The following is a 114,449-nucleotide window of genomic DNA, read 5'->3' as shown; positions in this document are numbered from 1 at the left end:
CATCCTGCCCGGACTCCTCCTCGGCACGTTGCTCGGCTCGATGATGTCGAGCCCCGCCTACGCCGCCGACTACGGCTCCGGATACGGAGACTTCGGCGCGGGAGCCGGATATGACGGCGGGGACTACTCGGGGGCGGACTTCGACTCGAACGACTTCGGGGACTTCGGAGGCGGCGGGGACTTCGGCGGCGGAGGCGACTTCGGGGGAGGCGGGGACTTCGGCGGCGGGTTCTGAGTCCTGCGGATCCTGAGTCCTGCGGGTCCTGAGCGCCGGGTCCGAAAACGGGAGGCGCGAGGGCCGGTGCCCCGGCTAGTCTGACGGCACTCTTACGAACCGCTTCCTCAGAAGTACGCCGCAGACGGGAAGCAAGCCGGCACGTACACACCGTGCGCGGTCCCGGAGGGGCGGCAGCGAGATTCCGCATGCCCCCTTCCGAAGGAGCTCCATCCCATGCGTACCGCGCGCACCCCGCGTATCGGCCTCGGCCTGCCCGTCGACGACCCCGCCGTCCTGCTCGACTGGGCCCGTCGCGCCGACGCGACCCCCTTCTCCACGCTCGGCCTCCTCGACCGGCTCGTGTACGACAACCCCGAGCCCCTGATCACCCTCGCCGCACTCGCCGGAGCCACCTCCCGCGTCCGCGTCCAGACCGAGGTGCTGCTGGCCCCGCACCACGGCACCGCCCTGCTCGCCAAGCAGACCGCGACCCTCGACCGGATGTCCGGCGGCCGCTTCACGCTCGGCATCGGTGTCGGCGGCCGTGAGGACGACTGCCGTGCCGCGGGCATCGACATCCGCCGCCGCGGCCGCCGCCTCGACGAGCAGATGGAGACCCTGCGCCGCACCTGGGCGGGCCACCCTTACGACGACGCCGAGGGCGTCGGCCCGATCGGCCCCGCCCCCGTCACCCCCGGCGGCCCCGAGGTCCTGTTCGGGGGCTTCGCACCGGCGGCCCTCGCCCGCGTGGCCCGCTTCGGCGACGGCTTCCTCGGCGCCGCGCTGCCCCCGCAGTGGATGGACCCGATGTTCCGCGACGTGGAGCGGCTGTGGGACGAGCACGGCCGCCCCGGCCGCCCGCGCCTGGTCGCCCAGGTCAATGTGGCGCTCGGCCCGGACGACCTGATCGCCCGCGCCCGCGACGCGATCACCGCGTACTACGGCTTCGACCCGCGCGCCGCGGGATCCGCCGAGCGCATGCTCGCCACACCCGCGCAGATCCGCGAGGCCGTCGCCGGCTTCACGGACATCGGCGCGGACGAGGTGATGCTCTACTGCTGGGGCACCGACCCCGACCAGGTCGACCGCCTGGCCGACGCGGTGTTCTGACGCCGTTTTCGCGCCTCACCGGTGCTCGCGCCGCGCCTCCTCGTACTCCCGCGCGGTCGGCTTCGCCACCTGCGCGCCCTCTCCGTGGAGGGCGCGCGAGAGGCGCACCCGGAGCCGCTCGGCCCGGGGTATGCGCCGTTGCACGCCGTTCACGTCGGTCTCCGGCCCGCTCTCCAGGGCCGGGGGCTGCTCGTGCGCGGTCAGGGTGTGCAGCTCGGCCTGGGTGAGCGGCTCGTGGATCTCGACGTACTCGCCGTGCGGAAGGCGCTTGATACGGCCCGACTCCCGTCCGTGCAGCACCAGTTCGCGGTCCCGACGCTGGAGCCCGAGGCAGATCCGCCGCGTGACGACGAAGGTGATCACCGGGCCCACGACGAGCGCGACACGCACGAACCAGGTGACCGCGTTCAGCGACACATGGAAGCGCGTGGCCCAGATGTCGTTGCCGCCGCCCACCAGGGCCACGAGGAAGAACGTCAGCCAGGCCACCCCGAGCCCTGTGCGGACCGGCCGGTTGCGCGGCCGGTCCAGGAGGTGGTGCTCGCGCCGGTCGCCCGTGACCCAGGCCTCCAGATACGGATACACGCCGATCACGACGAGCACCGCGGGGAAGACGATCAGCGGGACGAGCACACCGAGGGCCAGCGTGTGCCCCCACCATGTGATCTCCCAGCCCGGCATCACCCGCAGCAGCCCCTCCGCGAACCCCAGGTACCAGTCCGGCTGCGCCCCCGTGGACACCTGGTCGACGCGGTAAGGCCCGTAGTTCCAGACGGGGTTGATGGACGCGACGGCCGCGAGGAACGCGACGACGCCGAACACCAGGAAGAAGAAGCCGCCGGCCTTGGCGAGGTAGACGGGGAAGAAGGGCGCCCCCACGACATTGCGCTCGGTTCTTCCCGGCCCCGGGAACTGGGTGTGCTTGTGATGGACGACCAGGATCAGATGGGTCACCACGAGCGCCGCCATGATGCCGGGGAACAGCAGCACGTGCACCGAGTAGAACCGCCCCACGATGTCGTGCCCGGGGAACTCCCCGCCGAAGAGGAACATCGACAGATACGTCCCGACGATGGGCACCGACAGGATCGCCCCGTCGAGGAAGCGCATACCCGTACCGGAGAGCAGGTCGTCCGGCAGCGAGTACCCCAACAGGCCCTCGAACAGGCCGATCAGGAGCAGCGTCCAGCCGAACACCCAGTTGAGCTCGCGCGGTTTGCGGAACGAGCCCGTGAAGAAGTGCCGCATCATGTGCAGGAGCATCGCCGCGACGAAGATCAGCGCCGCCCAGTGGTGGATCTGCCGGATCAGCAGTCCGCCCCGGACGTCGAAGCTGATGTCGAGCGTGGAGGCGTACGCCTCGGACATCCGGATCCCGTCCAGCGGGACGTAACTGCCGTGGTACTCCACCTCGTTCATCGACGGGTGGAAGAACAGGGTGAGATAGACCCCGGTGAGGACCAGGATCACGAACGTGTACAGGCAGACCTCGCCGAGCAGGAAGGACCAGTGGTCCGGGAAGACCTTGCGCAGGTACTTCCTGGACAGGGTGTGCAGGCCGAGGCGGCCGTCCGCCCAGTCCGCGAGCCGCTCACCGGCCGGTGCCGGCCCTCTCTCCCGCGCCGTCCCCGTGCTGCCTTCCGCGGCCCTCTCGGACATCAGGCTCGCTCCTCCCCTGGGCGCTCACCGCATGGGTGCTCGCCACTTGGACGGAAGGGACGGGCCGGAATGTGACATCACGGAGGCGCCAGGTGACCCACATCACATCTACGTAGGCCCGGTCAGCCTGGAAGCTTCGACTGCCAGCGCGTGAAGATCTCCTCCGGGGCGCCGTGGCACGACCACGGGACGCGGGTCGCGTGCCCGTCGAGAAGCCGGAAGAGGTGCGCGGCCTCGTCGGTGAGGTCGGCGTAACAGGACGCGTGCGCAAGGGTGTTGAGATCCGCGATGTCCTGCGCGTACGTGTACTGCCGCTGCGCGATCCACAGGTGCCAGGTGCGCCGGGCCTGCGACGCGCTGTTCTCGTTGTTCCAGAACTGGAGCAGGCCGATCGCCTGGGAGCCCTCGCGCTCGACGCGGTAGCGGTACTCCTCGACCCGGGCGACCTGCGGCAGCACGGCGAGCGGCGATCCGGGCGGGAGGGTCGCCGTCACATCCTGCGCGAAGTTGTACATGACGCCGTGCGAGCCGTGCCAGCGCGCCGAAAGGTGGCGCAGCACCTGGTGGTTGCCCTCGCGGTTGTACGGGTCACGCTGGTGCAGCTCTTTCCACCAGAGCTCCATGGACGGGTGCCCGCCGGGGAACAGGCGGGCGACCGTCAGGAGCGAGACCCAGGGCATCGGATCCGCGGGAAACGCCTCGGCCGCCCGCAGCGCTGTGCGCACGGCCCGCTCCAGCTGGTCCGGGTCGACCGCGTTCCCCGGGCCGGCCGCCATCGCCAGGTTGAACGCCCGCATCACCTCGGTCTCGGCCCGCAGGACCAGCGCGTCGGCGTTCCGCGGCTGCGACTCGTGCCAGGACTCGGCGACGGACGTGCCCGCGGTGGCCTGGGCGAGCAGACGCATCCGGAACGTCCGCCGGTCCCAGTCGGAGCCGGCCGCCGCGCACAGCTCGGGCAGTCCTTGCCAGCGACCGATCGTGATGTCCGCGCGGGCCTCCGCCAGGGCCCGGTCGCCGTTCGTGGGATCGAAACGGACGGTCATCGGCGTCCTCACCAGTCAGTAGTCGGTGGTGGTCGGTGGTGGTCCTGGGTGGGGTCGGCCGGTCCGCCGCCGGGGGTGGGCGCTGCTCAGAAGTCCGTGGACAGGGTGTCGCCGGACGATGCCGCGTACACCGGCGCCTGGTGCCCGTACTCGGCGTGCACCTGCTCCGAGCGCGCCGCGTCCAGGCGGGCGGGCCGGTAGTAGGCGGAGCCCTTGGCGCGGTACCAGAGCATCGGGACGAGACCCACGGCGATGCCGCCGACACCGATCGAGACGGCCGTGCCCGACAGGCTGCCGAGGGACTCGACGAACACCCAGATCATGAAGAGCGAGCCGGTCAGCGGCCACAGACCGCCGAAGAAGAAATTGGCCGCCGACTTGAACAGCAGCTTGCGGTACGCCACGACGACGGCGAGGCCCGCGAGGCCGTAGTAGACCGCGATCTGCAGTCCGATCGCGGCGACGGCGTCCTCCAGGACGGCCGAGACCGAGCCGAGCGCGGTCGACGCCACGAAGAGGGCGAGGGCGACGACACCGACGACGACGATCGCGACCCACGGCGTCTGCCAGCGGGGGTGGGACCTGCCGAGGGCGGAGGGCAGTGTCCGGTCGCGGCCCATGGAGAAGAGGGAGCGCGTCACCTGGATCAGGGTGGTCTCCAGGGTGGCGATGGTGGACAGCATCACCGCGACGATCAGCAACTCGCCGCCGGGGCCCGGCAGTACGCGCTCGCCGAGCAGCCCCATGATGTTGTCGCTGGTCGCGATCTCCTTGGGCGTGAGCAGCATGTTGGTGGTGATCGTGAAGACCTCGAAGAGGACGAACACGATGCCGACGCCGATCAGCCCGGCGAGCCCCGAGGTCTTCCGGCTGTTACGGGTCTCCTCGCTGAGGTTGCTGGTGACGTCCCAGCCCCAGTAGTAGAACGCGGCGATCAGCGCGCCCGCGGCGAACCCGGACGCCCCGTCGAAGTGCCCGAACCCCAGCCAGGACCAGGAGAATTCGTTGACCCGCTTATCGCTGAACACCGCGGCGCCGGCCACCGCGAGCAGGATGACCAGCTCGATCCCGGACATCAGGAGCTGGGCGTGGACGGTCAGTTTGGCGCCCATGAGCACGACGACCAGCATGGCCAGGAACCAGACCGCGCCCACGGCCGCGGCGAGCGCGGTGTTGTCGGCATGGGAGGGGGCGACGAGTTCGAGCGTCATGGCGCCGGCCGGGAGCGAGCCCGCGACCATGAAGATGGTCGCCGAGATCACCAGGGACCAGCCGCTGATGAAGCCGAGGAAGGGGTGCAGGGCGCGGCCGACCCAGGAGTAGCTGGCGCCGGCGTTCACGTCGAGGCGGCCCAGGTAGGTGAAGGCCCAGGCGATGCCGAGCATGGGTATCGCGCAGTAGAGGAGCGCGGCCGGTGCGGCGAGGCCCACCGTGCCGATCAGCACGGCGGTGGTGGCGGCGATCGAGTAGGCGGGCGCGCTGCCCGCCACGGCCATCACGATGCTGTCGGAGGTGCCGAGGGCATTGGCCTGAAGCCCTCTGTTCGTGCTCATGGGATCGGTGGCGCCTTTCGGGGAACGGCAGAAGGCCTGCCCTGCGGCGCCACCGGGGCGCGACGGGGAGGGGGGGAGACCTCTGGGGGCGAGCGGAGTCGATTCGAGCGGAGTCGATCGCTCGGCAGTCGCACGCAGCGTAGCGCCGTGTGATGCTCAAGTGAAGGGAGAGCAACGAGTCGTCTCACGTGACGGAATTACCGGAAAGTAGCCTTCAATTTCCTTTTCCGCGGCCCGTGTTGCCGCTCGCGCAGACCCCCGTGTACGACGAGAGCCCGCCCTTCGTCCGCGAGGGACGGGAAGGACGGGCGTGCTCGTGGTGCGGGGAGCCGTGAGGGGCGGGCTCGCGGCGTCGGCGTCAGGCGGCGTTCTTGATCGCCGAGATGTCGAAGGTCAGCTTGATCTTGTCCGAGACGAGGACGCCGCCGGTCTCCAGGGCCGCGTTCCAGGTCAGGCCCCACTCGGAGCGCAGGATCTCGGACTTGCCCTCGAAGCCGACGCGCTCGTTGCCGAACGGGTCCGTGGCCGCGCCGTTGAACTCGAGGTCGATCGTGAGCGGCTTCGTGGTGCCGAGGATCGTCAGGTCGCCGGTCATCCGGTAGTCGTCGCCGCCCAGGGACTCGGCGGAGGTGGAGCGGAACGTCATCGTCGGGAACTCGTCCGTCTTGAAGAAGTCGGAGCTCTTCAAGTGGGTGTCACGGTCGGCGGAGCCGGTGTCGATGCTGGTCATGGTGACGTCGATCGACGCGGTCGACTTCGACGGGTCCGCGCCGTCCAGGTGCAGGGTGCCCGACGACTGGGTGAAAGAGCCCTTGACGTTGGTGACCATGGCGTGGCGGGCCACGAAGCCGATCGTGGTGTGCGCCGGGTCGATGGCGTAGTCGCCGGTCAGGGCGGCGAGGTCGGGGTTGACCGCGCCGGTGGCGGCGGGGGCGGCGTCGTTCTTGCGGCCGAAGAGACCCATGATTGCTCCTTGGGGACGGGGCGTGTCGGGGAGAGTTCGTTGAATGTTTAACGTTCAACGAGACCGACTGTAGCGCCGTTCTGTTCAACTTTCAACATCCAACACCTGGTGTCGTCTCGATTACACCGCGTCGCCATCCGACGCGCTCTGGCGGACGCGCGTAGAACTCGGGCACTATCTCCTTGCTCCACCTGCACAGCCGTCTCACAGCCAGCACGGTCACCAGCAGGAAGGACTTCCTCCCCATGAGAATCCGCTCGGTCGTGAGCGCCCTCGCGCTCGTACTCGGCGCCCTCTTCGCCCCCGGCTTCGGTGTGTTCAGCTCCGCCACCGACGCCCAGGCCGCCACCAAGATCAGCCACGCCACCGCGACCTCCATGTTCAGCCAGGTCGGCATCACCTGGTCGTCCTCCGGCGGCTGCTCCGACCGCAACAACTCCACCTGTACGTCCTTCGACCAGCTCAACCTCGCCACCGCCCAGGGCGCCCAGACCCTCAAGCGCGCCACCGGCTGCGCGCTGAACATCACCGGTGGCACCGAGACCGGTCACGCGAGCGGCACCTACTCGCACTGGAACGGCTACAAGCTCGACTACGGCAAGAACACCTGCGTCACGAACTACATCAAGAACACGTTCACGTACATCGGCCTGCGCGGCGACGGAGCCCCGCAGTACCAGTCGGCCTCCGGCAACATCTACGCCGACGAGGGCAACCACTGGGACGTCCTCTACTACAACTGCGGCGGCTGCTGACCGAACCGGAGCCCGCACACGGTGACTTGGACTTCCGGGCGGTGGTTGTTGGACTGCCGCCGCCCGGAAGTGCCGAGTCCGTTGACCGGCCGCGCCCGCGCCGGATACCCAGTCCCCTATGTCACGAAGATCTCGCGCCGCCTGTGCCGTCGCGGTCGCCGCCGCATCGTCCGCCGTGTTCGCCCTCACGGGCCCCGTACTGCCCGCCGCCGCCGACCCCGCGCCCGCCGTGGCGCAGGCCGTCATCGGATCCGCGCAGCTGTCCGTAGCCGTCGCCGACGACTTCCCGCGCGTCCTCGCGTACACCGACCGCGCCTCCGGGGCCGAGCTCCTCGGCAGTACGAACCCGGTGGACAAGGTCACCCTGAACGGCAAGGCGTACGCGGTCGCCGTGCAGGGCGCCCCGGTCCTCACCGGGTCCAAGGCCTCGTACACGCTGACCTTCCCGGACCTCTCCGGCGTCGAGATCGACGCCTCGCTGAGCGTCAGCGGGCGCGCGACGACCTTCAAGGTGACCGCCGTGCGCGACACCGCGGCCTTCCGGGTCGGCACGATCGACATACCCGGGCACGACCTCGTCTCCGTGGGCAGTGCGGACGGCGGTGCCGAGACCGCGTTCACGACGCTGGACAACGACTCGACGCGGACCGCCGACGTCTTCGCCAAGGTCGTGGCGGACACCCCGGCCGACGCCTCGCCCGTCGGCGCCTCGTACGCCATCGTCAACACGGGGCGGCTCGCCGCCGCCGTCGAGTCCAACTCCACGTACGACAAGCCGAGCGGCAAGACCGGCGGCGACGACGCCCGCTTCTGGCACCAGGCGCGCAAGTCGGCCGACGGCTCCACCCGCGTCGGCGTCTGGTCGGGCCAGTGGACCTACCGAGGCGAGGGAGCCCCGGCGCCGGACAAGGACCTGCCATGGGCCAAGGTCGTCGTCACGCCCGACGCGAACGGCGACGGCAACGTCGACTGGCAGGACGGTGCGGTCGCCTTCCACTCGATCGGTGTGAAGGCGAAGGGCAGCGACGGCACCCCCGACCGGGTCATCACGCACATCCCGTTCAACTTCGCCAGCCAGGCCACGCACCCCTTCCTGCGCACGCTCGACGACGTCAAGCGGATCTCGCTCGCGACCGACAACCTCGGCCAGTTCGCCCTGCTCAAGGGCTACGCCTCCGAGGGCCACGACTCCGCGCACCCCGACTACGGCGGCAACACCAACAAGCGTGCCGGCGGCCTGAAGGACCTCAACAAGCTGCTCAAGGGCGGCAAGAAGTTCGGCACCAGCTTCGGCGTGCACGTGAACGCCACCGAGGCGTACCCCGTCGCCAAGCACTTCACCGGCGACCTCGTCGACCCCAAGGCCCCGGGCTGGAACTGGCTCGACCAGAGCTACTACATCGACCAGCGCCGTGACATCAACAGCGGTGACCTCGCCGCCCGGTTCAAGCAGCTGCGCGAGGAGACCGACCCGAACCTCACGACGATCTACCTCGACGTCTACTACACGCACGGCTGGATCGCGGAGAAGACCGCCGAGGCCGTCCGCGCCCAGGGCTGGAGCCTGGCCTCCGAGTGGGCCGACAAGTTCGAGCGCGAGTCGCTGTGGTCGCACTGGGCCAACGACCTCGATTACGGGCCCAAGACCGACAAGGGCCTCAACTCGAAGATCATCCGCTTCATCCGCAACGGCGAGAAGGACGTCTGGAACAGCGACCCGGTCCTCGGCCAGAGCGCCGTCGACGAGTTCGAGGGCTGGACCGGCGAGAACGACTGGAACGCCTTCTACGACAACGTCTGGCAGCGCGACCTGCCCGCCAAGTTCCTCCAGCACCAGCAGATCACCCGCTGGGACGGCAACGACATCGCCTTCACCGGCGGGCTCCGCGGCACCGTCGAGGACGGCCGGCGCACCTTCTACGACCACGGCAGGAAGGTCCTCGACGGGACGGCCTATCTGCTCCCGTGGGACGGCGGCAAGAAGCTGTACCACTACAACAAGGACGGCGGTACGACGAGCTGGGCCGTGCCCGGATCCTCGTACACCGTCTACCGGCTCACCGACAACGGCCGCGTGAAGACCGGCACCGTGCGGGCCTCCGGCGGCAAGGTCACGCTGAAGGCCGACGCCGGGCAGCCGTACGTGCTCTACCCCGCGGACAAGACGCCCGACGCGGTCGACCCGGCCTGGGGCGAGGGCACGCACGTCAAGGACCCCGGCTTCAACGACGCCCGCCTCGCCGCCTGGGACAAGGACGGCAGGGTCGGGCGCGACACCGACGACCACGGCCGCAACAGCGCCGCCCTGAGCGGGACCGGCACCGCCGCGATCGAGCAGCGCGTGAGCGGCCTCGATGCGGGCAAGCGCTACACCGCCTCCGCCTGGGTCGAGGTCGAACCCGGCAAGTCCCGCCGTACGACGCTCAGCGCGGGCGGCAAGTCGGTCGCGGTCGAGCGCTCCACGCTGCAGAACGGCGTCGCCTCCAGCGACTGGGGCGGCACCTACATGCAGCGCGTGAAGGCCACCTTCACGGCGCCCGCGAACGGCCGCACCACGCTGCGGATCGAGGCCGCCAAGGGTTCGTCCGCGAAGGTCCGCATCGACGACGTCCGTCTCGTGAGCAACGCCCCGTCGACGAAGCCCGGCACCGTCGTGCACGAGGACTTCGAGGACGTCGACCAGGGCTGGGGCCCCTTCGACAAGGGTGACGCCGGCGGCGTCACGGACCCGCGCACGCACATCGCGCAGAAGAACGCCCCGTACACCCAGGCCGGCTGGAACGGGAAGCTCGTCGACGACGTCATCGGCGGCGGCGAGTCCCTGAAGTCCCACGAGGAGAACGCCGGCGTCGTCTACCGCACGTCCCCGGCCGACGTGCCGATGGCGGACGGGCACGCCTACAAGGTCGCGTTCGACTACCAGTCCAGCCACGCGGGCGCCTACCAGTGGGTGAGCGGCTACGACCGCATCGCCGCCGACGGCACCCCCGACCAGGTCGAGACCGCGAGCACCCCGATCGGGCAGCAGCGCACCACGGGCCACTACGAGGGCACCGTCACGGCGGGCTGCGGCGACACCTGGACCGGTCTGCGCAAGCTCGACGGGGCACCGGACGGCGCAGACTTCGTCCTCGACGACTTCACCGTCACCGACCTCGGCCCGGCCGAGGAGAAGGCGGCCTGCGGCACCCTCGCCCTGAAGTCGGACGAGACGCTGGAGCCCGGTCAGAAGAACAAGGTCGAGGCCACCTTCACCAACTACGAGGCGAGTGAGGTCAAGGGCGCGTCCCTCTCGCTCGACCTTCCCGAGGGCTGGCAGGCCGAGCCCGCGGGCCCGGTCGCGCTCGACCCGGTCGCTCCAGGCGCCAAGGCGACGGCCACCTGGCAGGTCACCCCGCCGGTCGACGCCAAGTACCAGCCGTATCAGCTGAGTTCGAAGGCGACGTACAGCGTCGGGGACAGTGCGCGGACGCTGACCGCGGGCGCCACCGTGCGCACGCTCCCGCCGCCGCCCACCGCGGACACGTACGCCAGTGACCTGGACTGGACGGCCATGGACAACGGCTGGGGTCCCGCGGAGAAGGACATGGAGAACGGCGAGACCGGCGCCGGCGACGGCAAGCCGCTGACCGTCAACGGCACCGTCTACGCCAAGGGCCTCGGCACCGCGTCCCCCGGGAAGATCCGCTACTACCTGGGCGGCCGCTGCACCTCGTTCACCGCCGAGGTCGGCCAGGACGACTCTCAGGGGACGCGTGGCAGCGTGCAGTTCTCCGTCGAGGCGGACGGCACCCAGAAGGTCCAGTCGCCGGTCCTCAAGGCCGCCGACAACGCCTGGTCGCTGACCGCGGACGTGACCGGCGCCAAGTACGTCGACCTGATCACGGGCGACGGCGGCGACGGACCGGGCAACGACCACGCCGACTGGGGCAACGCCCGCTTCCACTGCGGTAGTTGATCCCACCGCGCCCCCCGGGGCCCCGCTCCCAGCGGCGGGGCCCCTTCCGCGCACCCCGTAGACAGCGCTTTCTACGCCTGATTAGGTGCACCTCCATGACACCCACGCGCCGCACGTTCCTCATCGCGTCAACTCTCCTGGCAGGGGCGGCACTTGCCCCGCCCGCCCATGCCGCCGGCGCTTCGGACGCTTCCGACGACGAGTTCGACACCCTCCGCAAGCGTTGGCTGGAGATCTCCCTCGGCACCGGCTACGACGCCACCGCCGAGCCCTACGCCTCGCGCCTGAAGGAACTCGGAGAACTCGCCCGCGGCTTCAGAGCGACGATGGCCCCGACCGCCACGTCCCTCTGGCCCGGCTACCCCTTCGACCCGCCGGCCGGCATCACCCAGGCCTACAACCGCCTGTGGACGATGACCCAGGCCTACGCCCAGGAGGGCACGGGATCCACCGGCGACGCGGGCCTCCTCGCCGACATCGTCAAGGGCCTCGACCACCTCGCCACGACCGTCTACAACGCGACCACCACGCGATACGGGAACTGGTGGGAGTGGCAGATCGGCAGCCCCCGCCTCCTGATGGACATCGTCGCCGTCCTTCACGAGCACCTCACGCAGGACCGGCGCGACGCCGCCTTCGCCGCCGTCGACCACTTCATCCCCGACGCTGTCCTGCGCGACTACTCAGGCACCTCCACCGGCGCCAACCGCGTCGACCTGTGCCGCTCGGTCGCCCTGCGCGGCATCCTCGGCAGGAACGCCGACAAGACGGCCCTGGCCCGCGACGCCCTCTCGCCCGTCTTCCCCTATGTCACCAAGGGGGACGGCCTCTACGCCGACGGCTCGTTCATCCAGCACACGTACATCGCCTACTCGGGCACCTACGGACAGGTCATGCTCGACGGGCTCGGCCGGCTCTTCTCGCTGCTCGCCGGGTCGACGTGGGCCGTCACCGACCCGAACCGGCAGATCATCCTCGACAGCGTCGAGCACGCCTACGCCCCGCTCCTGTTCGACGGCCTGATGATGGACAGCGTCAACGGCCGTGCCATCAGCCGCGGTTACCTTCGCAGCGACGACCTCAAGGTCATGCGCAGCGACCACTTCCACGGCCAGGGCCTGATCGCCGCCATGGCGCAGCTCGCCGCCGGCGCGAGCGCGGCCGAGCGCGAGCGCTGGCACGGGCGGATCAAGGGCTGGATCGAGCGGGACACGGTCACGCCCCTGCTGACCGCCAGGCAGTTCGGGGTCGCCGACCTGTCCCGGCTGCACGCCGTCGCGGACTCCGCCGTCGCGGCCGCGCCCGAGCCCGTAGGACATCAGCTGTTCGCCGCCATGGACCGCGCGGTGCACAAGCGCCCCGGCTTCGCCGCGAACATCTCCATGTCCTCGGACCGGATCGCGTACTACGAGTGCGGCAACGGCGAGAACCCGCGCGGCTGGCACACGGGCGCCGGCATGCTCTCGTGGTGGGCGGCCGGGAAGCGCAGCGATCGGGCCGATCAGTACACAGACTGGTTCTGGCCGACCGTTGACTTCTACCGGCTGCCCGGCACGACCGTCTCCACCAAGCGCCTCGCCGACAAGGCCGGCGGCGAGTGGGGCGCGGCCCGGCCCGACGTGAAGTGGGTCGGCGGCGCCACCGACGGCGAGTTCGCCGCGGTCGGACAGCACGTCAAGGGCCTCGGCTCGACGCTCCAGGCCCGCAAGTCGTGGTTCTGCCTCGCCGACACGGTCGTGTGCCTGGGGGCGGGGATCACGGCGGCCGACGGCGTCCCCGTGGAGACCGTCGTCGACAACCGCAACCTCGGCGAGGGCGGCACCCAGACCTTCACCGTCGACGGCGCCGCCCGCGCCCGCTGGGCCCACCTGGAGGGCCACGGCGGCTGGGTCTTCCCCGGCGGCGCCCCGCTGCGCCACCTGCGTCAGGACCGCACCGGCGCCTGGTCCGACATCAACACCACCAGCTCCACCGAGCGCCGCACCCGCCGTTGGCAGACGCTCTGGCTCGACCACGGCACGGACCCCACCGACGCCGCGTACGCCTATCTGCTGATGCCGGGCGCCTCGAAGCAGGACCTCGCGCGGCGCGCGGGCGACCGCCACTGGCTGTCGGTCCTCGCCAACACGGCCGCCGCCCAGGCCGTCGCCGTGCCCTCCCTCGGCGTGAGCGCGGCGAACTTCTGGCAGGCCGGGAGCGCGGGGGACCTCACGGTGTCGGCTCCCGCAAGTGTCCTCTTGCGCAGGCAGGGACGCACCGCGACGCTGACCGTCAGCGAACCGCCGCGCACGGGGGAGCCCGTGGACCTCACCTGGGACCGGCCCGTGCGCCGCGTCGTCAGCCACGACCCCTCGGTCGAAGTGCTCGGCACGGGCCGTAGGCTGCGGCTGCGCGTCACTCCGGGGGCGGCATGTGTGAGCCATCGGTGTGAGGTGACTCTCAACTGAGCCATTTGTGTGACCCCTACAAGGCAGCGGGGCCCTGAGCAGTCACTTCGCCTGCATGGCGACGGCGTTCTGTTCGGGGGTACCAGGAAAACGGGCCGGAGACTGTACGGAGTCGACGGCCCGTTTTGCTTGGTCGCCTTCGTAAGGTCGCTACATGACCGTTTTGGACGACACCGCCTCAGCCGGCTCCGCCGGGGATGAGCCCACCGACGCGCGCGGACGCGTCGCCGAGCTGCACGCGATCCGTGAGGAGGCGCTGCGCGGGCCCAGTGACAAGGCGACCGAGGCTCAGCACGCGAAGGGCAAGCTGACCGCACGCGAGCGGATCGAGCTGCTGCTCGACGCGGGATCGTTCAACGAGGTCGAGCAGCTGCGCCGGCACCGGGCGACCGGCTTCGGCCTGGAGGCCAAGAAGCCCTACACCGACGGTGTCATCACCGGCTGGGGCACGGTCGAGGGCCGCACGGTCTTCGTCTACGCGCACGACTTCCGCATCTTCGGCGGCGCCCTGGGCGAGGCCCACGCCACCAAGATCCACAAGATCATGGACATGGCCATCGCGGCCGGTGCCCCGCTGGTCTCCCTGAACGACGGCGCGGGCGCCCGTATTCAGGAGGGCGTCTCCGCTCTCGCCGGCTACGGCGGCATCTTCCAGCGCAACACCAAGGCGTCCGGCGTCATCCCGCAGATCAGCGTGATGCTCGGCCCGTGCGCCGGCGGCGCGGCCTACAGCCCCGCCCTCACCGACTTCGTCTTCATGGTCCGCGAGACCTCGCAGATGTTCATCACCGGACCGGACGTCGTCAAGGCGGTCACCGGCGAGGAGATCACCCAGAACGGCCTCGGCGGCGCGGACGTGCACGCCGAGACCTCGGGCGTCTGCCACTTCGCGTACGACGACGAGGAGACCTGCATCGCCGAGGTCCGCTACCTCATCTCGATGCTGCCCTCCAACAACCGCGAGAACCCGCCGACCGTGGCCTCCGAGGACCCCGCCGAGCGCCGCTCGGACGTCCTGCTCGACCTGGTCCCGGCCGACGGCAACCGCCCGTACGACATGACCAAGGTCATCGAGGAGCTCGTCGACGACGGCGACTACCTCGAGATCCACGAGCGCTGGGCGCGCAACATCATCTGCGCCCTGGCCCGCCTGGACGGTCAGGTCGTCGGCATCGTCGCCAACCAGCCCTCGTCCCTCGCGGGCGTCCTGGACATCGAGGCCAGCGAAAAAGCTGCCCGCTTCGTCCAGATGTGCGACGCTTTCAACATTCCGATCGTGACCCTCCTGGACGTTCCCGGCTTCCTGCCCGGTGTCGACCAGGAGCACGGCGGGATCATTCGGCACGGCGCCAAGCTGCTGTACGCGTACTGCAACGCCACCGTGCCGCGGATCTCGCTCATCCTGCGCAAGGCGTACGGAGGTGCCTACATCGTCATGGACTCGCAGTCGATCGGTGCCGACCTCACCTACGCGTGGCCCACCAACGAGATCGCCGTGATGGGCGCAGAGGGCGCCGCCAACGTCATCTTCCGCCGTCAGATCGCCGAGGCCGAGGACCCCGAGGCCATGCGCACCCGCATGGTGAAGGAGTACAAGGCCGAGCTGATGCACCCGTACTACGCGGCCGAGCGGGGCCTGGTCGACGACGTCATCGACCCCGCCGAGACCCGCGAGGTGCTCATCCGCGCCCTCGCGATGCTGCGCACGAAGCACGCCGACCTGCCTTCGCGCAAGCACGGCAACCCCCCGCAGTAACCCCACAAGGAGATCACTGCATATGTCTGCACACGACATCCGCGTTGAGAAGGGCCATGCCGAGCCCGAGGAGGTCGCGGCCCTGACCGCGATCCTGCTGGCCCGCGCCGCGGCCGCACCGACCGACAGCCCCGCCCTGCGCGGCCGCGACAAGGCCGGCTGGCGCCGCCTGGAGCGCCAGCACGGCTTCCGAGCCCCGCACAGCTGGCAGGGCTAGGCAGCGGGCACATCCGGTCCGTCCGGCCCGTCCGGTTCCATCGGCCCGTCCGGTCTCGCAGGACGAGCCGAGGGCGAGCCCCCAGCGCGAAGAAGCCCCCGGTGACCCAAAGGGTCCCGGGGGCTTCTCCATGACTGGAGGCGCCGGAGGCTAGCGGAGGCGGGCCATCAGCGCGTGTTCCACGAGCGTGATGAGCGCCGACTTCGCATCCGCGCGGTGTCGGGCGTCGGTCGTGATGATCGGGGTGTCCGGGCCGATCTGCAGCGCCTCACGGACCTCGTCCGGCTGGTACGGCTGGCTGCCGTCGAAGCCGTTGAGGGCGACGACGAAGGGCAGCCCGGAGTTCTCGAAGTAGTCGACGGCCGGGAAGCAGTCGGCGAGACGGCGGGTGTCGACGAGGACGATCGCGCCGATCGCGCCGCGGACCAGGTCGTCCCACATGAACCAGAAGCGGTCCTGACCGGGCGTACCGAAGAGGTACAGGATCAGGTCCTGGTCCAGGGTGATGCGGCCGAAGTCCATGGCGACGGTGGTCGTCGTCTTGTCCCCGGTGTGGGTGAGGTCGTCGATGCCCGCGGACGCGGACGTCATGACGGCCTCGGTGCGCAGAGGGTTGATCTCCGAGACGGCGCCCACGAAGGTCGTCTTGCCGACGCCGAAGCCGCCCGCCACCACGATCTTCGCGGACGTGGTGGAGCGGGAAGGCCCTCCGCTAGAGCTTGCGAAGTCCACTGAGCACCCTTTCGAGCAAAGTCACGTCTGGCTGGCCGCCGGCGTTCTCTTCGCCGCCGGGCTGATGAATGGCGACCAGGCCCGCCTCCGCCAAGTCGGCGACGAGAATCCTGGCCACACCGAGGGGGATGCTGAGCAGGGCCGAGACTTCGGCCACTGACTTGATCTCTCGGCAGAGGGTGCAGATCCGCTGGTGCTCGGGCAACTGGCCCTGCAACTGGTGCGGCTGCGCGGTGGTGTGCACCAGCGCCTCGATGGCGAGCTGGTAGCGCGGCCTGGTGCGGCCACCCGTCATGGCGTAGGGACGCACCAGGGGGTTGTTGGCAGCCGGCGCAGGGGTGTCGGGACGCCGCTGCGGCTGCACGGGCTGGATGCGCGGTGCCGACGGCTGGTCGTACGGCCCCGGCTGCCGCGGCTGCGGCGGGTGCGGGGGTGCGTACGGCTGACGCCGGTGGCTCGGCGCGGAGGGGAAGTTGTACCGGTTCGGCGCGTCACCCTGCCCCTGCCCCTGACCCTGGCCAGGGCCGTAGGACCAGTTCGCCGATGAACCGCTCGGGGGTGTTGCAGAACCAGCCACGCTTTCCTCCTCCAACTGTGCCGGGCACCATCACCGTGGAGCCGCGTCCCGAAACCTTACGGCCACGGGACGCGAAATCGCACCGTCTGTCTGTCAGTTGAGAAGGCTCCCCTGAAGCTCGGCCCGCAGGTCGGGAGTGAGAACCGTCCCCGCGCGGTCGACAAGAAGTGCCATCTCGTACCCGACGAGGCCAATGTCCGCCTCCGGGTGTGCGAGGACAGCGAGAGAAGAGCCGTCGGAGATGGACATAAGGAAGAGGAATCCTCGCTCCATCTCCACAACTGTCTGATTCACGCTGCCGCCCTCGAAGATGCGGGACGCGCCCGCGGTCAGCGAGGTAAGACCCGACGCGACGGCCGCCAGCTGGTCGGCACGGTCACGCGGGAACCCTTCGGACATCGCCAGAAGGAGTCCGTCGGCGGAGACCACCACCGTGTGGGACACCCCAGGGGTGTTGTCCACGAAGTTGGTGATCAACCAGTTCAGGTTCTGTGCCGCCTGGCTCATCGGGCTCACACTAACGCTCCTGGTTGTAGGTGCTGTCAGGACCACTGTGCTGATTCGTGGCCTGGCCGTTCGTGTCACTTCCTGCTTCGCGTCCCCGCTGCACGCCACGGCGCAGGTTGCTCAGCCTGCCCCTGACATCCTCAGGCGCGCGGGAGACCTGGGGGCCGCCCTGCGGGGTCGATTCCGCCGTGCCCTCGACCAAGTTGGCCTTGGGCACCCGGCGCGGCAGACCGGAGGAGGTGACTCCGCCGGCCTTGGGCTTCCGGAGCTGCTCCGCGCGGACCCAGCGCTCGTCGTTGGACGAACGCCAGTCGTCGGGGCCGCTGCCGTTGCTGCCGCTGCCGTTGTCCTGGGTGGTGTTGTCGCCGCGGTCGGGCGCCGGCGTCGCCGCCGGGGCCTGGCGCTGCTGCCCGCCCGAACCGCGCATCGGAAGACCGGCGTCGGTGAGCGAACGGGCGGCGGACGAGGTGGGGCCGGCCGGCGCCGCGGGACCGTGCGGGTCGAAGCCTACGCGCTCCTGCTGACCGGCGTCAGCGCGCTGCGCGGATTCCGCTTGAGCGCTGTGCTCGGACCGGTACGGCTCCTGGTAACTGTCCTGCGTCGGCCAGTCGTCCTGCTGCGAGCTGCGCCGCGGTCCGCTGCCGAAGGCCGAGTACGTCTCCTGGACGGGTTCCGCATAGGTGTCCTGGGACGCGTAGCCGTCCTGCGGTGCGAAGAACGAGTCGTTGTAGGAGCCGTTCTGCGGCTGCTCGTCGTACGTCTGCTGGCCCTGCGCGTAGACGGACGAGGGGTCCTCGTACGCCTGCTGCTGACGGTCGTCGTACGCGGGCTGCGCGGGCGCGTAGGTGGTCTGCTGCTGCTCGTACGGGTCCGGCCCTTGCGCCGCCTCGATCTCGTCGCGGAACAGGGGGCGGTCGTCACCGGTGTGCGCCTGGGCCTCCAGGGCCGCGCGGCGCTCCTCGCGCATCAGCGACCGGCCGACCGGGTCCAGGTCGCGCAGGTCGTCCGGGACCTCGCCGTAGCGGCTGTCGTCGAAGCCGAGCTCCGCGGCGGTGCGCAGCGGAGCCGGCTCGTACGCCGACTGCGACGGGATCATCGACGAGACGGTGAACTCGGACTCGGGGAGGTGCTCGCCGCTGCCACCGTGGGTGATGACGTCGGGCAGCATGACGAGCGACGTCGTGCCGGCCTGCTCGCCCGAGGGGCGCAGCTGGACGCGGATGCCGTGCCGGTCGGACAGGCGGCCGACCACGAACAGGCCCATGCGCTGCGAAATCGCGGCGTCCACCGTCGGCGGGTTGGCCAGCTTGTGGTTGATGTCCGCGAAGTCCTCGGCGGTGAGGCCGATGCCCTTGTCGTGGATCTCGACCATGACGCGGCCGTCGGGGAGACGGGTCGCGGTGACGCGGACCTTGGTCTGCGGCGAGGAGAACGTGGTGGCGTTCTCCAGGAGCTCGGCGAGCAGGTGCACGAGGTCGGTCACCGAACGGCCGTGGATCTCGGCCTCCGGCACGCCCGACAGCTCGATGCGCTCGTACTGCTCCACCTCGGAGGAGGCGGCGCGCAGGACGTCGACCAGCGGGACCGGCTGGTCCCAGCGGCGGCCCGGCTCCTCGCCGGCGAGGACGAGGAGGTTCTCGCCGTTGCGGCGCATACGGGTCGCGAGGTGGTCCAGGCGGAAGAGGTTCTCCAGCTGGTCCGGCTCGGCCTCGTTGTTCTCCAGGTCCGTGATGAGGGTCAGCTGGCCCTCGATCAGGGACTGGTTGCGGCGCGACAGGTTGGTGAAGATCGCGTTGATGTTGCCGCGGAGCAGGGCCTGCTCGGCGGCGAGGCGGACGGCCTCGCGGTGCACCTGGTCGAAGGCGCGGGCGACCTCGCCGATCTCGTCCGTGGAGTTGATCGGGATGGGCTGCACACGGGTGTCGACGCGGCCCGGGTCGGTGCGCGAGAGCTGGTCGACGAGCATCGGCAGGCGCTGCTCGGCGACGTCGAAGGCGGCGGTGCGCAGGCGGCGCATCGAGCGGCTCATCTGGCGCGCCATCATGCCGGCCAGCGCGAACGCGGCGAGCAGGGCGACCAGGACGATCGCACCGGTGACGAACGTGGACTGCTTGGCGTCGTCGGCGATGCCGGCGGCCTCGTTCACCGCCTTGTCGGCGAGGTCGGACTCGATGGTGCGGTACGCGTTGAACTTGGCGGTGTTGACCGCCCACCAGTTCTCCGCGGTGACGCCCTTCTGCGCGATGGCGACGCGGGCGCTCGGCTGCGTGGTGGGCAGCGTGGCGATGTAGGACACCATGTCCGTGGGGTCGGCCGGTGGCGGGACGTAGGTCTTGCCCTGCGCCTTCGCGGCCGCGACCGCCTGCTTGGCCTGCTTCGCGCCGTCGACCGCCAGCTGCTTCTTGGCGGCGTCGAGCTTGTCGACGTCCGCCTGCGTGCCGCCGCCCTTGTACTCCTCGACGGCGATGCCCTCGAGGTAGGCGTAGGAGGAGAGCGCGATCTTCTGCTTGCCGAAGGTCTCGGCCGTCGGGCCCGGCTTGACCAGCAGGTGCATACCGATCGACCGCTCAAGCGAGAGCGCGGCCTTCGAGAGCGAGATCGCGTAGACCGTGCGGCCGTAGCTCGTGATGTTTCCGGTGCCGAGGCCGAGCTCGTTGGCGAACTCCATCAGCGGGTGCTGGATGCCGACGTAGCCCTCTTCGGTCTGCACGCCGGGGAGCTTGCTCGTGTAGGCGGCGGCCCGCAGCTTCTCCAGGCCGGGCTCGACCTGGCGGAACTGCGTGAGGCGGCGCTCCAGGCCTTCCTTCGCCGGCATGTTCTTCGCGGCGGCGTCGAAGGCGTCGGCGGCCTCGTTCGTCGTCTCGCGGGCCTTGACGACCTTCGGGTCGTTCTTGTGGCCGAGCAGGAGAGGAGCCGCGGTGATGTCGCGCTCGTCGATCAGACTGTTGGCGTACGTCAGGGACGCCTGCACCAGACGCGCGGTGTTCTCCGCGTCCTCGGCCTCGTTCCAGGTGTCGATCGAGCCCTTCACCTGGAAGCCACCCATGATCAGACCCACGAGCACGGGTATGAGCAGGATCGCGTTCAGCTTGGTGGGCACACGCCAGTTGCGCGGCGACATCCGGCCGCCGGACGGCGCCGGGGGCGCCTCGGCCCGTGGCACATGCGCGGCCGGCGCCGCTGCACGCGGCGGCGGGGTGAAGTTGCCCCGTGCCGACGACGGCTCGGGACTGTTCTTGCTTCGCCTCACTCGACCAACAACCTCTCGGCGTCGGCACCTACGCTGTGCCGCTGTCTCCAGGCCCTTACCTACTGGGCAGTTCAGCGCATTCCAGCACGTCAGGCGGTTCTCTTCCAAACACCGGGAACCGGAACCTCCGAGTGACGGATGCCCTAGATAAAACGGTCATAAAGAGCGAGCCCCGCCAAAAGGCGGGGCTCTTGTGCGCACAGTGGAACCGGGTGTGCGCGACCTGTGTCTGAGGCCCTGGAATTCTCTGTCGAAACGTTATGAACACGGAGGCCGACCGTGTCAAAGGACACAGCGGCCGCCGGGCGCACTACGACAACTGCCGTATGGATCTAGCCACTTGGTGGCCGGATTTTCGGCGGTTGAGCTACTTCAGGCGGGCCATCAGGGCGTGCTCGACCAGCGTGATCAGGCCACTCTTTGCATCCGCACGGTGTCGGGCGTCCGTGGTGATGATCGGGGTGTCCGGGCCGATCTGGAGCGCCTCGCGTACCTCGTCGGGCGTGTAGGGCTGGTGTCCCTCGAAGCCGTTGAGGGCGACGACGAAGGGCAGCCCGGAGTTCTCGAAGTAGTCGACGGCCGGGAAGCAGTCGGCGAGACGGCGGGTGTCGACGAGGACGATCGCGCCGATCGCGCCGCGGACCAGGTCGTCCCACATGAACCAGAAGCGGTCCTGACCGGGCGTACCGAAGAGGTACAGGATCAGGTCCTGGTCGAGGGTGATGCGGCCGAAGTCCATCGCCACCGTGGTGGTGGTCTTGTCCCCGGTGTGGGTGAGGTCGTCGATGCCCGCGGACGCGGACGTCATGACGGCCTCGGTGCGCAGCGGGTTGATCTCGGAGACGGCGCCCACGAACGTGGTCTTGCCGACGCCGAAGCCGCCCGCCACCACGATCTTCGCGGACGTGGTGGAACGGCCGCCTCCGCCGTTAGAGCTTGCGAAGTCCACTGAGCACCCTTTCGAGCAGTGTCACGTCGGGCTGGCCGCCTGCGTTCTCGTCGCCACCGGGCTGGTGGATGGCCACCATTCCCGCTTCCGCCAGGTCCGCGACGAGGATCCGGGCCACACCGAGCGGCATCGACAGCAGGGCCGACACCTCCGCCACCGACTTGACCTCGCGGCACAGGTGGCAGATGCGCTGGTGCTCGGGGAGCAGCCCTATCAGCTGGGCCGGGTCGGCGGTCGTGCTGACGAGCGCCTCGATGGCGAGCTGGTAGCGCGGCCGTGTCCGGCCACCGGTCATCGCGTAAGGACGCACCAGCGGCTGGTCGCCCTCAGGACCGTACGAGGCGTGCGGAGATACGCCGTACGGGTCGTGAGAGGCGGTGGGCGGGGTCATGGATCCTCCGGGCGGGACAGCAGGTGGTCTGCGTGCCGTCTGACGGGGCCGGTGGGGGGCGGTGGCGGCCTGACGGTGCGGTCATACGTGCGTGTGGGGGAGGTCGTGACTAGTGCAGCAGGCTGCCCTGCAGTTCGGCGCGGAGATCGGGGGTGAGCACGGAACCCGCGCGGTCCACGAGCAGCGCCATCTCGTAGCCGACGAGGCCGATGTCGCAGTCGGGGTGCGCGAGCACCGCGAGGGACGAACCGTCCGAGACCGACATGAGGAAGAGGAAGCCACGCTCCATCTCCACCACGGTCTGGGCCACCGCGCCGCCCTCGAAGATCCGGGACGCGCCCGCGGTCAGCGAGGTGAGGCCCGAAGCGACGGCGGCCAGCTGGTCGGCGCGGTCCCGGGGGAACCCCTCCGACATGGCGAGCAGCAGGCCGTCCGCGGACACGACGACGGTGTGGGAGACCCCCGGCGTGTTGTCCACGAAGTTGGTGATCAACCAGTTCAGGTTCTGTGCCGCCTGGCTCATCTGGGTCAACTAACGCTCCTGCTGGTGAGTGGGGCTGGGGAAGCTGCCGGTCTGGCCCGTACCGGCCTGGCGACCCTGCTGGATGCCCCGACGGAGATTGGTCAGCCGGCCGCGAACGTCATCAGGCGAACGCGAGACCTGCGGACCGGTTTGGTGCTGTTGCTGCTGAGCCGTACCCGCGACGAGGTTCGCACGCGGGACGCGACGCGGGAGCCCGGAGACGGTGACTCCGCCGGCCGAGGGCTGGCGGACCCGCTCGGCCTGGCGGCCGAGCTCGTCGTTGGGCGACTGGCGCCAGTTGGCGGGCGCCTGAGCCTGCTGGGGCGCCGCGGGTGCGGCGGCCGCCGGGCGGGCGGGCGCGGGGGTGGCGTTGGGCGACTGGGGCTGCTGCGGCGAACGCTGCGGCAGGCCGCCCGGACGGCCGTTGTTCTGCTGGGGGGCGGGCGCCTGCGGCCGGTCCTGCTGCTGCGGGGCCTGCTGGCCCGACTGCTGGCCGTGGAACCAGTTGGTCTCAAGGGTGTCGAAGAGCGGGGTGCGGCCGTCGCCGGGTCCGGCGGGCGGCAGCTCGTCCTGCCGGCCGGGGGCCTGCGGCTGCGCCGGGAACCCCTGTTCCTGGCCGCCCTGGGCGGGCGGGCGCGGCATGGAGAAGTCCGCCGCGTCCCGGGAGCCGAGCTGCGGCAGGTCACGCGCGGGACCGCCGCGGCGGCCCTGCGGCTGCGGCTGGCCCTGTCCCTGGCCCGGTGCCTGACCGAAGCCGTCGCCGCCGGGGAACTGGCCGTCCTGGCGCGGACGCCCGGGGGTGTTCTGGCCGGGGGCCGCGAACTGGCCGGTGGCGGACGGGTCCTGAGCGCCGGGGCGCAGACCGTCGTCGAAGCCGGGCGCCGCGAACTGGCCGGTCTGGTGGTTCGGGTTCTGCGGCTGGCCGGGCGCCTGCTGCTGGGGCTGGAAGTGGTTCGGGTTCTGCGACTGACCCTGGTGGCCGCCGAAGACGTCGTTACGGACGAACGCCCCCGTGTCCTGCCCCTGACCCTGGTCGAGCGGGGCGGGCGCGCCGGGACGGGGCCCGTCGAAGTCGGGCCGGGGGAACTCGGCCGTCGAGCCGGGGCCCTGACGGTCGTCCACCCGCGGGAACTGCGACGTGGAGTCCGGCTCCTCGTGCCCGCGCGGCGCGTCGAGCGAGGCGCGCGGCACCGGCGGCTGCGCGTCGTCGTTGCCCCAACTCGGCACGCGCGGCTGGGGGTTGCCCCCGGGCAGCTCGGCACGGGGACCGCCACGCGGCGGCAGGACCGGCCTGCGGCCCTGCTCGGGCGCCTGGTTCGTACGCTGCTGAGGGGGCACGGGACCGTTCTGGCCCGGGCCCTGGCCGAGGCCCTGACCCTGCGGCTGACCCTGGCCGGGACCGCCCTGCGGGCCCTGCGCGCCGAACACGCCGGCCGGAGCCGGACGACCCTGCTGAGGGGACTGCTGCGGCTGCTGGGACTGCGGAGACTGAGGCGTCTGCGGGCCACCGGCCTGCGGACCGTTGCCGTCACGGCCGGGCAGCGCCGCGCGCGGACCCGAGCCCGCGACCTGCGGACGCGCCGCGCCGGGACCGGCACCGAGCCGACCCGCACCGCCGGGACCGCCCTGCGGACCCGTACCCGCGCCGACCCCACGCCGTGCGGCGGCCACACCGGCGGCGGCCTGTGCGGCGGCGGGGCCACCGGAGGCGGCGCCGGGACCGGGCTTGCCGGGAGCCTTCTTGCCACCCTGGGCGACATCGACGGGCAGCATGACGAGCGCCGTCGTACCACCGGAGTCGGACGGGCGGAGCTGGATACGGATGCCGTGACGCTGCGACAGACGGCCGACCACGAACAGACCCATGCGGCGCGAGACCGACACGTCCACGGTGGGCGGCGACGCGAGCCGCTCGTTGATCGCGGCGAGGTCCTCGGGGGAGAGGCCGATGCCGGTGTCGTGGATCTCGATGAGCACACGGCCGTCGGGCAGCGCGTGACCGGTGACCTTGACCTTGGTCTGCGGCGAGGAGAAGGAGGTCGCGTTCTCGAGCAGCTCGGCGAGCAGGTGCACGAGGTCGTTGACGACGCGTCCGGCGACCTCGGTCGAGGGGACCGAGGCCAGCTCGATGCGCTCGTACTGCTCCACCTCGGAGGCGGCGGCGCGCAGGACGTCGACCAGCGGGACCGGGCGGGTCCAGCGGCGGCCGGGCTCTTCACCGGCGAGAACGAGGAGGTTCTCACCGTTACGGCGCATGCGGGTCGCGAGGTGGTCGAGCTTGAACAGCGAGGACAGCTGGTCGGGGTCGGCCTCGCGCGACTCCAGCTCGGAGATGAGCGAGAGCTGGCGCTGGATCAGACCCTGGGAACGACGCGAGAGGTTGGTGAACATCGCGTTGACGTTGCCCCGCAGGAGGGCCTGCTCGGCGGCCAGACGGACCGCCTCGCGGTGCACGTCGTCGAAGGCCGAGGCCACCTGGCCGATCTCGTCGCGCGAGTGCACACCGACGGACTCGACGGAGGTGTCGACGTCCTGCGGGTCCGACTCGGACAGCTGCTTGACCAGCTCGGGCAGGCGGTCCTGGGCGACCTTGGTCGCGGTGTCCTGGAGCCGGCGCAGCGAGCGGATCATGGACCGGGCCACGACGAAGGCGCCGACGAGCGAGACGCCGAGGACGAGCAGGATCAGCGCACCGTTGATGATGGCCGTGCGCTCGGACTCGTTGCGCAGCTCGCGGGCCTGCTGCTCCATCTGGTTGAGCAGCGTCAGCTCGATCTTGGACATTTCCTGCAGACGCTGGCTGTCCGCGTCGACCCAGTCCTTGTAGGACCGCTTGTCCTGGATCCTGATGCCGCCCTCCTGGCTGAGGGCGCGGCGGGCGTACTGGTCGGCGGCCTTGATCGTCGCGTTGCCCGAGTCGATGGGCTTCATCAGCTCGGTGGCGGCGACGTTTCCGTAGACGGAGCTGAAGCCCTTGAGGTCGGACTCCTGGTTCTCCAGCGCGGACTCGCCGTAGCGGCGGTCGGTCTCGGAGAGCTTGCCGAAGTCACGGTCGTTCGGGGGCAGGGCGGCCGCGATGACGGCGCGCTGCACGGACGCGTACTCCTTGGCGGAGGAGAACGAGGCCAGGGCGCGCGTGCGCTTGATCATCTCGGGGTTGCTGGTCGCCTGCGCCATGTCGGTGGACAGCGACAGGAGCTGCTCGACGAGGCGGCTGTAGGCGTCGATCGTCTGGGACGAGGTGCTGCGGTCCTTGAACGCGTCCTGCCGGATGCCCTTGAGGTTGTTGAGCTGGCCGGCGATCTGCGTGACGTGGTCCTGCACACCGTCGAGACCGCTGTTGCTGGTCCCGTCGGTGATCTCGTACGTGCCTTCCATGAAGGCCTTGCGCGCGCGGTCGGTCTTCTCGCGCGCTCCCTTGACGGTGTAGTCCTCGGTCGCCTTGCCGCCGTTGGCCAGGGGGCCCGCCGACTGGTCGCGCTCCTCCTGGAGCGCGGACGCGAGCTCGGTGGCCTGCTTGGTCATGTCGGTCAGCAGCTTCATGTTGTCGAGCTGCTGGATGTCACTCATCGACTCGCCGATACGCAGCGCGCCGAGGGAGGTCGCGGCGACCACGGGGAGGGCGAGCAGCGACACCAAGCGGGTGGAGATACGCCAGTTGCGCAGCGCTATTCGCGAGCCGGGGCCGGTCTGACTCTTCGGCTTCGCGGCGGTCTTGGGTGCGGCCGAAGCCGCCGTACTGCCCTCGACGGAAGCGGTCCGGCCCGGGTTCTGGGCGTGCTGGGGCGAGGAACTGCCTGTCATCGGGCCAGTCCCGCCGCGCGGCTCGGGCTCCGCCGCAGCGCTGCCATCCCTGTTCTTACGTCCCTGCACTAGCGTCGCAACCTCTGGACCAGGCGTCCCCCGCGTGCGCGGACGGGACGGTGTCGGCGTAGTTCGGGGGCGAGCTGAAACGCCCCCTTCGGTCGTCGGTGACCGGCGCTGCTCCCCCTTCCCGCCGCGACTCGGCGCTGCGTTGCGCCCCGTGCGCGCCGGCTCGATCTCGCGGCGGTCCCGCGAATTCCAGCACAGTGCAGGATCTCCAACAAGGGCCGAGGGTCAGGACCGGACCAGTGTGACGCCTTGTGAGGGGTGTGTCACGAGACGTAGAAAGTGATCTCGTCGATAACGGACTTTTACTGACGTTCCACCTACACCCCGGGGGTGTCCCAGTCGCCATGATCGGGAGCGGAATGGTGGCTTCAATGACGGAATGCCCGTTTCGATGCGGCGCACTTCGGGTCCGAATTGAAACTTTTGCCCGGCCTCTGGTGAGCAAACTCACATGAGGAACTTCGCCTCTTCCTCGCTTTCGACGGGAATCAGATGTTTAGCCTGACGCTTTACAGGGATGGCGAATCCGACAACCGGCGCCCCGCAGGCGCCCGCACCGACAAGGTCACGAGCGACACATGAAGACTGTGAAGTCCACGATGTTCCGCAACATCGCCAACCCGCGGCGTACGACGCTGATGCACCTCAAGGACGCCGACGAGCTGCAGACGGCGCCGGAGCTGCCGGAGTACTCCGTCGAGCTCCCCGCGCAGACGGCCAACCCGCGCCGCGCCATCCTGATGGAAGCCCCGGAGCAGACGCCCGTCGCCTCCTGACGCGCGGCAATCCGCGAGGCCGGGTGCCCGAGCCGCGTTAGCCTGGGTCGTCAGATTCCAGCCAGCGGAAGTAGAGGGGCGCAAGGCACCCGTGCGCATCGCCAGATTCTCCATCGACGGCAATGTCGCCTTCGGCGCGGTCGAGGGCGACAGTCCCCCCGGAACGACCGAGGGGCTTGTCCTCGACATCATCAAGGGCATCCCGTTCGCGGACTTCGAACTCTCCGGCACGAAGGTCCCGCTGAGCAAGGTCAGGCTTCTGCCGCCGGTGCTCCCGAACAAGGTCGTCGCCTTCGGCCGCAACTACGCGGAACACGCGAAGGAACTGGGCAACGAGGTCCCGGACGCCCCCTTCGCGTTCTTCAAGCCGTCCACCTCGGTGATCGGCCCCGGCGACCAGATCGCGTACCCCTCCTTCTCGCAGGAACTGCACCACGAGGCCGAGCTCGCCGTGGTCATCGGCCGCATGTGCCGCGAGGTCCCGCGCGAGCGCGTCAAGGACGTCATCCTCGGCTACACCTGCGCGAACGACGTCACCGCGCGTGACGTCCAGAAGCGCGAGAAGCAGTGGGCCCGGGCCAAGGGCTTCGACACGTCCTGCCCGCTCGGCCCCTGGGTGGAGACGGACCTCGACCCCAGCGACCTGACGATCCAGTGCACGGTCAACGGACAGCAGCGCCAGCTCGGCCGCACGTCCCAGATGATCCACTCGATCGAGGACCTGATCGTCAACATCTCCGAGGCCATGACGCTGCTCCCCGGCGACGTGATCCTCACGGGCACCCCGGAAGGGGTCGGCCCGCTCAACGTCGGCGACGAGGTCGCCGTCACCATCGAAGGCATCGGCACTCTCACCAACAAGGTGATCAAGCGTGGCTAACGCGAACGTCCGCGTACGTTTCTGTCCGTCCCCGACCGGCAACCCCCACGTGGGCCTGGTCCGCACGGCGCTGTTCAACTGGGCCTACGCCCGGCACAACCAGGGCTCCCTGGTCTTCCGCATCGAGGACACCGACGCGGCCCGCGACTCCGAGGAGTCGTACGAGCAGCTCCTCGACTCGATGCGCTGGCTCGGCTTCGACTGGGACGAGGGCCCCGAGATCGGCGGCCCCCACGCGCCGTACCGCCAGTCGCAGCGCATGGACATCTACAAGGACGTCGCCGAGAAGCTCCTCGCCGCCGGCCACGCCTACCGCTGCTACTGCTCCACCGAGGAGCTCGACGCCCGCCGCGACGCCGCCCGCGCCGCCGGCAAGCCTTCGGGTTACGACGGCCACTGCCGCGACCTGAGCGCCGAGCAGATCGCCGCGTACGAGGCCGAGGGCCGGCAGCCCATCGTCCGTTTCCGCATGCCCGACGAGGCGATCACCTTCGAGGACCTGGTCCGCGGCGAGATCACCTACCAGCCGGAGAACGTCCCGGACTTCGGCATCGTCCGCGCCAACGGCGCCCCGCTGTACACGCTGGTCAACCCGGTCGACGACGCCCTGATGGAGATCACCCACGTCCTGCGCGGCGAGGACCTGCTCTCCTCCACGCCCCGCCAGATCGCCCTCTACAAGGCGCTCACCGAGCTCGGCATCGCGAAGCTCACGCCCGCCTTCGGTCACCTGCCGTACGTCATGGGCGAGGGCAACAAGAAGCTCTCGAAGCGTGACCCGCAGGCCTCGCTCAACCTCTACCGCGAGCGCGGCTTCCTGCCCGAGGGCCTGCTCAACTACCTGTCCCTGCTCGGCTGGTCCTTCTCGGCCGACCAGGACGTCTTCTCCATCGAGGACATGGTCGCGAAGTTCGACCTCGCGGACGTCAACGCGAACCCGGCGCGCTTCGACCTGAAGAAGGCCGAGTCGATCAACGGCGACCACATCCGCATGCTGGACGTGAAGGCGTTCGCGGCGGCCTGCGAGCCGTGGCTGCGCGCCCCGTTCGCCAACTGGGCGCCCGAGGACTTCGACCAGGCGGCCTGGGAGGCCATCGCCCCCCACGCGCAGACCCGCGTGACGGTCCTGTCCGACATCACGGCCAACGTCGACTTCCTGTTCCTCAAGGAGCCGGTGGAGGACGAGGCGTCCTGGACCAAGGCCATGAAGGGCGACCCGGTCGGCCTCCTGACCACGGCCCGCGCGAAGCTCGAGGCCGCCGACTGGGCGTCGGCCGACTCCCTCAAGGAGGCCGTCCTGGCCGCCGGCGAGGAGCACGGCCTCAAGCTCGGCAAGGCGCAGGCCCCGGTCCGCGTGGCCGTCACCGGCCGCACGGTCGGCCTGCCCCTCTTCGAGTCCCTGGAGATCCTGGGCAAGGACAGGACTCTGACCCGCATCGACGCCGCCCTGGCCAAGCTCACGGCCTAAGCTCGGGCACATGCCGATCCGCGCGGTCCTGTGGGACGTAGACGACACGATCTTCGACTACGCGAACGCGGATCGCGCGGGAATGCGGGACCACCTTCGGGCCGAGGGCCTGGCCGACGGATTCACCTCCGTCGGCCAGGCCCTCGCCCGTTGGCGCACCCTCACCCGGGAGCACTGGGCGCGCTTCGAGTCGGGCGAGACCGACTGGGAGGGCCAGCGCCGCGACCGCGTACGGGCCTTCGTGGGGCGCGACGCCGGCGCCGCCGACGCCATGGACGACGCCGAGGCGGACGCCTGGTTCGGGCGCTACATCGTCCACTACGAGGCCGCCTGGGCGCTGTTCCCCGACACCGTCCCCGTGCTCGACCTGCTCGCGGAGCGCTACCGGCACGCGGTCCTGTCCAACTCCTCGCTCCACAACCAGGACCGCAAGCTGCGCGTCCTCGGCGTCAGGGACCGCTTCGAGGCCGTCGTCTGCGCCGCCGAACTCGGCGTGGCCAAACCGCAGGCCGCCGCCTTCCACGCCGCCTGCGAGGCCCTGGAACTGCCCCCGCACGAGGTCGCGTACGTCGGCGACCAGCCCGACACCGACGCCCGCGGCGCCGAGCAGGCGGGGCTCACCGGCATCTGGCTGGACCGCGCGCGGACCGGCGGCCGTCCCGAACTCACACGCATCACAGCGCTCGATCAGCTCCCCGCCCTGCTGGCCCCGGATACCCGTTTTGGAGCGCCGTCCACCTTCGGGTAATGTTCTTCCTGCGCCAAGGGAAACGGGCCAACAGGCCGGACCCGGAAGCGTAAATCAAACAGAACCCTCGCAAGGGGTTGCTTTTTGATGGCCTATGGTGTAATTGGCAGCACGACGGTTTCTGGTTCCGTTAGTCTAGGTTCGAGTCCTGGTAGGCCAGCTCGCAGAGCTTATCTGCATCGCGGATTCCAGATCCGCAAAGCCCCCGTTGTGTAGCGGCCTAGCACGCCGCCCTCTCAAGGCGGTAGCGCCGGTTCGAATCCGGTCGGGGGTACAGATCCTTCCCAGGGGGACAGTCCGGGTCGCACCCGCTGTTTTTCATGCAGGATCGCTAGGGCCCCCGTTGTGTAGCGGCCTAGCACGCCGCCCTCTCAAGGCGGTAGCGCCGGTTCGAATCCGGTCGGGGGTACTGATCGGGCCATCCAGGCCTGGATCGCATTGGGCTATGGTGTAATTGGCAACACGACGGTTTCTGGTTCCGTTGTTCTAGGTTCGAGTCCTGGTAGCCCAGCTGGATAGTGTGGCAACACAAGATCCTTGCCCCCGTTGTGTAGCGGCCTAGCACGCCGCCCTCTCAAGGCGGTAGCGCCGGTTCGAATCCGGTCGGGGGTACAAGACAGCAAGAGGCCCTCCCCTGTTGGGGAGGGCCTCTTCGCGTTGCCCGGAACGCATGGCGGTGAAGTCTCACCAAGGTCTCAACTCGGGCCGGTCGCTGCGGCGTTGAAGCGGCCGGCCCGAGGGGGAGCGGTGTGGTGGGGGAGGGTCAGCCGGTGCGGCGAAGGGCCTCGGAGAGGCGGCCCGCCGCGTCGATGACGGCCTGCGCGTGCATGCGGCCCGGGTGGCGCGTCAGGCGCTCGATCGGTCCGGAGACCGAGACCGCCGCCACGACACGGTTCGAGGGGCCGCGCACCGGCGCGGAGACGGACGCGACGCCCGGCTCCCGCTCACCGATCGACTGGGCCCAGCCACGGCGTCGTACGCCCGACAGGGCCGTCGCCGTGAAGCGGGCGCCCTGGAGGCCGCGGTGGAGGCGCTCGGGCTCCTCCCAGGCCATCAGGATCTGCGCCGACGAGCCCGCCTTCATCGTGAGCGTGGAGCCCACGGGGACGGTGTCCCTGAGGCCCGACAGGCGCTCGGCGGCCGCGACGCAGATGCGCATGTCGCCCTGCCGGCGATAGAGCTGCGCGCTCTCACCCGTCACGTCACGGAGGTGGGTGAGTACCGGGCCCGCCGTCGCGAGCAGGCGGTCCTCACCCGCCGCCGCGGCCAGCTCGGCCATGCGCGGGCCGAGGATGAATCGGCCCTGCATGTCACGCGCCACCATGCGGTGGTGTTCCAGTGCCACGGCGAGACGGTGTGCCGTGGGTCTTGCCAGTCCGGTCGCCGCGACCAGCCCCGCGAGGGTGGCCGGACCGGACTCCAGGGCGCTGAGAACAAGGGCCGCCTTGTCCAGAACGCCGACGCCGCTAGAGTTGTCCATGCGTCGATACTCGCGTCTCACTCTGTGAAACGCAAGTTCAATTTCCCGTGAAACTTGACACCCTGTACTTACGGCGGCCCGCAGACCAACGGGCCGGGACGTTCACGTCCGGTACGAGGGGTACGGACGTCGGCGACCACGATCTCTAGTTGGGCCGGCTCACGATGCCGGCCGGAGGGAAAGCGATGGGTAGGACACTCGCGGAGAAGGTCTGGGACGACCACGTCGTCCGGCGCGCCGAGGGCGAGCCCGACCTCCTCTTCATCGATCTGCACCTGCTGCACGAGGTGACCAGCCCGCAGGCCTTCGACGGCCTGCGTCAGACCGGTCGCCAGGTGCGGCGCCTCGACCTCACCATCGCGACCGAGGATCACAACACCCCGACCCTCGACATCGACAAGCCGATCGCGGACCCGGTCTCGCGCGCCCAGCTGGAGACGCTGCGCAAGAACTGTGCCGACTTCGGTGTGCGTCTGCACTCGCTGGGTGACGTCGAGCAGGGCGTCGTGCACGTCGTCGGCCCGCAGCTGGGCCTGACCCAGCCGGGCACCACGGTCGTCTGCGGCGACTCCCACACGTCCACGCACGGCGCGTTCGGCGCGCTGGCCTTCGGCATCGGCACCTCCCAGGTCGAGCACGTCCTGGCCACCCAGACGCTGCCGCTGGCCCGTCCCCGCACGATGGCCATCACCGTCGAGGGCGAGCTGCCCGACGCCGTCACCGCCAAGGACCTGATCCTCGCCATCATCGCGAAGATCGGTACGGGCGGCGGCCAGGGCTACATCCTGGAGTACCGCGGCTCCGCCATCGAGAAGCTCTCGATGGAAGCCCGCATGACCATCTGCAACATGTCGATCGAGGCCGGCGCCCGCGCGGGCATGATCGCCCCCGACGAGACCACCTTCGCCTACCTCGAGGGCCGCGCGCACGCCCCCAAGGGCGAGGACTGGGACGCCGCGGTGGCGTACTGGAAGACGCTGAAGTCGGACGACGACGCGGAATTCGACGCCGAGGTCGTCATCGACGCCGCCGCGCTGTCGCCGTTCGTCACCTGGGGCACCAACCCCGGCCAGGGCTCGCCCCTGTCGGCGCAGGTCCCCGACCCTGCTTCGTACGAGGACGCTTCGGAGCGCCTCGCCGCCGAAAAGGCCCTGGAATACATGGGGTTGACCGCCGGGCAGCCGCTGCGCGACATCAAGGTCGACACCGTCTTCGTAGGTTCGTGCACCAACGGCCGCATCGAGGACCTGCGCGCCGCCGCCGAGATCGTCGGGGGCCGCAAAGTCGCCGACGGCGTACGGATGCTGGTCGTTCCCGGATCCGCGCGGGTGGGTCTGCAGGCCGTCTCCGAGGGCCTGGACAAGGTCTTCAAGGAGGCCGGCGCCGAATGGCGGCACGCGGGCTGCTCGATGTGTCTGGGCATGAACCCCGACCAACTCGCCCCCGGCGAGCGCTCCGCGTCCACCTCGAACCGCAACTTCGAGGGACGGCAGGGCAAGGGCGGCCGTACGCACCTGGTCTCGCCCCAGGTCGCCGCCGCCACCGCCGTGCTTGGCCACCTGGCCTCTCCGGCCGACCTGTCCGACACTGACGCCCGTACGCCCGCTGGAGTCTGATCAGCCATGGAAGCATTCACCGCGCACACCGGCCGGGCCGTCCCGCTGCGCCGCAGCAACGTCGACACCGACCAGATCATCCCCGCTCACTGGCTCAAGAAGGTCACCAGGGACGGTTTTGAGGACGGGCTCTTCGAGGCCTGGCGCAAGGACCCCGAGTTCGTGCTGAACAAGGCCGAACGCGAGGGCGCCACGGTCCTGGTGGCAGGTCCCGACTTCGGCACCGGATCCTCCCGCGAGCACGCGGTGTGGGCGCTGCAGAACTACGGCTTCAAGGCCGTCGTCTCTTCGCGGTTCGCCGACATCTTCCGCGGCAACTCGCTCAAGAACGGCCTGCTCACGGTGGTGCTCGACCAGAAGGTCGTGGACGCGCTCCAGGATCTGGTGGAGAACGACCCCCAGGCCGAGATCACGGTCGACCTGGAGGCGCGTGAAGTACGGGCCGAGGGCATCACCGCCGCCTTCGAACTCGACGAGAACGCGCGCTGGCGGCTGCTGAACGGCCTGGACGACATCAGCATCACGCTCCAGAACGAGGGTGACATCGCGGAGTACGAGTCGAAGCGTCCCGCGTTCAAGCCTCAGACCGTGCAGATCTGAACTCTGCAAGGCTGATTCCGGCCATCGCAACAAGCCTCTGTACCCCCAATCGTGGACGGTTGGGGGTACAGCTGTGTCCGGCCCCGAACGGCTCGCCAAGTGCCGTTCCGGAGCTCTCAACTCCCCTCGTTTTCAAGGGTGTTCAGGGGGTACGCGTGTCTCGTGGCGCCCGAGCGCGTACGCCCCTCGAAGGGGCTCAGGAGGCCCGCCAGGGACGGCAGTTACCCCCTGCGGAGGCGACAACTCGCCCCAGATGGCACAATCTGTGCATGGAACACGACGGCCAACTCCAGCTGTATGCGGCGGTCGCGGACCAACTCAAGGAAGCGCACTCCAGGGTGCGCGCACTGCAAGTCCCGGAGGGCGTACGGATGGCGCTGACCCGGAAGCTGCTGGTCATTACGGCCGCGGCCAAGCACGATCTCGCCGATGCGGCAAGGCGACTGGACCGATTCATGGTGGACCTCGACGAGGGTCGATTCTCACAAGAGGACCACTGAGGAACTTCGCGACAGCCCGAGTTCGTTGCGGCACAAGGGTGATTAGCCCGTTTCGTGTTTGATTTGCGGTATATATCTGCCTAACGTGCGAAAAAGCCGGACCGGATACGTTCCGGCAATGTCTCCGAAGGGGAAGACGTGAACAAGGCGCAGCTCGTAGAAGCGATTGCCGACAAGGTCGGCGGCCGTCAGCAGGCCGCGGACGCCGTCGACGCGGTCCTGGACGCCATCGTCCGTGCCGTCGTCAGCGGGGACCGGGTCTCGGTCACCGGCTTCGGCTCGTTCGAGAAGGTCGACCGCCCCGCCCGCTACGCCCGTAACCCGCAGACGGGTGAGCGCGTACGGGTCAAGAAGACCTCCGTTCCGCGTTTCCGTGCCGGTCAGGGCTTCAAGGACCTCGTCGCGGGTTCGAAGAAGCTCCCGCGTGGTGGAGAGGTCGCGGTCAAGAAGGCGCCCAAGGGCAGCCTGACCGGCGGCGCCGCGGCGACGGTCAAGAAGGCCGCGGCCAAGAAGGCCACGACCGCCAAGAAGGCGACGGCGAAGAAGGCCACCGCCAAGAAGGTCACCGCCAAGAAGACGACGGCGAAGAAGACCACGGCGACGGCGAAGACGGCCACCGCCAAGAAGACCACCGCCACGGCGAAGAAGGCCGCCGCCAAGAAGGCCGCTCCGGCGAAGACCGCCGCGAAGAAGGCCACCGCGAAGAAGACGGCGCCCGCCAAGAAGGCCACGGCCAAGAAGGCGCCCGCCAAGAAGTCCACTGCGCGCAAGACGACCGCCAAGAAGACCACCACCGCCCGCAAGAAGTAAGGGCGACGGCCTCAAGGGCCCCTCACGCGCCGGGCCGGGCTCCCCTCGGGGAGCCCGGCCCGCGGTGTATTCGCGAAAGCCCGGTTCGGCGGCTCAGAGCGTCTGCAGCGTCACCAGCGTGATGCGCCGGGCCTCGCCCTCGCCCTCGACCTCGATACGGACCCGCTGCCCGGGGCGCAGCAGCCGGAGGCCGCCCGCGTCGAACGCCGGGCCGTCGAACGGCATGGGGGTGCCGTCGTCGAGCAGCACGCTGCCGGAGCGGGAGTCGGAGTCGTATGTGTACGCGGTCGCCTGCATGCAGGCAGCGTACTCAGTCCGGGATCAGCAGCCCGGCGGCCGCCCCCGCTGTGCGCGGGCCGACGCCGAGCGACAGTGCCACCCGCAGGTCCTCGCCGGTGTCCACGTCCTGGCGTACGGAGTCGACGCCCGTCAGCGGGAGTTCCACCGCGCCGGACGCGGCATGACGGGCGCGGGACGCGTCGCCGAATGCGGGACGCAATTCCGTACCGGAACCCGCACTGAGAAGTGTGGTCCCGATTCCCGCCGCATCGGGGAGAAATGCGCGGGGAAATAGCGCGGCCTCCGCGAGAACACGGGACAATTCCGCGGACCGCAGGGCCGGCAGATCGGCGTTGAGCGCCGCGACGGCCGCATCCGGGCGCCGGGCCCTCGCCGCCGCCGCACCGTGCGCCAGGGCGGCGTTCAGGCCCGCTCCCGGGGCATCGGGGACGATCAGGGCACCCAGGGCGGCCAGTTCCCTCCCGGCGAGCGCGTCGTCCGTGACTACCACCACATCCCGCACCCCGGCCGAGGCGGTCGCGGCGGCCACGGTGTCCTGCGCGAACGCCAGCGCGAGCCCGGGACGCACCCTGTCACCAGCGGTGGGCGCCAGCCTGCTCTTGGCCCGCACCAGGGGTTTCAGCGGTATCACGAGGGTCCACTGCACGTGAGGTCCGTCCCTTCGGGTCGCGCTCATTGTGGCCCGGCGCGTGAGGTGGGCATAAACGTGCGGGCGTACGGTGTTCTCGACAGACCGGCGGCCTGGGGCGACACTTGTGCGGCTGACCAGGTCCGAGAGGGCCTTCAAGGGTCCATAGAGGAAGGTGTCCGAGTGTCCCGCCGCAGAATCGGCTTCTGGTACCGCCTGGCGGCGGTCATCGCTAAACCGCCGCTCGTGGTTCTGATCAAGCGGGACTGGCGCGGAATGGAGAACATTCCGGCCGACGGGGGCTTTATCACCGCGGTGAACCACAATTCGCATCTGGACCCGTTCGCGTACGCGCACTTCCAGTACAACACCGGACGCGTTCCGCGATTCCTCGCCAAGCACGGGCTCTTCAAGAAGGGGTTCATCGGTGCCATCATGCGCGGCACCGGACAGATCCCCGTCTACCGCGAGACCACGAATGCGCTCAGCGCGTTCCGTGCCGCCATCGACGCCGTCGAGCGCGGGGAGTGCGTCGCCTTCTATCCCGAGGGCACCCTCACCCGCGATCCGGACCTGTGGCCCATGACCGCCAAGACGGGTGTCGCGCGCGTGGCACTGCAGACCAAGTGCCCCGTGATTCCTGTCGCCCAGTGGGGCGCCAACCTCGTGCTCGCGCCGTACGCGAAGAAGCCCGACCTGCTGCCGCGCAAGACGCACCACGTCCTCGCCGGACCGCCGGTCGAACTGGAGCGCTTCTACGACAAGGAGATGACCCCGGAACTCCTCAAGGAGGCCACCGAGGTCATCATGACGGCGATCACCGGCCTGCTCGGTGAACTGCGCGGCGAGCAGCCTCCGCAGCGGCGTTACGACCCCCGTGAGGCGCGCATCGCGCAGCGCCGCAAGGCCGCCGGGGCCAACACCCTTACGGAGCAGGCCGGTTCGCCCGCCATCGAGCTCGGAAGTCCTGAGGAGAGCAAGTGACCCCACCCGTCAAGGCGGCCGTCTTCGGAACCGGCTCCTGGGGTACGGCCTTCGCCATGGTGCTCGCCGACGCGGGGTGCGACGTCACCCTGTGGGCGCGCAGGCCCGAACTTGCCGAAGCGGTCAACTCCACGCGTACGAACCCCGATTACCTCCCCGGCGTCGAACTGCCCGGCAACATCAGGGCCACCACCGACGCGGCGGAGGCCGCGGACGGCGCCGAGTTCACGGTGCTCGCAGTGCCCTCGCAGACGCTGCGTGCCAACCTCGCCGAGTGGACGCCGCTGCTCGCGCCCGGCACGGTCCTCGTCTCCCTCATGAAGGGCGTCGAACTCGGCTCCGCCATGCGGATGAGCGAGGTCATCGAGGACGTCACCAAGGTCGGCGAGGACCGCATCGCGATCGTCACGGGCCCCAACCTCGCCCGCGAGATCGCCGCCCGGATGCCCGCCGCCGCCGTCGTCGCCTGCCGCGACGAATCGGTTGCGCAGCGCCTGCAGACCGCCTGCCACACGCCGTACTTCCGGCCGTACACGAACACCGACGTGATCGGCTGCGAGCTCGGCGGAGCCGTGAAGAACGTCATCGGGCTCGCCGTCGGCATCGCCGACGGCATGGGCCTCGGCGACAACGCGAAGGGCTCGCTCATCACGCGCGGTCTCGCCGAGACCACCCGGCTCGGCCTCGCGATGGGCGCCGACCCGCTCACCTTCTCCGGGCTCGCGGGCCTCGGCGACCTCGTCGCCACCTGCTCCTCGCCCCTGTCGCGCAACCACACCTTCGGCACGAACCTGGGCAAGGGCATGACCCTCCAGGAGACCATCGCGGTCACCAAGCAGACCGCCGAGGGCGTCAAGTCCTGCGAGTCGGTGCTCGACCTGGCGCGCCGGCACGGCGTCGACATGCCGATCACCGAAACCGTCGTCGGCATCGTGCACGAGGGGAAGCCGCCGGTCGTCGCCCTGAAGGAACTGATGTCACGCAGCGCCAAGCCCGAACGGCGCTGACGCGGGGCTCGCCGGACGCTGACTCCGCTGCTACCAGCAGGTACGCTCAACGCGATATGAGCAGCGAGAACCTTCCCCAGAGCAGCCGCCCGTCGGGCCAGAAGCCCCGTGTGGCCGTCGTCTTCGGCGGTCGCAGCTCCGAGCACGGCGTTTCCGTCGTCACCGCAGGCGCCGTGCTGCGGGCCATCGACCGCACCAAGTACGACGTGCTGCCGATCGGCATCACGCGGGAGGGCCGTTGGGCCCTGACGGCCGACGATCCCGAGCGGATGGCCATCACCGACCGCAAGGTGCCGGACGTCGCCGAGCTCGCCGAGTCCGCCGAGGGCGGCGTCGTGCTGCCCGTCGACCCGTCGAGCCGCGAGGTCGTCTACACGGAGCCCGGCTCCGTGCCCAAGGTCCTCGGCGACGTCGACGTCGTGTTCCCCGTCCTGCACGGCCCGTACGGCGAGGACGGCACCATCCAGGGCCTGCTCGACCTGTCCGGGACGCCGTACGTCGGCTGTGGCGTCCTGTCCTCGGCCGTCGGCCAGGACAAGGACTACATGAAGCGGGTGTTCACCTCGTTCGGGCTGAAGGTCGGCCCCTACCTGGTGATCCGGCCACGCGAGTGGGTGAGCGACCGGGAAGGCGCGCGGCGCCGCATCGCGGACTTCGTCGGCGAGCAGGGCTGGCCGCTGTTCATCAAGCCCGCGCGCGCGGGTTCGTCGATCGGCATCACCAAGGTCGAATCCTTCGAGGGCCTCGACGAGGCGATCGAGGAGGCCCGCAGTCACGACCCGAAGATCATCGTGGAGGCGGCGCTCGTCGGCCGCGAGATCGAGTGCGGAGTCCTGGAGTTCGAGGACGGGCCGCGCGCGAGCGTGCCGGCCGAGATCCCGCCGGTCCAGGCCCACGACTTCTACGACTTCGAGGCCAAGTACATCGACTCGGCGTCCGGCATCGTGCCCGCGCCGCTCACCGACGAGCAGACGGCCGAGGTGCAGCGGCTCGCGGTCGAGGCGTTCGACGCGGCGTCCTGCGAGGGCCTCGTGCGCGCCGACTTCTTCCTCACCGAGGACGGCGAGTTCGTGATCAACGAGATCAACACGCTGCCCGGCTTCACCCCGATCTCCATGTACCCGCGGATGTGGCAGGAGAGCGGCGTGAGCTACCAGGAGCTGGTGGACCGCCTCATCCAGGCGGCGCTGAACCGGTCGACGGGGCTGCGCTAGTCACGCAGCGATCCGATCCGTGCATGTCAGTCGGCGATCCCTTCGGGGATCGCCTTCTTGACGGGCCCGGCGAAGTCGACCAGGGGCGAGGCCCCCTCGGCGGCCAGCTCCTTGGGCAGGGTGACCTCCACATAGGCGACCCGCAGTGTCGTCGTGAGCACCTGCGTGCCGTCGTCCCGCTTCTCGTACGCCCAGCCCACGCCGTTCACCTTCACCGGCAGAGCCTGGGGGTCGTCCATCAGCGCGGGCCGTGCGACACCGCAGCGCAGTATGATCGCCGGATCTCCCCACCCCGCGGTCAGCTCGGACCGCGGAGAGGGGTCGTTCCTTCCGTGCCCGTCCACCGTGTCCGGAAGCCTCTTGTGCAGGTTCCGGCACAGGTCCGTGACCTTGGCGTCAGGGGTGGGAACCGCTGCGTGCGCCGTGTCGTCTGCTGAGGAGCAGCCCGAGACGGCGAGCAGCAGGGCCAGGGCGGGGAGCCCGGTGGCAAGGCGGGGCCGGTGACGGAAGAAGTTCACCGGCCAAGGTTAGACGGGGGCTACAAGTGCACGACCGGGCAGGTCAGGGTGCGGGTGATGCCGTCCACTTGCTGGACCTTGGCGACCACCATGCGGCCCAGCTCATCGACTGTGTCGGCCTGTGCGCGCACGATGACGTCGTAGGGACCTGTCACGTCCTCGGCCTGGATCACCCCCGGGATCTTGCCGATCAGCTCGGCTACGGTCGACGCCTTGCCGACTTCGGTCTGAATCAGGATGTACGCCTGTACCACGGAACCTCCAGGGCGGCCACGAGGATCATGTGGGGAGAAGAGACGCCACGGTATCGCGTCGCCGCTCGCCGCGGGGAGACCCGCGGTGACTGTGGCGTACACACTGCGACTGACGGAAGGCGGGCACCGGTCCACGGGACGGTTCCGCCGATGACAATGACCGTACCGATGACAGAGACGGCTCGCGACCGCAAGCGGACCGGGGCAGAAGGGGCAGTACGCGCATGAAGGGCACCGTCGGCGAGCTGGGCGAGTTCGGGCTCATCCGAGAGCTCACCTCCCGGCTCACCACCACCCCGGCCGTACGACTCGGCCCGGGCGACGACGCGGCCGTGGTGGCCGCGCCGGACCGCAGGGTCGTCGTGAGCACGGACATCCTCCTCGAAGGGCGGCACTTCCGCCGCGACTGGTCCACGGCCTACGACGTCGGGCGCAAGGCGGCCGCGCAGAACCTCGCGGACATCGCCGCGATGGGCGCCGTCCCGACCGCGCTTCTGCTCGGCCTCGTGGTCCCCGCCGAACTCCCCGCCAGCTGGCCGAACGAGCTGATGGACGGCCTGCGCGACGAGTGCCAGGTCGCGGGCGCCGCCGTCGTCGGAGGCGACGTCGTACGCGGCGACACCATCACCGTCGCGATCACCGCGCTCGGCGACATGCGCAACCACGAGCCGGTCACGCGCGCCGGCGCACAGCCCGGCGACGTCGTCGCGGTGACCGGCTGGCTCGGCTGGTCCGCGGCAGGGCACGCGGTCCTCTCGCGCGGCTTCCGCTCGCCCCGCGCCTTCGTCGAGGCCCATCGCCGGCCCGAGCCGCCGTACCACGCGGGCCCCGCGGCCGCCGGGCTCGGCGCCACCGCCATGTGCGACGTCAGCGACGGCCTCATCGCCGACCTGGGGCACATCGCGGAGGCCAGCAAGGTCCGGATCGACATCAAGTCCGGCAAGGTCGACGTGCCTTCGCAGATGAACGACATCGGGCAGGCCGTCGGCGTCGACCCGATCCAGTGGGTGCTGACCGGGGGAGAGGACCACGCGATCGTGGCCACGTTCCCGCCGGACGTGAAGCTGCCCGCCCGCTGGAAGGTGATCGGCGAGGTCCTCAACCCGTCGGCGCTGCCCCAGGTGACGGTCGACGGCGCCCCGTGGACGAACAAGGGCGGCTGGGACCACTTCGGGGACGTAGAGGGCTGACGGGCTCACCGGCCGCGTACCGCCGCGGCCGGTGCGTCCAGCAGGGCCGGGTAGTCCTTCAGGTCGAGCGCGGTCGCGGCCTTCTCCGTCAGGCGCTTGAAGAACCCGGCCATCAGGCGGGAGCTGAGCAGCCGGTACATCCGGTCGCGGCTGCGGATCTTCCGCTCGGTGGGCGGGGCGAAGAAGGGTCCCGCGTTGCCCGAGATCTTCTGGCAGCCCTTTGCGAAGTCCGCGATCTGCGCCTCGTAGGCGGCGAACGCGGTGCGGTGATCGCCGTCGGCCAGGGCCAGTTCACCCGCCAGGACGTACGCCCCGACGATCGCGACGCCGGTGCCCATGCCGCCCATCGTGGCGCCGTACCCGGCGTCGCCGAGCAGGACCACCCGGCCTTTGGTGAGCCGGTCGACGTGGATCTGCGCGATGGCGTCGAAGTACAGGTCGTCCGCGTCCTCCAGCGCCTTGAGGACCCGCGGCGCCTCCCAGCCCATCCCCGCGAACCGCTCCGCGAGGATCCGCTTCTGCTGATGCACGTCCCTGCGGTCGTGGTCGAGAGGCTCGGAGCGGAACACCAGGAGCGCGCCCGCGCGATCCGGGTCACCGTCGTAGTTGCTGACGGAGACCGCCCGGCCCGGGTCGCTGTACAGCCGGCCGGTGCGGTCGAGGCCCAGGTGGTTGGGGATGCCGAAGCCGGCCACGTAGTGGTCGAGGAACCGCAGATAGCGGGACTCGTCGCCGAACACGAGGCGTCGGGTGGGGGAGTGCAGTCCGTCGGCCGCCACGACGAGGTCGAAGCGGCGGGGTGCCGCGCGCTCGAAGGTGACGTCGACCCCGCGGTCGTCCTCGGTCAGGGTGGCGATCGAGTCACCGAAGACGTACTCCACGGTGTCCCTGCTGTGCTCGTACAGGATGTGGGCGAGGTCCCCGCGGAAGATCTCCACGTCGCCGCTCATCAGCTCCGCCGGCAGGTCGACGCGCGGGGTGCCGTCGGCGTCGACGACCGTCTGGCGGCCCATGCGGGTCTGGCGCGCGTGGATGTCGTCGTGGATGCCGAGGGCGGTCAGGACCGTGCGGTGCACCCAGCCGCGGAAGTCGACCGCGAATCCGCCCTCGCGCAGTGCGGCGGCCTTCTCGACGACGGTGACGCGGGCTCCGTGGAGGGACAGGGCGAGGGCGACGGCGGGGCCGGCGACGCTGGCGCCGGAGACCAGGACGTCGAGGTGGGACAGCCGGGTCGATGCGTACGGGGTGTGTGTGTTCTTCATGTCCCCGAGCCTCGCGGGCGCCCCTGACCACCCGCTTACCGTCGGCTGACCGCCGCTGACCGCATCGCCCGGCCCTCCTCGAAGGCCTTCTCGTACGTCTCCGGAGTGAGCGCCGCACGGACCCGCGCCTCTACGGGCGCGACGTCCGGGTCCCCGATGAGCGCGAGCCCGCGCAGGCCCGCACCGGCCCCGAGCAGCACCGCGGCCTCGCGCGGATCCCGCGCCACGGAGGCCAACGCCTCGGCCGTATCGGCCAGTTCGAGGGCGCGCGTGGGCCCGTCGCAGAGCGCGAGCCCCTGCTCGAACCAGGCGCGCGCCTCGTCGGGCCGTGACGCGGCGAGCGCGACGCGGCCCAGACCGATGAGGGTCCGCACGGTCTCGCCGACGCTGAACCAGTTCGCCGCGCACAGTTCGAGAGCCGCTTCGTAGTGCACGCGCGCGTGCTCCGTGTCCCCGCCGATCCGTGCCACATCGCCGAGCCCGCGCCGCGCGCTCGCCACCTTGTCGGGGACGGCCGCCGTGCGGGCCATCGCGGCCGACCGCGTGAAGTGGTCGGCCGCGTCCCGGAGTTGGCCCTGGTGGAGCAGGACACACGCGCGCCGGTGCAGCAGATCGGCGGTCTCCTCCGGGGCTTCGAGCGCGGCCACGTGCGCGAGACCCTCGTCAAGCAGCGCCAGAGCCCGCTCCCGGTCACCGCGCCAGTCCGCGAACATGCCCAGCGGATCAAGGCAGTTGGCCATGCCCCACCGGTCACCGGTCGCCCGGAAGCCGGCGAGCGCCCGCTCGAAATGCTCCTCCGACGTGACGGGGCGCCCCGCGAACCACTCCTGGAAGCCCAGGCCGACATCCAGCAGCGCGAGCCCCCAGGGCGCTTCACCGACCTGCCGGCGCACCCGCTCCTTCACGGCGTACTGCGGCCCGTACGCCACCGACCACAGGACCACCACGAACGGCCGCCGCAGCGCGTGGTCCCAGGATGCGAGCACGGCCTCCGCGCGGGCCAGGCGCAGCGGTTCGCGCGGGTCGTTCCCGTCGCCCGCGACCGTGTTGATCACGCACAGGACGTACTCCTCGGCAAGGTCCTCCGGCGGCTCGTCCCCGAGCGCCGCGAGCAGCTCGCGGGCCAGCGGCACATGCGCGCCGTGCAGCCCGCGCAGCCGCCAGAACCAGGACAGGTCCGCCATCAGCCGCAGCGCCGCGCGCGGGTCCGCGCGCACGAGATGACGCAGGGCCGCCGACAGGTTGTCCCGCTCGGCCCCGAGCGCGGCCAGCCGCGGCAGCTGCCCGCCGCCGCGCAGATACGGCTCAGCCTGCGCCGCCAGTCCGCGGAAGTACGCGGCGTGCGCGCCCCGCAGCCGCGACAGCTCGCCCTCGTCGGCCAGGTGCTCCGCGCAGAACGCTCGGATCGTCTGAAGCATCCGGTAGCGCCCGCCGGCCGCTTCCAGGAAGGACTTCTCCGTGAGCGAGGCCAGCAGGTCCTCCGGGTACGGCACCCCGCACACGGCCTCGACCGCGGCGAGCGTCGCGCCCCCGGACGACCCTCCGGCGAACACGGCCATCCGCCGCGCGAGATCCCGCTCCTCCTCGTCGAGCAGCTCCCAGCTCCACTCGACGACCGCGCGCAGCGTGCGGTGCCGGGGCGCCTTGGTGCGGTCGCCGCGGGACAGCAGACGGAAGCGGTCGCCCAAGCGGTCGGCGAGCTCGTCGACGGTGAGCGTGCGCAGCCTGGCCGCGGCGAGTTCGATCGCCAGCGGCAGCCCGTCGAGGGCCTCGCAGATCCCGTGAACGGCCTCCACGCGCGCGTGCAGATCGGCATCGGGCCGTACGGCGGCGGCCCGGTCCATGAACAGACGCGCCGCGGGGCCGGCCGCGAGCGGTGGCACCGGGCACAGCGCCTCACCGGTGATGCCGAGCGCCTCCCGGCTCGTGGCGAGGATCCGCAGCCCGGGACACGCGCCGAGCAGCACGCCGGCGGTCCGGGCCGCGTCGTCGACGAGGTGCTCGCAGTTGTCGAGCACGAGCAGCACCTCGCGCCCCTCCAGCGCGTCGATCAGTCGCTCGACCGGATCTCCCTGGGGCCCCCGGAACCCCTCACGCACCCCGAGCGCCGCGAGCAGCGCGTACGGCACCTGCTCCCCGCCGGCGAGAGGCGCCAGCTCGGCCCAGCACACGTCGGCCCTGTCCCGCGCGGCCTCGGCCGCGAGCCGGGTCTTGCCCGCCCCGCCCGGACCCGTGAGCGTCACGAGCCGCGCCCCGGCGAGCAGGGCGTCGATCCGTGAGAGCTCGTCGGTCCGTCCCACGAACCGGGTCAACTGCGCCGGAACGCCCCGCCCGCGCGCGGGTTCCCGCCCCCGCAGGAGTTCCAGGTGCAGCGCCGAGAGCTCCGCCGAAGGATCGGCCCCCAGCTCGTCGGCGAGGACGCGCCGCACCTCCTCGTACACGGCGAGCGCCTCGGCGGGCCGCCCGTCGGCGTGGAGGGCGCGCATCAGCTGACCGTAGAGGCGTTCGCTGAGGGGGTGGGCGGCGATCAGCCCCCGGAGTTCGGGGACGAGACCGCCACCCGAGCCGAGCGCGAGTTCCGCCTCTATGCGGGTCTGGGCGGCGGTGAGCCTGATCTCGTCGAGACGGCTGCCGAAGGCGGCAGGCAGGTCGGCGAGCGCGGGGCCGCGCCAGAGCCCGACCGCCTCCTCGAGGAGTGCGGACGCCTGGGAAGGGTCCCCGGCCGTGAGCGCCCGCTCGCCCTCGGCGGCCAGCCGCTCGAAACGGTGCACGTCCACGTCGTCCGGGCCGACGGCCAGCCGGTAGCCCGCCGGAGTGGCCTCGATGTCGAGGGAGAGTCGCTTGCGCAGCCGTGAGACCTGCGACTGCAGCGCGTTCGCGGCGCCGGCCGGTGGCTCGTCCCCGTACAGGCCGTCGATCAGGCGCTCCGCCGGGACGGTCCGGCCCGCCTCCAGGAGCAGCAGCGTCAGCAACGCCCGCGGGCGCGGACCGCCGGGGTCCAACGGGGTGCCGTCGGGGGCGCGTACGTCGAGGGGACCGAGGATGCCGAAGCGCATTGGTCAGATTGTGGCAGGGGTTACGGGGAGCATCCCGGGTCTGTGCCCGTGGGACTCTTCCGGCATGAAAACGTCATGAAACAGCCGAAATTGGCGTGAAGACGGCATGGGAACGGCAAGAGGACGGCATGAAGACGGCATGAAGACGGCATAAAAAAGGACCGGCCCCCGAGGGGACCGGTCCTTCAAGCAACCAGCTAGGTGGCCGCGCTACGCGTTACGTCAGCGCGAGACCTTGCCGGCCTTGATGCACGAGGTGCAGACGTTGAGCCGCTTCGGCGTCCGCCCGACCACTGCACGCACACGCTGGATGTTCGGGTTCCAGCGACGGGACGTACGGCGGTGCGAGTGCGAAATGTTGTTGCCGAAGCTCGGCCCCTTGCCGCAGACGTCGCAGTTGGCAGCCACGGGTCACTCCAAGACTTCAGATGCACTTACGGTTGATCCCGGCATGCCGGGATCGGATCGGAGGATCTGAGTGGCGGTGCCAGGGGAAGGCCCGATGGGTATCGAGCAACCGGAGCAGCATACAACGGCTGCTTCGGTAGAACGAAACTACCATGGTTGCCCCGGTTGCCGTCCCGGGCCCTCTTCCGGAGGGACCCCCTCCGGGGTCTACGCTGCGATGCCAGTTCGGCTGCTCTAGGAGGCGCAGGTGCCGCAGGTGCTCGACGTCCACGCGGTGCGCGCCTGGTGCGCACTGGCCCTGGAGGCGCTCGGGCGGGACCGCGAGGAGATCGACGCGATCAACGTCTATCCCGTCGCGGACGGGGACACAGGCACCAATCTGTACCTGACCGTCGAGTCCGCGGTACAGGCGGTGGAAGCGGTCTTCACGGGCCTCGAACCCGCACCGCCCGCGCTGCCCGACGTCGTCCACGCGATGGCTCACGGAGCCCTGATAGGGGCCCGCGGAAACTCCGGAACGATCCTCGCGCAGCTCCTTCGCGGCATGGCCCAGGTCCTCGCGCGCGACGCCGACGGTGAGGCGGATCACAGCGAAAGTGCGGTGGGGGACACCCTGCGGCGCGCACTGCGCCGGGCCGCCGAGTCGGCCCGGGAGGCGGTCGCGCACCCTGTGGAGGGCACGGTCCTGACGGTGGCAGCCGCCGCTGCCGACGCCGCCGACGGTCACTCCGGAGACTGCGGTGACGTGGCCCGCGCCGCGTACGACGGTGCCCGTGCCGCGCTCGACGCGACGCCGGGACAGCTCGCGGTCCTGGGGCGCGCGGGTGTCGTGGACGCGGGCGGGCGCGGGCTCGTGGCCGTACTCGGTGCGCTGACGGAGGCGCTCTCGGGCGACCCGGTGCCACCTCCGGGCGGCCGGGGCGTGCACCACGCGCGCGTGGCCGCCGACCAGTCGCTGGACTGCGCGGACGGCGAAGGGCCCGCCTTCGAGGTCATCTACCTCCTGGAGGCCGACGACCAGGCCGTGGCGCGGCTGCGGACCCGGCTCGACGGCCTCGGCGACTCCCTCGTGGTCGTCGGCGGCGACGGACTGTGGAACGTCCACGTGCACGTCGACGACGCGGGCGCCGCCGTCGAAGCGGGCGTCGAGGCCGGCCGCCCGTACCGCATCCGCATCACGCACTTCGCCGCCGGCGACGCCCATACGACGCACCCCGCGTCCGGCTCCGCGCCGACCGGGGAGCGCGCCCAGCGCGCGATCGTCGCCGTGGTCCCCGGGGAGGGGCTCGCCGGTCTGTACAGCGAGGCGGGCGCCACCGTCGTACCCGAGCGGCCCGGCGAGGTGCCCGGCAGCGGGGAACTGGTCGAGGCGATCCGGCGGGCGCACGCGCGCGAAGTGGTGCTCCTGCCGAACGACGCCGAACTGCGCCACACCGCCGCGGCAGCGGCCGAGCAGGCCCGCACCGAAGGCGTGCGGGTCGCCCTCATCCCCACCCGGTCCGCGATCCAGGGCATCGCCGCGCTCGCCGTCCACGAGAAGGAGCGGCGCTTCGACGAGGACGTCGTCGCGATGACGTCGGCGGCCGGCGCGACCCGCTACGCCGAACTGGCCGTCGCCGAGCGGCAGTCGTGGACGATGGCCGGCATCTGCCAGGCCGGGGACTTCCTCGGCCTCATCGACGGGGACGTCGCCGTGATCGGCGAAGAGGTGACGCGGACGGCCCGTACGACCCTCGACAGGATGCTGGCCGCGGGCGGCGAGATGGTCACCCTCGTGCTCGGCGACGAGGTGCCCGACGGGGTCGCCGACCGGCTCGAACGGCACGTACGCGAGACGTACCTGGCCGTCGACACCGTGGTCTACCGAGGCGGGCGGAACTCGGCGCTCATGCTCATCGGCGTGGAGTGAGAGCGTCCGGGAAGTGGAGCCCGCGAAGCCGCGGGCTCCACTTCCCGGGCGCTATGGGCACACCTGTCGACCAGTCTGAGAATCAAGAACCAGTGGCGTGGTGTGCAGTGACTCCGCCGTTGCGTGGACGCGATGGCTTCTCACTTGTCCGCTGATGCGGATGCATGACGGACAAGCCCTGCCCGGTGCCCGAAAGGCACGCTGCGACTCGAGTACCTTGCCGACGCTCCCGGATTTCGGGATCGAGAGCCGCCGATGTCAGAGCCATGGTGTGAAATGAATTCCGTGCCCGCGCTCGAAGAACCGCTGAAGAAAGCGCTCGGTCCCGCCACCGCGAAGGTGATGGCCGAGCACCTGGACCTGCACACGGTCGGTGACCTGCTCCACCACTATCCGCGCAGATACGCGGAGCGCGGCGAGCTCACCCGCCTCGCCGACCTGCCCCTCGACGAGCACGTCACCGTGGTCGCCCAGGTCGCGAGCGCCCGCATCCTGAAGTTCAACGGTGGCACCGGCCAGCGCCTCGAAGTGACCATCACGGACGGCAGCGGCCAGCTCCAGCTGGTCTTCTTCGGCCGTGGCATCCACAAGCCGCACAAGGACCTCCTGCCCGGCACGCGCGCGATGTTCGCGGGCAAGGCCTCCGTCTTCAACCGCAAGATGCAGCTCGCGCACCCGGCGTACGAGCTGCTGCGGGCCGACGCTCTGGACGCCGGCGAGGCCGATGAGGCCATCGGCTCCTGGGCCGGCGCCCTCATCCCGCTCTATCCGGCCACCGCCAAGCTGGAGTCGTGGAAGATCGCCAAGGCCGTCGACATGGTGCTGCCCAGCGCCCAGGAGGCCCTCGACCCCCTGCCGGACTCGCTGCGTGAGGGCCGCGGCCTCGTCCCGCTGCCCGAAGCGCTCCTGAAGGTCCACCGGCCCCACACGAAGGCGGACATCGCCGACGCCCGCGCCCGCCTCAAGTGGGACGAGGCGTTCGTCCTCCAAGTCGCCCTCGCCAGGCGGAGGTTCGCCGACGCGCAGCTGCCCGCCGTGGCCCGCGTCCCCCGCCCCGACGGCCTGCTCACGGCGTTCGACGCGAAGCTCCCCTTCACCCTCACCGACGGCCAGCAGAAGGTCTCCAAGGAGATCTTCGACGGCCTCGCCACCGAGCACCCGATGCACCGCCTGCTCCAGGGAGAGGTCGGTTCCGGGAAAACGATGGTCGCGCTGCGCGCCATGCTCGCCGTCGTCGACGCGGGCGGGCAGGCCGCGATGCTCGCGCCGACCGAGGTCCTCGCCCAGCAGCACCACCGCTCCATCACCGAGATGATGGGCGAACTCGCCGAGGGCGGGATGCTCGGGGGCGCCGAGCACTCCACCAAGGTCGTTCTGCTCACCGGCTCCATGGGCGTCGCGGCCCGCCGCCAGGCCCTTCTCGACCTCGTCACGGGCGACGCGGGCATCGTCATCGGGACGCACGCCCTGATCGAGGACAAGGTCCAGTTCCACGACCTGGGACTGGTCGTCGTCGACGAGCAGCACCGCTTCGGTGTCGAGCAGCGCGACGCCCTGCGCGGCAAGGGCAAGCAGCCCCCGCACCTGCTGGTCATGACGGCCACCCCCATTCCCCGTACGGTCGCGATGACGGTCTTCGGTGACCTGGAGACCTCCGTTCTCGATCAGCTGCCCGCCGGGCGCTCGCCGATCGCCACCCACGTCGTGCCCGCCGCCGACAAGCCGCACTTCCTCGCGCGCGCCTGGGAGCGCGTACGCGAGGAAGTGGAGAACGGGCATCAGGCGTACGTCGTCTGCCCCCGCATCGGCGACGAGGAGGAGCAGAGCAAGAACGGCAAGGGCGGCAAGGGGGGCAAGGGGGCCAAGAACGAGTCCGCCGAGGACGCGGCCGAGAAGCGGCCTCCGCTCGCCGTCCTGGACGTCGCCGAGGAGCTGGCCCACGGCGCCCTGCGCGGGCTGAAGGTGGAGGTTCTGCACGGCAGGATGCAGCCCGACGACAAGGACGCCGTGATGCGACGCTTCGCCGCGGGCGAGACGGACGTCCTGGTCGCGACCACGGTCATCGAGGTCGGTGTGAACGTGCCGAACGCCACAGCCATGGTGATCATGGACGCCGACCGCTTCGGCGTCTCCCAGCTCCATCAGCTGCGCGGCCGCGTCGGCCGTGGCTCGGCGGCGGGCCTGTGTCTTCTGGTCAGCGAGATGCCGGAGGCCAGCCCCGCCCGCGCCCGTCTCGGCGCCGTCGCCGCCACGCTCGACGGGTTCGAGCTCTCCCGTATCGACCTGGAGCAGCGCCGCGAGGGCGATGTTCTCGGCCAGGCCCAGTCCGGGGTGCGCTCGTCCCTGCGCATGCTCGCCGTCATCGAGGACGAGGAGATCATCGCCGAGGCCCGCCAGGAGGCGACGGCCGTCGTCGCCGCCGACCCCGACCTGGAGCACCTGCCGGGCCTGCGCACGGCCCTGGACGCGCTCCTGGACGAGGAGCGCGAGCAGTACCTCGACAAGGGCTGACAAACTGGAGGTCCCCGCACGTCCCTTCAGCCCCTTCTCCACTAGGACTCAGATGACCCGCGTGATCGCCGGCCGGGCCGGCGGACGTCGCCTGTCCGTCCCGCCGGGCAACGGCACCCGCCCCACGTCCGACCGGGCGCGCGAAGCCCTCTTCTCCACCTGGCAGTCACTGCTCGGCGGCCCGCTGGACGGCGAGCGCGTGCTGGACCTGTACGGCGGCTCGGGCGCCGTGGGCCTGGAGGCGCTGTCGCGCGGCGCGGGGCACGCGCTCCTGGTGGAGGCCGACGCCCGCGCGGTCCGCACCATCCGCGAGAACGTGAAGTCCCTCGGGCTCCCCGGCGCCGAGGTCAGAGCGGGCAAAGCCGAACAGATCGTCCGGGGTCCGGCCCCCGCCACCCCGTACGACCTGGTCTTTCTCGACCCTCCGTATGCCGTCCCGGACGACGATCTTCGGGAGATTCTGCTCACACTCGCCTCTGGGGGCTGGCTCGCGGACGATGCGCTCGTCACCGTGGAGCGAAGCACCAGGGGCGGTGTTTTCCCGTGGCCGGACGGATTTGAGGCACTGAGGTCCCGTCGCTACGGCGAGGGAACGTTTTGGTACGGTCGCGCCGCCCTGAAGAGCACCGTCACGTGCGAGGAAGCACCGTGACCGGACCGGAGAGCGAGGGACTCGCGTTGCGCCGCGCCGTCTGTCCGGGGTCGTTCGACCCCATCACCAATGGCCACCTCGACATCATCGGCCGAGCGTCGAAGCTGTACGACGTCGTGCACGTCGCGGTGATGATCAACCAGTCGAAGAAGGGCCTCTTCGAGATCGAGGAGCGGATCGAGCTGATCCGCGAGGTCACCGCCGAGTTCGGCAACGTCGAGGTCGAGTCGTTCCACGGACTGCTCGTCGACTTCTGTAAGCAGCGCGACATCCCGGCCATCGTGAAGGGCCTGCGCGCCGTCAGCGACTTCGACTACGAACTGCAGATGGCCCAGATGAACAACGGCCTCACGGGCGTGGAGACCCTCTTCGTCCCCACCAACCCGACGTACAGCTTCCTCTCCTCGTCCCTGGTGAAGGAGGTCGCGGCCTGGGGCGGCGACGTCTCCCACCTGGTGCCGCCGGCGGTCTTCGAGGCGCTCACCCAGCGCCTCCCCAAGAAGTGACATCCGGGCGCCAGTTGGCCGTACAGTCGTTCCGTCCGTCTCCAACACCCCTGTAGAGAGTGGCGAGCACACGGTGGACGTGCAGAAGAAGATCGACGAGATCGTCGCCGCGGTCGGCAATGCCCGGTCCATGCCCATGTCGGCCTCGTGTGTGGTCAATCGCGCCGACCTGCTCGCGATGCTCGAAGAGGTGCGCCAGGCCCTGCCCGGCTCCCTCGCGCAGGCCGAGGAGCTGATCGGCGGACGCGCGCAGATGGTCGAGCAGGCCCGCCAGGAGGCCGAGCGGATCATCGAGACGGCGCACGCCGAGCGCGGTTCGCTGATCTCCGACACCGAGGTCGCGCGCCGCTCCCAGGACGAAGGGGAACGGATCCTCGCCGAGGCCCGCAAGGAGGCCGAGGAGATCCGCGCGGAGGCCGACGACTACGTCGACTCCAAGCTCGCCAACTTCGAGGTCGTCCTCACCAAGACCCTCGGCTCCGTGGGCCGAGGCCGCGAGAAGCTCCTCGGCACCGGCCCGGGCGTCGACGACCAGGGCTACGAGGACGAGGACGCCCCCGAGCGCAGCCACGACCCCGAGACCCTGCGCCGCGACGCCGACTCGTACGTCGACGTGAAGCTCGGCGCCTTCGAGGCGGTCCTCGCCAAGACCCTGGAGGCGGTCGGCCGCGGCCGGCACACGCTCCAGGGCCGGGTCGCCAGCGACGAGCTCGGCACCCTCGGCGACGGCACGGGCGCCCAGCACACCAGTGACGCCGACTACCTCGCCGGTCTCGCGGAGATCGGCAGCGTCCCCGCGGAGCCGGACCGGGAGATCCCCCAGGCCCCGCAGATCCCGGCCCAGCAGCCGGTGTACGCCCAGCAGCAGGACCCGCAGCAGGACGTGTACGCCTACCAGCAGCAGCCCTACGGCCAGCAGGATCCGTACGCGGTGTACCAGCAGGACCCGTACGCGTACCAGCAGCAGCAGGACCTGTACGCCTACCAGCAGCACCAGCAGCAGGGCTACGACCAGGCCCAGGCGGGCTATGCGCAGCCGCAGGCGGCGCACGAGCCGGCGGCGCTCGACGAGACCAGCCTCTTCGACACGAGCATGATCAGCACGGAGCAGCTGAGGCAGTACGAACAGGGGCGCTGACTCCGGATTGGGCCGTGAGCGAAAGGTCCAGTATCCTGGTTCTTCGGTCGCGCGTACGTCCGCGATCACAGCTGCCCGGGTTCATTCGGGACAGCGATCCCCTTGAGCAGCTTGAACAACTTGAGCATCGAAGACCGAAAGCAGGACCAGCCCTGAGTACGCACCTCGACCACCGCAACCCTCTCGTGTTCGATACGCACGAGTTGGGACGGCGTCCTGGTGCCCAGCAGCGGCTGACCCGCACGGTCGACGCCCCCAAGGACTTCGGTATCGATGGGGTCATCGGAGTGCCGGAAGGCGCGCCGCTGGAGCTCGAGGTGCGTCTCGAGTCGGTCATGGAAGGTGTGCTTGTCACAGGCACCGCCCGTGCATCGGCCAAGGGGGAGTGCGTAAGGTGTCTGGAGCCGCTCGACCTCGAGGTCGACGCGGACTTCCAGGAGATGTTCTCGTACCCTGACGCCGACGACCGGAGCCGTGTCACAGCGGAACCGGCCGACGACGCCGAGGAAGACGAGGACAGGCTCTTTCTCGAGGACGGCTTGTTCGACCTCGAATCTGTGCTGCGTGATGCGGTGGTGCTCGCACTGCCGATGCAGCCGGTGTGCCAGGACGACTGTCCGGGTCTGTGCTCCCAGTGCGGAGCGCGGCTCGCGGACGACCCGGACCACCACCATGACGCCGTCGACATCCGTTGGGCGGCACTGCAGGGACTCGCCGGGACCATCCAGGACGGCGAGAAGGACGAGATGAGCGGCGCCGAAGCTGGCGTCGACGAGAAGCAGGAGAAGTAGCCGTGGCTGTTCCGAAGCGGAAGATGTCGCGCAGCAACACGCGCCACCGCCGGTCGCAGTGGAAGGCTGCGGTCCCCACCCTGGTTGCGTGCGAGCGCTGCCACGAGCCCAAGCTGCAGCACATCGCGTGCCCGGCTTGCGGCACTTACAACAAGCGCCAGGTCCTCGAGGTCTGAGCGGCTGGTGAGAGGCGCAATGTCTGAGTCGAACAAGACGGACAATGCCTCGTCCCACACGCTTCTGGAAGGGCGGCTCGGGTACAAGCTCGAGTCCGCCCTTCTGGTGCGTGCGCTGACCCACCGCTCGTACGCGTACGAGAACGGCGGTCTGCCGACGAACGAGCGGCTCGAGTTCCTCGGGGACTCCGTGCTCGGCCTCGTCGTCACGGACACGCTGTACACCACCCACCCCGACCTGCCCGAAGGCCAGCTGGCCAAGTTGCGGGCCGCGGTGGTCAATTCGCGTGCACTTGCGGAGGTCAGCCGTGGGCTCGACCTGGGTTCCTTCATCCGGCTCGGCCGGGGCGAAGAGGGCACGGGCGGCCGGGACAAGGCGTCCATCCTCGCCGACACGCTTGAAGCGGTGATCGGCGCCGTATATCTCGACCAGGGTCTGGACGCGGCGGGCGAACTCGTCCACCGTCTCTTCGATCCCCTGATCGAGAAGTCCTCGAATCTAGGTGCGGGCCTGGACTGGAAGACCAGTCTCCAGGAGCTCACCGCGACCGAGGGGCTCGGCGTTCCCGAGTACCTGGTCTCGGAGACCGGCCCCGACCACGAGAAGACCTTTACTGCTGCCGCCCGCGTCGGAGGCGTCTCGTACGGCACCGGCACCGGCCGCAGCAAGAAGGAAGCGGAGCAGCAGGCCGCTGAATCGGCATGGCGCGCGATCCGCGCGGCTGCCGACGAGCGCGCCGAGGCGGCGAAGACGGCTGATGCCGTCGAGGCCACCGTGGCAGCCGAGGGGAACGCCGACTCCTCCTCGGCGTCTGCCTGACGCCCGCATCCGAACTGTCCGGTGCCGACCGTCCTGAGGGACGGTCGGCACCGTTCGTTTCGTTCCAGAGCTTCCAGAGCCCTCACAAGGAGACACCGTGCCCGAGCTGCCCGAGGTCGAGGTCGTACGGCGCGGACTCGAGCGCTGGGTCGCCCACCGCACCGTCGCCGACGTGGAGGTCCTGCACCCGCGCGCCGTGCGCCGTCACATCGGGGGCGGCGCGGACTTCGCGAACCGGCTGAAGGGCCAGCGCATCGGCGTACCCGAGCGGCGCGGGAAGTATCTGTGGCTGCCGCTGGAGCCGACGGGCGGCGCGGTCCTCGCGCACCTCGGCATGAGCGGACAGCTCCTGGTGCAGCCAGCCGAGGCGCCGGACGAGAAGCATCTGCGCATCCGCGTCCGCTTCGCCGACGAGCTGGGTACGGAGCTGCGCTTCATCGACCAGCGCACCTTCGGCGGCCTCTCACTGCACGAGACGGGCCCCGACGGGCTGCCGGACGTCATCGCGCACATCGCGCGCGACCCGCTGGACCCGAAGTTCGACGACGAGGCGTTCCACGAGGCGCTGCGCAGGCGCCGCACGACCATCAAGCGGGCCCTGCTCGACCAGTCCCTGATCAGCGGCGTCGGCAACATCTACGCGGACGAGGCGCTGTGGCGCTCGCGGCTCCACTACGAGCGGCCGACCACCGGCTTCACGCGCCCGCGCACGGCCGAACTCCTCGGCCACGTACGGGACGTGATGAACGCGGCCCTCGCTGTCGGCGGCACCAGCTTCGACAGCCTCTACGTGAATGTGAACGGCGAGTCCGGTTACTTCGACCGCTCGCTCGACGCCTACGGCCGCGAGGGCGAGCCGTGCCGGCGCTGCGGCACGATCATTCGCCGACGCCCCTGGATGAACCGCTCCAGCTACTTCTGCCCGCGCTGTCAGCGCCCGCCGCGCGCCCCGTCCGCGTCGTAGCGGGCGCGTGAGGCGAGCACGTCGTCCATCCGGCCTTCGACGAACTGGATGAGGGTCAGCAACCGTTCGGAGATCTCGCGCCCGAGCGGCGTCAGCTCGTAGTCCACGCGCGGCGGGTTGGTCGGCTGCGCCTCGCGATGCACGAGGCCGTCGCGCTCCAGCGCGTGCAGGGTCTGCGACAGCATCTTCTCGCTCACGCCGTCCACCCGGCGCCGCAGCTCGTTGAAGCGGAAGCTGCCCTCGTGCAGCGCCCCCAGCGTGAGCGCACCCCAGCGGCCCGTCACGTGCTCGAGGGTGCCGCGGGACGGGCACTGCCGGGAGAACACGTCGTACGCGAGGTCGCCGCCGCTCGATTCCATGCGGCAAGCGTACTCCGGCACAGCGCGAACCTCAGGGGTGCGCTAACTGGAGGTTAGTGGGGCGCAGTGACGTCAGAAGCCGAAGTCCTGCGTCCACCACGGGCCGCCCGACCCGAAGTGCACGCCGACCCCCAGCGTCTTGTAGTCGCAGTTGAGGATGTTCGCGCGGTGGCCGGGGCTGTTCATCCAGGAGTCCATGACGGACTGGGCGTTGGCCTGGCCGCGGGCTATGTTCTCGCCACCGAGGTCCGTTATGCCGGCCTTCTTCGCGCGGTCCCAGGGTGTTGCGCCATCCGGGTCCGTGTGGTCGAAGAAGCCACGCGCGGCCATGTCCTCGCTGAAGTTCCCGGCGAGGGAGGCGAGGCCGCTGTCCGCGGTCACCGGGCTGCAGCCGACCTTGGCCCGCTCCGTGTTGACCAGCGCGAGCACCTGGGCCTCGGCCGACGCCTCGCCGGACGGGGCCTTCAGGCTGGGCGCGGCCGCCGGGGGCTTCGGCTTCGTGGTGGCGGTCTTCGAAGGGGTCGCAGTCCTGGGCGAGGTCGCCGCGCCGCCGGAACCGGAGGACTTGCTCGGTGAGGCCTTCTTCGACGGGGTCGAGGACGGCTTCGACGAAGATGGCGAAGGAGAGTCCGAGCGCTCCGCGCTGCGGCTCGCGGAGGAGGGGGCGCGGTCGGCGCTGCCGTCCGTACCGCCCTGCGTCTGGAGCCCCGAGGGGGAGTCGGCGGCGCGCACCTTGTCGGCGCCGCTGCCGCCGCCCAGCGAGTAGTTGTCCATGCCGGGGATCACCCCGGAGGCCACCGCGACGGCGCCCATCGCCACGGCGGCCGAGACTCCGAGGAGTCCCGTCCGCACCGGCCTGGCGACGCGCTTCCTGCGGCGGTGCGAGCTGCTGCCCGGGCTGCCGGGAGGTAGGTACGCGGCCCGTGGCTCGCCCGGGTGGGTGTGGTCGAAGGCCCGCCCCAGGTCGCCGTCTGCCGAGCCGTGCGGGCCGGCGAATCCGCCGGCGGCGTACCTCTCCATGTGCGCGCCGTCGTACGCGCCGGTCTGGCCGGTCTCGTACGTACCGTCGTGCCCGGCATACGAACCGGCCGTGCTGTCCGTGGCGCGACCCGTGGCGGCGCGGCCGGCGTCGGAGCGTCGGTGGCGTCCCATCCTGTGGCCTTCCTCGTCCTCGCTGTGGGCAATGCGACTCACCCGTACGGGTGACGCACATTGGTCCGGGACGGTACCCCACGACGCAAGGGGGCGAAGTGCTCCGAGTGCAATTGGCCGGTTAGCGTGCCCCTATGAACGAAGACGTACGCATCACCGCCTGGGTGCGCGGACGCGTCCAACGTGTGGGTTTTCGCTGGTTCACGCGGGCGAAGGCTCTTGAGATCGGCGGCCTGAGTGGCTTTGCTCTCAATTTGGACGACGGCCGGGTCCAGGTCGTCGCGGAGGGGTCACGCGAGAGTTGTCAGGGTCTTCTCGACTGGCTCCGCGACGGCGACACACCCGGGAGGGTCGACGGAGTCACGGAGATCTGGGACGCCCCGCGCGGCGGATACGCCGACTTCGCCATTCGCTGAGAAGGACACGCAGGCCAGGGCCCTGAGAGGCGTTCATGGCATGCCCCGGGCAACTGCGCGGGGCAGGAATGACCTGGTGGTTGCCAATAAGAGCTTGTCGTGGCAGGCTCGCGAAGTAAGGATGATCTCCACGCCCTCAGGGGCCCGAAGTGAGGCCGCGCCGAAGTTTTCTCGGTGCCGAGCCCCCGGGCTTACCCGTCGATACGGGGTGTGATCGTGTTGACCGTCAAACTTTTTGGTGAGACTCTGGAAGCCCCGCGCACCTTAGCTGTTTGGCATGTATGAACGGCAGCAAGACAACGAGTGCCAGGCACCGCGGGTGCGAATCCCTCACGACCCACACCGCTTCGGTCGGTCACTCATTGTGGAGGACCATCCATCATGGCAAAGGCGCTTCTCGGTTACGTCGGCGGTTCCGACCCGCGACTCCTCGCCGAGATGCGACGGCTCCAGCAGCGCGTCCAGGACCTTGAGTCCGAACTCGTTCGGATCCAGTCCGAGAACGACGCGCTCGCGGCTGCCGCTTCTCACGAATCGCTCCTCGAGAGCATCGACGTACCCCAGGCGGAGCCTGCGCTCACCTGACCACATCCCGCCCACGACACCAGCGGTCAGGCAGCCCTTTCATCAAGCCGCTTGATCACATTTCTCAGATCTGCAAGGGACGCTTTCGCGTCCCTTCCTTCTGACTTTTCTCTCCGCATGCGCCGCCCCGTACCGCGCGCCCTCGAATGCCCCGTCAATGCTCCGCGCGTCGACGTCTTTCTTTAACGTCTGATGTGCCCTGCACTTTCCTGGGCGAAACCGCGGGTTCATGGAGTGAGACACACGCGGCGGGTAGAGTCCGGCGGCGTGCACCTCAAGGCCCTGACCCTGCGCGGGTTCAAATCGTTCGCCTCGGCCACCACACTGCGGTTCGAGCCGGGCATCACCTGCGTCGTCGGCCCCAATGGCTCGGGCAAGTCCAATGTCGTGGACGCCCTCAGCTGGGTCATGGGCGAGCAGGGTGCGAAGTCGCTGCGCGGCGGCAAGATGGAGGACGTCATCTTCGCCGGCACGACCGGGCGCCCGCCGCTCGGCCGCGCCGAGGTGTCGCTGACCATCGACAACTCCGACGGCGCGCTGCCCATCGAGTACGCCGAGGTCACCATCACGCGGATCATGTTCCGCAACGGTGGCAGCGAATACCAGATCAACGGCGACACGTGTCGGCTGCTCGACATCCAGGAGTTGCTGTCCGACTCCGGCATCGGCCGCGAGATGCACGTCATCGTCGGCCAGGGCCAACTCGACTCCGTGCTGCACGCCGACCCGATGGGACGCCGCGCCTTCATCGAAGAGGCCGCCGGGGTCCTCAAGCACCGCAAGCGCAAGGAGAAGGCGCTGCGGAAGCTGGACGCGATGCAGGCCAACCTCGCGCGCGTGCAGGACCTGACGGACGAGTTGCGGCGGCAGCTGAAGCCGCTCGGGCGCCAGGCCGCCGTCGCGCGCCGCGCCGCCGTCATCCAGGCCGACCTCCGCGACGCGCGGCTGCGGCTCCTCGCCGACGACCTCGTACGCATGCGGGGTGCGCTGCGCGCCGAGATCGAGGACGAGGCGGCGCTCAAGGAACGCAAGGACGCCGCCGAGGCCGAGCTGAAGAAGGCACTCCAGCGCGAGGCGCTCCTGGAGGCCGAGGTCCGGCAGCTCACGCCGCGGCTCCAGCGCGCCCAGCAGACCTGGTACGAGCTGTCGCAGCTGGCCGAGCGGGTACGCGGCACCGTCTCCCTGGCTGACGCGCGGGTCAAGAGCGCGACGTCCGCCCCCGCGGAGGAGCGGCGCGGGCGCGACCCCGAGGACATGGAGCGCGAGGCCGCCCGGATTCGCGAGCAGGAGGCCGAACTGGAGGCCGCCCTCGAAGCGGCCGAGCGCGCCCTCGACGACACGGTGGCCCACCGGGCCGACCTGGAACGGGAGTTGGCGGCCGAGGAGCGCCGGCTCAAGGACGCCGCCCGGGCCATCGCCGACCGGCGCGAGGGACTCGCCCGGCTGAACGGGCAGGTCAACGCCGCCCGTTCGCGGGCCGCCGCGGCGCAGGCCGAGATCGACCGACTCGCCGCCGCGCGGGACGAGGCGAGGGACCGGGCCGTCGCGGCGCAGGAGGAGTACGAGCAGCTCAAGGCCGAGGTCGACGGGCTCGACGCCGGGGACGCGGAGCTCGGGGACCGGCACGACGCGGCCAGGGCCGCCCTCGCCGACGCGGAGTCCGCGCTGACGGCGGCCCGGGAGGCCCTGACGTCCGCGGAACGCAAGCGGGCAGCGGTTTCGGCCCGGCACGACGCCCTCGCGCTCGGGCTGCGCCGCAAGGACGGTACCGGCGCGCTGCTCGGTGCCCGCGACCGCCTGACGGGAGTCCTCGGCCCCGCGGCCGAACTGCTCTCCGTCACCCCCGGCTTCGAGGTCCCGGTCGCCGCGGCGTTCGGTGCCGCGGCCGACGCCATCGCCGTGACGACACCCGCCTCCGCCGCGGAAGCGATCCGCCTCCTGCGCAAACAGGACGCGGGGCGCGCGGCACTGTTGCTGGCGGGGGAGGAGGACGCCTCCGGTGTGGCCGCGGGAGTGCCCGCGTCGTCGGCTGGGGGGTCCCCTCTTGGCGACGGGTTCGCGGGTGGGGGGCCTGGGGCTGGTGGTGACGGTGGCGTAGCCCATGCGGAGAGGGGTGCGTCGGCGGCCGGGGCGGTCGGTGACGGCGACGGGCCCGGTGGCTTCGGGAGTGCGTACCCGGCACGGCCCGCGCACGGCGGGGACGGGCCGCCCCTCGTGGCCGATTTCGTGCGGGGGCCCTCCGAATTGATGCCTGCCGTGCGGCGGTTGCTGCGGGGGATCGTGGTCGTCGGGACGCTCGAGGACGCCGAGGATCTCGTCTACGCGAGGCCCGAGCTGACCGCGGTCACCGCCGAAGGGGACCTGCTCGGGGCGCACTTCGCTCAGGGCGGTTCCGCCGGGGCGCCCAGTCTTCTCGAGGTGCAGGCCTCCGTCGACGAGGCCGCGGGCGAGCTGACCGAGCTCGGGGTGCGGTGCGAGGAACTGGCCGAGGCGCAGCACAGCGCGGTCGCGCGGCGCGCGGAGGCCGCCGCGCTCGTGGAGGAGCTGGGGGAGCGGCGCCGGGCCGCCGACCGGGAGAAGTCGTCCGTGGCGCAGCAGCTCGGCCGGCTGTCCGGACAGGCGCGGGGCGCTGCCGGGGAGGCCGAGCGCAGCGCCGCCGCGGCCGCCAAGGCGCAGGAGGCGCTGGAGAAGGCCGTACAGGACGCCGAGGAGCTGGCCGAACGGCTCGCCGTCGCCGAGGAGATGCCGGCCGACGAGGAGCCGGACACCGCGGTACGCGACCGGCTCGCCGCCGACGGCGCCAATGCCCGTCAGACCGAGATGGAGGCCCGGCTCCAGGCTCGTACGCACGAGGAGCGGGTGAAGGGCCTTGCCGGACGCGCGGATTCGCTGGACCGGGCGGCCCGTGCGGAGCGCGAGGCACGCGCGCGTGCGGAGCGGCAGCGCTCCCGGCTGCGCCACGAGGCGGCCGTGGCCGAGGCAGTGGCCTCCGGCGCCCGGCAGCTCCTCGCCCACGTGGAGGTCTCGGTCGGACGGGCCGAGCGGGAGCGGGCGTCCGCCGAGAGCGCCAAGGGTGAGCGGGAGCGGGAGCTCGTCGCCGAGCGGGCCCGGGGCCGGGACCTGAAGGCGGAGCTCGACAAGCTGACGGACTCGGTCCACCGGGGTGAGGTGCTCGGCGCCGAGAAGCGGCTGCGGATCGAGCAGCTGGAGGCCAAGGCGCTGGAGGAACTCGGTGTCGAACCGGCGGGACTCGTGGCGGAGTACGGGCCGCAGCAGCCCGTACCGCCCTCGCTCCCGGCCGAGGGCGAGGAACTGCCCGACGACCCCGAGCACCCCCGCAACCAGCCGCGGCCGTTCGTGCGCGCGGAGCAGGAGAAGCGGCTCAAGTCAGCCGAACGGGCGTATCAGCAGCTCGGAAAGGTGAATCCGCTGGCTCTTGAGGAGTTCGCCGCGCTGGAGGAGCGCCACAAGTTCCTCAGCGAGCAGCTCGAGGACCTGAAGAAGACGAGGACCGATCTCCTTCAGGTGGTGAAGGAAGTCGACGAGCGCGTCGAGCAGGTCTTCACCGAGGCGTACCGGGACACGGCCCGGGAGTTCGAGGGCGTCTTCAGCCGGCTCTTCCCCGGCGGCGACGGACGGCTGATCCTGACCGATCCCGACAACATGCTGACCACGGGTGTCGATGTGGAGGCCCGCCCTCCGGGCAAGAAGGTCAAGCGGCTGTCGTTGCTCTCCGGTGGCGAGCGCTCCCTGACCGCGGTGGCGCTGCTCGTCTCGATCTTCAAGGCGCGGCCGAGTCCCTTCTACGTGATGGACGAGGTCGAGGCCGCACTCGACGACACCAACCTCCAGCGACTCATCCGCATCATGCAGGAGCTCCAGGAGGCCTCCCAGCTCATCGTGATCACGCACCAGAAGCGCACGATGGAGGTCGCCGACGCGCTCTACGGGGTGTCGATGCAGGGTGATGGCGTGTCGAAGGTGATCAGTCAGCGACTGCGCTAGCCGCACGCGGGTCCGCCCGGAAATCGATCACCGTCCCGGCCGGATCCCGGTCACCGGTGCCGTATCGGCTCCAGCGTCAGTCCCAAGATCAACCACAGGTTCATGTTCAATACTTGAACGATGCCTGCCACCAGGGCACCTGAAGTTCACGGATACCCCCCTCTTGACTTCGAAACTTGAAGGCATAGTCTCTGCAACGTTGCTTTTACCTTCAGGTGGTGGGCGGCGTGAAGTTGTGCGCCACTGGAAGGGCTCTCACCCCCACCCCCGGCACCGTTGCCGGTGGCCCGAGGAGTACACGTGACCAGCACAGCGAAGCCGCCAAGCGCCCGAGAGGCTCACCCCGACCATCTCGGCCACGTCATCTTCATCACAGCGGCGGCCGCGATGGGCGGCTTTCTCTTCGGCTACGACAGTTCCGTGATCAACGGAGCCGTCGAGGCCATCCGTGACCGGTACGACATCGGCTCCGGAACGCTCGCCCAGGTCATCGCCATCGCCCTGATCGGCTGTGCGATCGGTGCGGCCACCGCCGGCCGGATCGCGGACCGCATCGGCCGTATCCGCTGCATGCAGATCGCGGCCGTCCTCTTCACGATCAGCGCCGTCGGCTCCGCGCTGCCCTTCGCCCTCTGGGACCTGGCCTTCTGGCGGATCATCGGCGGCTTCGGCATCGGCATGGCCTCCGTCATCGGCCCGGCCTACATCGCCGAGGTCTCGCCGCCCGCGTACCGCGGCCGCCTCGGCTCCTTCCAGCAGGCCGCGATCGTCGTCGGCATCGCCATCTCACAGCTCGTCAACTACGGCATCCTGCAGGCCGCCGGCGGCGATCAGCGCGGTTCCGTCCTGGGCCTCGAGGCCTGGCAGGTCATGCTCGGTGTCATGGTCATCCCGGCCGTCCTCTACGGCATGCTGTCCTTCGCGATCCCCGAGTCGCCGCGCTTCCTCATCTCGGTCGGCAAGGACGCCAAGGCCAAGGAGATCCTCGCCGAGGTCGAGGGCACGAAGGTCGACCTGGACGCCCGCGTCGCCGAGATCGAGCACGCGATGAAGAGCGAGCACAAGTCCACGTTCAAGGACCTGCTCTCCGGCAAGGGCAACGGCGGTCTCTACTTCAAGCCGATCGTCTGGATCGGTATCGGCCTCTCGGTCTTCCAGCAGTTCGTCGGCATCAACGTCGCGTTCTACTACTCCTCGACGCTGTGGCAGTCGGTCGGTGTGAACCCGACGGACTCGTTCTTCTACTCGTTCACCACGTCGATCATCAACATCGTCGGCACCGTGATCGCGATGCTCCTGGTGGACCGCGTCGGCCGTAAGCCGCTGGCCCTGGTCGGTTCCGTCGGCATGGTCATCGGTCTCGCGCTGGAGGCCTGGGCGTTCTCGTACGACCTGGTGGACGGCAAGCTGCCGGCCACGCAGGGCTGGGTCGCCCTGATCGCGGCCCACTTCTTCGTCCTGTTCTTCGCCCTGTCGTGGGGTGTCGTCGTCTGGGTCTTCCTCGGCGAGATGTTCCCGAACAAGATCCGCGCCGCGGCGCTCGGCGTGGCCGCGTCCGCGCAGTGGATCGCCAACTGGGCCATCACCGCGAGCTTCCCGTCGCTGGCCGACTGGAACCTCTCCGGGACGTACATCATTTACACAATCTTCGCCGCGCTCTCGATCCCCTTCGTGCTCAAGTTCGTGAAGGAGACCAAGGGCAAGGCGTTGGAGGAGATGGGTTAAGTCCCCGCTGCCATCTCCTCACCCTCGTCACTGCCCCGGCTCAGACCGCAAGGTCTTCGAGCCGGGGCAGTACGTTTTCGCAGAACAGATGGAGGCTGCGCCATCCCTCGTCGACCGGCATGCCGCCGGACAGCGGGTGCAGCACATAGCTGTCGAGGGACTGCTCCACGCATTCGTCGGGCGTGAGGATCCGGTAGACGCCCTCGGCGCGCAGCTCGTCGACCGTCGTGGCCCCCGATTTCACCGCCGACTTGATGTCGCCGGACTGCCAGGACGCGTACGTCCGCGCCTCGTGCAGGAAGTGCTCTCCGTGCTCCGCCCACACGCGGTCGGGGTCCTCGGCGACGTGCAGCAGCGGGGTGACCGCCGCGGGCATCATCGTCCAGCCCTCGGTGCCGTGCTCGACGAGCTGTTCCTTGTAGTACGCCTCGAGTTCGGGCAGATGCGCGCTCGGGAAGAACGGCAGACCGAGGCGGGCCGCGCGCCGCGCCGCCGCCCGCGAGGAGCCGCCGACCAGGAGCAGCGGGTGGGGCTGGGTGAACGGGCGCGGCGTGACGCGGACCGTGCGGCCGCGGAAGCTGAACTCCTCGCCCGTCCACGCCTTGAGCAGGGTGTCGAGGAGTTCGTCCTGGAGCCTGCCCCGCTGCTTCCACTCGACGTCGAACTGGCCGTACTCCTCGGGCCGGTAGCCGATTCCGGCCACGGTGACGAGCCGGCCGCCGCTGAGCAGATCGAGTACGGCGATGTCCTCCGCGAGGCGGAGCGGATCGTGCAGCGGGCCGATGATCGCGGAGACCGTGACGGCGATGCGCCGGGTCGCGCCGAAGACGGCGCCCGCGAAGGTGAAGGGTGACGGCAGCCAGTTGTTGGCGACGCCGTGGTGCTCCTCGGTCTGGACGGTGGAGATGCCGCGGTCGTCGGCGTACGCCGCCATCTCGACGGCCGCCCTGTAGCGGGCGCTCAGTGATTCGGGCGTCGCCGCGGGATCCACGAGGTTGAAGCGCACGACCGTGACGGGCATGAGAAGTCCCCCTTCACAGGGCGGAGTTGGGCCGCTGGTGAAGGGGGACGGTAGCTGACGGAGCGTCAGACGGCCAGGGTCTCGCGCTTCTCTTCGGCACGGACCTCGGACGGGACGACGACGGCGGGCTTCGGCAGGACGACGTACAGCAGGCCGGAGATCACGATCGTGGCGACCCAGCCGAGGCCGTACTCGCCGATCGGGTTGTTCGCGGCGAGCGGGCCGGTGAACCAGTCGGACGTGGTGAACATCAGGCCGCCGATGAGGCCGATGGCCCAGGAGGCGACGGCCGCCGGGCTGAAGCCGCCCTTGTACCAGTAGGCGCTGGTGCGCGTCGTGTCGACGAGGGCCTCGGCGTCGTACTCCTTGCGCCGCAGCATGTCGGCGCCGAAGACGCCGACCCAGGCCGAGAACGCCACCGCGAGCAGCGACAGGAAGGCGATGAACGAGCCCATGAAGCTGGTCGCGACGAGCATCAGGATGCCGCCGAAGATCAGCGAGATCAGCGCGTTGATCGAGACGGCCCAGTGGCGCGGGACCTTGAAGCCGAGGGTCTGGGCGGTGAAGCCCGCCGAGTACATCGACATCGAGTTGATCAGCAGCATGCCGACCAGGGCGATCAGGAGGTAGGGGACCGCGATCCACAGCGGCAGGATCTCGCCGAGGAAGGAGACCGGGTCGGCGGCCGAGGCCAGGTCGGGCGTGGAGACCGCCATGACGGCGCCCATCAGGACCATCGGCAGGACGACGATGCCGGCGCCGCCGACGGAATTGCGGACGATCGCGACCGACGAGGCCGTGCGCGGCAGGTAGCGCGTGAAGTCCGGCGACGAGGGGATCCAGCTGACGCCGCCCGCGGCGATCAGTCCGATGCCGGTGACCATCAGCGACATCTTGCCCGCGGGCTGGTCGAAGACGCGGGTCCAGTCGGTGTTGGCGATCAGGTAGACCAGCACGAGGACCGAGAAGAGACCGAAGAGGTACGTCGCGTACTTGTTGCACTTCTGCACGGCGTTGATCCCGAGACCGGAGATCACGAACGTCGTGACGACGAAGAGCAGCAGCGTGACGATCACCAGGACGTCGTTGCTCTTCACGCCGAAGAGGATGTCCAGGACGGTGAGCACGGCGTAGGCGCCGGTCACCGCGTTGATCGTCTCCCAGCCCCAGCGGGCGACCCAGATGAGCGAACCGGGCAACAGATTGCCGCGCTGACCGAAGACCGCGCGTGACAGGGCCATGCCCGGCGCGCCGCCGCGCTTGCCGGCGATGCCGATCAGGCCGACGAGGCCGTACGAGACGATGGGGGCGGCGAACGCGACGACGAGCGCCTGCCAGAAGTTGAGCTTGTACGAGACGACCAGGCTCGCGCCCATCGTGAGCAGCAGCACACTGATGTTGGCGGCGACCCAGGTGGGGAACAGCTCACGGGTCCTGGCGGTGCGCTCGGACTCGGGGACGGGCTCGATGCCGCGGGTCTCGAGTGCGCCTTCGGATTCGGCGGTCTTGCTCATGCGGTGGGGTTCCGTGCCTCTCGCTCGGCTCCGTGGGTGCTGGTGGGGAAGCCGGTGGGGGGTGTGGGGAGGGGACGCTGTGGACTCTACGCGCGTTGCATCATCCTCTTCCATCGTACTTTAGTCCGAGTAATCCACTCAAGTGGCTTATGTTCTTTGGAGGAAGCCACAAAGAAAGGCGTGTGATAGTCCCTGAAATGGGCCATCACAGCCCTGGGTGCGCTGTGCGCACCCGGACCCGCGCTGACACTGCACGGGTTGTGACTCCACACTGGAGGGCTTCTCGCCGACGCTTGGTCGGACGACGGACCGGCCCGGATCGCAAGGCACGCAGCCCCGACGGACAACGAGGGGGGTCTGGCGCCTGGTCACGCCATACTGGTGTGGTTATGGAAATCGTCATCCTTGCTGTAGTCATCGCCGTGGTCGTGTTCGGCGCACTCGGCGGGCTCGTGATCGGCAGCCGCAGAAAGAAGCAGCTGCCCCCGCCGCCCCCCTCCGTGCCCGACATCACCGCCCCTCCGGCCGAGCCGCACGTCGGCGAAGAGGCCGAGACGCCGCGCGACGAACCCCGCCGCACGATCGAGGAGGTCGACCTCCCGCTCGTCGAGCCGGAGCCGTCCGCGCCCATCGCGGTGGAGGAGCCCCCGGCTCCGGCCGCGCCCGAGATCGAGGTTCCGGAGCCGACCGCGGGGCGTCTCGTACGCCTGCGCTCCCGGCTCTCCCGCTCGCAGAACGCGCTCGGCAAGGGGCTGCTCACGCTCCTCTCGCGCGAGCACCTGGACGAGGACACCTGGGAGGAGATCGAGGACACCCTGCTCACCGCCGACGTCGGCGTGCAGCCCACGCAGGAGCTCGTCGACCGGCTGCGCGAGCGGGTCAAGGTGCTCGGCACCCGCACGCCCGACGAGCTGCGCGCGCTGCTGCGCGAGGAGCTGGTCCAGCTCCTCGTCCCGGAGTTCGACCGCTCGGTCAAGACCGACTCGAACCTCGACACCCCGGGCATCGTGATGGTCGTCGGGGTCAACGGCACCGGTAAGACCACCACCACCGGCAAGCTCGCCCGCGTCCTGGTGGCCGACGGCAGGAACGTGGTGCTCGGCGCCGCCGACACCTTCCGCGCCGCCGCCGCCGACCAGCTCCAGACCTGGGGCGAGCGCGTCGGTGCCCGCACCGTGCGCGGCCCCGAGGGCGGCGACCCCGCGTCCATCGCCTTCGACGCCGTCAAGGAGGGCATCGAGGAGGGCGCGGACGTCGTCCTCATCGACACCGCGGGCCGGCTGCACACCAAGACCGGCCTCATGGACGAGCTCGGCAAGGTCAAGCGCGTCGTTGAGAAGCACGCTCCTCTCGACGAGATCCTCCTCGTGCTCGACGCGACGACCGGGCAGAACGGCCTGGTCCAGGCCCGAGTCTTCGCCGAGGTCGTGGACATCACCGGCATCGTGCTCACCAAGCTCGACGGCACGGCCAAGGGCGGCATCGTCATCGCCGTGCAGCGCGAGCTGGGCGTGCCGGTGAAGCTGATCGGCCTGGGCGAGGGCCCCGACGACCTGGCTCCGTTCGAGCCGGAGGCGTTCGTGGACGCGCTGATCGGCGAGTAGCCGTACGGACGTGTCCGCGCACATGGAAGCGCCCGCTCCCCCCAGGGAGCGGGCGCTTCCATGTGCGCGGGCCGCCGCCAGGGCCTCTCGTTCGGACCAGGCGAACGAAAGACCCTAGACCGCCGGCGAGCGATGGGCCACGTACGCCAGGGTGCCGAGGACGAGGCGGGCCTGCGGGGGCTGGGTCGCCGAGTCGAGTCCGGGGGAGCGCAGCCACCGGACCGGGCCGAGGCCGCCGCGGTCGGAGGGCGGGGCGGTGATGTGGGTGCCGGGGCCGAGCGCGTGCAGGTCGAGGGCCGCGTCGTCCCAGCCCATCCGGTACAGCAGTGAGCCGAGTTCGGCGGCGGAGCCCGGCGCCACGAAGAAGTGGGCGCGCCCCTCGGGGGTCGTCGTCACGGGGCCGAGCGGCAGCCCCATCCGCTCCAGGCGGACGAGTGCGCGACGGCCGGCCGCCTCGGGTACGTCGATGATGTCGAACGCGCTGCCGACGGGCAGCATCACGGCGGCGCCGGGGAACTGCTCCCAGGTCTCGGTGACCTCGTCGAGCGTGGCGCCGGCGGGGACGGTCGGCGCGTGATCGATGGGGTGGGCGCCCGGCGAGGGGCAGTCCGCCCTGCCGCAGGAGCAGGCGCCGTCCGAGGCGCGTGTCCCCGGTACCGCCTCCCAGCCCCAGAGCCCGGTGAACTCGGCCACCGAGGTGCAGTCCGACGCGCGGCCCGCGGTGCGGCCGCGGCGACGCGTGCCGGACCGGATGTCGAGAATCCCGCGGCTGCCGCCGATCGTGAAGCCCATGCCCCCTCCAACGGGTCCTGCGCACCGGTGGTTACGAGACGGAATCGGATCGTTACCCTCTGCTTCCGTAGGGTCGTGAACCACCGACTCGGGGCGGCGCTCTATAGCTTCGGGGGTGGTGCGCCCGGTGCAGCACGCCCCGGCGTACACCGCTCCGCCCACTTTCGGCCGTCCTATGTCAAGTGAATCGCGTGTGGTGCTCCCCTAGTTCATTCGAAGGGGTGGCGAATGGTGGCGTTTCCGGGTTCGCCATGGCCGGAGGGGTGATCGTAGGATTACTTTCAGTACACGAGCCCCTGGGGCGTATGCACTCTTGGGTATGCCGCAGGCAAGTCGGTTTCCTGTTCGAGGAGTGACAACCACCGGACGGACGACCGTCGTTGACGGCATGCTGGTAGGGCTTGACGCACATCGCACCCCGCAGCAGCGGGGTGGCGAAGAGGTGGCTTCAGGGATGGGGGCGTTCCAGTGGGCGGCAGCGACGGAAGCGTGACGAACGCTGAGAAGCGCCCCAATGAGCTGCTGAGCTCGTGGTTCCTGCGCAGCGGCTGGTCCAAGGGCGAGCTGGCGCGCCAAGTGAACCGCCGAGCACGGCAGTTGGGTGCCAACCACATCTCCACGGACACCTCGCGCGTGCGCCGCTGGCTCGACGGTGAGAATCCGCGCGAGCCGATCCCGCGGATCCTGTCCGAGCTGTTCTCCGAGCGCTTCGGCTGCGTCGTGGCGGTCGAGGACCTCGGCCTGCGCGCCGCGCACCAGTCGCCCTCCGTGTCCGGCGTCGACCTGCCGTGGACGGGCCCGCAGACGGTGGCGCTGATCGGTGAGTTCTCCCGCAGCGACCTGATGCTGGCGCGCCGCGGATTCCTCGGCAGCGCCCTCGCGCTCTCCGCGGGCCCCGCGCTCATCGAGCCCATGCAGCGCTGGCTCGTGCCCACGCCCGGGACACCGGTGGCGGAGCCCGACCCGGCGGCCCTGCGCCGGGGGAACCGGCTCTCGAAGCCCGAGCTCGACCTTCTGGAGTCCACGACGGTCATGTTCCGTCAGTGGGACGCCCAGTGCGGCGGCGGGCTGCGCCGCAAGGCCGTGGTCGGCCAGCTGCACGAGGTGACCGACCTGCTTCAGGAGCCCCAGCCGGAGGCCACGACGAAGCGGCTCTTCAAGGTCGCGGCCGAACTGGCCGAGCTGGCGGGCTGGATGAGCTACGACGTGGGCCTCCAGCCCACCGCCCAGAAATACTTCGTCCTCGCCCTGCACGCGGCCAAGGAAGCCGGCGACAAGCCGCTCGGCTCGTACGTCCTGTCCAGCATGAGCCGGCAGATGATCCACCTCGGCCGGCCCGACGACGCGCTGGAACTCATCCATCTCGCGCAGTACGGCAGTCGTGACTGCGCCAGTCCGCGAACGCAGGCCATGCTGTATGCGATGGAGGCCCGCGCGTACGCGAACATCGGGCAGCCCGGCAAGTGCAAGCGGGCCGTCCGGATGGCCGAGGAGACCTTCCACGACGCCGACGACTGGGACGACCCGGACCCCGACTGGATCCGCTTCTTCTCCGAGGCCGAGCTGCACGGGGAGAACTCCCACTCGTACCGCGACCTCGCCTATGTGGCGGGCCGCAGCCCCACGTACGCCTCGATGTCCGAGCCCCTCATGCAGCGCGCCGTCGAGCTCTTCGAGAAGGACGCCGAGCACCAGCGTTCGTACGCTCTGAACCTGATCGGGATGGCCACGGTGCATCTGCTCCAGCGTGAGCCCGAGCAGTCCACGGTGCTCGCCGAGCAGGCCATGATCATCGCCAAGAAGGTGCGCTCCGAGCGGGTCAACACCCGTATCCGCAAGACCGTGGACACCGCGGTCCGTGAGTTCGGGGACGTCGCCGAGGTCGCGCACCTCACCGACCAGCTCGCGATCCACCTGCCGGAGACCGCCGAAGCGGTCTGAACCCATGTCCCCGGCCGCGGCCGGCCGTCCCGGACTGCCCGACTCGGCTCCCCCGTGCCAGGTCAACCGGATGGCCCGCCGCGGCCGGCCTTTGTCGGTTGCGTCACGATAACGATCGCCTCACCTGGTATCAGGCAGTTCATTGACGCGTAACACGCACGACCTCTTCGTCACTGCGGCGAAACATCGAGGGGCGTCCACGGAAACCGCGCTGCACCATTCTCTTGGCGCATAACCGGCCCACCCCTCATGACCGCACAGGCTTCGCCCGCACGGGGCCGTACCAACGACGAGGAGACGCCGATGCCCCCAGGCATCACGCTTGCCGCAGCCACGCCCACGCTGTCTGCAGCCAATACAGGGTTCATGCTGATCTGTTCCGCCCTGGTGATGATCATGACGCCGGGACTCGCCTTCTTCTACGGAGGCATGGTCCGCGTCAAGTCCACCCTGAACATGCTCATGATGAGCTTCATCAGCCTCGGGATCGTCACGATCCTGTGGGTCCTCTACGGCTTCTCCGCTGCCTTCGGCACCGACCACGGCAGCCTGATCGGCTGGTCCTCGGACTACGTCGGGCTCAGCGGCATCGGCCTGACGCAGCTGTGGGACGGCTACACCATCCCGATCTACGTCTTCGCCGTGTTCCAGCTGATGTTCGCGATCATCACGCCCGCCCTGATAAGCGGCGCGCTCGCCGACCGCGTGAAGTTCAGCGCCTGGGCGCTGTTCATCACCCTGTGGGCGACGCTCGTGTACTTCCCCGTCGCGCACTGGGTCTGGGGCACCGGCGGCTGGGCGTTCGACCTCGGCGTCATCGACTTCGCCGGCGGTACCGCGGTCCACATCAACGCGGGTGCGGCCGCTCTCGGCGTGATCCTCGTGATCGGCAAGCGCGTCGGCTTCAAGAAGGACCCGATGCGGCCCCACTCGCTGCCGCTGGTGATGCTCGGCGCCGGTCTGCTGTGGTTCGGCTGGTTCGGGTTCAACGCGGGCTCCTGGCTCGGCAACGACGACGGCGTCGGCGCGCTGATGTTCGTCAACACGCAGGTCGCCACCGCCGCCGCGATGCTCGCCTGGCTGATCTACGAGAAGATCAGGCACGGCGCGTGCACCACCCTCGGCGCCGCCTCCGGCGCGGTCGCCGGCCTCGTCGCGATCACCCCGTCCGGCGGCTCCTGCTCGCCGCTCGGCGCGATCGCCATCGGCGCCATCGCGGGTGTCCTGTGTGCCATGGCCGTCGGCCTCAAGTACAGGTTCGGCTACGACGACTCGCTCGACGTCGTCGGCGTCCACCTCGTCGGCGGGGTCATCGGCTCGCTCCTCATCGGCTTCTTCGCCACCGGCGGTGGCCAGTCCGACGCGCAGGGCCTCTTCTACGGCGGTGGCCTGACCCAGCTGTGGAAGCAGCTCGCCGGCGTCGGCGCGATCCTCGCGTACTCGCTCGTCGCCTCCGCGATCCTGGCCTTCCTGATCGACAAGACGATCGGCATGCGGGTCAGCGAGGACGCCGAGGTCTCCGGCATCGACCAGGTCGAGCACGCCGAGACCGCGTACGACTTCAGCGGCGCGGGCGGCGGCACGGCCTCCCGTTCGGCCGGCCCGGGCCCCGGACATGTCGACGAGTCGGCAGCGCCGACCAAGAAGGTGGACGCATGAAGCTCATCACGGCGGTCGTCAAGCCGCACCGGCTCGACGAGATCAAGGAAGCCCTCCAGGCCTTCGGTGTCCAGGGACTGACCGTCACCGAGGCCAGCGGCTACGGCCGCCAGCGCGGCCACACCGAGGTCTACCGCGGTGCCGAGTACACCGTCGACCTCGTGCCGAAGATCCGCATCGAGGTCCTCGTCGAGGACGACGACGCCGAACAGCTCATCGATGTCGTGGTCAAGGCTGCCAGGACCGGCAAGATCGGGGACGGCAAGGTCTGGGCCGTCCCGGTGGAGACCGCCGTCCGGGTCCGCACCGGTGAGCGCGGGCCGGACGCGCTGTAAACGGAACAGAGGAGTCGCTGGGTGACGAGTGTGGATGTGCAGACCGGAAAATCGGACGACGACGATTCAGCACCCAGCGGCTATGCGGCGGCCCGGCTGCGCCTCCTCCACGGGGAGGCGCGGTCCGGGCCGCCGCGCCGTTCGGCCCTGGCCGAGCTGACCGACGGCTGGCTCGGCGAGCTGTTCACCGCCGGGGCGCGCGAGTTGACCGGGGTGTCCCTCGTCGCCGTCGGCGGCTACGGACGCGGCGAGCTGTCCCCGCGCAGCGACCTCGACCTGCTGCTCCTGCACGACGGCAACGCCGGCCCCGGTGCCATCGCCTCCCTCGCGGACCGCATCTGGTACCCCGTGTGGGACCTGGGGCTCGCCCTCGACCACTCCGTCCGTACGCCCGCGGAGGCCCGTAAGACGGCGGGCGAGGACCTCAAGGTGCAGCTCGGCCTCCTCGACGCCCGGCACATCGCCGGCGACCTCGGCCTGACGGCGGGCCTGCGCACCGCCGTCCTCGCCGACTGGCGCAACCAGGCGCCCAAACGCCTGCCCGAACTGCGCGACCTGTGCGAAGAACGGGCCGAGCGCCAGGGCGAGTTGCAGTACCTGCTCGAACCCGACCTCAAGGAGGCCAGGGGCGGGCTCAGGGACGCCACCGCGCTGCGCGCCGTCGCCGCGTCATGGCTCGCGGACGCCCCCCGGGAAGGCCTCGCCGACGCGCGGCGCAGGCTCCTCGACGTACGGGACGCCCTGCACCTGGCCACCGGCCGCGCCACCGACCGCCTCGCCCTCCAGGAGCAGGACCAGGTCGCAGCGGAACTCGGCCTCCTCGACGCCGACACCCTGCTCCGGCAGGTCTACGAGGCCGCGCGCACCGTGTCGTACGCCAGCGACGTCACCTGGCGCGAGGTCGGGCGCGTACTCACGTCGCGGGCCGTGCGGCCCCGGCTGCGCGCCATGCTGGGCGGCGGGAGCAAGCCCGTCACCGAGCGGTCACCGCTCGCCGAAGGCGTCGTCGAGCAGGACGGGGAGGCGGTCCTCGCCCGCGCGGCCAGGCCCGAGCGTGACCCCGTGCTGCCGCTTCGCGCGGCCGCGGCCGCCGCCCAGGCCGGACTGCCGCTGTCCCTGCACGCCGTCCGCCGGATGGCCGCCGCCGCGCGCCCCCTGCCCACGCCGTGGCCCGCCGAGGCCCGCGAACAGCTCGTGACGCTGCTCGGCGCGGGCCGGCCGACCGTCGAGGTCTGGGAGGCGCTGGAGGCCGAGGGCCTGATCACGCGGCTGCTGCCCGACTGGGAGCGGGTGCGGTGCAGGCCGCAGCGCAACGCCGTGCACACCTGGACCGTCGACCGGCACCTCGTCGAGACCGCCGTGCGCGCCGCCGAACTCACGCGCCGCGTCGGCCGCCCCGACCTGCTGCTGGTCGCCGCGCTCCTGCACGACATCGGCAAGGGCTGGCCCGGCGACCACTCCGTGGCCGGAGAGATCATCGCGAAGGACGTGGCCGCGCGCATCGGCTTCGACCGCGTGGACGTCGCCGTCGTGGCCACCCTCGTGCGCCACCATCTGCTGCTCATCGAGACGGCGACACGGCGCGACCTGGAGGACCCGGCGACCGTGCGGGCCGTCGCGGACGCCGTCGGCTCCGTGGGGACGCTCGAACTGCTGCACGCCCTGACGGAGGCGGACGCGCTCGCCACCGGGCCCGCGGCCTGGTCCACGTGGCGAGGGTCGCTCGTCACCGACCTCGTCAAGCGGGTCGCCGCCGTCCTCGCGGGAGAGGACCCCGACGGCGGCGACAGCCCTGCCGCGGCCGAGCCCACGGCCGAACAGGAGCGACTGGCCCTGGAGGCGTTCCGCACGGGCGGCCCGGTGCTGTCCCTGCGCGCGCAGACCGAGGCGCCCGTCGACCGGGACGCGGGGGGCGCCGAGGCCGCGCCCGCCGACCCGGAGCCTCTCGGTGTCGAACTGCTCATCGCCGTCCCCGACCAGCCCGGCGTGCTGCCCGCCGTCGCCGGGGTGCTCGCCATGCACCGGCTCACCGTCCGCACGGCGGAGCTGCGCGCCCTCGACCTGCCGGCCCAGGTGCCGGGCTCGGTCCTGCTCCTCGACTGGCGGGTCGCCGCCGAGTACGGCTCCCTGCCACAGGCCGCCCGGCTGCGCGCGGATCTCGTACGGGCCCTGGACGGCTCCCTGGACATCGCCGCCCGGCTCGCGGAGCGGGACGCCGCGTATCCGCGGCGGCGCGGCACCGTGGCGCCGCCGCCCCGGGTGACGGTCGCCCCCGCCGCCTCGCGGCACGCGACGGTGATCGAGGTCCGGGCGCAGGACGCACCGGGCCTGCTGCACCGCATCGGCCGTGCGCTCGAAACGGCGGACGTATGGGTGCGGTCCGCGCATGTGTCGACCCTCGGGGCGAACGCGGTGGACGCGTTCTATGTCACGCGGGCCGAGGGCGAGCCGCTCCCCGCGGCGGACGCGGCCGCGGTGGCGGGCGCGCTGGAAGGGGCGCTGCGGGGGTAGTGGGGCCGAGGCGGAGGCCGGCGGACGGGTGCGCCGGTCTCCCCGGGAGCGCTTCGCACGGCCTCGGGAACGCTTCGTACGAATGGGGTGGAGACCCCACTGGACACCTCCGGATACCCTGGAGGACGACCTGTCCGCCCGCCCTTCAACCCGAGGATTCGCGACCGCCGTGTTCGACACTCTTTCCGACCGCCTCGCAGCGACATTCAAGAACCTCCGCGGCAAGGGGCGCCTCAGCGAGGCGGACATCGACGCCACGGCGCGCGAGATCCGTATCGCCCTGCTCGAAGCGGACGTGGCCCTGCCCGTCGTCCGCGCCTTCATCAAGCAGGTCAAGGAGCGTGCGGCCGGCGCGGAGGTCTCCCAGGCGCTGAACCCCGCCCAGCAGGTCATCAAGATCGTCAACGAGGAGCTCATCGGCATCCTCGGCGGCGAGACCCGGCGCCTGCGGTTCGCCAAGAACCCGCCCACCGTGATCATGCTCGCGGGTCTCCAGGGTGCCGGTAAGACGACCCTCGCCGGAAAGCTCGGCCACTGGCTGAAGGGGCAGGGCCACGCGCCGCTGCTCGTCGCCTGTGACCTCCAGCGCCCCAACGCCGTGAACCAGCTGAGCGTCGTCGCCGAGCGCGCCGGCGTCGGCATCTACGCGCCCGAGCCCGGCAACGGCGTGGGCGACCCGGTCCAGGTCGCCAAGGACTCCGTCGAGTTCGCCCGGCAGAAGCAGTACGACGTCGTCATCGTCGACACCGCCGGCCGCCTGGGTATCGACCAGGAGCTCATGCAGCAGGCCGCGGACATCCGCGACGCCGTCTCGCCCGACGAGGTCCTCTTCGTCGTCGACGCCATGATCGGTCAGGACGCGGTCAACACCGCCGAGGCCTTCCGTGACGGCGTCGGCTTCGACGGCGTGGTGCTCTCCAAGCTCGACGGTGACGCCCGTGGTGGTGCCGCCCTGTCGATCGCGCACGTCACCGGCCGCCAGGTCATGTTCGCCTCGAACGGCGAGAAGCTGGACGACTTCGACGCGTTCCACCCGGACCGCATGGCGTCCCGCATCCTCGGCATGGGCGACATGCTCACGCTGATCGAGAAGGCCGAGCAGACCTTCTCGCAGCAGGAGGCCGAGAAGATGGCCTCCAAGCTGGCCTCCAAGAAGGGCCAGGACTTCACGCTCGACGACTTCCTGGCCCAGATGGAGCAGGTCAGGAAGATGGGCTCCATCTCCAAGCTGCTCGGGATGCTGCCCGGCATGGCGCAGATGAAGGACCAGATCAACAACCTCGACGAGCGTGACGTCGACCGTACGGCCGCCATCATCAAGTCGATGACCCCGGCCGAGCGCGCGGACGCCACGATCATCAACGGCTCGCGCCGTGCCCGTATCGCCCGTGGTTCGGGTGTCGAGGTCAGCGCGGTGAAGAACCTCGTCGAGCGGTTCTTCGAGGCCCGCAAGATGATGTCCCGCATGGCGCAGGGCGGCGGCATGCCGGGGATGCCCGGGATGCCGGGCATGGGCGGCGGCCCCGGCCGGCAGAAGAAGAAGCAGAAGCAGGCCAAGGGCAAGCAGCGCTCCGGCAACCCGATGAAGCGCAAGCAGCAGGAAGAGGAAGAGGCGGCGCGCCGCGAGGCCGCGGGCCAGAGCGGCAACGCGTTCGGCTTGCCCGCCGCCGACCAGGACAAGAACTTCGAACTGCCCGACGAGTTCAAGAAGTTCATGGGCTGACCGGCCACTTCGTAGACATGCGTAAGGGGCGCCCGCCATTGCGGGCGCCCCTTACGCATGGGCGGGTCACGCGGCTCGCGCCGCCGCCCGACTGATCTCCGTGCCGTTGGCGAGCCCCGCCGTATCGAGGCCGAGCGCCGCCGCGGCCGTCGCGCCCACGTCCGCCAGGCTGCCCGCGTCCGGCAGCAGTTCGACACCGGCCGCGCCCGGGCGGTGGACGAGGACCGGCACGAACTCCCGGGTGTGGAAGGCGTGGCCGATCGTCGGGTCGTTGCCGTGGTCGCCGGTCACGATCAGCCGGTCGCCGTCCGCGTCGAGCAGCGAGACGAGCGTCGCGAGCCCCGCGTCGACCTGCTCCAGGACGTGCCCGTAGCGCTCCACGTCCTGCTGGTGCCCGGCCAGATCGCTCTCCTGCACATTGGCCACGACCAGCGCCTCGCCCTCCGCGCGCACGGCTTCGAGCGTGTGCGCGAGCACGTCCGCGGTCGGCACGGCCGGGCGCCGCACCGCGTCGTCGCAGGCCAGGATGTCCGCGGCCTTCCCGACGAGCGTGACGGGGATCCCGGCCCGCGCCGCCAGGTCCGGGAGCTGCCGCGTGTGGTCGAGGCCCGCGCCGAGATGCCGCACTTCGAGGCCACCGTTGCGGTAGAAGCCGCTCGCCGGGGTGTCGAGGCCGACCGTGCCGCCGTCCCCTTCGCGTACGAAGTCGGAGAGCGGGCCGCTCGCGTGGCCGCCCACCGCGATCACCCGCGCGACGGGCGCCACCGCGCGTACCGTGCGCGCGACGGAGAGGATCCCGTCGAAGCCCAGGTCGTCGAGGCGGCCCGAGGCGTTCCAGTTGATACCGGGGTCGGCCTCCAGGTTGTCGTGCACGAGCACGGCCCCGTCGACCACCAACAGAGGTCTGCCGCCGAGGAGTTCGACCCGGTGGCCCGCGGCCTCCAGGGCCGCGGTGACCTCGTCGAGGTGGTCGCCGAGCCGCGCCACCGTCACCCGGCTGAAGTCGGCGCCCATCATCGTCTGGTGGCCCGCGTACGTGTCCGCGCCGGGGTAGCCGAGCCCGGCCCGGCCCGCCGCGACCGGCAGACGGGTGCGCCGTGCGAGGTCCGGGTGCGGGTGCACCAGGCCGAGCCCGAGCGCGCCGAGCGCGGGCAGCCGCAGCGGCCGCCCGAACGCCTTGCGGCACCCGTCGAGCACGTGTCCGCAGGTGTCCGCCGCCAGGTCGCCGGGGCGCAGGGCCCCCGCGTCCGGCATGGCGCCGACACCGAATCCGTCGACGACGACGATGACGGTCTTGCTCATCACAGGGCCCTTCCTTGCGCGTCGTACAGGCCCATCAGGCGCGGCGACCCGGACGACAGGCCCGCCACCACCGCGACCGTCGAGCGGGTCACGAAGATCTGGGTGCGGAACGCGAGCAGCGCAGTGTCGCCCGCAGCGACGGCTTGGCCGGGGGCGGGCGCGTCGAGGAGCCGGTAGTAGTCGATGTTCTCCGCGGGCGCGTCCTGCACCGCGAGGCGCCGGCCCGAGCGGGGCAGCAGTGCCGAACCGATGTGCGCGCGGGGGTAGAAGCCGCCGCCGAACACGGCGGGCCGGCCGTCGGCGAGGGTATGGGCGACCTCGGTGACGTAGACGTACGCGGGCCTCTCGGGCTGGTCGGCGTCGCGGGCGTGCAGGGGGGTGGTGCCGGTGAGCGAGTGGCCGGGCTCGCCGTGGGTCGCGCCGAGCTCGGCGAGGAGGGGGAGACTGGCCATGGAGGTGGCGCTCGGGGCGCTCAGCTTCAGGCCTTCGTAGCCGCGCGAGGTGAGCGACTCCCTTGCCTTGAGGGCGAGTTCGAAGTTTGCGGTGGGGCGTGGCGTGCCCGTCGCCGGGTCGCACAGGACGCACGGGAACGCGGTGACGCCCGCGATCCGCACTCCCGGCAACTGTTCGACGGCGGCCGCGAAGTCGTCGATCCCGCCGAGCGGAACGCCACCTTCCTGCCCGGGATAGACCGCGCCCTCCGCCCCTTCGAGGCGCACGAGGACGTCCTGGACGAATCCCCGCGCGCGGGCCGCGTCCGAGACCGCGCGGGCGTTGTCGACGTCGAAGACGGTCACGGTCTCCGGGCGCCAGGCCAGCATCTCGGGCAGCGCGCGGCGCGGGATCTGCACGAGGTGGCCGAGATTGCCCGCCCGCGCCCCCGCCGCGTGCAGGGTGCGTGCCTCCGGCGCGTCGATGGCCGCGTACTTCGGGATGTGCCGGGCGATCGCCCTGATCAGCTCGGGGTTGCGGCCGAGCTGCTTCACGACGAACCAGAGGGTGAGCCCGAGCCGGTCGGCTTCGGCGGCGAGCAGCGTGGCGTTCGACTCGATCGCGTCGAGATCCATGACGTACGTGTCGGGCGGGATCGCGCCCCGCCGGTGGAGGTCGGCCGCGGCGTCGACGAGCTCGGGGTTGCGGGTGAGCAGACTGTCGAGGAACACGGTCAGTCGTCCTTTGTGTGGTGCTTCAGTACGTCGAGGGAGCGGCGCAGGATGTCGATCACGAGGTCGGCGCCCGCCCGCATCGGATTGATCCGCACCGTCCAGTCCGCGAGCCCGGGGGAGTCGTCGAGGGTCGAGCTGGACATGCGGTAGAACAGCGGCGCGATCTCGTAACGGGAGTTGGAGCCGACGGGATAGGGCGCGGCGCCGAACCGGGCGGCGACAGAGGGGAGTTCACGCGCGACAGGGCGGTCGAGGCGCACGAGCAGACACCGGTCCTGGGCGTTCGCGAGCCGTACCTCGGCGACGCCGTCCACCTCACCGGCGGCGAGCCGCTCGGCGACCTGGGCGCCCACCCGCGACTGCACCGCCCACATCACCGGCACGTGCGTCAGGGCGCGCAGCACGTCCAGCGCCTGGTGGCCCTGGACCTGACCACCGCCCGAGTAGTTGTCCGCCCGGACCCGCGCGACGAGGTCACGCGCCCCGACGACGATTCCCACCCCTTCGGGCCCGTGCAGCTTGAACAGCGAGAAGCAGGAGGCGTCCGCGCCCAGTTCGACCCCGGACACGGGCACACGCAGTACGGCGTAGTTGTCGTCGACGACCGTGCGCACCCCGGCCGCCCGGCACGCTGCGAGCACCTCGCCCGGGTCGTACGAGTCGCCGAGCCGCTGCCGGGTGTGCTGGACGTACGCCCACCGGAAGCGCCCCGACGCGAGGGCCTCGCGCAGCGCGCCCAGGTCGTTGAAGTCGACCTCTTCGGTGTGTACGCCGATGCCGCGCAGCGTGACCTCGGTGGTCCGGTACACCGGCGCCCTGTGGATCAGCAGCGGATCGCCCGCGCTCACGGCGGCGTTCAACGCGGCACGGATCGCTCCGGTGCCCGCCCCCTGGACGAACGCGGCGTCCTCGGCCCTGAAGAAGGCGGCGAGCACGGCCTCGGCCTTGGCGGTTGTGCGGGGCCGGCCGAGACCGGGCACGACGCCCGCGTCGGCGCTGAACAGCTCCTCGCCGGCGAAGTGCGCGGCGGTGCACTCGATCAGCCGGAACTGCCGGGCCATCGCCTCGTCGACCGGGATCGTGGCGAGCGGGAACGTCTCGGGGAGCGTGGGTGCGGCCGGGTGGGTGGGCGTCATCGTCAGATCTCCTCCGCGCTCGCGCCGGTCAGGAAGCGCAGCGGGTTGCGGCGCGTCATCAGGTCCACCAGGGCGTCGTCCACGCCCGCGGCACGCGCCCGGGGCAGGAACGACCGGAACAGATGCCCGTAACCCTGACCGCCCTCGCGCTCCAGATAGCCGTGGCGCGAGATGTCGCAGCTGAGCAGGACACGGTCGGCGTAGCCGGCCTCCAGGAGGGCGAGCAGCAGCCGGAGCCGGACGTCGTCGCTCTGGTAGTTCTCCTTGCCGACCGTGTCGAACGCGACGTACGCGCCGCTCGCGGCCAGCTCCTGGTGCACGGCCGGATCGTCGAGGAGGTCCTGGTGGCCGACCGAGATCCGGTGCGGGGCGAGGCCCTCGGCCGTGAGCAGCTCCAGCTGGGCGAGCCCGCCGCGGCCGAGCTGCGCGTGCGTGGCGACCGACAGGCCCGTGGCGGCGGCGGCCCGCGCCGCAGCACGCAGCGCACGCGACTCCGGCTCGCTGGGCACGTCACCGTGGCTGCCGACCTCGCCGAGGACGCCCGGCCGGACGCCCGTGGACCCGAGACCGCCGTCGATCTCGCGGACCAGCGTGTCGGCCAGCTGCCCGACCCCTGCGCCGGCCAGCTCGGGCGTGTGGAACGGCTCGTAGTACCAGCCGGTGGCCGCGACGACGGCGACCTGCGCGTCCCGGGAGATCCGGGCCAGGGCGCGTGGGTCGCGCCCCATGCCGCGGCAGGTCAGCTCGATCACCAGGGCGAGGCCGAACTCCTCGCGCAGAGACGCCAGTTCGGCCGTGACGGCCGGTCCGTGCGCCTCGGGGTCGAGGACCGCGCCGCCGTCGCCGCGCCGGTCGAGGTCGAGCACCAGATGCTCGTGGGCGAGGGCCGGGCCACGTACGGCGGCCGCGGGGAGCGGGCCGGTGACGGTGTGGACGAGGGGCGGGGTGTGCATGGTGCGGTGGGGTTTCCTTCCTGGCGTACGTACCCGGCCTCAGCCCTTGATCGGGGTGAACAGGTCGAGCCAGTACAGGAGGTTGAGCAGGATGCCGCCGACGATCACCGCGGCGGGAGCGGCCGCCATCCGTACGACCGGCCGGCCCATCGCCTCGTTCAGCAGATAGAGCCCGCCGACGACGAGGATGCCGAGACCGGCGCCCATGGCGTTGGCCGCCATCAGCGAACCGAAGAGGATCGCCAGCTGGAGCGTGTCGGTGATGGCACTGCGCAGATGCTCCGACGAGTCGCGCACGCTCGGCAGCTTGCCGAGGAACCTGCCGATGTAGGAGAGGGCGAGCACCTCGACGGCGAACACGGCCGCGCCGACGATCGCCGCGAGGAACGGGTTCGGCAGCAGATAGCCGATGGGGTAGACGAGCGTGAAGCCCGCGATGCCGTACGCCCCCGAGGCGAGCGCCGTCGTCGCGATCAGCGGGATGAAGCCGAACACCCGGTAGAAGTCCACCTGGGCGGCCTCGCTGTAGTGCCCCTTCGCGATCAGGAAGCTGGTGGCCTCACCACCGCCGAATATGTGCATCTGCGCGAGCACGCAGACACCCGCGCCGAGCACCATGAACAGCGGCAGGAACGTGCGCAGTCTCGCCGCACTGGAGCTGAACAGCGACGCCATCGGGTCGTCCGCGAGGACCACTTCCTCGACGCCGCCGCCCTCGGCCCGCGCGGCCTTGCGCTCCCGGACGTCCTTGGCGATCGCGAGGCCGATGAGCATCAGGACACCGACCGCCATGGCGAGCGCGCCCGCGAACATGTTCGGCCAGATCTTCATGGTCATCACGACCAGAGCCAGTTCGAGGACGCCCGCGACGCCGCCCCACACGCGCCCGAACTGCTTGGTGATCGCCAGTACCGGGAACAGCGTGAACAGGAACAGGATCGGCGTCGACATCTGCTGCATCGCGGTGAGGAAGTCGACCGGGAGGTCGTGGGCCACGTTGTTCGCGCCGTTCAGGCCGAACACGACGACGGCGCCCCAGGCGCCGCCCAGGATCGGGGCGATCCACTTCTTCGGGGCGAGGAGCCCGAGGATGTCCGTGGGCAGGAACAGCAGCCACGGGTTGAGTACGCCGGTGGACAGGGCCATCGGCGCGCCGAGACCGAAGATGAACCCGGCGGAGAGCCCGAAGGAGACCGCGGTGGTGGCGCTGCGGGTGGACCGGCCCTGGATGAAGTCCAGCATGAACGGGCGTACACCGTCGTTGAAGACGGCCAGCGCCATGTGCGAGATGAACGCGGTCAGCGCGCACAGGGCGATCACGGTCAACTGCTGCGCCAGAGAGAAGTCGAGGTTCGCACCTGCGGCGAGAGTGGTGTTCACGGGGCTCACGGGATCTCCTTCGTGCCCGGGGCGGAGGTGCCTGGTGTGATCAGGCGCGCGCGGCGATGGCGCGGGCGATCAGCGGAGCGATGACGTCGATCTGGTCCATGGAGAAGCCGAAGACCTTCTTGCCCTGGTCGAGCAGGGAGTCGACCTGGTCCTCGGTCGGTACGCAACGCCCGAAGGTGTGGCACGCGGGCCGGCCCATGAGCCCGACGAGGACGCCGAGCGAGGCGCCGGCGCCGGTGTGACAGGTGCCGAGGTAGAAGTCGGCCTGGCCCGCGCGGAGCTTCATCGCGGCGTCCATGTCGCTGGAGACGACGATGTCGACGCCGTCGAGGGCGAGCGCCTTGACGGTCCCGGTGACCTCGACCTTGCCTACGCCGCCGGTGAGGATCTTCTTCATGGGGTGGTCCTTGGGGGTTGGGAGTCGGTTGATGGCTGTCCCGCCAGCACCGCAAGATGCATGGCCAGGAAGTTGACCTCGGAGTCGGGCAGGGTGGCGCCGAGCTGTTCGCGGGCGCGGGCGGCGACCTCGCGGGCGCCGGCCACGGCGTGGGGGTGGCCGGCCAGTTCCGCGGCCACCTGCTCGTCGGTGAGGAACTGCTCGATCGGCTCCCCGTCGACGAGCCGGGTCAGCGCCATCATCAGATGGCTGGTGAGCATGCCGGCGGTCTGCTCGGTGACCTCGTTCCCCCGTTCCGCGAGGGCAGTGAGTTCGGCGGTCACGAAGTCGGCGACCTCGGGCCTGACCTGGCCGCCTTCGCGGAACAACCGGATGCGGAGGGCGAGTTGGTCGTCCATGGGATCTCCTTCCGGGTTCCGGAGGATTCGACAATAATCAGGATTCTGGATATTCAGATGTGGAGGGGTGGGCGGACCCTTTCGGCCCCACCCCCGCCGGCTCAGTACGACGGCACGCGCTCGCCCCGCAACACCTCGGCCTGCAGTGACGTCACGGTCGACAGGTCGACCGCGTCGCGCACCGCGGAGAGCGCCTTCGCGCCCTCGGTCCTGCCGATGATCGCCGCGCTGGAGTTGCGCAGGGAAAGTTCGCGGGTGACCTCGTCGCCCAGCGGCAGCACCTCCCCGCCCATCCCTGTCCGGCCCTGCGCCTCGTCGAGGTTCCAGACGGTGGCGTCGGCCAGGTTCTGCGCGAACAGGTCCCGCAGCTGCATGTACGAGGACTCGACCCACTCGATGTCGGTGCGCCCGGCGAACGCGCGCTCGGCGAGCATCCGCTGGTCCTCGGAGGTGGGGTCCACGGCGACCCGCAGGCCGGGCGCGTCGAGCGAGGCGCCCTCGCGCAGCAGCAGCCCGTGGGCGCCTACATACGTGGCCGGGCCCAGGTCGGCGACAAGCTCCACCGGATGTTCCTCGATCAGCCGGTCGGCGGCGAAGCGCGACAGCACCACCAGGTCGACCTTGCCTTCGAGCAGGGCCGTGGTCCGGGCGCCCGCGCCACGCATGAACGTGATCGCGAACGGCGTGCCCGCCTCCTCGAAGGCGGTACGCAGGCCGGTGGCCAGGCCCTCGTAGCGGCGCGAGTAGGGGAGGGGCATCGCGGCGAGCAAGGTGCCGAGGCCGGAGAGGCGCCACAGCGTGGAGCGCTCGGAGCGCACCAGGAAGGTGCCCAGGTGGCCGCGCGCGGCGGTCTCGATGGCGCCGGACTCCTCCAGGAGCCGCAGGGCGGCCTGAACCGTGCCGTTTCCGCATCCCAGTTCCTCGGCGAAGTCGCGGACCCGGGGCAGTCGTGTGTCGGGCTCGTGGTTGAGCAGCAGGACCGCGAGCTGGCGGGCCGCGAGGCCGTTGCGCGTAAGGAAGCGCTCGTCGAAACCGTTCACAGCCCGGACAGTAACCAGGATTCTGGATACTGGCAAGGGTTCCGGATGTGTGCGGTTATGGGCGGGAGGCGTGACGGCAGGAGGAGAGCAGGCGTGGCCAACCCCGTACCCCCGCGCGACCGGACAGACCAGCCGTGGCGCTCCGAGGGGGCGCCGCCTCCACCGCCCGCCAAGCCGCCGCGGAAGAAGATGCCGGGCGGCTGGGGCGGCCTCATCCTCACCGCCCTGATCGTCTACCTCATCGCCAACCTCGTGCTGTCGTTCTTCAACCAGGGCAACGAGCCGACGATCTCGTACACCGAGTTCAGCAAGCAGGTCGCCGACAACAACGTCGACAAGATCTACTCCAAGGGCGACGCGATCCAGGGCCAGCTCAAGAAGGAGCAGTCCACGCCGGACGGCAGTGACAGCTCGAGCAAGAACTACACCAAGTTCAAGACCCAGCGGCCGTCCTTCGCGGACGACGACCTCTGGGCGAACCTGGAGAAGCACAACGTCACCGTGACGGCCTCGCCGGTCGTCCAGGAGCGCAGCTTCCTCGCCAACCTCCTCATCTCCCTCGCCCCGATGTTCCTGCTCGTCGTGCTGTGGATCTTCATCGCGCGGCGGATGCGGCAGGGCATGGGCGGCGGCATGGGGGGAGGCATGCTCGGGCGCAAGCAGCCGCCCAAGCCGGTCGAGCTGGAGCCCGGCAGGCAGCGCACCACGTTCGCGGACGTCGCCGGCATCGACGAGGTGCAGGGTGAGCTCAGTGACGTCGTCGACTTCCTCAAGAACCCCGACGCCTATCGCGAGATGGGCGCGAAGATGCCTCGCGGCGTCCTCCTGTCGGGCCCGCCGGGAACCGGCAAGACGCTCCTGGCCAGGGCCGTCGCGGGCGAGGCCGGGGTCCCGTTCTTCTCCGCGTCCGCCTCCGAGTTCATCGAGATGATCGTCGGAGTCGGCGCCTCGCGCGTACGCGAACTCTTCGCCGAGGCCCGCAAGGTGGCGCCCTCGATCATCTTCATCGACGAGATCGACACCATCGGCCGGGCCCGCGGCGGCGGCTCCGCCATGGGCGGCCACGACGAGCGCGAACAGACCCTCAACCAGATCCTCACCGAGATGGACGGCTTCTCGGGATCCGAGGGCGTCATCGTCATCGCGGCCACCAACCGCGCGGACGTCCTCGACCCGGCCCTCACCCGCCCCGGCCGCTTCGACCGCGTCGTGAGCGTCAGCCCGCCCGACCGCGGCGGCCGCGAGGCCATCCTCAAGATTCACACCCGGGAGATCCCGCTCGCCCCGGACGTGGACCTGCTGCAGGTCGCCCGCACGACCCCGGGCATGACCGGCGCCGACCTCGCCAACCTCACCAACGAGGCCGCCCTCCTCGCCGTCAAACGCCAGCAGAGGGCCGTCACCCAGGCCGACCTCTCCCAGGCCCTGGAAAAGGTCCAACTGGGCGCCGAACGGCCCCTAGTCATGCCGGTCGAGGAGCGCCGCCGCACCGCGTACCACGAGAGCGGCCACGCCCTGCTCGGCATGCTCCAGCCCGGCGCCGACCCCGTCCGCAAGATCACCATCGTGCCGCGCGGCCGCGCACTCGGCGTCACCCTCTCCACGCCCGACGCCGACAGGTACGCCTACACGGAGGAGTACCTGCGCGGCCGCATCATCGGCGCGCTAGGGGGCATGGCGGCCGAACACGTCGTATACGGGGTCGTCACCACCGGCGCCGAGAACGACCTCGAACAGGTCACGAACATCGCGCGCGGCATGGTCGCCCGCTGGGGCATGAGCGACCGCATCGGCCGCCTCTCCGCCCTGCCGAGCGACGCCCAGCAGGCGTACGGGCTCTCCGCCGCGCCGCACACTCTCGACACCATCGACCACGAGATGCGCCGCATCGTCGACGAGTGCTACGAGGAGGCCTGCACCAAACTCCGCGACCACCGCGGCCAGTTGGACTCCCTGGCCGCGGCACTCCTCGCGAACGAGACCCTGGACGAGGCGGAGGCCTACCGCGTCGCCGGCGTCATCCGCCTCACCAAGGACGAGGACGCGCAGGGGACTCAGGCAACTGAGGGGACTCGGACTCAGGGGACGCAGGACACCGACGGCCAGGGGACGGCGACGGACCACTAGCGACCGTCACGGGGTGCGCGCGATCACGTAGCGGAACACGTTCGGCATCCACACCGTCCCGTCCTGCCGCTGATGCGGATGCAGCGCCTCCGTCATCTCCTTCTCGACCTGGGATCGGTCCGTCGCGCCGATCGCCGCGTCGAACAGCCCCGTCGACAGCAGCCCGCGCACGGCGCTGTCCACGTCCGCGTAGCCGAACGGACAGGCGACCCGGCCCGAGCCGTCCGGCCTGAGCCCGGCCCGATGCGTGACCTCCTCCAGGTCGTCGCGGAGCGCGGGCCGCCAACTGCCCGCGCTGCGCAGCGGATCGGCGAGCTTCGTCGCGACCCGCAGGACCGACGACGTCGCGCACCGCTCGGGGGGACCCCAGCCGGCCAGCACCACGGGAGTACCCCGCTCGGCGAACGGCGACGCCGACTCCAGGAGCGCGCCGAGCCCCTCGGAGTCACCGGCCGTGCAGCCGACCGGCTGGAACGCGGTGATCAGGTTGTACGGCGGATCGTCCGGTCCCGCCGCGTCCCCGGGGCCCCCTTCGGTCAGTCGCGTGTCGCCACGCGCGCGCGTGCGCCACGTCTCGCCCTGGAGACGCTCTCTGGCCAGTGAGAGCCGCTCGGGCGCGGCTCCCTCGACGCCCGTGACCGCCGCGCCCCGCGACGCCGCCATCAAAAGGGCGAGCCCCGAGCCGCAGCCGAGGCCGAGAAGCCGGGTGCCGGCCGGTTCGCCGACCTCCAGCCGTTCGTAGACCGCTTCGTAGAGCGGGACCAGCATCCGTTCCTGTATCTCCGCCCAGTCACGCGCGCGTGCGCACAGGTCCACGCGGGGCACGCGCCCCGGGTGGGGGAGGTGCCGCTGCACGAGCGTAGGTGTCATCGAAAGCGCCCCAATCCGCCGAGAGTTACTGCTGTGGCGTGTTCCTGCGGTTCGTCCGCCCCCGTACATGTGCGCTCGCAGTTCCCCCGTATGCCAGAGAACTCCGCATCCGTCGTCCCGTCTAGGGGGTGTTCCCAAGGGCCTTCGCGCGCTGCGCGCCGGCCTGCGCCGCGCGGCCGGACGTGGGTAAAAAAGATGCCGACCGGGCGTAATCGCGCCGTAGCATGCGCGCCATGGCCAAGACACCCGTTCTCACGCCTCAGGCAGAGGACTTCCCGCGCTGGTACCAGGACATCGTCAGCAAGGCCGAACTGGCCGACAACGGTCCAGTGCGCGGCACGATGGTCATCCGACCGTACGGCTACGGCCTGTGGGAGCGGATGCAGCAGGACATGGACGCCCGCATCAAGGAGACGGGCACCCAGAACGCGTACTTCCCGCTCCTGATCCCGCAGTCGTACCTCCACAAGGAGGCCGAGCACGTCGAGGGGTTCGCGCCCGAACTCGCCGTGGTCACGCACGGCGGCGGCAAGGAGCTGGAGGAGCCCGCCGTCGTCCGCCCCACCTCCGAGATGATCATCAACGAGTATTTCGCCAAGTGGGTGCAGAGCTACCGCGACCTGCCCCTCCTCATCAACCAGTGGGCGAACGTCGTCCGCTGGGAGCTGCGCCCCCGACTCTTCCTGCGCACCACGGAGTTCCTGTGGCAGGAGGGCCACACCGCGCACGCCACGTACGAGGAGGCCCGCGACTTCGCGGCCCGCATCCACCGGCACGTGTACGCGGACTTCATGCAGGACGTCCTCGCGATGGACGTCGTGCTCGGCCGCAAGACCGCCAAGGAGCGCTTCGCCGGCGCCATCAACACCCTCACGCTCGAAGGGATGATGGGCGACGGCAAGGCCCTCCAGCTGGGCACCAGCCACGAACTCGGCCAGAACTTCGCCAGGGCCTTCCACACCCAGTACCTGTCCAAGGAGGGCAAGCAGGAACTGGTGTGGCAGACCTCCTGGGGATCGACCACCCGCATGATCGGCGCGCTCGTGATGATGCACGGCGACGACAACGGCCTGAGGATCCCGCCCCGGCTCGCCCCCACCCAGGTCGTCGTGCTGGCCATCAAGGGGGACGACGCCGTTCTGGCCCAGGTCCACGAGATCGGCGGCGCCCTCAAGGCGGCCGGCATCCGCGTCCATGTCGACGACCGCACGGACACCCCGTTCGGCCGCCGCGCCATCGACTGGGAACTCAAGGGAGTGCCCGTACGTGTCGAGATCGGCCCGCGCGACCTGGAGAACGGCACGGCGATGCTGGCCAGGCGCATCCCGGGCGGCAAGGAGCCGGTGGCCGTCGAGGCGCTCGCCGCGCTGCTGCCCACCGTCCTGGAGGAGGACCAGGCGCTGCTCCTGAAGCAGGCCCGCGAGCGCCGCGAGTCCCGTACGACCGATGTGACGACGGTCGACGAGGCCGTCGAGGCCGCCGCTTCGGGCGGCTGGGCCCGCATCCCGTGGGCCACGCTCGGCGAGGCGGGCGAGGCCGCGCTGGCCGAGCACTCCGTCTCCGTACGGTGTCTGGTCACCGAGGACGGGGCGGTGCCGGACGCGGATGACGCGGCGGGTAACGTCGCCGTCGTGGCACGCGCGTACTGAGCCACCGCACCTGCGAAGCGAGCGGCGCGAGAGAGGCCGAAAGGCCCCTTGTGCATCAGAGCGACACAGTCGCCCCGGCGTGCGGACATCGTCTACGCGCCGGGGCGTACGTATACCTACGCACCACCTTGGTGTGAGCTGTGAGGCTTCTCCGCAGATCAGCGCACCCGCCCTCGTCCGGACGCATGAGCGGCAACTGACTGGTACGTGCAAATTATTTGGGATGCCCCGGAATAGGAACACAGAGGCATCCCGGCTCGTTGTCACGACGTGAGCACGACACCACCTGTTCTCGCCGCAGAGCTGGCACAGGCGTGGGCCGACATTCAGCGGCACCACCCCGAGCTGCCAGATCTAGCCGCGCCCGAATCCCTGATCGGGGAGTCGTCGTCCGCCTGCGGACACGAACTCTCCTTCGAGCGACTCCTCCATGAGGCAGTCCATGGCATCGCCGCCGCCCGAGGAGTCCGCGACACCTCCCGCGCCGGCCGGTACCACAACCGCAGATTCCTCGCCATCGCCGAAGAGCTGGGCCTCGACCACCCCGAGGAACCGCACCCCAGCAGCGGCTTCTCGCTGGTGACGCTCAACCCCGAGGCGAAGCAGCGTTACCGGCCGACGATCGAGCGGCTCAAGAGCGCCCTCAAGGCGCACACCGTGGCCACGGCCGCGGACACCAAGCGCAGCTTCCGCGGTCCGGCCGCGCGGCACGGCTCCTCCGGGGGCGGTGTCCGCGTCAAGGCGGTCTGCGACTGCGGGCGCAATGTGCGCGTGGTGCCCTCGGTCCTCGCCCAGGCCCCGATCGTCTGCGGCGGCTGCGGCAAGCCGTTCCGCATCCCGGAGGCCGTCGGCGCGGGCGTTGGGTGATCTCCGGCTGATCCTCCGTGAGGGTGCGCGACCTGCTGCGGGGCGTTCGGACCAGGTTCGGCCGCCCCGCCGGCGTATGGCACAATGGCTAGCTGTACTCGACAGCCGCATAGGAACCCTCTCGCCTCCGGCTGACGCGTCCATCGGGCACTCCGAGTACCGCAACCCCACGTGGCATCCCGTTGTGCCCAACCACGTCAAGACCAGGAGACACCACTCCAGTGGCAGTCAAGATCAAGCTGAAGCGTCTGGGCAAGATCCGTTCGCCTCACTACCGCATCGTCGTCGCCGACTCCCGTACCCGCCGTGACGGCCGGGCCATCGAGGAGATCGGCCTGTACCACCCGGTGCAGAACCCCTCGCGCATCGAGGTCAACTCGGAGCGTGCCCAGTACTGGCTGTCCGTCGGCGCCCAGCCGACCGAGCCGGTCATGGCCATCCTGAAGCTCACCGGTGACTGGCAGAAGCACAAGGGCCTGCCGGCCCCCGCGCCGCTGCTCGTCGCGGAGCCCAAGGACAAGCGCGCCGCGTTCGAGGCCTTCACCAAGGGTCTCGAGGGCGACGACGCCAAGGGCGAGGCCATCACCCCGAAGGCCAAGAAGGCTGACAAGAAGGCGGACGAGGCCCCGGCCGAGTCCACCGAGTCCACCGAGGCCTGAGCATGCTCGAGGAGGCTCTTGAGCACCTCGTGAAGGGCATCGTCGACAACCCCGACGATGTGCAGGTCGCCTCGCGCAACCTGCGCCGTGGGCGCGTACTCGAGGTCCGGGTTCACCCCGACGACCTCGGCAAGGTGATCGGCCGTAACGGCCGCACCGCGCGTGCCCTGCGTACCGTCGTGGGCGCCATCGGCGGCCGCGGTGTCCGCGTCGACCTCGTCGACGTGGACCAGGTTCGCTGAGCCGGACCAACGGTTCGGCGACAAATGAAGCACCGGCTCGGGCCGGGGAGGGCCTCAGGGCCGTCCCCGGCCCGTGGCCGTATGACAGGAGAGTTGTTCACGTGCAGCTGGTAGTCGCGCGCATCGGCCGCGCCCACGGCATCAAGGGCGAGGTCACCGTCGAGGTACGCACCGACGAGCCCGAGCTGCGGCTCGGCCCCGGTGCCGTGCTCGCCACCGACCCCGCCTCCACGGGGCCGCTGACGATCGAGACCGGCCGCGTGCACAGCGGCCGCCTCCTGCTCCGCTTCGAGGGCGTACGCGACCGTACGGCCGCCGAGGCGCTGCGCAACACGCTCCTCATCGCCGAGGTCGACCCGGAGGAACTGCCGGAGGACGAGGACGAGTTCTACGACCACCAGCTGATGGACCTGGACGTGGTCACCACGGACGGTGTCGAGGTCGGCCGGATCACCGAGATCTCGCACCTGCCCTCGCAGGACCTGTTCATCGTGGAGCGCCCCGACGGCAGCGAGGTGATGATCCCCTTCGTCGAGGAGATCGTCACCGAGATCGACCTCGAGGAGCAGCGGGCGATCATCGACCCGCCGCCCGGGCTCATCGACGACCGCGCCGAGATCGCCTCCGGCCGCGACGCGGACGACGACTCCGGCGACGACTCGGGCAAGCGCTCCGAGGCGGGCGGCGTCTGATGCGGCTCGACGTCGTCACGATCTTCCCCGAGTACCTCGACCCGCTGAACGTCTCCCTCGTCGGCAAGGCCCGCGCGCGCGGGCAGCTCGACGTACGGGTGCACGACCTCAGGGAGTGGACGTACGACCGGCACAACACGGTCGACGACACCCCGTACGGCGGCGGCCCCGGCATGGTCATGAAGACCGGCCCCTGGGGCGACGCCCTCGACGACGTGCTCGCCGACGGCTACGAGAACGGGTCCCACGGCCCCGCCCTCGTCGTCCCCACGCCCAGCGGCCGCCCCTTCACCCAGGAACTCGCCGTCGAGCTCTCCGAGCGCCCCTGGCTGGTCTTCACGCCCGCGCGCTACGAGGGCATCGACCGCCGCGTCATCGACGAGTACGCGACCCGGATGCCGGTCTACGAGGTCTCCATCGGCGACTACGTGCTGGCCGGCGGAGAGGCCGCCGTACTCGTCGTCACGGAGGCCGTCGCGCGACTGCTGCCCGGGGTCCTCGGGAACGCCGAATCCCACCGGGACGACTCCTTCGCGCCCGGCGCCATGGCCAACCTCCTGGAAGGGCCCGTCTACACGAAGCCCCCCGAGTGGCGCGGCCAGGGCATCCCCGACGTGCTGCTCAGTGGCCACCACGGCAAGATCGCGCGCTGGCGCAGGGACGAGGCGCTGCGGCGCACCACCCGCAACAGGCCCGATCTCGTGGAGCGTTGCGACCCCTCGGTCTTCGACAAGAAGGACCGCGAGATGCTCTCCATCCTGGGCTGGCGGCCGGGCCCCGACGGCCGATTTGGGCGAGACCCCGAAGCCGTGGAACAATAGGCCGCTGCTGTACGTCCAGCGTGCGCCCCTGCCACAGGGGGAACGACGCCCGCCCGACGCGATCAGCTACCGAATCCTCATTTCGAACATTCCCGCCGATGACCTGTGGCATCGGTGAAGAAAGCAGACGATCATGTCTCACCTGCTCGACTCCGTCGACAGCGCGTCGCTGCGCAGCGACATCCCGGCCTTCCGCCCGGGTGACACCGTCAACGTCCACGTCCGCGTCATCGAGGGCAACCGCTCCCGTGTGCAGCAGTTCAAGGGCGTAGTCATCCGCCGCCAGGGCGCCGGTGTCCGCGAGACCTTCACGGTCCGCAAGGTCTCCTTCTCCGTCGGCGTCGAGCGCACCTTCCCGGTGCACACCCCGATCGTCGAGAAGATCGAGCTCGTCACCCGCGGTGACGTGCGTCGCGCGAAGCTCTACTACCTGCGCGACCTGCGCGGCAAGGCCGCGAAGATCAAGGAGAAGCGCGACAACTGAGCTCGCGCACGGGGTCACAGCCGGGCCGGATAACATCTGGGCTCGATGGACACCGAAGCACAGACAACGGAACGCGATCGCGCCTCCCAACCCTCCGTACACGAGGGCGGGGAGGAGCGGTCGCGTTTCGCGTCTGTGTCGCGGACCGCGTCCTGGCTTCCCGGCGGCCGCCTGACCCTGTCGGCGCTGCTCGGCCTCGTTCTGCTGCTCCTGCTGAGCATCTTCGTGATGCAGCCCTTCCAGATCCCCAGCGGTTCCATGGAGCCCGCATTGAGGGTCGGGGACCGCGTTCTCGTAAACAAGTTGGCGTACCGTTTCGGTGCTGAGCCGCAGCGGGGCGACGTCGTGGTCTTCGACGGGACCGGGTACTTCGGTGACGCCGACTACATCAAGCGGGTCGTGGGCGTGGGGGGAGACCATGTGGTCTGCTGCGACAGCAAGGGGAGGATCGGGGTGAACGGCGAACCGGTGGACGAGAACACGTTCCTGTACCCCGGCAACACCCCCTCCGAGGCGCCCTTCGACCTCGTCGTGCCCGACGGCACTCTCTTCCTGCTCGGTGACCACCGGGGCGACTCCCGGGACTCACGCGACTACCTGGGCGCGCCCGGCGGCGGCATGGTCCCCGTGGACGAAGTGATCGGCAAGGCCCAGTGGATCGCCTGGCCGGCGGGTCACTGGGGCTCCCTGTCCCGTAACGACGTCTACGCGCGCGTGCCCGCACCCGGCGGTGCCCATGGGTAACCGCGGACGCTCCCACTCGCGCAGGGGCGGCGGCGACACCCGCCTGCCTACCGGGACGCGCCGCGCCGGCAGCACGCCGCTGCCGGGCCGTGCCGAGCGGCGCAGGCTGGCGCGCAAGGTCAAGCGACGGCGACAGCGCTCCGCGCTCAAGGAGATCCCGCTCCTCATAGGTGTGGCGCTGCTGATAGCACTCGTCCTGAAGACGTTCCTCGTCCAGGCCTTCGTGATCCCGTCCGGCTCCATGGAGCAGACGATCAGGATCGGCGACCGGGTCCTCGTCGACAAGTTCACCCCGTGGTTCGGCGCGAAGCCGCACCGCGGCGACGTCGTCGTCTTCAAGGACCCCGGTAGGTGGCTGGAGCAGGAACAGGGCACGAAGAAGGACGCCCCTGTCGGCGTCAAACAGGTGAAGGAAGGTCTCACCTGGATCGGCCTGTTGCCCTCGGACGACGAGCGCGACCTCATCAAGAGGGTCGTCGCGGTCGGCGGTGACACCGTCAAGTGCTGCGACAAACAGGGCCGCGTCACGGTCAACGGGACGCCCCTGAACGAGCCGTACATCCACCCGGGTGACGTGCCGTCAAAGTTCGAGTTCGAGGTCAAGGTGCCCAAGGGGCGCCTGTTCGTGATGGGCGACCACCGCTCCAACTCGGCTGACTCCCGTTTCCACCGAACCGAGGCCTTCAGCGGCACCGTCTCGGAGAAGTCGGTCGTCGGCCGGGCCCGTGTCATCGCCTGGCCGGTCGGTCACTGGAGCACGCTCCCGGAGCCGGGTACCTATGCGACCGTGGCCGCCGCGCAGAACAGGTCGGCCGCAGCCAGGCAACCGTCGCATAGGGTGGCCTCCGAGGATCTGAACGGATTGATCCCTCTCCCGAGCCCTGCGGAACTCCCGCTCGTTATGGGAGTGGTGGGCCTGCATCGCGTATGGGACGACAGGCGGCGGCACGGAGTGAGGAGTGGATGTGGGGGACTTGGCGGTCGGCGCACGGTCAGGGCACGGGCCCGACGAGCAGCCCGGGCGATCCGACGACGGAGCGGCAGCGGCCGCGACGGGCGCCGTGAACCTCGAGAGTGACGGCGCGGACGGCAACGGACACGCTGGTGGCCACGGCGACGGTCCAGGAGACGGCTCCGGTGGCAGCAGCCGGTCGGGCGGTCAGGCGAAGAAGCCCCGCTCCTTCTGGAAGGAGCTTCCGCTCCTCATCGTCATCGCGCTGGTTCTGGCGCTGGTCATCAAGACGTTCCTGGTGCAGGCGTTCTCGATTCCGTCGGCGTCGATGGAGAACACCCTGCAGATCGGCGACCGCGTACTCGTCGACAAACTGACGCCGTGGTTCGGCTCCGAGCCCGGGCGCGGCGAGGTCATCGTCTTCCACGACCCGGACGGCTGGCTGAAGGACGAGCCGACGGCCGAGCCGAATCCGGTGCAGCGGGTCCTCGGCTGGATCGGCCTCATGCCGTCCACGAACGAGAAGGACCTCATCAAGCGCGTCATCGGCGTCGGCGGCGACACCATCGAGTGCAACGGTACGGGACCGCTCGTGGTCAACGGCAAGGCGCTCGACGAGCCGTACGTCTACCCGGGGAACACCCCGTGCAGCGACGACAATGTGGGCGGCAAGTTCAAGGTCACCGTACCCATTGGCAAAGTTTGGGTCATGGGTGACCACCGCCAGGACTCCATGGACTCCCGGTACCACCAGCAGGACAGCAACCAGGGCTTCGTCCCCGTGGACAACGTCGTGGGCCGCGCGATCGTGGTCGCCTGGCCGCCCACCCGCTGGACGACCCTGCCTGTGCCGGACACCTTCGACCAGCCGGGCCTGAACGCCGCGATGGGAGCGGCCCCGGGGGCGCTCGGGCTCGCGGGCTCCGCACCGCTCGTGCTGTGGCGCAGGCGTCGGCTTACCCAGGGGAACACCAGGGTTTCTGAGGTGAAGACCGCCGGGTAGGGTGCCGTCCCAGATCGCCGATCTTCCGCGGCGAATCTCCGAGGCGGGGAGCAACTGGGATGAGCAGGACACGTCGTACGGACGAGGGCCAGGGTCGGCTCGGCAGCACGCTGTCGGGGTTGGCCGTGGCCCTCGGCTGTGTGCTGTTCCTGGGCGGGTTCGTGTGGGGCGCCATCGTGTACCAGCCGTACACCGTGCCCACCGAGTCGATGACGCCGACGATCGGCGCCGGCGACCGGGTCCTCGCGCAGCGCATCGACGGCAGTGAGGTCAAGCGCGGCGACGTCGTCGTCTTCACGGAGTCGGCGTGGGGCGACATGCCCATGGTCAAGCGCGTCGTCGGCATCGGCGGCGACAAGATCGCCTGCTGCGAGGCAGGCAAGCTGACCGTCAACGGCAAGGAGATTGCCGAACCGTATCTCCCCAAGGGGCAGGGCCCCTCGGCCACGGGCATCCCGACCACAACCGTGCCCCAGGGCCGCCTCTTCCTGCTCGGTGACGAGCGCAGCGGCTCCCTCGACTCCAGCGTCCACATCGGCGACTCCAGCCACGGAACGGTGCCCCGCAGCGCCGTGGCCGCCCGGGTCGACGCCGTGGCCTGGCCGATGGACGGCATGCTCGCGCGGCCCACCGGCTTCGAGGCGCTGCCGGGCGGGCTCTCCCAGCCGGGCCCCCTGAGGCTGGTCCTGGCCGCGGTGGTCGCGGGCGCCGTCCTGGTGCTCGGCGGGGCCGCGTACGGGCCGATCGCCAAGCGCGCGAGCAAGGGCCGCGGCCGGTCGCGTGCGTCGGCGGGGGAGCGGGCCCTTGCGGGCTGAGCCGCCCGGTGCCGGCCGGGAGCTGCGGAAGGTGGCACGGGTCGTACTGCTCGACCCCGACGACCGCATTCTGCTGCTGCACGGGCACGAGCCGGGGGACACCACCGACGACTGGTGGTTCACCCCGGGCGGCGGCCTGGAGGGCGACGAGACCCGCGAGCAGGCCGCACTGCGCGAGCTCGCGGAGGAGACCGGCATCACCGACGTCGAGCTCGGCCCGGTCCTGTGGCGGCGCACCTGCTCCTTCCCGTTCGACGGGCGGCGCTGGGACCAGGACGAGTGGTACTTCCTGGCCCGTACGACGGCTGCCGTGGCCGGGGCTGAGATCGCCGGGGCGGGCCTGACCGAGCTGGAACGGCGCAGCGTCGCCGGAGCACGTTGGTGGACGTGCCGGGAACTGACCGAGGCACATGAGACGGTGTATCCGACCAGGCTCGCCGGGCTGCTGGAACGGCTGCTCGACGAGGGTCCCCCGAGTCGTCCCCAAGTCCTCGACACGGAAATCGTCTAGAGGCGCACGGGGCTGACGCACAATAGGGGGACGCACGGCTGAAGGGGAACATGCCATGAGCGCCGAGGACCTCGAGAAGTACGAGACCGAGATGGAGCTGAAGCTCTACCGGGAGTACCGCGACGTCGTCGGTCTGTTCAAATATGTGATCGAGACCGAACGGCGCTTCTATCTCACCAACGACTACGAGATGCAGGTGCACTCGGTCCAGGGTGAGGTTTTCTTCGAGGTATCCATGGCGGATGCCTGGGTGTGGGACATGTACAGGCCCGCACGGTTCGTGAAGCAGGTTCGGGTACTCACGTTCAAGGACGTGAACATCGAGGAGCTGAACAAGAGCGATCTGGAGCTGCCGGGCGGGTGATCCGGAGCTGTTCGGCGGGTGATCCGGAGCCCTTGAGCTGGTGATCCGGAGCCCTAGAGCGGGTGGAGCTCGCTGGTTCGGGTGGCTGGGTTGTCCACAACCCGTGAGTAGTTCACCAAGATCCACTTCTCCGGCGCCCATGCCTCAGCGTGGGCGTCGGAGGTGGTGCCGACATGAACGCGTCCAAGGCACGCAGCGCACTCGGAAAGTACGGCGAGGAGCTGGCCGCACGGCGGCTGGCCGAGTCCGGAATGACGGTCATCGAGCGCAACTGGCGCGCGGGCAGGACCGGTGAGATCGACATCGTTGCCCGGGAGGGCGACGCCCTCGTCGTCTGCGAGGTGAAGACCCGCAGGGCGGGCGGCCCGGCCGGGTCCTTCGAGCACCCGATGGCCGCGGTCACACCCGTCAAGGCCCAGCGGCTGCGCGACCTCGCGGAGCGCTGGGTGCAGGAACACGGGGGAGCGCCACCCGGCGGTGTACGCATCGATGTGGTCGGAGTCCTTCTGCCGGAGCGCGGCGCCCCCGTCGTCGAGCATGCGCGAGGGGTGGCCTGATGGGGTTCGCGCGCACCTGCTCCGTGGCCCTCGTCGGCGTCGAGGGCGTGGTCGTCGAGGTCCAGGCCGACCTGGAGCCCGGGGTCGCCGCTTTCACGCTGGTCGGACTGCCCGACAAGAGCCTGTCGGAGAGCCGCGACCGGGTCAGGGCGGCGGTCGTTAACTCCGGCGGGGAGTGGCCGCAGAAGAAACTCACGGTGGGGCTCAGTCCGGCGTCCGTACCCAAGAGTGGCAGCGGATTCGACCTGGCCATCGCCAGCGCGGTGCTGGGCGCGGCCGAGCGGATCGATCCGCGGGTCCTCTCCGAGGTCGTGATGATCGGTGAGCTGGGGCTCGACGGCCGGGTCCGGCCCGTTCGCGGGGTGCTCCCGGCCGTCCTGGCGGCGGCCGACGCGGGCTACGAGCAGGTCGTGGTCCCCGAGTGCTCGGCCGGCGAGGCCGCGCTCGTCCCGGGTGTCTCGGTTCTCGGCGTACGGAGCCTGCGTCAGCTCATCGCGGTCCTCACGGACGAGCCGGTGCCGGACGAGCCGCCCGACGAGACCGGACGCCCCGACCCGATGCTCGCCGGCCTGAGCATTCCTGGCCAGGGCCTCGGTGTGGGCCTCGCCGGGGTGCCGCACGACGCCCACATCCTCGATCTGGCCGATGTCGTCGGCCAGCGCGCCGCACGCACGGCGATCGAGGTCGCGGCCGCCGGTGCCCATCACGTCATCCTCCAGGGACCGCCGGGTGCCGGCAAGACCATGCTCGCCGAGCGGCTGCCGCTGGTCATGCCGCCGCTCACCCGCGAGGAAGCCCTCGAAGTGACGGCCATTCACTCGGTGGCGGGCATGCTCCCGCCGGGCAAACCGATGGTCGACGCCGCCCCGTACTGCGCGCCCCACCACTCGGCGACGATGCAGTCGCTCGTCGGCGGCGGACAGGGGATGCCGCGGCCGGGCGCGGTGTCGTTGTCCCACAGAGGAGTGCTCTTTCTGGACGAGGCACCAGAGTTCAGCGGCCAGGCACTCGACGCACTGCGCCAGCCGCTGGAGTCGGGCCACGTGGTCATCGCCCGCAGTGCTGGGGTGGTGCGGCTGCCCGCCCGTTTTCTGATGGCGCTGGCCGCCAACCCGTGCCCGTGCGGCAACCACGCGCTCGTGGGCGGCGGCTGCGACTGTCCTCCGGCGGCGGTCCGCCGCTATCAGGCGCGCCTGTCCGGGCCCCTGCTCGACCGCGTCGACCTCAGGGTGGACGTGGAGCCCGTCACGCGTGCCGAGCTGACCGGGAGCGGCGCACAGGGCGAGACCACCGCCGTCGTCCGCGAGCGCGTGCGGGCCGCCAGAGAGCGGGCCGCGGCGCGGCTCGCGGACACGCCGTGGCGGACGAACAGCGAGGTGCCCGGGCACGCCCTGCGCACCCGGTGGCCCGCGGCGCCGGGGGCCATGGACGAGGTCGAGAACGACCTGGAACGTGGCTTCCTGACCGCCCGGGGCGTCGACCGTGTGCTGCGGGTGGCCTGGACCGTCGCCGACCTGTGCGGCCACGACCGGCCACGTGCGCAGGACGTGGCGCTCGCCCTTCAGCTGCGCACCGGGATCTCGCGCGGTGTGGCCGCGGTCATCGGGGGGTCGGGATGAGCGGGGCGGAGGTCTCCGACGGAATCCGGCTGGCCAGGGCCGCCCTCACCCGGATCGTCGAGCCCGGGGACGAGAGGGCGGGGCAGTGGCTCAGGGAGTTCGGTGCGGTGGACGTCGTGCGGCGCATCGTCGAGGACGGGGAGCCGCTGCCCGGGGTGAGCGAAGGCCGCTGGGCGGGGCTGCGGGCCAGGGCCGCCGGCGTGCTGCCCGAGCGTGACCTGGAGCGGGCGGCGGGCGTGGGGGCGCGCATCGTGTGCCCCGGGGACGCCGAGTGGCCGGCCCAGCTGGACGATCTCGGCGACGCGCGGCCCGTCGCCCTATGGGTGCGGGGGCGGCCCTCCCTGCGGATATGGGCGTTGCGGTCCGTCGGGGTCGTGGGGGCTCGGGCCTGCACGGACTACGGGGCGCGGGTGGCGGCGAGCCTCGGCGCGGGGCTCGCGGAGCGCGGCAGCGTCGTCGTGTCGGGCGGGGCGTACGGAGTGGACGCAGCCGCGCATCGAGGGACCCTGGGCGCGAGCGGTGCCACCGTGGCGGTCCTTGCCTGCGGGGTCGACCGGCCCTATCCGCGCGGTCATGTCCAGTTGATCGAGCGGATCGCGGAACAGGGGCTCGTTATCGCGGAGTTGCCACCCGGTGATCATCCGAGGCGGAGCAGATTCATCCTCCGAAACCGCCTGATCGCCGCGCTCACCCGGGGGACCGTCGTCGTGGAGGCCGCGTACCGCAGCGGTGCTCTCGGTACGGCACGCTGGGCGCAGCGTCTCGGCCGTCACACGATGGGGGTTCCTGGGCCGGTCACGAGCACCCGTTCGGCGGGGGTGCACGAACTGCTGCGCGGGGAAGCCGTTCTCGTCACCGACGCGGCGGAAGTCATGGAGCTGGTCGGAGACATGGGGGAGCTCGCGCCGGCGCGGCGCGGTCCCGTACTGCCGCATGACCTGCTCGCGCCGGGCGCCGCGGCGGTCCTGGCGGCGCTGCCCGCCGGCGGAGCTGTCGGGGCGGGGGAAATCGCCCGGGCCGCGGGCACGGGAGTCGACGACGCAATCGGGAGGTTGTACGAACTGCGCTCACTGGGGTTCGTCGAACGACACAGCGATGGCTGGCAGTTGACACGCCAGGCGATCCAGCCTGTCTTGCCGGAAGGAGATGATCGGTGACGGAGGGTGTTGCGCCGTCCGGATGACGGCCGAACCCCTTGGCGTTACGGGGCGTTGGCGTTTCACCCCGGTCACTTACAGCGACGGATGTGATCCCGCAAGTCGCCCAACGGAACGTATCTGCGCACGTGCGATCCCATAGTCTTCGCACACTGCGACACTGCAGTCACGCTACGCTCACCAGGATTCCGGCTCGTTCGGTTCAATCCGGAATCAGCCTGGCAACGAAGAGCAACCACGATCAGATGGGCAACCGAGCATCAGACGGTTAACTTGGGATCTTTACCATCAGTCCGGCGCCAGGCGCACAAATCACCAGTTCACGGCAGAACGGCACAAGGCGACGAATGCCCCAGCACACCTCCGGGTCTGACCGGGCTGCGGTTCCCCCCGCTGCCCGTGGCAGCGTGCGGCCTCCTGCTCCCTCTTCGCTCGAGGAGCTGTGGAGGTCATACAAGGCGACGGGTGACGGGCGATTGCGCGAGCAGCTCATCCTGCACTACTCGCCGCTGGTCAAGTACGTCGCGGGACGCGTCAGCGTCGGGCTGCCGCCCAATGTCGAACAGGCCGACTTCGTGTCCTCGGGGGTCTTCGGACTGATCGACGCGATCGAGAAGTTCGACATCGAGCGCGAGATCAAGTTCGAGACGTACGCGATCACCCGGATCCGCGGCGCCATGATCGACGAACTCCGGGCGCTCGACTGGATTCCGCGCTCCGTACGGCAGAAGGCGCGCAACGTCGAACGGGCGTACGCCACGCTCGAGGCGCAGCTGCGCCGGACTCCGTCGGAGAGCGAGGTCGCCGCCGAGCTCGGCATCAAGGTCGAGGAACTGCACGCGGTCTTCAGCCAGTTGTCCCTCGCGAACGTGGTGGCCCTGGAAGAGCTGCTGCACGCCGGCGGGGAGAGCGGCGACCGGCTCAGCCTGATGGACACGCTCGAGGACCAGTCTGCCGACGACCCAGTCGAGGTCGCCGAGGGCCGCGAGCTGCGGCGGTATCTGGCGCGCGCGATCAACACGCTGCCGGAGCGCGAGAAGACCGTGGTGACGCTCTACTACTACGAGGGCCTGACCCTCGCGGAGATCGGCAATGTGCTCGGGGTGACCGAGAGCCGCGTCAGCCAGATCCACACCAAGTCCGTCCTCCAGCTCCGTGCGAAGCTGGCCAGCTTCCGGCGCTGACGATGCGGAATCGTCCCTGCCGGGCCGTGCGTGGGGCGGGACGACTCCCGCGGCGCGCGTCCCGTCCGTAAAGTGGTGGTGTGCCAAGGATTCGAGCGGCCTCAGTGGCCGAGCACCGGTCGATGCAGCGCGGCGCCCTTCTGGACGCGGCGCGCTCCCTGCTGTCCGAGGGCGGGACGGAGGCGCTGACCTTCCCCGCGCTCGCCGAGCGCACCGGGCTCGCCCGTTCCTCCGTGTACGAGTACTTCCGGTCGCGGGCCGCGGTCGTCGAAGAGCTCTGCGAGGTCGACTTCCCCGTCTGGGCGGCGGAGGTCTCCACGGCGATGGAGCGCGCAGGTACGCCCGAGGGCAAGGTCGAGGCGTATGTGCGGGAGCAGCTCTCGCTGGTGGGCGACCGCCGGCACCGCGCCGTCGTGGCCATCTCGGCGAGCGAACTCGACTCAGGGGCGCGCGAGAAGATCCGCGCCGCGCACGGCGGCCTGGTCGCGATGATCGTCGAGGCCCTCTCCGAAATGGGCCACACGGAACCGCGCCTCGCGGCGATGCTCCTTCAGGGGGTTGTGGACGCGGCGGTCCGCCGGATCGAACTGGGCGCGGCGGAAGATCCCTCGGCGATCACCGAGGCGGCCGTGAACATGGCCCTGAGGGGCGTCAGCGGCTGATCCGGGGCGCGAGCCCTGGAGGGGGCGGCGGTGCCGGCAGCGACGGAACCGGCCCCGGTGCGGTGTCCAGCGCCGTACCGGCACCAACGCCCGACCGGACCGGCAGCAGCGGGACCAGCAGTGGTGGGTCAGCCCTCGGCGGGACCAGCGGCGGTGGGTCAGCACCGGGCGGGACCTGTCCCGGTGCCGCAGCAGCCGGGGGTACCGGCAGCAGTCGCGACGGACCTCGTCGCAGCAGTCGCGGGGGCAGCAGTGACAGCGGGTCCAGATAGGTGTCGCCCCGCAGCAAGCCCCAGTGCAGGCATGACGTAGGGCCGCAATGGTTTGTCGGGGGTTCCAGTGCGCCCAGCACCTCGCCGGGCGCTACCCGGGCGCCCTTCTTCACCGATGGCGTCACCGGTTCGTACGTAGTTCGCAGCGGTGGGTCGCCCGTTCCGGACAGTTCCACCGCCACCACCCCTCTGCCCGCCACGCGCCCCGCGAAGGACACGCGGCCGCGCGCCACCGCTCTGACCGGGGAGCCGACGGGCGCGGCCAGGTCCACGCCGCGGTGGCCCGCCCCGTACTCCGTCGCCGGAGGGGCCCAGCCCCGTACGATCGAGGGCCTCGTCCCCACCGGCCAGGCGGCGCCCACGGCGGGTACCGGCGGGGGCGGCACGAGGCCCGCCAGCGCCGCGGTCATCGTCAGCATCAGCATCAGTCGCATGCACTGAACGGTCCCGTCCCGACGCGATCCGCGGGGATCATGGACCGGAACTGTGGACTACCGACCGGTTGTGGACAGCGGCGTCACCCGGCACCCCGCGGGTCCCGTACACTTCTGATGGCGATCCGGGTCACCGGATCGACTTCGCACGCCCCAACACCAGTTCATTCGTGACGGTGTCCGCGCTCCTCGGTCCCTCGTGGCACAGCGCGCGGGGCGTCAGGCGCGACAGCAATCCTGCGGTCGCGGCAACCGAGAACCCAAGGAGTACGGCCATGGCCGTCGTCACGATGCGGGAGCTGCTGGAAAGCGGCGTCCACTTCGGTCACCAGACCCGTCGCTGGAACCCGAAGATGAAGCGCTTCATCTTCACCGAGCGCAACGGCATCTACATCATCGACCTGCTCCAGTCGCTGTCGTACATCGACCGCGCCTACGAGTTCGTCAAGGAGACCGTCGCCCACGGCGGCACGGTCATGTTCGTCGGCACGAAGAAGCAGGCGCAGGAGGCGATCGCCGAGCAGGCGACCCGCGTCGGCATGCCCTACGTCAACCAGCGCTGGCTGGGCGGCATGCTCACCAACTTCTCGACCGTCTACAAGCGTCTGCAGCGCCTCAAGGAGCTTGAGCAGATCGACTTCGAGGATGTGGCCGCGTCCGGCCTCACCAAGAAGGAGCTGCTCGTCCTCTCCCGCGAGAAGGCCAAGCTGGAGAAGACCCTCGGCGGTATCCGCGAGATGTCCAAGGTGCCCAGCGCCGTCTGGATCGTGGACACCAAGAAGGAGCACATCGCGGTCGGTGAGGCCCGGAAGCTCAACATCCCGGTCGTCGCCATCCTCGACACCAACTGTGACCCGGACGAGGTCGACTACAAGATCCCGGGCAACGACGACGCGATCCGCTCCGTCACCCTGCTCACCCGCGTGATCGCCGACGCCGTCGCCGAGGGCCTCATCGCCCGCTCCGGTGCCGCCACTGGCGACCAGAAGCCGGGCGAGAAGGCCGCGGGCGAGCCGCTCGCCGAGTGGGAGCGCGACCTGCTCGAGGGTGAGAAGAAGGCCGACGAGCAGCCGGCCGCCGAGGCTGAGGTCCAGACCTCCGCCGAGACGGAGAAGGTCGCCGACGCCGAGGCCGAGGTCGTCACCGAGGTTGCCACCGAGGCTGTCGCCGAGGCTCCGGCCGCGGACGCCGAGCAGGCCTGAACCTCACCGGTTCGGTAGTTGACGGCGGGGGCCGAGTCGGCCCCCGCCGTTCACCCGTAGATCTTTCAGACTTCGAGAGAGAATTCCAGGATCATGGCGAACTACACCGCCGCTGACGTCAAGAAGCTCCGCGAGCTCACGGGCGCCGGCATGATGGACTGCAAGAAGGCGCTCGACGAGGCCGACGGCAGCGTCGACAAGGCCGTCGAGGCCCTGCGCATCAAGGGCCAGAAGGGCGTCGCCAAGCGCGAGGGCCGCTCCGCCGAGAACGGCGCCGTGGTGTCCCTCATCGCCGACGACAACACCTCCGGTGTCATCCTCGAGCTGAAGTGCGAGACGGACTTCGTCGCCAAGGGTGAGAAGTTCCAGGCCGTCGCGAACTCCCTCGCCGCGCACGCCGCCAAGACGAACCCGGCCGACATCGCGGCGCTCCTCGCGTCCGAGATCGAGCCCGGCAAGACCGTCCAGGCGTACGTCGACGAGGCCAACGCCAACCTCGGCGAGAAGATCGTCCTGGACCGCTTCGCCCAGTTCTCCGGCGCGTACGTCACCGCGTACATGCACCGCACCATGCCCGACCTGCCCCCGCAGATCGGTGTTCTGGTCGAGCTGGACAAGGCCGACGCGGACCTCGCCAAGGGCATCGCGCAGCACATCGCCGCCTTCGCGCCGAAGTACCTCTCCCGTGAGGACGTTCCGGCCGAGGTCGTCGAGTCCGAGCGTCGCGTCGCCGAGGAGACCACGCGCGCCGAGGGCAAGCCCGAGGCCGCGCTCCCGAAGATCGTCGAGGGTCGCGTCAACGGCTTCTTCAAGGAGGCCACCCTCCTCGGTCAGCCGTACGCGCTGGACAACAAGAAGTCCGTGCAGAAGGTCCTGGACGAGGCCGGTGTCATCCTGAAGCGCTTCTCGCGCATCAAGGTCGGCATCTGAGTCCGTACCGCGACAGCCGGAAGACACCGCTAGGGTCGACGAGATCCCAGTAGGGTCGACAGCAGTCTCCCGCGTACGCCGCCACGCGCGCGTGCGCGTCGGGCGACCGCAGATGTGACGAGGAGGCCATTGCCGAGCATGGGATGCGAACAACACCCCACCGGCAGTGGCCTTCTTTGTATGTGTGCCAAGTAAAGAGGCGAGATCACCATGACCACCACCAAGGCCGACAAGGGCGACAAGAGCGACGACGGCAAAGGCGCGGGGCGCTTTTTGCTGAAGCTGTCCGGCGAGGCGTTCGCCGGTGGCGGGGGTCTGGGCGTCGACCCCGACGTGGTGCACAAGATCGCCCGTGAGATCGCGGCCGTCGTGCGCGACGGCGCGCAGATCGCCGTCGTCATCGGCGGCGGCAACTTCTTCCGCGGCGCCGAGCTCCAGCAGCGCGGCATGGACCGGGCCCGCTCCGACTACATGGGCATGCTCGGCACCGTCATGAACTGCCTCGCGCTCCAGGACTTCCTGGAGAAGGAGGGCATCGACAGCCGCGTGCAGACCGCCATCACCATGGGGCAGGTCGCCGAGCCGTACATCCCGCTGCGCGCCGTGCGTCACCTGGAGAAGGGCCGCGTCGTCATCTTCGGCGCCGGTATGGGCATGCCGTACTTCTCCACCGATACGACCGCCGCCCAGCGCGCCCTGGAGATCGACGCCGAGGCGCTGCTCATGGGCAAGAACGGGGTGGACGGGGTCTACGACTCCGACCCGAAGACCAACCCCGAGGCCGTGAAGTTCGACGCGCTTAGCTACGGCGAGGTCATCACCCGCGACCTCAAGGTCGCCGACATGACCGCGATCACCCTGTGCCGCGACAACAAGCTGCCCATCCTCGTCTTCGAACTGCTCGCCGAGGGCAATATCGCGCGAGCGGTCAAGGGTGAGAAGATCGGCACGCTCGTGGGCGACCACGGAACGCGGGCCTGACACGCCCCCCCCCCGCCAGGGGATGGACAATGTCCTGCCGGTCGGACACCGTGCAGGAAAGACACACGACGCAGCCGGCCGCCCTGGGCGCATGCCGGGCCTCACTCAAGACACGCAGGAGCAAGTGGTGATCGAAGAGACCCTCCTCGAGGCCGAGGAGAAGATGGAGAAGGCCGTCGTGGTCGCCAAGGAGGACTTCGCCGCGATCCGCACCGGCCGTGCGCACCCGGCGATGTTCAACAAGATCGTGGCGGACTACTACGGCGCGCTGACCCCGATCAACCAGCTGGCCTCGTTCTCCGTGCCCGAGCCGCGGATGGCCGTGGTGACCCCGTTCGACAAGAGCGCGCTGCGCAACATCGAGCAGGCGATCCGCGACTCCGACCTCGGTGTCAACCCGAGCAACGACGGCAACATCATCCGTGTGACGTTCCCGGAGCTGACCCAGGACCGCCGCAAGGAGTACATCAAGGTCGCCAAGACCAAGGCCGAGGACTCCAAGATCTCGATCCGCTCCATCCGCCGCAAGGCCAAGGAGACGATCGACAAGCTCGTCAAGGACGGCGAGGTCGGCGAGGACGAGGGCCGCCGCGCCGAGAAGGAGCTCGACGACACCACCGCGAAGTACGTCGCCCAGGTGGACGAGCTGCTCAAGCACAAGGAAGCCGAGCTGCTCGAGGTCTGAGGAATCCGTGAACGACTCTTCCTGGGGAGCGCCGACCGGAGCCGGGTACTGGGGGCCGCCCCACCAGGGGCCCTCGGGGGCTTCCCCGGCGGGTCCCGCGTACGAACAGCATGCGGTTGAGGAGACTCGGCCCATGCCCATCGTGCCCGAAATGCCCGACGTACCCGCCGGTGGTCGTGACCAGGACGACGATCGGGGGGCTGCTCGGCCGAGCGGTCCCCTGTTCCGCGACGAGTCGCCGGGCGGGACGCAGCACGAGCAGCCTCAGAGGCCCCAGCATGAGCAGCCTCAGGGGACCCGGCACGAGCAGCCGCACGGGAACTCTCCGTACGATCAGCCGCGCGGGGAACAGCACGAACCGCAGCATCCGACACAGCATCAGACGCATCGCCAGACGCCGTATGTGACGCCGCACGAGGCGCAGCACGAGAGCCGGCAGGAGCCCATGCCAAGCGCCGCACAGCCCGCCCCCGCACCGCCGAAGAAGAGCGCGGGCCGTGACCTCGGGGCAGCCATAGGAGTCGGGGTGGGGCTCGGCGCGGTGATCGTCGCCTCGCTCTTCATCGTCAAGGCCGTGTTCATCGGCGTGATAGCAGTGGCCGTCGTCGTCGGCCTCTGGGAGCTCACCTCGCGGCTCGAGGAGCGCAAGGGCATCAAGGCGCCCCTCGTGCCGCTCGCGATCGGCGGCGCGGCGATGGTCGTCGCCGGATACGTCCGCGGCACCGAGGGCGCCTGGGTGGCGATGGCGCTCACCGCGCTCGCGGTCCTGGTCTGGCGCATGACGGAGCCCCCCGAGGGCTACCTCAGGGACGTCACGGCCGGTGTCTTCGCCGCGTTCTACGTACCGTTCCTCGCGACCTTCGTGGCGCTGATGCTCACCGCGGACGACGGGCCGCAGCGCGTCCTGACGTTCCTGCTGCTCACGGTCGTCAGTGACACCGGCGCGTACGCGATCGGCTGGCGCTTCGGCAAGCACAAGCTCGCCCCGCGCATCAGTCCCGGCAAGACCCGCGAGGGCCTGGTCGGCGCGGTGACGTTCGCGATGGCCGCCGGCGCGCTGTGCATGCAGTTCCTGATCGACGACGGTGCCTGGTGGCAGGGTCTGCTGCTCGGGCTCGCGGTCGCGGCCAGCGCCACGCTCGGCGACCTCGGCGAGTCGATGATCAAGCGCGACCTCGGGATCAAGGACATGGGCACGCTTCTCCCCGGGCACGGCGGGATCATGGACCGCCTCGACTCGCTGCTCCCGACGGCGCCGGTGGTCTGGCTGCTCCTGGTGATCTTTGTCGGGGCCGGCTGACCGGCCCGAAAATCCTGGCCGGCCTGCGCGGATTCAAGCGACGGGCTCGTTGTCCGCAGGGCGGCGGGCCTGTTGTCGGATGCCTGCGACACCGAAAGGGTCATGCCTGGGCCCGAAGAGCTGGTGGTGATCCGGTGACAACAGGCCCTCTACCTGCACGTTTGGTGTGTGGAGGACCTGTTGCGTGTCACTGGGCCGTCAGGCTCGCGGGGAATGGGCGGGACCAACCGGTCGTACGCGTTCCTCGTGCGCTCCTGACTCGACGGCGTGAGGTGGGCGTGCACCCGCAGAGTCAGCGCCGGTCGGTGTGCCCAAGGTACTGACCGACGGCCTTGATGCTCTCGCAGGCGTCCAGCAGAGCGGACGCCAGCGGGACGAGGCCGCCATCGCCGGCCCGATTCCGACGGGCCGGCGATGGTGGTGTCACCACTCGTCGTGGTCGTGGATCACCCGGAAACTGCCCACGACCCCGTCGTCGACGAAGACGCCTCCCTGGCCGCCCTCTTGGCCGGTTCGGGGCGCGACTCCATAAGTAGCGCCGTAGGGGCCGACCGTGGCCACCGGCGCTCCGTTGTCGCAGTTGAACCCGCGGTAGACCTCAACGGTCGCGTCGCTGTCGTTGTCGATGCTGAAACTGGTTGAGCCCAGCCCGCTGGCAGCGGGGATGCAGCCCTCCATGCGGCCGGAGTACGTCCGTTCGTTGAACTGGATTCTTCCCTCCTTCTTGCCGCCGTAGCCACGGTCACGGTCCTCGTGGCCACCGTCCTCGTGGCCACGGCGCTCGTTCCCCCTGCCGCCATTGCCGTCAGTGCTGTCGGTACCGCGGGGAGCCGTCGCGGGGGCGGCCTGCTTGACGGGCGGGGCGGCCCGCTTGGCCGGCGGTGCGTCCCGCTTGGCCTGCGGTGCGGCTTGCTTGGCCGGTGGGGCGGCCTGGGTCGATTCGGACTGCGCGGCATAGGTGATGCCGGTGGCAAGGACCGCTGCGCCCACCGCGGCGGCGGACACGGCAAAGATTCGCGTGGGCATGTCACTCCTCCCTGTCTCAGAGATGCCAGCTGGACAGCCGACCTGCAACGAACGTAATAATCGGCTCATCGGCTGTCATTTCAGGGCATCTCAACGTGTGACATCAGGCTGCCGAGTGAGTGGAATTCCTGCGGAAAGTGCATATCTCAAAGTTTTCTGACATAGCGCCAGAATCCGGTTTCAGGCGAGACCGCAGTGCAGCCGGGATGGCAGGCGGTACGGCCCGACTGCCGCCCATCCGACGGCAGCGGGCCGGGCGGGGGCCGGGATGCCGAGATCGCCGGCATAGGGACAGCTCGGTCGGATGGCCGATCACGTCGGGCCTCCCTCACCTCGGGCCTGCCGTCGCAGTTCCACGCGCTCCGCGGGGCTGAGGGGGTAGGCCGCCAGTCGCACGGAGAGGCGGTACAAGCGGCGTCGCAGTGCGGTGCGGCCCGGTTGCTCGGCGAGCCGCTCGTATGTGACGGCCCACTCGCGCTGTGTGTTCAGAACGTCGTCAGAGATGGGGTAGTCCATGTCTCGAATTAGAGCGCGTGTTCGATTTTCTGGGCAAGTGGACTCATCGGACTCCGGCCGGACGTCCACGGCTCCGCCCCGCCGCGTGCGGGGTGGCCTCAGGCGTGAGGTGGCCAGTAGCCCGCCGACCTGCACAGATGCTGCCGCGTCAGCCGAGAGGCCGGGCCGTCTGTGGGCCGTCCAAGGGTGGCCTGCGACATGACGACCAGCGACGGCCACCCCTCACTTCTTGGCCTCCAGGTCACTCGAGTGGATCTGCGACACTGGAAGGGTTATGCCTAAGCCCGGAGAACTCACTTTCGTTGCCCCGCGCGGAGCCAAGAAGCCGCCGCGGCACCTCGCCGACCTCTCGCCCGCCGAGCGGAAGGAGGCCGTCGCCGCGATCGGTGAGAAGCCGTTCCGCGCCAAGCAGCTGTCGCAGCACTACTTCTCGCGGTTCGCGCACGACCCCGCGGAGTGGACCGACATCCCCGCCGGCTCGCGCAGCAAGCTGCAGGAGGCGCTGCTTCCGGAGCTGATGACGGTCGTCCGGCATCTGTCGACCGACGAGGACACCACCCGCAAGACCCTGTGGCGGCTCTTCGACGGGACGCTCGTCGAGTCCGTGCTGATGCGCTACCCGGACCGGGTCACCATGTGCATCAGCTCGCAGGCCGGCTGCGGAATGAACTGCCCGTTCTGCGCCACGGGACAGGCCGGCCTCGACCGGAACCTGTCGACGGGCGAGATCGTGCACCAGATCGTCGACGGCATGCGCGCGCTGCGCGACGGCGAGATCCCGGGCGGCCCGGCGCGCCTGAGCAACATCGTCTTCATGGGCATGGGCGAGCCGCTGGCCAACTACAAGCGGGTCGTCGGCGCCATCCGCGCGCTCACCGACCCCGAGCCGGACGGCGTCGGCCTCTCGCAGCGCGGGATCACCGTCTCGACCGTCGGTCTGGTCCCCGCCATGCACCGGTTCGCCGACGAGGGACTCAAGTGCCGCCTCGCCGTCTCGCTGCACGCCCCCGACGACGACCTGCGCGACACCCTCGTCCCGGTCAACACGCGATGGAAGGTCCGCGAGGTCCTCGACGCGGCGTGGGAGTACTCCGAGAAGTCGGGCCGCCGCATCTCCATCGAGTACGCGCTCATCCGGGACATCAACGACCAGGCCTGGCGTGGCGACCGGCTCGGCCGCCTACTCAAGGGCAAGCGCGTCCACGTCAACCTGATCCCGCTGAACCCGACCCCGGGCTCGAAGTGGACGGCCTCGCGCCCCGAGGACGAGAAGGCGTTCGTCGACGCCATCGCGGCCCACGGCGTGCCGGTCACCGTCCGCGACACCCGTGGCCAGGAGATCGACGGGGCGTGCGGTCAGCTCGCCGCCACCGAGCGGTAACCTGACTGGCGTACGTACATCTTCTTACATCTTCATATTCCGACAGGGGAGCGCCACAGCGCTGAGAGTGCGGCATCGGCCGCAGACCCTCTGAACCTTGCCCAGGTCATTCTGGGTAGGAAGTTCGGTCGCCACTCAAGCTGTTGTGCCCTGCCCGGGATTCGTCCGCGATCCCGGGCAGGGCCGCGTCTCTTCCTGGTCACCCAGGAGGGAACTTAAGTGAGCACCATCATCAAGGCCACGGCCGTCGCCGTGGCGGCCGGTCTCGGACTCGTCACGCTCTCCGCGTGCGGGGGATCCGACTCCGGCAAGGACTCGGCGGACTCCAAGACCGTCACCCTCGTCAGCCATGACTCCTGGGCCGTGTCCAAGAACGTGCTCAAGGACTTCGAGAAGCGCTCCGGCTACAAGGTCACGGTCCTGAAGGACGGTGACGCGGGCGAGGCCGTGAACAAGGCCATCCTGTCCAAGGAGAACCCGCAGGGCGACGTCCTTTTCGGCGTCGACAACACACTCCTGTCGCGCGCCCTCGACAACGGCCTCTTCCAGCCGTACGAGGCCGAGGGCCTGGAGCAGGTGGGGACCGAGTACCAGCTCGACAAGGACAAGCACCGGGTCACCCCGATCGACACCGGCAACATCTGCGTCAACTACGACAAGAAGTACTTCGCCGATCACAAGCTGACGCCGCCCGCCTCGTTCGACGACCTCGCCAAGCCCGCGTACAAGAACCTGCTGGTCACGGAGAACGTGTCGACGTCGTCACCCGGCCTCGGCTTCCTGCTGGGCAGCGCCGCGCAGTACGGCGACAACGGCTGGCAGGGCTACTGGAAGAAGCTCGAGGCCAACGGCGTGAAGGTCGTCGACGGCTGGGAGCAGGCCTACAACGAGGAGTTCTCGGGCTCCGCCGGTGGCAGGAAGGCGGGCGGCGACCGGCCGCTCGTCGTGTCGTACGCGTCGTCGCCACCGGCCGAGGCGATCTACTCGGACCCGCAGCCGAAGACCGCCCCGACCGGGGTCGCGACCGGCACCTGCTTCCGCCAGACCGAGTTCGCCGGCCTGCTGAGCAACGCGAAGAACGAGAAGGGCGGCAAGGCGCTCCTCGACTTCCTCATCGCGAAGGAGTTCCAGCAGGACATGCCGCTGAACATGTTCGTGGACCCGGTGACGAAGGACGCGGTCCTGCCCGCTGATTACGCGAAGTACGACGTCAAGGTCGATGCCCCGAAGACCATGGCTCCGAAGAAGATCGCCGACAACCGTGACGCCTGGGTCAAGTCGTGGACCTCACTCGTACTGAAGTAACGCGCCCCGGAGGACCTCCGGCAGAGCGCCCGGTAAAGCACCCGGTAAAGCCTCAGGCGGAGCCCCGTAAGGGTCGTCGGCGCGGGAGCGCGGCGCGGCTCGGCCTGATGGCCGTGCCCGTCGCGTTCTTCGGGATCTTCTTCGCCTATCCGGTCGCGGCGATCGTCTCCCGCGGCCTGAAGGCGGGCGGCCACTGGCAGTTCGGGCGGATCGCCGACGTGCTCGGGCAGTCCGACATCCGGCACGTCCTGTGGTTCACGACCTGGCAGGCGGTCGCCTCGACCGTGCTCACACTGTTGATCGCGCTCCCCGGCGCGTACGTCTTCGCGCGCTTCGAGTTCAGGGGCAAGCAGATTCTGAGGGCCGCCGTCACCGTGCCGTTCGTGCTGCCGACCGTCGTCGTCGGCACGGCGTTCCTGGCGCTGGTCGGCCGCGGCGGGCTGCTCGACGGCCTGTGGGGGGTACGCCTCGACACCACGGTGTGGGCGATCCTGCTCGCCCATGTCTTCTTCAACTACGCCGTCGTCGTGCGCACCGTCGGCGGACTGTGGTCGCAGCTCGACCCGCGGCAGGAGGAGGCCGCCCGGATGCTGGGCGCCTCCCGCTGGACGGCGTGGCGGAAGGTGACGCTGCCCGCGCTCGGGCCGGCCGTCGCGGCCGCCGCGCTGATGGTCTTCCTCTTCACGTTCACGTCGTTCGGCGTGGTCCAGATCCTCGGCGGGCCGACGTTCTCCACTCTTGAGGTGGAGATCTACCGGCAGACCGCGCAGATCTTCGACCTCGCCACGGCGGCCGTCCTCACGATCGTGCAGTTCGCCGCCGTAGGGATCATCCTCGCCGTGCACGCCTGGAGCGTGCGCCGGCGGGAGAGCGCGCTGCGCCTCGTCGACGCGGCGCACACCGCCCGGCGCCCGCACGGCTCGGGCCAGTGGGCGCTGCTCGCCGGGGTGGTCGCCACGGTCGCGGTGCTGATCCTGCTGCCGCTCGGTGTGCTGATCCAGAGGTCCTTCGAGGGGCCGGACGGCTTCGGGCTCGCCTACTACAAGGCGCTCACCTCGTCCGACAGCGGTGTGTTCCTGGTGCCGCCGATCGAGGCGATCGGGAACTCCCTCACGTACGCGCTCGCCGCCACCGCCATCGCGGTCGTGATCGGCGGACTCGCCGCCGCGGCCCTGACGCGGAGGGCCGGCCGTCTCGTACGGGGCTTCGACGCGCTCCTCATGCTGCCGCTCGGCGTCTCCGCCGTCACCGTCGGCTTCGGCTTCCTGATCACTCTGGACAAGCCGCCCCTCGACCTGCGCGGGACCTGGATCCTGGTTCCGCTGGCCCAGGCCCTCGTCGGGGTGCCCTTCGTCGTCCGCACCATGCTGCCGGTCCTGCGCGCGGTCGACGGGCGGCTGCGCGAGGCCGCCGCCGTCCTCGGTGCCTCGCCGCTGCGGGCCTGGCGCGAGGTCGATCTGCCGATGGTACGCAGGGCCCTGCTGATCGCGGCAGGGTTCGCGTTCGCCGTGTCGCTCGGCGAGTTCGGGGCGACCGTCTTCATCGCCCGCCCGGACCACCCGACCCTGCCGGTCGCCGTGGCGCGGCTTCTCGGCCGAGCCGGTGACCTCAACTACGGGCAGGCGATGGCCCTTTCGACCATTCTCATGGTGGTGTGCGCGGTGTCGC

At 70.3% G+C, this 114,449-nt stretch carries 101 protein-coding genes, 5 tRNA genes, 1 pseudogene and 1 riboswitch (2 of these 108 running past the window's edge); of the genes and pseudogenes, 70 read left to right on the top strand and 37 right to left on the bottom strand.

Going from position 1 to position 114,449, the window contains the following annotated elements:
- Nucleotides 1–235: the 3' end of a hypothetical protein gene (locus OG456_RS11005; RefSeq protein ID WP_266559703.1), read on the top strand. It extends 1,136 nt beyond the left edge of the window; only the last 235 of its 1,371 coding nucleotides appear in the window; its start codon lies off the left edge, out of view; its stop codon occupies nucleotides 233–235.
- A gap of 216 nt (nucleotides 236–451) precedes the next feature.
- Nucleotides 452–1,327: an LLM class flavin-dependent oxidoreductase gene (locus OG456_RS11000; protein WP_266559701.1), complete on the top strand. Its 876-nt coding sequence runs from the start codon at nucleotides 452–454 to the stop codon at nucleotides 1,325–1,327.
- A gap of 15 nt (nucleotides 1,328–1,342) precedes the next feature.
- Here OG456_RS11000 and OG456_RS10995 read toward each other — a convergent pair whose 3' ends face one another.
- The 4 genes from OG456_RS10995 to OG456_RS10980 form a co-directional block, all read right to left on the bottom strand.
- Complete coding sequence (locus OG456_RS10995) at nucleotides 1,343–2,986, bottom strand: cytochrome bc complex cytochrome b subunit (protein WP_266559699.1); 1,644 nt, start codon at nucleotides 2,984–2,986, stop codon at nucleotides 1,343–1,345.
- 122 nt (nucleotides 2,987–3,108) lie between these two features.
- Entirely contained in the window at nucleotides 3,109–4,029 is a 921-nt protein-coding gene (locus tag OG456_RS10990) for a hypothetical protein (RefSeq protein ID WP_266559697.1), read from the bottom strand.
- 86 nt (nucleotides 4,030–4,115) lie between these two features.
- Nucleotides 4,116–5,582 (bottom strand): APC family permease, encoded by a 1,467-nt coding sequence (locus tag OG456_RS10985; RefSeq protein WP_266559695.1) that lies wholly within the window; start codon nucleotides 5,580–5,582, stop codon nucleotides 4,116–4,118.
- Nucleotides 5,583–5,940: 358 nt separating this feature from the next.
- Complete coding sequence (locus tag OG456_RS10980; RefSeq protein WP_266559693.1) at nucleotides 5,941–6,546, bottom strand: YceI family protein; 606 nt, start codon at nucleotides 6,544–6,546, stop codon at nucleotides 5,941–5,943.
- Between the two features lie 245 nt (nucleotides 6,547–6,791).
- Here OG456_RS10980 and OG456_RS10975 point away from each other — a divergent pair, with 245 nt between their 5' ends.
- The 5 genes from OG456_RS10975 to OG456_RS10955 all read left to right on the top strand — a co-directional run bounded on the left by OG456_RS10975 (nucleotide 6,792) and on the right by OG456_RS10955 (nucleotide 15,679).
- Nucleotides 6,792–7,301 carry a hypothetical protein gene (locus OG456_RS10975; protein WP_266559691.1) on the top strand — a complete coding sequence of 170 codons (510 nt, stop codon included), beginning with the start codon at nucleotides 6,792–6,794 and terminating at the stop codon, nucleotides 7,299–7,301.
- 118 nt (nucleotides 7,302–7,419) lie between these two features.
- Nucleotides 7,420–11,259 carry an endo-alpha-N-acetylgalactosaminidase family protein gene (locus OG456_RS10970; protein WP_266559689.1) on the top strand — a complete coding sequence of 1,280 codons (3,840 nt, stop codon included), beginning with the start codon at nucleotides 7,420–7,422 and terminating at the stop codon, nucleotides 11,257–11,259.
- A 95-nt stretch (nucleotides 11,260–11,354) separates the two neighbouring features.
- Entirely contained in the window at nucleotides 11,355–13,706 is a 2,352-nt protein-coding gene (locus OG456_RS10965) for a polysaccharide lyase 8 family protein (RefSeq protein ID WP_266559687.1), read from the top strand.
- Nucleotides 13,707–13,860: 154 nt separating this feature from the next.
- A complete protein-coding gene (locus OG456_RS10960; RefSeq protein ID WP_266559685.1) occupies nucleotides 13,861–15,462 on the top strand; it encodes an acyl-CoA carboxylase subunit beta in 1,602 nt (533 codons plus the stop codon).
- A gap of 22 nt (nucleotides 15,463–15,484) precedes the next feature.
- Nucleotides 15,485–15,679: an acyl-CoA carboxylase epsilon subunit gene (locus OG456_RS10955; protein ID WP_116509484.1), complete on the top strand. Its 195-nt coding sequence runs from the start codon at nucleotides 15,485–15,487 to the stop codon at nucleotides 15,677–15,679.
- 150 nt (nucleotides 15,680–15,829) lie between these two features.
- On the opposite strand, the gene OG456_RS10950 is transcribed toward OG456_RS10955, so the two are convergent.
- From OG456_RS10950 to OG456_RS10915, 8 genes are all read right to left on the bottom strand, one after another.
- A complete protein-coding gene (locus OG456_RS10950; RefSeq protein ID WP_054239772.1) occupies nucleotides 15,830–16,411 on the bottom strand; it encodes an ATP/GTP-binding protein in 582 nt (193 codons plus the stop codon).
- Nucleotides 16,392–16,988, bottom strand: a complete 597-nt coding sequence (locus tag OG456_RS10945; RefSeq protein WP_227297381.1) for a DUF742 domain-containing protein — start codon at nucleotides 16,986–16,988, stop codon at nucleotides 16,392–16,394. Before OG456_RS10945 ends, OG456_RS10950 begins: the two co-directional genes overlap by 20 nt.
- Nucleotides 16,989–17,081: 93 nt before the next feature.
- The gene (locus OG456_RS10940; RefSeq protein ID WP_100595178.1) at nucleotides 17,082–17,495 is read right to left on the bottom strand and encodes a roadblock/LC7 domain-containing protein; all 414 of its coding nucleotides are present in this window, start codon (nucleotides 17,493–17,495) and stop codon (nucleotides 17,082–17,084) included.
- A gap of 10 nt (nucleotides 17,496–17,505) precedes the next feature.
- Nucleotides 17,506–20,745, bottom strand: a complete 3,240-nt coding sequence (locus OG456_RS10935) for a nitrate- and nitrite sensing domain-containing protein (RefSeq protein ID WP_266559673.1) — start codon at nucleotides 20,743–20,745, stop codon at nucleotides 17,506–17,508.
- 367 nt (nucleotides 20,746–21,112) lie between these two features.
- On the bottom strand, nucleotides 21,113–21,694 hold the full coding sequence (locus OG456_RS10930; RefSeq protein ID WP_100595019.1) for an ATP/GTP-binding protein: 582 nt from the start codon (nucleotides 21,692–21,694) through the stop codon (nucleotides 21,113–21,115).
- On the bottom strand, nucleotides 21,675–22,085 hold the full coding sequence (locus OG456_RS10925; RefSeq protein WP_100595020.1) for a DUF742 domain-containing protein: 411 nt from the start codon (nucleotides 22,083–22,085) through the stop codon (nucleotides 21,675–21,677). The genes OG456_RS10930 and OG456_RS10925 overlap by 20 nt, the downstream gene beginning before the upstream one ends.
- A gap of 109 nt (nucleotides 22,086–22,194) precedes the next feature.
- Nucleotides 22,195–22,608, bottom strand: coding sequence for a roadblock/LC7 domain-containing protein (locus tag OG456_RS10920; RefSeq protein WP_266569143.1), 414 nt, complete (start codon nucleotides 22,606–22,608; stop codon nucleotides 22,195–22,197).
- 9 nt (nucleotides 22,609–22,617) lie between these two features.
- Nucleotides 22,618–26,481 carry a nitrate- and nitrite sensing domain-containing protein gene (locus OG456_RS10915; protein ID WP_266559668.1) on the bottom strand — a complete coding sequence of 1,288 codons (3,864 nt, stop codon included), beginning with the start codon at nucleotides 26,479–26,481 and terminating at the stop codon, nucleotides 22,618–22,620.
- A 578-nt stretch (nucleotides 26,482–27,059) separates the two neighbouring features.
- On the opposite strand from OG456_RS10915, the gene OG456_RS10910 reads away from it, so the two are divergent.
- The 9 genes from OG456_RS10910 (at nucleotide 27,060) to OG456_RS10870 (ending at nucleotide 30,965) form a co-directional block, all read left to right on the top strand.
- Nucleotides 27,060–27,257, top strand: a complete 198-nt coding sequence (locus tag OG456_RS10910; RefSeq protein ID WP_116509458.1) for a hypothetical protein — start codon at nucleotides 27,060–27,062, stop codon at nucleotides 27,255–27,257.
- A gap of 91 nt (nucleotides 27,258–27,348) precedes the next feature.
- Nucleotides 27,349–28,137 carry a fumarylacetoacetate hydrolase family protein gene (locus OG456_RS10905; protein ID WP_266559665.1) on the top strand — a complete coding sequence of 263 codons (789 nt, stop codon included), beginning with the start codon at nucleotides 27,349–27,351 and terminating at the stop codon, nucleotides 28,135–28,137.
- Nucleotides 28,130–29,605, top strand: a complete 1,476-nt coding sequence (gltX, locus tag OG456_RS10900; RefSeq protein ID WP_266559663.1) for a glutamate--tRNA ligase — start codon at nucleotides 28,130–28,132, stop codon at nucleotides 29,603–29,605. Before OG456_RS10905 ends, gltX begins: the two co-directional genes overlap by 8 nt.
- A gap of 10 nt (nucleotides 29,606–29,615) precedes the next feature.
- Nucleotides 29,616–30,353, top strand: a complete 738-nt coding sequence (locus tag OG456_RS10895) for an HAD family hydrolase (protein ID WP_266559661.1) — start codon at nucleotides 29,616–29,618, stop codon at nucleotides 30,351–30,353.
- Nucleotides 30,354–30,441: 88 nt separating this feature from the next.
- Nucleotides 30,442–30,513: transfer RNA gene (locus OG456_RS10890), tRNA-Gln, on the top strand.
- Between the two features lie 41 nt (nucleotides 30,514–30,554).
- Nucleotides 30,555–30,627: transfer RNA gene (locus OG456_RS10885), tRNA-Glu, on the top strand.
- A gap of 62 nt (nucleotides 30,628–30,689) precedes the next feature.
- Nucleotides 30,690–30,762: transfer RNA gene (locus OG456_RS10880), tRNA-Glu, on the top strand.
- 30 nt (nucleotides 30,763–30,792) lie between these two features.
- Nucleotides 30,793–30,864: transfer RNA gene (locus OG456_RS10875), tRNA-Gln, on the top strand.
- Between the two features lie 28 nt (nucleotides 30,865–30,892).
- A tRNA-Glu gene (locus tag OG456_RS10870) sits at nucleotides 30,893–30,965 on the top strand.
- 151 nt (nucleotides 30,966–31,116) lie between these two features.
- Here the strand turns inward: OG456_RS10870 and ndgR are convergent.
- Nucleotides 31,117–31,833: an IclR family transcriptional regulator NdgR gene (ndgR, locus tag OG456_RS10865; RefSeq protein ID WP_100595026.1), complete on the bottom strand. Its 717-nt coding sequence runs from the start codon at nucleotides 31,831–31,833 to the stop codon at nucleotides 31,117–31,119.
- Between the two features lie 185 nt (nucleotides 31,834–32,018).
- Between ndgR and leuC the strand changes: the two genes are divergently transcribed.
- From leuC to OG456_RS10845, 4 genes are all read left to right on the top strand, one after another.
- On the top strand, nucleotides 32,019–33,449 hold the full coding sequence (gene leuC, locus OG456_RS10860) for a 3-isopropylmalate dehydratase large subunit (RefSeq protein WP_266559659.1): 1,431 nt from the start codon (nucleotides 32,019–32,021) through the stop codon (nucleotides 33,447–33,449).
- Nucleotides 33,450–33,455: 6 nt separating this feature from the next.
- The gene (leuD, locus tag OG456_RS10855) at nucleotides 33,456–34,049 is read left to right on the top strand and encodes a 3-isopropylmalate dehydratase small subunit (RefSeq protein WP_266559658.1); all 594 of its coding nucleotides are present in this window, start codon (nucleotides 33,456–33,458) and stop codon (nucleotides 34,047–34,049) included.
- A 269-nt stretch (nucleotides 34,050–34,318) separates the two neighbouring features.
- The gene (locus tag OG456_RS10850; protein WP_266559656.1) at nucleotides 34,319–34,549 is read left to right on the top strand and encodes a hypothetical protein; all 231 of its coding nucleotides are present in this window, start codon (nucleotides 34,319–34,321) and stop codon (nucleotides 34,547–34,549) included.
- Nucleotides 34,550–34,687: 138 nt separating this feature from the next.
- On the top strand, nucleotides 34,688–35,359 hold the full coding sequence (locus tag OG456_RS10845; protein WP_266559654.1) for an HU family DNA-binding protein: 672 nt from the start codon (nucleotides 34,688–34,690) through the stop codon (nucleotides 35,357–35,359).
- Nucleotides 35,360–35,452: 93 nt separating this feature from the next.
- On the opposite strand, the gene OG456_RS10840 is transcribed toward OG456_RS10845, so the two are convergent.
- Nucleotides 35,453–35,656: a hypothetical protein gene (locus tag OG456_RS10840; RefSeq protein ID WP_266559652.1), complete on the bottom strand. Its 204-nt coding sequence runs from the start codon at nucleotides 35,654–35,656 to the stop codon at nucleotides 35,453–35,455.
- 13 nt (nucleotides 35,657–35,669) lie between these two features.
- On the bottom strand, nucleotides 35,670–36,305 hold the full coding sequence (cofC, locus tag OG456_RS10835; RefSeq protein ID WP_266559645.1) for a 2-phospho-L-lactate guanylyltransferase: 636 nt from the start codon (nucleotides 36,303–36,305) through the stop codon (nucleotides 35,670–35,672).
- A gap of 165 nt (nucleotides 36,306–36,470) precedes the next feature.
- Between cofC and OG456_RS10830 the strand changes: the two genes are divergently transcribed.
- Genes OG456_RS10830 through OG456_RS10820 form a run of 3 tightly spaced genes read left to right on the top strand, consistent with a single transcriptional unit; the run spans nucleotide 36,471 to nucleotide 39,492 of the window.
- Entirely contained in the window at nucleotides 36,471–37,271 is an 801-nt protein-coding gene (locus tag OG456_RS10830) for a 1-acyl-sn-glycerol-3-phosphate acyltransferase (RefSeq protein WP_266559643.1), read from the top strand.
- Nucleotides 37,268–38,278 (top strand): NAD(P)H-dependent glycerol-3-phosphate dehydrogenase, encoded by a 1,011-nt coding sequence (locus OG456_RS10825; protein ID WP_266559641.1) that lies wholly within the window; start codon nucleotides 37,268–37,270, stop codon nucleotides 38,276–38,278. Before OG456_RS10830 ends, OG456_RS10825 begins: the two co-directional genes overlap by 4 nt.
- Nucleotides 38,279–38,334: 56 nt before the next feature.
- Nucleotides 38,335–39,492 (top strand): D-alanine--D-alanine ligase family protein, encoded by a 1,158-nt coding sequence (locus OG456_RS10820; protein ID WP_266559640.1) that lies wholly within the window; start codon nucleotides 38,335–38,337, stop codon nucleotides 39,490–39,492.
- A gap of 26 nt (nucleotides 39,493–39,518) precedes the next feature.
- Here the strand turns inward: OG456_RS10820 and OG456_RS10815 are convergent, their stop codons facing one another.
- Nucleotides 39,519–40,010 (bottom strand): DUF3515 domain-containing protein, encoded by a 492-nt coding sequence (locus tag OG456_RS10815; RefSeq protein WP_266559633.1) that lies wholly within the window; start codon nucleotides 40,008–40,010, stop codon nucleotides 39,519–39,521.
- A gap of 20 nt (nucleotides 40,011–40,030) precedes the next feature.
- Nucleotides 40,031–40,264 carry an Lrp/AsnC family transcriptional regulator gene (locus tag OG456_RS10810; protein ID WP_016642988.1) on the bottom strand — a complete coding sequence of 78 codons (234 nt, stop codon included), beginning with the start codon at nucleotides 40,262–40,264 and terminating at the stop codon, nucleotides 40,031–40,033.
- A gap of 224 nt (nucleotides 40,265–40,488) precedes the next feature.
- On the opposite strand from OG456_RS10810, the gene OG456_RS10805 reads away from it, so the two are divergent.
- Nucleotides 40,489–41,454, top strand: coding sequence for a thiamine-phosphate kinase (locus OG456_RS10805; protein ID WP_266559630.1), 966 nt, complete (start codon nucleotides 40,489–40,491; stop codon nucleotides 41,452–41,454).
- Between the two features lie 5 nt (nucleotides 41,455–41,459).
- On the opposite strand, the gene OG456_RS10800 is transcribed toward OG456_RS10805, so the two are convergent.
- The 3 genes from OG456_RS10800 to rpmB form a co-directional block, all read right to left on the bottom strand.
- Complete coding sequence (locus tag OG456_RS10800; RefSeq protein WP_266559628.1) at nucleotides 41,460–42,716, bottom strand: FAD-dependent monooxygenase; 1,257 nt, start codon at nucleotides 42,714–42,716, stop codon at nucleotides 41,460–41,462.
- A gap of 35 nt (nucleotides 42,717–42,751) precedes the next feature.
- The gene (locus tag OG456_RS10795) at nucleotides 42,752–45,772 is read right to left on the bottom strand and encodes a BTAD domain-containing putative transcriptional regulator (RefSeq protein ID WP_266559627.1); all 3,021 of its coding nucleotides are present in this window, start codon (nucleotides 45,770–45,772) and stop codon (nucleotides 42,752–42,754) included.
- A gap of 222 nt (nucleotides 45,773–45,994) precedes the next feature.
- Nucleotides 45,995–46,180, bottom strand: a complete 186-nt coding sequence (gene rpmB, locus OG456_RS10790) for a 50S ribosomal protein L28 (RefSeq protein ID WP_003951095.1) — start codon at nucleotides 46,178–46,180, stop codon at nucleotides 45,995–45,997.
- A gap of 247 nt (nucleotides 46,181–46,427) precedes the next feature.
- Between rpmB and OG456_RS10785 the strand changes: the two genes are divergently transcribed.
- From OG456_RS10785 to mutM, 9 genes are all read left to right on the top strand, one after another.
- Nucleotides 46,428–48,089, top strand: coding sequence for a DAK2 domain-containing protein (locus OG456_RS10785; RefSeq protein WP_266559621.1), 1,662 nt, complete (start codon nucleotides 46,428–46,430; stop codon nucleotides 48,087–48,089).
- Between the two features lie 276 nt (nucleotides 48,090–48,365).
- Nucleotides 48,366–50,600 (top strand): ATP-dependent DNA helicase RecG, encoded by a 2,235-nt coding sequence (gene recG, locus OG456_RS10780; protein ID WP_266559619.1) that lies wholly within the window; start codon nucleotides 48,366–48,368, stop codon nucleotides 50,598–50,600.
- 52 nt (nucleotides 50,601–50,652) lie between these two features.
- On the top strand, nucleotides 50,653–51,252 hold the full coding sequence (rsmD, locus tag OG456_RS10775) for a 16S rRNA (guanine(966)-N(2))-methyltransferase RsmD (RefSeq protein ID WP_266559617.1): 600 nt from the start codon (nucleotides 50,653–50,655) through the stop codon (nucleotides 51,250–51,252).
- A 26-nt stretch (nucleotides 51,253–51,278) separates the two neighbouring features.
- Nucleotides 51,279–51,758: a pantetheine-phosphate adenylyltransferase gene (coaD, locus tag OG456_RS10770; protein ID WP_227300596.1), complete on the top strand. Its 480-nt coding sequence runs from the start codon at nucleotides 51,279–51,281 to the stop codon at nucleotides 51,756–51,758.
- Nucleotides 51,759–51,831: 73 nt separating this feature from the next.
- Entirely contained in the window at nucleotides 51,832–52,896 is a 1,065-nt protein-coding gene (locus OG456_RS10765) for an ATP synthase F0 subunit B (protein ID WP_266559615.1), read from the top strand.
- Nucleotides 52,897–53,048: 152 nt separating this feature from the next.
- Nucleotides 53,049–53,687, top strand: coding sequence for a DUF177 domain-containing protein (locus OG456_RS10760; protein WP_266569142.1), 639 nt, complete (start codon nucleotides 53,049–53,051; stop codon nucleotides 53,685–53,687).
- A gap of 2 nt (nucleotides 53,688–53,689) precedes the next feature.
- Nucleotides 53,690–53,863 carry a 50S ribosomal protein L32 gene (gene rpmF / locus OG456_RS10755; protein WP_006139588.1) on the top strand — a complete coding sequence of 58 codons (174 nt, stop codon included), beginning with the start codon at nucleotides 53,690–53,692 and terminating at the stop codon, nucleotides 53,861–53,863.
- 19 nt (nucleotides 53,864–53,882) lie between these two features.
- Nucleotides 53,883–54,683: a ribonuclease III gene (gene rnc, locus OG456_RS10750; RefSeq protein WP_100595043.1), complete on the top strand. Its 801-nt coding sequence runs from the start codon at nucleotides 53,883–53,885 to the stop codon at nucleotides 54,681–54,683.
- A gap of 97 nt (nucleotides 54,684–54,780) precedes the next feature.
- On the top strand, nucleotides 54,781–55,647 hold the full coding sequence (gene mutM, locus OG456_RS10745; protein WP_266559611.1) for a bifunctional DNA-formamidopyrimidine glycosylase/DNA-(apurinic or apyrimidinic site) lyase: 867 nt from the start codon (nucleotides 54,781–54,783) through the stop codon (nucleotides 55,645–55,647).
- On the opposite strand, the gene OG456_RS10740 is transcribed toward mutM, so the two are convergent.
- The gene (locus OG456_RS10740) at nucleotides 55,614–56,006 is read right to left on the bottom strand and encodes a helix-turn-helix domain-containing protein (protein ID WP_266559609.1); all 393 of its coding nucleotides are present in this window, start codon (nucleotides 56,004–56,006) and stop codon (nucleotides 55,614–55,616) included. The genes mutM and OG456_RS10740 overlap by 34 nt on opposite strands.
- Before the next feature lie 72 nt (nucleotides 56,007–56,078).
- A complete protein-coding gene (locus OG456_RS10735) occupies nucleotides 56,079–57,158 on the bottom strand; it encodes a CAP domain-containing protein (RefSeq protein WP_266559607.1) in 1,080 nt (359 codons plus the stop codon).
- 134 nt (nucleotides 57,159–57,292) lie between these two features.
- On the opposite strand from OG456_RS10735, the gene OG456_RS10730 reads away from it, so the two are divergent.
- The 4 genes from OG456_RS10730 to OG456_RS10715 all read left to right on the top strand — a co-directional run bounded on the left by OG456_RS10730 (nucleotide 57,293) and on the right by OG456_RS10715 (nucleotide 63,889).
- A complete protein-coding gene (locus OG456_RS10730) occupies nucleotides 57,293–57,574 on the top strand; it encodes an acylphosphatase (protein ID WP_266559605.1) in 282 nt (93 codons plus the stop codon).
- 381 nt (nucleotides 57,575–57,955) lie between these two features.
- A complete protein-coding gene (locus OG456_RS10725) occupies nucleotides 57,956–58,159 on the top strand; it encodes a hypothetical protein (protein ID WP_116509408.1) in 204 nt (67 codons plus the stop codon).
- Nucleotides 58,160–58,426: 267 nt separating this feature from the next.
- Nucleotides 58,427–62,164, top strand: coding sequence for an AAA family ATPase (locus tag OG456_RS10720; RefSeq protein ID WP_266559602.1), 3,738 nt, complete (start codon nucleotides 58,427–58,429; stop codon nucleotides 62,162–62,164).
- 300 nt (nucleotides 62,165–62,464) lie between these two features.
- The gene (locus OG456_RS10715) at nucleotides 62,465–63,889 is read left to right on the top strand and encodes a sugar porter family MFS transporter (RefSeq protein ID WP_266559600.1); all 1,425 of its coding nucleotides are present in this window, start codon (nucleotides 62,465–62,467) and stop codon (nucleotides 63,887–63,889) included.
- 40 nt (nucleotides 63,890–63,929) lie between these two features.
- Here OG456_RS10715 and OG456_RS10710 read toward each other — a convergent pair whose 3' ends face one another.
- Nucleotides 63,930–64,910, bottom strand: coding sequence for an LLM class flavin-dependent oxidoreductase (locus tag OG456_RS10710; RefSeq protein ID WP_266559598.1), 981 nt, complete (start codon nucleotides 64,908–64,910; stop codon nucleotides 63,930–63,932).
- A gap of 65 nt (nucleotides 64,911–64,975) precedes the next feature.
- Nucleotides 64,976–66,424 (bottom strand): cytosine permease, encoded by a 1,449-nt coding sequence (locus tag OG456_RS10705; protein WP_266559596.1) that lies wholly within the window; start codon nucleotides 66,422–66,424, stop codon nucleotides 64,976–64,978.
- Nucleotides 66,425–66,813: 389 nt separating this feature from the next.
- On the opposite strand from OG456_RS10705, the gene ftsY reads away from it, so the two are divergent.
- Nucleotides 66,814–68,028, top strand: a complete 1,215-nt coding sequence (ftsY, locus tag OG456_RS10700) for a signal recognition particle-docking protein FtsY (protein ID WP_266559594.1) — start codon at nucleotides 66,814–66,816, stop codon at nucleotides 68,026–68,028.
- Between the two features lie 114 nt (nucleotides 68,029–68,142).
- Here the strand turns inward: ftsY and OG456_RS10695 are convergent, their stop codons facing one another.
- Nucleotides 68,143–68,820 carry a bifunctional DNA primase/polymerase gene (locus OG456_RS10695; protein ID WP_266559592.1) on the bottom strand — a complete coding sequence of 226 codons (678 nt, stop codon included), beginning with the start codon at nucleotides 68,818–68,820 and terminating at the stop codon, nucleotides 68,143–68,145.
- Nucleotides 68,821–69,288: 468 nt separating this feature from the next.
- On the opposite strand from OG456_RS10695, the gene OG456_RS10690 reads away from it, so the two are divergent.
- From OG456_RS10690 to ffh, 5 genes are all read left to right on the top strand, one after another.
- Nucleotides 69,289–70,761 carry a hypothetical protein gene (locus OG456_RS10690; protein ID WP_266559590.1) on the top strand — a complete coding sequence of 491 codons (1,473 nt, stop codon included), beginning with the start codon at nucleotides 69,289–69,291 and terminating at the stop codon, nucleotides 70,759–70,761.
- Nucleotides 70,762–71,064: 303 nt separating this feature from the next.
- Nucleotides 71,065–72,420: an ammonium transporter gene (locus tag OG456_RS10685; protein WP_266559588.1), complete on the top strand. Its 1,356-nt coding sequence runs from the start codon at nucleotides 71,065–71,067 to the stop codon at nucleotides 72,418–72,420.
- The gene (locus OG456_RS10680; protein ID WP_116509391.1) at nucleotides 72,417–72,755 is read left to right on the top strand and encodes a P-II family nitrogen regulator; all 339 of its coding nucleotides are present in this window, start codon (nucleotides 72,417–72,419) and stop codon (nucleotides 72,753–72,755) included. The genes OG456_RS10685 and OG456_RS10680 overlap by 4 nt, the downstream gene beginning before the upstream one ends.
- Before the next feature lie 21 nt (nucleotides 72,756–72,776).
- Entirely contained in the window at nucleotides 72,777–75,266 is a 2,490-nt protein-coding gene (locus tag OG456_RS10675) for a [protein-PII] uridylyltransferase (RefSeq protein WP_266559585.1), read from the top strand.
- 169 nt (nucleotides 75,267–75,435) lie between these two features.
- Nucleotides 75,436–76,989 (top strand): signal recognition particle protein, encoded by a 1,554-nt coding sequence (gene ffh / locus OG456_RS10670; RefSeq protein WP_116509387.1) that lies wholly within the window; start codon nucleotides 75,436–75,438, stop codon nucleotides 76,987–76,989.
- 66 nt (nucleotides 76,990–77,055) lie between these two features.
- Here the strand turns inward: ffh and OG456_RS10665 are convergent, their stop codons facing one another.
- The 8 genes from OG456_RS10665 to yhfZ form a co-directional block, all read right to left on the bottom strand.
- The gene (locus tag OG456_RS10665) at nucleotides 77,056–78,291 is read right to left on the bottom strand and encodes a phosphopentomutase (RefSeq protein WP_266559582.1); all 1,236 of its coding nucleotides are present in this window, start codon (nucleotides 78,289–78,291) and stop codon (nucleotides 77,056–77,058) included.
- The gene (locus OG456_RS10660; RefSeq protein WP_266559580.1) at nucleotides 78,291–79,454 is read right to left on the bottom strand and encodes a YhfX family PLP-dependent enzyme; all 1,164 of its coding nucleotides are present in this window, start codon (nucleotides 79,452–79,454) and stop codon (nucleotides 78,291–78,293) included. Before OG456_RS10660 ends, OG456_RS10665 begins: the two co-directional genes overlap by 1 nt.
- Nucleotides 79,455–79,456: 2 nt before the next feature.
- Nucleotides 79,457–80,593, bottom strand: coding sequence for an aminotransferase class V-fold PLP-dependent enzyme (locus tag OG456_RS10655; protein ID WP_266559578.1), 1,137 nt, complete (start codon nucleotides 80,591–80,593; stop codon nucleotides 79,457–79,459).
- Nucleotides 80,594–80,595: 2 nt separating this feature from the next.
- Nucleotides 80,596–81,546, bottom strand: a complete 951-nt coding sequence (locus tag OG456_RS10650; protein WP_266559576.1) for a phosphotriesterase — start codon at nucleotides 81,544–81,546, stop codon at nucleotides 80,596–80,598.
- Between the two features lie 39 nt (nucleotides 81,547–81,585).
- Complete coding sequence (locus OG456_RS10645; RefSeq protein ID WP_266569141.1) at nucleotides 81,586–82,926, bottom strand: YhfT family protein; 1,341 nt, start codon at nucleotides 82,924–82,926, stop codon at nucleotides 81,586–81,588.
- A gap of 49 nt (nucleotides 82,927–82,975) precedes the next feature.
- Complete coding sequence (locus OG456_RS10640) at nucleotides 82,976–83,332, bottom strand: DUF2620 domain-containing protein (RefSeq protein WP_266559574.1); 357 nt, start codon at nucleotides 83,330–83,332, stop codon at nucleotides 82,976–82,978.
- Nucleotides 83,329–83,730 (bottom strand): PRD domain-containing protein, encoded by a 402-nt coding sequence (locus OG456_RS10635; protein WP_266559573.1) that lies wholly within the window; start codon nucleotides 83,728–83,730, stop codon nucleotides 83,329–83,331. Before OG456_RS10635 ends, OG456_RS10640 begins: the two co-directional genes overlap by 4 nt.
- Nucleotides 83,731–83,831: 101 nt before the next feature.
- On the bottom strand, nucleotides 83,832–84,770 hold the full coding sequence (gene yhfZ / locus OG456_RS10630; RefSeq protein ID WP_266559571.1) for a GntR family transcriptional regulator YhfZ: 939 nt from the start codon (nucleotides 84,768–84,770) through the stop codon (nucleotides 83,832–83,834).
- Between the two features lie 93 nt (nucleotides 84,771–84,863).
- On the opposite strand from yhfZ, the gene ftsH reads away from it, so the two are divergent.
- Nucleotides 84,864–86,897: an ATP-dependent zinc metalloprotease FtsH gene (gene ftsH / locus OG456_RS10625; protein ID WP_266559569.1), complete on the top strand. Its 2,034-nt coding sequence runs from the start codon at nucleotides 84,864–84,866 to the stop codon at nucleotides 86,895–86,897.
- 6 nt (nucleotides 86,898–86,903) lie between these two features.
- On the opposite strand, the gene OG456_RS10620 is transcribed toward ftsH, so the two are convergent.
- On the bottom strand, nucleotides 86,904–87,767 hold the full coding sequence (locus tag OG456_RS10620; protein ID WP_266559567.1) for an SAM-dependent methyltransferase: 864 nt from the start codon (nucleotides 87,765–87,767) through the stop codon (nucleotides 86,904–86,906).
- Nucleotides 87,768–88,000: 233 nt separating this feature from the next.
- On the opposite strand from OG456_RS10620, the gene proS reads away from it, so the two are divergent.
- The 18 genes from proS (at nucleotide 88,001) to OG456_RS10530 (ending at nucleotide 102,749) form a co-directional block, all read left to right on the top strand.
- Nucleotides 88,001–89,416 (top strand): proline--tRNA ligase, encoded by a 1,416-nt coding sequence (proS, locus tag OG456_RS10615; protein WP_266559565.1) that lies wholly within the window; start codon nucleotides 88,001–88,003, stop codon nucleotides 89,414–89,416.
- Between the two features lie 270 nt (nucleotides 89,417–89,686).
- Nucleotides 89,687–90,283, top strand: coding sequence for a hypothetical protein (locus OG456_RS10610; RefSeq protein WP_266559563.1), 597 nt, complete (start codon nucleotides 89,687–89,689; stop codon nucleotides 90,281–90,283).
- 221 nt (nucleotides 90,284–90,504) lie between these two features.
- Nucleotides 90,505–90,942 carry a 30S ribosomal protein S16 gene (gene rpsP, locus OG456_RS10605; protein ID WP_116509370.1) on the top strand — a complete coding sequence of 146 codons (438 nt, stop codon included), beginning with the start codon at nucleotides 90,505–90,507 and terminating at the stop codon, nucleotides 90,940–90,942.
- Nucleotides 90,943–90,944: 2 nt separating this feature from the next.
- Nucleotides 90,945–91,184: an RNA-binding protein gene (locus OG456_RS10600; protein WP_014176063.1), complete on the top strand. Its 240-nt coding sequence runs from the start codon at nucleotides 90,945–90,947 to the stop codon at nucleotides 91,182–91,184.
- Between the two features lie 101 nt (nucleotides 91,185–91,285).
- Nucleotides 91,286–91,876: a ribosome maturation factor RimM gene (rimM, locus tag OG456_RS10595; protein WP_266559558.1), complete on the top strand. Its 591-nt coding sequence runs from the start codon at nucleotides 91,286–91,288 to the stop codon at nucleotides 91,874–91,876.
- On the top strand, nucleotides 91,876–92,697 hold the full coding sequence (trmD, locus tag OG456_RS10590) for a tRNA (guanosine(37)-N1)-methyltransferase TrmD (protein ID WP_266559551.1): 822 nt from the start codon (nucleotides 91,876–91,878) through the stop codon (nucleotides 92,695–92,697). The genes rimM and trmD overlap by 1 nt, the downstream gene beginning before the upstream one ends.
- Nucleotides 92,698–92,830: 133 nt before the next feature.
- Nucleotides 92,831–93,181 carry a 50S ribosomal protein L19 gene (gene rplS, locus OG456_RS10585; protein ID WP_054235359.1) on the top strand — a complete coding sequence of 117 codons (351 nt, stop codon included), beginning with the start codon at nucleotides 92,831–92,833 and terminating at the stop codon, nucleotides 93,179–93,181.
- A gap of 45 nt (nucleotides 93,182–93,226) precedes the next feature.
- Nucleotides 93,227–93,925, top strand: a complete 699-nt coding sequence (gene lepB / locus OG456_RS10580) for a signal peptidase I (RefSeq protein WP_266559547.1) — start codon at nucleotides 93,227–93,229, stop codon at nucleotides 93,923–93,925.
- Nucleotides 93,918–95,003: a signal peptidase I gene (gene lepB, locus OG456_RS10575; RefSeq protein WP_266559545.1), complete on the top strand. Its 1,086-nt coding sequence runs from the start codon at nucleotides 93,918–93,920 to the stop codon at nucleotides 95,001–95,003. Before lepB (OG456_RS10580) ends, lepB (OG456_RS10575) begins: the two co-directional genes overlap by 8 nt.
- Complete coding sequence (lepB, locus tag OG456_RS10570; protein WP_266559543.1) at nucleotides 94,891–95,880, top strand: signal peptidase I; 990 nt, start codon at nucleotides 94,891–94,893, stop codon at nucleotides 95,878–95,880. The genes lepB (OG456_RS10575) and lepB (OG456_RS10570) overlap by 113 nt, the downstream gene beginning before the upstream one ends.
- 59 nt (nucleotides 95,881–95,939) lie before the next feature.
- Nucleotides 95,940–96,695, top strand: coding sequence for a signal peptidase I (gene lepB, locus OG456_RS10565; RefSeq protein ID WP_266559541.1), 756 nt, complete (start codon nucleotides 95,940–95,942; stop codon nucleotides 96,693–96,695).
- Nucleotides 96,696–96,717: 22 nt separating this feature from the next.
- Complete coding sequence (locus OG456_RS10560; RefSeq protein ID WP_323136399.1) at nucleotides 96,718–97,206, top strand: NUDIX hydrolase; 489 nt, start codon at nucleotides 96,718–96,720, stop codon at nucleotides 97,204–97,206.
- 55 nt (nucleotides 97,207–97,261) lie between these two features.
- Nucleotides 97,262–97,570, top strand: coding sequence for a DUF2469 domain-containing protein (locus OG456_RS10555; RefSeq protein ID WP_003965949.1), 309 nt, complete (start codon nucleotides 97,262–97,264; stop codon nucleotides 97,568–97,570).
- A 173-nt stretch (nucleotides 97,571–97,743) separates the two neighbouring features.
- Complete coding sequence (locus tag OG456_RS10550; protein ID WP_266559537.1) at nucleotides 97,744–98,127, top strand: YraN family protein; 384 nt, start codon at nucleotides 97,744–97,746, stop codon at nucleotides 98,125–98,127.
- Nucleotides 98,127–99,746: a YifB family Mg chelatase-like AAA ATPase gene (locus tag OG456_RS10545; RefSeq protein WP_266559535.1), complete on the top strand. Its 1,620-nt coding sequence runs from the start codon at nucleotides 98,127–98,129 to the stop codon at nucleotides 99,744–99,746. Before OG456_RS10550 ends, OG456_RS10545 begins: the two co-directional genes overlap by 1 nt.
- On the top strand, nucleotides 99,743–100,903 hold the full coding sequence (dprA, locus tag OG456_RS10540) for a DNA-processing protein DprA (protein ID WP_266559533.1): 1,161 nt from the start codon (nucleotides 99,743–99,745) through the stop codon (nucleotides 100,901–100,903). The genes OG456_RS10545 and dprA overlap by 4 nt, the downstream gene beginning before the upstream one ends.
- Nucleotides 100,904–101,250: 347 nt before the next feature.
- A complete protein-coding gene (whiG, locus tag OG456_RS10535; protein ID WP_266559531.1) occupies nucleotides 101,251–102,087 on the top strand; it encodes an RNA polymerase sigma factor WhiG in 837 nt (278 codons plus the stop codon).
- Nucleotides 102,088–102,191: 104 nt separating this feature from the next.
- The gene (locus tag OG456_RS10530; RefSeq protein WP_266559529.1) at nucleotides 102,192–102,749 is read left to right on the top strand and encodes a TetR/AcrR family transcriptional regulator; all 558 of its coding nucleotides are present in this window, start codon (nucleotides 102,192–102,194) and stop codon (nucleotides 102,747–102,749) included.
- Between the two features lie 202 nt (nucleotides 102,750–102,951).
- Here the strand turns inward: OG456_RS10530 and OG456_RS10525 are convergent.
- Nucleotides 102,952–103,431: pseudogene (locus OG456_RS10525) on the bottom strand (peptidoglycan DD-metalloendopeptidase family protein); the annotation flags it as partial.
- Between the two features lie 299 nt (nucleotides 103,432–103,730).
- On the opposite strand from OG456_RS10525, the gene rpsB reads away from it, so the two are divergent.
- The 5 genes from rpsB (at nucleotide 103,731) to OG456_RS10500 (ending at nucleotide 108,553) form a co-directional block, all read left to right on the top strand.
- Nucleotides 103,731–104,657, top strand: coding sequence for a 30S ribosomal protein S2 (gene rpsB / locus OG456_RS10520; protein WP_266559528.1), 927 nt, complete (start codon nucleotides 103,731–103,733; stop codon nucleotides 104,655–104,657).
- Between the two features lie 93 nt (nucleotides 104,658–104,750).
- A complete protein-coding gene (gene tsf, locus OG456_RS10515) occupies nucleotides 104,751–105,587 on the top strand; it encodes a translation elongation factor Ts (protein WP_266559526.1) in 837 nt (278 codons plus the stop codon).
- Between the two features lie 210 nt (nucleotides 105,588–105,797).
- The gene (gene pyrH, locus OG456_RS10510) at nucleotides 105,798–106,568 is read left to right on the top strand and encodes a UMP kinase (protein WP_100595086.1); all 771 of its coding nucleotides are present in this window, start codon (nucleotides 105,798–105,800) and stop codon (nucleotides 106,566–106,568) included.
- Nucleotides 106,569–106,695: 127 nt separating this feature from the next.
- Nucleotides 106,696–107,253, top strand: a complete 558-nt coding sequence (gene frr / locus OG456_RS10505; RefSeq protein ID WP_093780078.1) for a ribosome recycling factor — start codon at nucleotides 106,696–106,698, stop codon at nucleotides 107,251–107,253.
- Nucleotides 107,254–107,260: 7 nt separating this feature from the next.
- Nucleotides 107,261–108,553: a phosphatidate cytidylyltransferase gene (locus OG456_RS10500; protein WP_266559520.1), complete on the top strand. Its 1,293-nt coding sequence runs from the start codon at nucleotides 107,261–107,263 to the stop codon at nucleotides 108,551–108,553.
- Between the two features lie 423 nt (nucleotides 108,554–108,976).
- Here OG456_RS10500 and OG456_RS10495 read toward each other — a convergent pair whose 3' ends face one another.
- Both OG456_RS10495 and OG456_RS10490 read right to left on the bottom strand, forming a co-directional pair.
- On the bottom strand, nucleotides 108,977–109,579 hold the full coding sequence (locus tag OG456_RS10495; protein ID WP_266559518.1) for a hypothetical protein: 603 nt from the start codon (nucleotides 109,577–109,579) through the stop codon (nucleotides 108,977–108,979).
- Between the two features lie 312 nt (nucleotides 109,580–109,891).
- Nucleotides 109,892–110,095 carry a hypothetical protein gene (locus tag OG456_RS10490; protein ID WP_266559516.1) on the bottom strand — a complete coding sequence of 68 codons (204 nt, stop codon included), beginning with the start codon at nucleotides 110,093–110,095 and terminating at the stop codon, nucleotides 109,892–109,894.
- A 274-nt stretch (nucleotides 110,096–110,369) separates the two neighbouring features.
- Here OG456_RS10490 and rlmN point away from each other — a divergent pair, with 274 nt between their 5' ends.
- The 3 genes from rlmN to OG456_RS10475 form a co-directional block, all read left to right on the top strand.
- Nucleotides 110,370–111,476, top strand: a complete 1,107-nt coding sequence (gene rlmN / locus OG456_RS10485; protein WP_266559514.1) for a 23S rRNA (adenine(2503)-C(2))-methyltransferase RlmN — start codon at nucleotides 110,370–110,372, stop codon at nucleotides 111,474–111,476.
- Between the two features lie 34 nt (nucleotides 111,477–111,510).
- Nucleotides 111,511–111,616, top strand: a riboswitch (TPP riboswitch).
- 88 nt (nucleotides 111,617–111,704) lie between these two features.
- On the top strand, nucleotides 111,705–112,781 hold the full coding sequence (locus tag OG456_RS10480; protein WP_266569140.1) for a thiamine ABC transporter substrate binding subunit: 1,077 nt from the start codon (nucleotides 111,705–111,707) through the stop codon (nucleotides 112,779–112,781).
- Between the two features lie 107 nt (nucleotides 112,782–112,888).
- Nucleotides 112,889–114,449, top strand: partial view of an iron ABC transporter permease gene (locus OG456_RS10475; RefSeq protein WP_266559512.1) — the 5' portion only. It continues 50 nt past the right edge of the window; only the first 1,561 of its 1,611 coding nucleotides appear in the window; the start codon lies at nucleotides 112,889–112,891; the stop codon falls past the right edge of the window.

It is taken from the genome of Streptomyces sp. NBC_01446 (assembly GCF_026340095.1).
In the GTDB taxonomy this organism is placed as follows: domain Bacteria; phylum Actinomycetota; class Actinomycetes; order Streptomycetales; family Streptomycetaceae; genus Streptomyces; species Streptomyces aureus.
The sequence above is the reverse complement of the archived record's forward strand: the minus strand, read 5'-3'. Positions and strand labels throughout refer to the sequence as shown.

What these genes read in the sequence shown, in the direction of transcription:
- OG456_RS11000 (WP_266559701.1), top strand. Translation starts at nt 452, where the DNA reads ATGCGTACCGCGCGCACCCCGCGTATCGGCCTCGGCCTGCCCGTCGAC.
- OG456_RS10995 (WP_266559699.1), bottom strand. Translation starts at nt 2,986, where the DNA reads ATGTCCGAGAGGGCCGCGGAAGGCAGCACGGGGACGGCGCGGGAGAGA.
- OG456_RS10990 (WP_266559697.1), bottom strand. Translation starts at nt 4,029, where the DNA reads ATGACCGTCCGTTTCGATCCCACGAACGGCGACCGGGCCCTGGCGGAG.
- OG456_RS10985 (WP_266559695.1), bottom strand. Translation starts at nt 5,582, where the DNA reads ATGAGCACGAACAGAGGGCTTCAGGCCAATGCCCTCGGCACCTCCGAC.
- OG456_RS10980 (WP_266559693.1), bottom strand. Translation starts at nt 6,546, where the DNA reads ATGGGTCTCTTCGGCCGCAAGAACGACGCCGCCCCCGCCGCCACCGGC.
- OG456_RS10975 (WP_266559691.1), top strand. Translation starts at nt 6,792, where the DNA reads ATGAGAATCCGCTCGGTCGTGAGCGCCCTCGCGCTCGTACTCGGCGCC.
- OG456_RS10970 (WP_266559689.1), top strand. Translation starts at nt 7,420, where the DNA reads ATGTCACGAAGATCTCGCGCCGCCTGTGCCGTCGCGGTCGCCGCCGCA.
- OG456_RS10965 (WP_266559687.1), top strand. Translation starts at nt 11,355, where the DNA reads ATGACACCCACGCGCCGCACGTTCCTCATCGCGTCAACTCTCCTGGCA.
- OG456_RS10960 (WP_266559685.1), top strand. Translation starts at nt 13,861, where the DNA reads ATGACCGTTTTGGACGACACCGCCTCAGCCGGCTCCGCCGGGGATGAG.
- OG456_RS10955 (WP_116509484.1), top strand. Translation starts at nt 15,485, where the DNA reads ATGTCTGCACACGACATCCGCGTTGAGAAGGGCCATGCCGAGCCCGAG.
- OG456_RS10940 (WP_100595178.1), bottom strand. Translation starts at nt 17,495, where the DNA reads ATGAGCCAGGCGGCACAGAACCTGAACTGGTTGATCACCAACTTCGTG.
- OG456_RS10925 (WP_100595020.1), bottom strand. Translation starts at nt 22,085, where the DNA reads ATGACCCCGCCCACCGCCTCTCACGACCCGTACGGCGTATCTCCGCAC.
- OG456_RS10920 (WP_266569143.1), bottom strand. Translation starts at nt 22,608, where the DNA reads ATGAGCCAGGCGGCACAGAACCTGAACTGGTTGATCACCAACTTCGTG.
- OG456_RS10910 (WP_116509458.1), top strand. Translation starts at nt 27,060, where the DNA reads ATGAAGACTGTGAAGTCCACGATGTTCCGCAACATCGCCAACCCGCGG.
- OG456_RS10895 (WP_266559661.1), top strand. Translation starts at nt 29,616, where the DNA reads ATGCCGATCCGCGCGGTCCTGTGGGACGTAGACGACACGATCTTCGAC.
- ndgR (WP_100595026.1), bottom strand. Translation starts at nt 31,833, where the DNA reads ATGGACAACTCTAGCGGCGTCGGCGTTCTGGACAAGGCGGCCCTTGTT.
- leuC (WP_266559659.1), top strand. Translation starts at nt 32,019, where the DNA reads ATGGGTAGGACACTCGCGGAGAAGGTCTGGGACGACCACGTCGTCCGG.
- leuD (WP_266559658.1), top strand. Translation starts at nt 33,456, where the DNA reads ATGGAAGCATTCACCGCGCACACCGGCCGGGCCGTCCCGCTGCGCCGC.
- OG456_RS10850 (WP_266559656.1), top strand. Translation starts at nt 34,319, where the DNA reads ATGGAACACGACGGCCAACTCCAGCTGTATGCGGCGGTCGCGGACCAA.
- OG456_RS10840 (WP_266559652.1), bottom strand. Translation starts at nt 35,656, where the DNA reads ATGCAGGCGACCGCGTACACATACGACTCCGACTCCCGCTCCGGCAGC.
- OG456_RS10820 (WP_266559640.1), top strand. Translation starts at nt 38,335, where the DNA reads ATGAGCAGCGAGAACCTTCCCCAGAGCAGCCGCCCGTCGGGCCAGAAG.
- OG456_RS10805 (WP_266559630.1), top strand. Translation starts at nt 40,489, where the DNA reads ATGAAGGGCACCGTCGGCGAGCTGGGCGAGTTCGGGCTCATCCGAGAG.
- OG456_RS10800 (WP_266559628.1), bottom strand. Translation starts at nt 42,716, where the DNA reads ATGAAGAACACACACACCCCGTACGCATCGACCCGGCTGTCCCACCTC.
- OG456_RS10795 (WP_266559627.1), bottom strand. Translation starts at nt 45,772, where the DNA reads ATGCGCTTCGGCATCCTCGGTCCCCTCGACGTACGCGCCCCCGACGGC.
- recG (WP_266559619.1), top strand. Translation starts at nt 48,366, where the DNA reads ATGAATTCCGTGCCCGCGCTCGAAGAACCGCTGAAGAAAGCGCTCGGT.
- rsmD (WP_266559617.1), top strand. Translation starts at nt 50,653, where the DNA reads ATGACCCGCGTGATCGCCGGCCGGGCCGGCGGACGTCGCCTGTCCGTC.
- rnc (WP_100595043.1), top strand. Translation starts at nt 53,883, where the DNA reads ATGTCTGAGTCGAACAAGACGGACAATGCCTCGTCCCACACGCTTCTG.
- OG456_RS10740 (WP_266559609.1), bottom strand. Translation starts at nt 56,006, where the DNA reads ATGGAATCGAGCGGCGGCGACCTCGCGTACGACGTGTTCTCCCGGCAG.
- OG456_RS10735 (WP_266559607.1), bottom strand. Translation starts at nt 57,158, where the DNA reads ATGGGACGCCACCGACGCTCCGACGCCGGCCGCGCCGCCACGGGTCGC.
- OG456_RS10730 (WP_266559605.1), top strand. Translation starts at nt 57,293, where the DNA reads ATGAACGAAGACGTACGCATCACCGCCTGGGTGCGCGGACGCGTCCAA.
- OG456_RS10725 (WP_116509408.1), top strand. Translation starts at nt 57,956, where the DNA reads ATGGCAAAGGCGCTTCTCGGTTACGTCGGCGGTTCCGACCCGCGACTC.
- OG456_RS10710 (WP_266559598.1), bottom strand. Translation starts at nt 64,910, where the DNA reads ATGCCCGTCACGGTCGTGCGCTTCAACCTCGTGGATCCCGCGGCGACG.
- OG456_RS10705 (WP_266559596.1), bottom strand. Translation starts at nt 66,424, where the DNA reads ATGAGCAAGACCGCCGAATCCGAAGGCGCACTCGAGACCCGCGGCATC.
- ftsY (WP_266559594.1), top strand. Translation starts at nt 66,814, where the DNA reads ATGGAAATCGTCATCCTTGCTGTAGTCATCGCCGTGGTCGTGTTCGGC.
- OG456_RS10695 (WP_266559592.1), bottom strand. Translation starts at nt 68,820, where the DNA reads ATGGGCTTCACGATCGGCGGCAGCCGCGGGATTCTCGACATCCGGTCC.
- OG456_RS10685 (WP_266559588.1), top strand. Translation starts at nt 71,065, where the DNA reads ATGCCCCCAGGCATCACGCTTGCCGCAGCCACGCCCACGCTGTCTGCA.
- OG456_RS10680 (WP_116509391.1), top strand. Translation starts at nt 72,417, where the DNA reads ATGAAGCTCATCACGGCGGTCGTCAAGCCGCACCGGCTCGACGAGATC.
- OG456_RS10665 (WP_266559582.1), bottom strand. Translation starts at nt 78,291, where the DNA reads ATGAGCAAGACCGTCATCGTCGTCGTCGACGGATTCGGTGTCGGCGCC.
- OG456_RS10655 (WP_266559578.1), bottom strand. Translation starts at nt 80,593, where the DNA reads ATGACGCCCACCCACCCGGCCGCACCCACGCTCCCCGAGACGTTCCCG.
- OG456_RS10650 (WP_266559576.1), bottom strand. Translation starts at nt 81,546, where the DNA reads ATGCACACCCCGCCCCTCGTCCACACCGTCACCGGCCCGCTCCCCGCG.
- OG456_RS10640 (WP_266559574.1), bottom strand. Translation starts at nt 83,332, where the DNA reads ATGAAGAAGATCCTCACCGGCGGCGTAGGCAAGGTCGAGGTCACCGGG.
- OG456_RS10635 (WP_266559573.1), bottom strand. Translation starts at nt 83,730, where the DNA reads ATGGACGACCAACTCGCCCTCCGCATCCGGTTGTTCCGCGAAGGCGGC.
- OG456_RS10620 (WP_266559567.1), bottom strand. Translation starts at nt 87,767, where the DNA reads ATGACACCTACGCTCGTGCAGCGGCACCTCCCCCACCCGGGGCGCGTG.
- proS (WP_266559565.1), top strand. Translation starts at nt 88,001, where the DNA reads ATGGCCAAGACACCCGTTCTCACGCCTCAGGCAGAGGACTTCCCGCGC.
- OG456_RS10600 (WP_014176063.1), top strand. Translation starts at nt 90,945, where the DNA reads ATGCTCGAGGAGGCTCTTGAGCACCTCGTGAAGGGCATCGTCGACAAC.
- trmD (WP_266559551.1), top strand. Translation starts at nt 91,876, where the DNA reads ATGCGGCTCGACGTCGTCACGATCTTCCCCGAGTACCTCGACCCGCTG.
- rplS (WP_054235359.1), top strand. Translation starts at nt 92,831, where the DNA reads ATGTCTCACCTGCTCGACTCCGTCGACAGCGCGTCGCTGCGCAGCGAC.
- lepB (WP_266559547.1), top strand. Translation starts at nt 93,227, where the DNA reads ATGGACACCGAAGCACAGACAACGGAACGCGATCGCGCCTCCCAACCC.
- lepB (WP_266559545.1), top strand. Translation starts at nt 93,918, where the DNA reads ATGGGTAACCGCGGACGCTCCCACTCGCGCAGGGGCGGCGGCGACACC.
- lepB (WP_266559541.1), top strand. Translation starts at nt 95,940, where the DNA reads ATGAGCAGGACACGTCGTACGGACGAGGGCCAGGGTCGGCTCGGCAGC.
- OG456_RS10555 (WP_003965949.1), top strand. Translation starts at nt 97,262, where the DNA reads ATGAGCGCCGAGGACCTCGAGAAGTACGAGACCGAGATGGAGCTGAAG.
- OG456_RS10550 (WP_266559537.1), top strand. Translation starts at nt 97,744, where the DNA reads ATGAACGCGTCCAAGGCACGCAGCGCACTCGGAAAGTACGGCGAGGAG.
- OG456_RS10545 (WP_266559535.1), top strand. Translation starts at nt 98,127, where the DNA reads ATGGGGTTCGCGCGCACCTGCTCCGTGGCCCTCGTCGGCGTCGAGGGC.
- dprA (WP_266559533.1), top strand. Translation starts at nt 99,743, where the DNA reads ATGAGCGGGGCGGAGGTCTCCGACGGAATCCGGCTGGCCAGGGCCGCC.
- whiG (WP_266559531.1), top strand. Translation starts at nt 101,251, where the DNA reads ATGCCCCAGCACACCTCCGGGTCTGACCGGGCTGCGGTTCCCCCCGCT.
- rpsB (WP_266559528.1), top strand. Translation starts at nt 103,731, where the DNA reads ATGGCCGTCGTCACGATGCGGGAGCTGCTGGAAAGCGGCGTCCACTTC.
- tsf (WP_266559526.1), top strand. Translation starts at nt 104,751, where the DNA reads ATGGCGAACTACACCGCCGCTGACGTCAAGAAGCTCCGCGAGCTCACG.
- pyrH (WP_100595086.1), top strand. Translation starts at nt 105,798, where the DNA reads ATGACCACCACCAAGGCCGACAAGGGCGACAAGAGCGACGACGGCAAA.
- OG456_RS10495 (WP_266559518.1), bottom strand. Translation starts at nt 109,579, where the DNA reads ATGCCCACGCGAATCTTTGCCGTGTCCGCCGCCGCGGTGGGCGCAGCG.
- OG456_RS10490 (WP_266559516.1), bottom strand. Translation starts at nt 110,095, where the DNA reads ATGGACTACCCCATCTCTGACGACGTTCTGAACACACAGCGCGAGTGG.
- rlmN (WP_266559514.1), top strand. Translation starts at nt 110,370, where the DNA reads ATGCCTAAGCCCGGAGAACTCACTTTCGTTGCCCCGCGCGGAGCCAAG.